This is a genomic window from Streptomyces sp. NPDC041068 (assembly GCF_040647455.1).
Classification (GTDB): Bacteria; Actinomycetota; Actinomycetes; order Streptomycetales; family Streptomycetaceae; genus Streptomyces.
Map to the genome: position 1 here is coordinate 83,989 of NZ_JBEZCG010000015.1, position 113,220 is coordinate 197,208.

A 113,220-nucleotide genomic window follows, 5' to 3' on the forward strand; every position below is an offset into this window, starting at 1 on the left:
CTCTGGTGGCGGTCCCGTGGGTGCGGGGTTGTTGCCGGGGCCGCAGGGCGGGCCGACGCAGGCCGGTTCGACCCAGGCCCGCTCAACCGCCCTGCGCGTGCTTGACGGTGGCGGTGGCCCGGTGTTCGAGCCTGGTCGGCGAGGTTTCGGAGTCGTTGGTTTCGTGGGCCGGTTCCGCTCTGGTGGCGGTCCCGTGGGTGCGGGGTTGTTGCCGGGGCCGCAGGGCGGGCCGACGCAGGCCGGTTCGACCCAGGCCCGCTCAACCGCCCTGCGTGTGCTTGACGGTGACCGCGGCCCAGCGTTCGAGCACGTCGGCCGTGGCGCCCGAGTCGATGGCGTCGGCGGCCCGCTCCACCCCGGCCGCGATCCGCTCGGTGACGGGCCGCTCGCTGGGCTCCAGGGCCGCGAGCCCGGCCGCCGCCGACAGCAGCACGGCGTCCCGCACGGGACCCCTGGCCCCGGCGAACACCTCGTGCGCCACCCGCGCGTTGTGGGCGCGGTCCCCGCCCCGCAGCGCGGCGGCGGGCGCGTGGTCGATGCCGATGTCCCGCGGGTCGAACGACTCGGTGCGCACCTCGCCCCCGACGACCGACCAGACCGTGGAGGTAGTGGTGACCGTCAGCTCGTCCATCCCGTCGTCGCCGCGGAAGACCAGCGCCGAAACGCCGCGCCGGGCGAGCACCCCCGCGAGCAGCGGCGCCTGGCGCCGGTCCGCGACTCCGACCGCCTGTGCGGTGGGCTTTGCCGGATTCGCCAGTGGGCCCAGCAGATTGAAGGCGGTGCGGATGCCGAGGTCGCGGCGCGGCCCCGCCGCGTGCCGCATCGCCGGATGGAACGCCGGGGCGAAGCAGAAGGTGATGCCGGTCTCCTCGGCGACCGAGGCGACCTGCTCGGGCTCCAGGGTCAGCGCAACGCCCAGCTCCTCGAGGACGTCGGCGGAGCCGCAGGCCGAGGACGCGGAGCGGTTGCCGTGCTTGATCACCCGGGCGCCCGCGGCGGCCGCCACGACCGCCGACATCGTGGAGACGTTGACGCTGTTCGAGCCGTCGCCGCCGGTCCCGACGATGTCCACCGCGGGGCCCGGCACATCGAGCGGCACGGCGTGCAGGTACATGGCGCGCACCATGCCCTCGATCTCGTCGACGGTCTCGCCCTTGGCACGCAGCGCCACCAGGAGACCGGCCAGCTTGGCGGCCCCGGCGCTGCCCGACATCACCTGGTCCATCGCCCAGGCCGTGTCGTGAGCGGTCAGATCTCTGCGTTCCAGCAGTGAGTTGAGCAGTTGCGGCCAGGTACGACCCTGCGGCTCGGCAGTCACGGGGACTCTCCTCGAAAGGCGCAAGCGGACGTTTCGCCGACCAGTCTGTAAACGGCGGCACGTCCTTTCCAGACCACTGTCCGGTGACCGGTACGGACCACTTCAGAAAGGATGGGCCGGTGGCCCTGCACATGGCGGTCGAGGTGGTCAGGGATTCCACGGATTCCCTGACGTCACAGATCCAGGAATTCATCAAGAGGGAGATATCCGAGGGGATTCTCCACCCCGGCACGCGGCTGCCGTCCAGCCGCCGGCTCGCGGGCGACCTCGACGTCTCGCGCAGCGTGGTCGTGGAGGCGTACGGACAACTCGTCGCCGAGGGCTATCTGGAGGCGGCCCAGGGCGCGGGCACCAGGGTGGTGGGCCACCTGGAGGACAAGCCCGTCGTGCCCGCCCTCCTCGACGAGGGACAGGTGCCGCAGGTCCGCTGGGACCTGCGCCCCGGCGGCAGCAACGTCCCCGACTTCCCGCGTCGCGAATGGCTGCGCTGCTACCAACAAGCCCTGCATGTGGCGGAGTTGTCCCACCACGACTACCCGCCGCTGGCCGGTGAGCCCGCGCTGCGCCGCGAACTCACCTCGTATCTGGGCAGGTTGAGAGGGGTACGGACCACCCCGGAGCACATCATGGTGGTGGGCGGCTTCGCGCAGGCGCTCGGGCTGCTCTGCCCCGTCCTGCGGCGCCTGGGCATCGACGCGCTCGCCATCGAGGACCCGGGCCACCCGGGCCAGCGCCAGTTCGTCCGCGAGAGCGGGCTGCGGGCGGTGCCCGTCCCGGTCGACGACGAGGGCATCGACGTCGATGCCCTTGCCGCGTCCGGGGCGCGCGCCGTCCTGGTCACCCCCGCCCACCAGTTCCCCACCGGCGTCACCCTGTCCGCACAGCGCCGCGAGGCCCTGGCCCGCTGGGCCGAGGACGTCGACGGCTGGGTGATCGAGGACGACTACGACGGCGGCCTCTGGTACGAACGAGGCGTCAGGCCCCTTGCGTTGCAGCGCACGATGCCCGACCGCGTCGTCTACGCGGGCACCGCGAGCAAGTCCCTCTCGCCGGGCCTGCGCCTGGGCTGGATCGCGGCCCCGGAGCCGATGCTCGACCTGCTCCTACGGGCCCGCGCCCGGCACGACCTCGGCACCGAGCACCTCACCCAGCTGGCCTTCGCCGAACTCCTGAGCACCGGCCTGTTCGACCGCCATCTGCGGCGCCTCAACTCCCTTGCCCGCAGCCGCAGGCAGGCCCTGGACGAGGCGGTGCGCAGACATCTGCCCGGCGCCACGGTGCTCGGCCCGGGAGCCGGGCTGCACGCCTACGTCCAGCTGCCCCGGCGGGCCGACGAGGGGGCGCTCGTGGCCGGGGCGCTGCGCCGCTCCGTCCTGGTGCGCGGGGCCGCGGCGTTCCACGCCCGACCGCGCGGGGACGCCCCGGCCCTGGTGGTGGGCCACGCCCATCTGCCGCGCTCCGGGGTGACCGAGGCCGTCCGCGCGCTCGGCGCGGTCAGGCGTTGGTGAGCCCCGCCCGTGAACGCGCCGCGGAGGTGAGGAAGTTGCGCATCATGTCGAGCCCGCCCGTGGTGGTGATGGACTCGGGGTGGAACTGCACCGACTCGATGGGCAGCGTGCGGTGCCGCAGCCCCATCACATAGCCGTGGTCGGTGGCGACCGCGGTGGTGACCAGCTCGTCGGGGAGCGGCTCGGCCACGATCAGCGAGTGGTAGCGGGTGACTTCGAGGGTGTTGCCGAGCCCCTGGAAGAGCCCCTCGCCGTCGTGCGTGACCACGCTGGTCCGGCCGTGCATCACCTGGTCGGCCACCTCGATCCGGCCGCCGTGGGCCAGCGCGACGGCCTGGTGCCCCAGGCACACGCCGAGCAGCGGCACCTGCCCGGCGAACCGGTGCACCAGCTCGACGTGACCGGACTCGGCAGGGTGGCCGGGACCCGGGCCGAGCACCACCGCGTCGGGGCGCGAAGCGGCAAGGTCGTCGGGGGAGCGGGTCAGGGACCGCACGACCTCGGTGCGCGCCCCCAGGGTGCGCAGGTACTGGTCGATGATGTGCACAAAGCTGTCGTACGCGTCGATCAGCAGGACCTTCATGTCCGGTACGCCCTTCGGTTCGGCGGTGGTCACGGCAGCAGCTCCTCACCGGTGAGCGCCCAGTAGGCGGCCCCCATCTTGGCGAGGGTCTCCCGCCACTCGGCAGCGGGTTCCGACTGGGCGACCATGCCCGCCGAACTCTGGGTGGAGTACGTGCTCCCGTCGTACTCGATCGTGCGGATGCACAGCGCGAGCTCGCTCCAGCCGCGTACGTCGACGAGCCCCACGGCACCCGCGTAGCTCCCGCGCCGCTGCTCCTCCAGGCCGTCGATGATCTCCATGGCGCGGACCTTGGGCGCCCCGGTCATCGTCCCCGCGGGGAAGGTCGCGCGGACCGCGTCCCAGGCCCCCACGTCCTCCTGGAGCAGCCCTGAGACGGAGGAGACGAGGTGGAAGACGTGGCTGAAGCTCTCCACCGCCATCAGCCGGTCGACGGGCTGGGTGCTGGGCCGTGTCACCCGGCCGATGTCGTTGCGGCACAGGTCGACCAGCATGATGTGCTCGGCCTGCTCCTTGGTGCTCTCCCGCATCTCCTTGATGCGGCGCTGGTTCTCCTCCTCGTCGGGGCCGCGCCGCGTGGTGCCCGCGATGGGCCGCATCTCGATCGTGTCGCCCTCGATGCGGAAGAACAGCTCGGGGCTCGCGCCGATCAGCGTGCTGCCCGCGCGGGGCATCAGATACATGTACGGAGACGGATTGCGGCCCCGCAGCCTGCGGTACACCTCGACGGGCGTCAGCGGGGTCTCCACGTCGATGCGGTGGCCGATCTGGATCTGGTAGATGTCCCCGACCCTGATGTGCTCCAGGCAGCGGTCGGCCCAGTCCAGGAAGGTCTCCCGGCTCACGCTGTCGCGCACCGACAGGGGGGTGGGCGCCTCGGGAACGGCGGGCGCCTGCGCGGGCGCCTCGGCGGCCCGCCGGGCAAGGCCTGCCACGTCCACCGGCGCGGGGGCCTGTGCGAACGCGTCGCTGTCAGCGCTGAGTTGACGTATGACACCCGTGTTCAGGTCGTACCAGACCGTGTCACGGAAGAGCGTGAGCGTGATGTCGGGACCGCGCGGCTCCTTGGTGCGCTCGGGCAACTCCTCCATGTGCCAGGCGGATTCGTACGCGAACGTGGTCAGGAAGCCGAAGGCGTACGAGGCCGGGGGGACGCGGGTGTCCACGTCGAACAGCCGCTGTGCGTCGGCAAGGAGGCCCCACATCTGGTCGGGCCCCGTGAAGCGCAGTCCGTGCGCGCCGGGGTCCGCGCAGGCGTCCTCGGTCATGCCGAGCGCGGCGGCCGCCCGCGCCAGGGCCGGGGCGAGGGGCCCGGTGCCGTCGATCTCCACGCGCCCGTCGAAGACCCTGATCTCGGCGAGCCGGCCCGCGCCGACCACGGCCGAGCGGCGGTCCTGGTCGGCGCCGTCCACGCTCTCGAAGAGGAAGACGTCCCGATCCGGGAGCAGCTCCCGCAGGTGCACGTACAGGTCGAGGGGATCGTGGCGCGGCAGCTCGGTATCGGTGACCACGACACCGATCGTGTTCGTTCCCGGCATGGTGAACTCCCTGTGAATTCGGTGCCGTTGACAGAAACGGCCGATTCGATCCGTTCGGCCGTGATCAGCAAATCAGCGGGCGCGTCGGCGGTGCCAGACCAATCCGTGTCCCCGGATGCGGACCACTCCGGATTCGCTTGACCGAGGCGGACTCCTTGGATTGAGCTGGTGCACATCCAACTCGGCGACAAGAGCCGGGCGTTGCACATCTCGCGCACCTTTCAGAGCTCTTCCTCCCTGTCCGCCGCCCGCACGGAAGGCAGCAATGAGAATCAGCAAGAGGGAACCCGAAGCGAAGAATGACGCCGCCGATTCCTGGCGCGAGTTTCCCGCGGCACAACAGCCCGAATGGCCCGACCCGGCCGAACTGCGCGAGGTGGCGGCCCAGTTGTCTGCCCTGCCGCCCCTGGTCTTCGCGGCCGAATGCGACCTGCTGCGCCGCAGGATGGCGGCGGTGGCGCGCGGCGAGGCCGTCCTCCTCCAGGGCGGCGACTGCGCGGAGACCTTCGCGCGCACGACGGCCGACGCCATCCGCGGCAAGCTCAAGACCCTCCTGCAGATGGCCGTCGTCCTCACCCACGCCACCGCCCTGCCGGTGGTGAAGGTCGGCCGGATGGCCGGCCAGTACGCCAAGCCGCGCTCCAGCTCCGAGGAGCGCAGGGGCGATCTCGTGCTGCCCTCCTACCGGGGCGACGCGGTGAACGGCCTGGAGTTCACCGCGGCATCGAGGCGGCCCGACGCGGGTCGCCTGCGCAAGATGTACGAGTCGTCGGCGACCACGCTCAACCTCGTCCGCGCCCTGACCACCGGCGGCTTCGCCGACCTGCGCCAGGTGCACGCCTGGAACCAGGGCTTCGTCGCGGACTCCCGGGCCGGTGAGCGTTACGAGATGCTGGCCCGTGAGCTCGATCGCAGCCTGGCCTTCATGCGCGCGTGCGGCGTCGACACCCGGGAGCTCGGCACCGCCGAGTTCTTCGTCAGCCACGAGGGCCTGCTGCTGGACTACGAATCGGCCCTGACCCGCGTCGACTCCGACTCCGGCCGGGCCTACGCCACCAGCGGCCATCTGCTGTGGATCGGCGAGCGCACCCGTGACCTGGACGGCGCGCACGTCGAGTACTTCTCCCGCGTGGCCAACCCCATCGCGGTCAAGCTCGGCCCCGCCACCAGGCCCGACGACGTCCTGGCCCTGCTTGAGCGGCTCGACCCGGACCGCGAGGCGGGGCGGCTGACCTTCGTGGTCAGGGCGGGCGCCGACAAGATCCGCGATCTGCTGCCCACGCTGGTGGAGAAGGTCAACGCCGAGGGCGCGCAGGTCTGCTGGGTCAGCGACCCGATGCACGGCAACACGATCACCGCGGCGAGCGGCCACAAGACGCGCAGGTTCGACGCGATCCTGGACGAGGTGCGCGGCTTCGTCGAGGTCCACCACGAACTGGGCAGCCACCCCGGCGGCATCCATGTCGAGCTCACCGGGGACGACGTCACCGAGTGCGTCGGCGGCGGCAACGCGATCCTGCCCGAGGACCTGCACCAGCGCTACGAGACGGCCTGCGACCCCCGCCTCAACCACACGCAGTCCCTGGACCTGGCCTTCCTGCTGGCCGAGATGTACCGCGAGAACGCGGGCCGGTCAGGCGGAGTCGCCCACTGACTCCGTGATGACGTCGAAGGGCGGCTGCTCGGCGAGGTAGAAGTGACCGCCGGGCACCGTCCGCATCCGGAAGGCGCCGCGGGTCGCCTCGCCCCAGGCGGCCGCCTGCTCGGCGCTCACCCGGGGGTCCTCCTCGCCGACGACGGCGGTGACGGGGGTCGACAGCGGGCCCCGCTCGGACCGGTCGTAGGAGGCGAGCATCCGGAAGTCGGCCTTGATGTAGGGCATCACCAGATCGAGAAAGGCCCGGTTCTCCAGGAGTTCGGCGTCCGTACCGCCCAATTCGAGCAGGAGCTCGGCCACCGCCTCGTCGTCCCATGTGCTCTCCGCGTCGGGATCGGGCCGCGTCAAATGCGGCGCCCGCGCCCCGGAGGCGAAGAAATGACTGAGTTCATGTCCCTCGTCCTCCAGCGCGGCGCAGACCTCATAGGCGATGAACGCCCCCATGCTGTGCCCGAAGAGAGCGGTGGGCCGGCCGTCGGCCATCAATTCCTTTACGGAGACGGCGATATGACGCGCCATGCTCAGGATGTCGGTGGCGGGGGATTCGGTGATTCTCTCCGCACGCCCGGGATAGCACACCGTGTGCACCTCGAATCCGGTGAGCGCCTTGGCCCAGCCACGGAAGAAATAGGGCGACCCTCCGGCGTGCGGGAAACAGATCACCCGCTGCGCCGCGAACGGCCGCGGTTCGGCGCACTGCAACCAGACCATCCTGCCCCCAAGCCCCCGGAGTCCTGCAAGTACCGCACCCAGGTTCGAGGGCCTTGCTGACAGCGGCCTGACAGTGTCGTCGGGACGTGGTCCGTCAGGACGGTTCGAACCCGTCGAAGAGCGTGTCGAGCAGGGCGTCGACGTACGCGGGTGTCACCGACTCCGTTGTCACCAGGCAGCGGTAGTAGAGCGGGCCGTAGAGCACGTCCTGGGCGAGCGCCAGGTCGAGCCCGGGTGCGAGCTGACCCTGCTCCTGGGCCGTCCGCAGCCGGTCGATCGTCTGTTGCTCGATGGGCAGCAGGAACCGTTCGTACAGGGCCTGCTTCACCGCGGGGTCGCGCTGGGCCTCCCCGATCAGGGCGGCGTACAGCGGACCGAACGGCGGCTTCCCGAGGAAGTCGGACCCGGCGAGGATCTGCTCGCGCAGGTCCGCCCTGACGTCCCCCGTCTCCGGGAAGCGCAGCGCGGGACCCACCGCGGCCTCCATGGCGTCGAGGAAGACGGCGCCCTTCGACGGCCACCGGCGGTAGATCGTGTGCTTGCCCACGCCGGCGCGGGAGGCGATGCCCTCGATGCTGAGCTTCGCGTACCCGACCTCCTGGGCGAGGGCGAGCGCGGCCTGCAGGACGGCGTCGGTGCGCCCGGGGTCCTTGCGGTCCGCGGGAGCGTTGCGTGAATCGGCCATGGACCCACCGTACCCGGCACGGCACGTGCCGTATTGACAGAAGACAGCCCGCGTCCCCAGACTTGCGCACGGTTTGGCACGGCACGTGCCGTGCCGCTCCGCTCCAGGTTCCTGAGAGTGCCCGATCGAGGAGTTCACATGTCCCGTAGCGCAGTCGCGCCGCGCCCGCAGACAGCCGCCGGCAGCGACTTCGCCCAGCTCAGCCGCCGGATGGCCCGGGAGGGGTTACTCGACCGCCGCCCCGTCTACTACACGGTGCGCTGCACGCTGGTGCTGCTGGCCTTCGCGGGGACCTGGTACGCGCTGTTCGCGCTCGGCGACAGCTGGCTGCAGCTCGGCGTCGCGGCGCTGCTCTCGGTCGTCCTCGCCCAGCTGGCGCTGATGTGCCACGACCTCGCCCACCGCCAGGTGTTCAGCCGCAGGGCACCCAGCGAGATCGGCGGCCGGATCGCGGGCAACCTCCTGATGGGGATGAGCTATGGCTGGTGGATGAACAAGCACACCCGCCACCACGCCAACCCCAACCACGAGGAGCGCGACCCGGACGTGGCCCCCGAGATCCTGGTGTGGTCCCAGCGCCAGGCCGAGCAGGCGAAGGGCCTGCCGCGCTTCATCTGCCGACGCCAGGCCTACCTCTTCTTTCCGCTGCTGCTCCTGGAGGGCCTGAACCTCAGCTTCAACAGCTTCCGCGCCCTGGGCAGCCCGACGATGAAGCGCCCGTTCCTGGAGGGCGCCCTGCTGGTCGCCCACTTCGTCGGCTACTTCTGGGCCGTCTTCGCCGCGCTGCCGCCCGGCAAGGCCGTCGCCTTCATCGCGGTGAACCAGGCGGTGCTCGGCGTCTACATGGGCTGTGTCTTCGCCCCGAACCACAAGGGCATGCTGATGGTCACGCCCGAGATGGACCTCGACTTCCTCCGGCGCCAGGTGCTGACCTCGCGCAACGTGCGCAGCGGCCCCCTCGTGAACGTGGCCATGGGCGGCCTGAACTTCCAGATAGAGCACCATCTGTTCCCGAGCATGCCCACCCCCGCGCTGACGCGTGCCGCGGAGATCACCAAGGAGTTCTGCGCGGAGAAGGGCGTCTCCTACTACGAGACGGGGCTCCTGGAGTCGTACCGCGAGGCCCTCACCCACATGAACCGGGTCGGCGCCCCCGTCCGCGAGGGCGCGGCCTGACCCGGGCCGGCGACCCCGGGAACGCAAGAAGCCCCTCGCTTGCGCGAGGGGCTTCTCACTGTCTGTGCGCCGCCAGGGACTCGAACCCCGGACCCGCTGATTAAGAGTCAGCTGCTCTAACCAACTGAGCTAGCGGCGCTTGCTGACGAGTAAATAGTACCTGGTCCCGGGGGGTGCCCTTGACCACGGCTGAGTCGCGCCCCCCCCGAAGGGGGCGCGGGGAACTGCGCGACAAGCCACACACAGCCCGCAGGCGAAAAACTAGATCGCGAGGGACAGCAGCACAGGCGCCGCCCCACGATTCAACGTATCCGCCGCTTCGCGCAGCCGATGCGCATGCTCCACCGGCAGGGAAAGCGCGAGGCACCCCACCGCGGCCCCCGCGGTGATCGGCACCGCCGCACACACCGTGCCGACCGCGTACTCCTGGAGATCCAGCATCGGCACCGTCGCGGGCTGCGCGGCGAGACGATTCAGCAGGACCCGCTCGTTCGTGATCGTCTGCGAGGTGAGGCGAGCCATCTTGTGCCGGGAGAGGTGATCCCTGCGGCCGTTCACGTCGAGCTGGGTCAGCAGGCTCTTGCCGACCGCGCTGGCGTGGGCGGAGGAGCGGAAGTCCACCCATTCGTTGACCGCGGGGGTGCGGGGGCCTGCCGCCACGTCGGTGATGCGGACCTCGCCGTCCAGATAGCGGCTGATGTAGACAGCGGCGCCGATCGAGTCGCGCAGGCCGTCCAGGGTGCGCTGGAGCTTCTCGCGCAGGGCCTCGGCGTGGTGCTCGGCCGAGCCGAGGCGGCTGAGGGATTCCCCGGTGACGTAGGCGCCCGCGCCGTCGGCGAGCTGCTCGACGTACCCCTCCTGGCGCAGCATGCGCAGCAGCGGGGTCAGCTGGGTGGCGGGGAGCCGGGTCTCGCGGGCGAGCTCCGCCGCGGTCACTCCGGTGCCGTGCCGGGCGACGATTTCGAGCACCCGCAGGGCGCTCTGTACGGAGTGGTGCGGCGCGGTCGCCTCGTGCTTCAACGCCACGGCTTCCCCCTGCGTGGAACGGTTCCGGACAGCTGGGCTCTGTCCCACGATAACCGCCAAGTGGCGCATTCGGAGCGGCTGTTGGGGAGATTGGCGGCGCGCTCCGGCCCTGTCAACAGGAACGCGCCACTCTGGCATATGCCCAGGTCATGCCCCGGGCCGCGGACCTGCCCCGCGGCCCCGGGCGTGACGGCATCCGGTCACAGCACCGCGCTGAGGAACTCCCGCGTCCGGTCGTGCTCGGGCTCGGTGAAGATCTTCTCCGCCGTCCCGGACTCGATGACCCGGCCCGAGTCGAACATCAACACTTGGTCCGAAATGTCACGGGCGAAGTTCATCTCGTGGGTCACGCAGAGCATCGTGATGTCCGTGGTGTGCGCGATGTCGCGGAGCACGTCGAGGACCCCCGCGACCAGTTCGGGGTCGAGCGCGGACGTCACCTCGTCGAGGAGCAGGACCTGCGGCCGCATCGCGAGCGCCCGCGCGATCGCGACGCGCTGCTGCTGGCCGCCGGAGAGCTGCGTCGGGTAGGCGTCGCACTTGTCGCCGAGCCCGACCAGGTCGAGCAGCTCGCGCGCCCGCACCTCCGCCTCGTCCTTGGACAGGCCGAGGACGGTGACCGGCGCCTCCATGATGTTGCGCAGGACCTTCATGTTCGGGAAGAGGTTGAACTGCTGGAAGACCATCCCGATGTTCTTGCGGACCTCGCGGACGTGCTTCTCGCCGGCCGGGACGAGCTTGCCGTTCTTCTCCTGGTGGGTCAGGTACTCGCCGCCCACCTTGATCGTGCCCTCGTCCGGTTTGAGCAGCGTCATCAGCAGGCGCAGGATCGTCGTCTTGCCGGAGCCGGACGGGCCGATCAGCGTGACGTGCTTGCCCGAGGCCACGGAGAAGTCGAGCTCGTCGAGGACCGTGTTGGACCCGAAGCGCTTGACGACCTTGTCGAAGCGGATCAGCTCGCTGCCGTCCACCGCCGGGTTCGGCTGGTCCTTGGAGAGGTTGGTGTCAGTGGACAAGACGGCGCTCCAGGGCTCGGAGGAGGAGGGAGGACGGATAGGCGATGAGGATGAAGGCGATGCCGACGACGGTCAGGGCCTCGGTGTACTGGAAGGTCTCCGCGGCCTGCAGACGGGCGCGCTGCAGCAGCTCCAGGACGCTGATGGCCGAGAGCAGCGGGGTGTCCTTCAGCATCGCGATGACGTAGTTGCCGAGGGCGGGCACCACGCGGCGGATCGCCTGCGGCAGGATCACCGCGGTCCAGGTGCGCCGGTAGGGCAGGCTCAGCGCGGTCGCCGCCTCCCACTGGCCCGCGGGCACGGCCTCGATGCCCGCGCGGTAGACCTGCGCGGTGTACGTCGAGTAGTGCAGGCCGATCGCGACGATGCCGGTGGTCAGCGCGGAGAACTGGATGCCCCATTCCGGCAGCACGAAGAACAGGAAGAACAGCTGGACCACGAGCGGGGTGTTGCGGATGAACTCGGTGACGATCCCCACCGGCCAGCGGACGAAGCGGGTCGGCGCGCGGAACGCCAGCGCCCACACCAGGCCGAGCGAGAAGGAGATCAGCGAGCCGAGGGCGAGGATCTGCAGGGTGGTGAGCAGGCCCTCCCAGAAGTGCGGCATGAAGTCCGCGACGGCACCCCAGTCCCACTTGTCGGTTCCGTTGTTCACGAGGAGACACCCCCGCCCAGCGGGGCGACTTCCTTGGCCGTCTGACGGTTGCCGAGCCTGCGCATGATGCCGGTGCCCTTCTCGGGCCGCTGCCCGATGCCCGCCTTGGCCTTGCGCTCGATGGCGCGCATGCCGCGGGTGAGTACGAACGCGATCACGAAGTAGATGACCAGGGTGATCGAGTAGATCTGCGCGCTCTCCGTGGTCGCGAGCCGCACCAGATAGGCGGCGAAGGACACGTCACCGATGCCGAGCAGCGAGACCAGGGCGGTGCCCTTGAGCAGCTCGATCAGCAGGTTCGAGAACGGCGGGATCATCTCGGGCACCGCCTGCGGCAGCAGGATCAGCCGCATCCGCTGCCACGGCGTGAAGCTCAGCGCGACCCCCGCCTCGCGCTGGGCGGGCGTCACCGCGTTCAGGGCGCCTCGCACGATCTCGGCGCCGTACGCGCCGTAGGAGAGTCCGAGTGCGAGCACGGCCGCCCACATCGGGACCAGCGCCCAGCCCACCAGCTGCGGCAGGACGAAGAAGATCCAGAACATCAGGACCAGCGACGAGGTGCCGCGGAAGACCTCGGTGTAGAAGCCCGCGAGGAAGCGCACGAAGCGCGAGTGATGGGTGCGGGCGATGCCGATGCCGAAGGCGACGACGGTCGCGAGGGCCGCGCTGTAGAGCGTCAGCTGGATGGTGATCCAGATGCCGGGTATGACCCAGTGTTCCCACAGTCCCGCTGTCATTTGCACAGCTCCTCTGCGGTCAGCGTGGTCATTTCGGCCTTGGTGAAGCCGAACGGCTCGAGGATCCGGAAGAGCTCGCCGCTCTTCTTCATCTTGTGGATCTCCACGTTGAAGGCGTCCCGCATCTTGGTGTCGGTGGGCCGGAACGTGAAGCCGCCGCCGTCGATCTGCTTCTCGCCGTCGATGACCGTCGCGAACGGCTTGGTGGCCTCGGCCTTCTTGCTCTTGCGGACCACGTCACGGCTGGTCAGCGCGGTGCCGGCGAAGACGTCGATGCGGCCGGACTCGACGGCGTTCATGCCCGCGACCGGGTCCTGGAGGATGGCGACCTCGCTGCGCTTGTAGCCCGCCGCGATGGCGTACTCGATCTCCGCGTAGGCGGGCCCGGTGGCTATCCTCGCCTTCTGCTCGAAGGCGTCCTCGTAGTTGTGGATGTTCTTCGGGTTGCCCTTGGGGACGATGAACGAGTCCAGCATCTGGTACTCGGGGTCGGAGAAGATGACCGTCTGGCACCGGTCCTTGTTGATGTACATCCCCGCCGACACCACGTCGAACTGCTGCGTCGTCAGGCCCGGGATGAGCGAGCTGAAGTCGGTGGCGACGGGCTGCACGTTGTCGACGCCCAGGCGCTTGAAGATCACCTTGGCGAGCTCCACCGCCTCGCCCGTGAACTTCCCGTCCTCGTCGATGTAGCCGTACGGCGCCTCGCCCGCGATGCCGAGCCGCACCGTGCCCTGCGACTTCAGGCGCGCCAGGGTGTCACCCGTGGGCACCCTGCTGCAGCCCGCCGCGCCCAGGGCGCCGACGGCACCGATCGCGGCCGCGCCCGTCAGCAGGGATCGTCGGCGTATCCCCGCGCGTCTCCCTGTGTGTCCTCTTTCGGACTTTTCTGTCCCGTTGCTCTCTGTGTCTTTCCTCAGTGGTGGAGCCATGGCCGCGCGGCTACCCGACTCGACACGAGATATGCCGGTGAATTCAGGCCCCTGATGCAATCGTTGTGCCCTTGACCCAGGGAGGAGCATGGGACACATGGCAGAGCGATTCATCGAAGTCTCCCTCGCCAAGCGGGGAGTTCAGTGCACGGCAAAGCTGCTCGACGACCGGGCTCCGGTGACCTGCGCGGCGGTGTGGGAGGCACTGCCGCTCGGCTCGGACGTCTATCACGCGAAGTATGCGCGCAATGAGATCTATGCCCTCTTTCCTGCTTTCGCGGACCGCGAGCCGCCCCTGGAGAATCCGACCGTCACCCCCATCCCGGGAGATCTCTGTTATTTCTCCTTCTCCGGTACGGAATTGGGGACACAGGCGTACGGCTACGAACCCGCGGCCGATGTGAAGGCGGGCACCACCGTCGTCGACCTGGCCCTCTTCTACGAACGGAACAACCTGCTCCTCAACGGCGACGTGGGCTGGGTCCCCGGCATCGTCTGGGGCCAGATCGTCGAAGGCCTCGACCGCATGGCCGAGGCCTGCAACGACCTGTGGCGCGCGGGCGCACAGGGGGAGACGCTGAACTTCCGTCGCGCGTAGCGCGGTTCAGCTCAGAGCGGGCGGCGCGACTCCCGCGCTGCCCGCCTCGTACAGCGCGTGCGCGGCCCGCAACACCACCGTGTCCGCATGCCGTGCCCCCACGATCTGCACCCCGACCGGCAGCCCGTCCCCGTCCACCCCACAGGGCACCGTCGCGGCGGGCTGCTGGGTCAGGTTGAAGGGGTACGTGAACGGCGTCCACCCCGTCCACCGCCGGTGCCCCGCACCCTTGGGCACCTCGGCCCCCGCCTCGAACGCGGTGACCGGCAGCGTCGGCGTGACGAGCAGGTCGTACGTCGAGTGGAAGCGGCCCATGCGGCGCCCGAGGTCCATGCGTACGTCGACGGCCGCGAGGTAGTCGAGCGCGCTGTACCGCGCGCCCTGCCCGCAGATCTCCCGCAGCCCGGAATCCAGCAACTCCCGCTGCGCGGGCGCGAAGTGCTGCACGACGCGCGCGGCCCCGCTGAACCACAGGGTGTGGAAGGCCTCCACGGGATCGGAGAAGTCGGGGTCCGCCTCCTCCACGTACGCCCCCTGCGCGGCGAGGGACTCCACCGCCCGCCGCACGGCCGCCGCGACGGCGGGACGCACCGCGACCTGCCCGCCCAGCGAGGGGGAGTACGCGACGCGCAGCCCGCGCACACCGCCGTCGAGGCCGGCCCTGAAACTCCCCGCCACGGCGCCGAGTTGGGACCAGTCACGGGGGTCGGGCCCCGTGATCACCTCCATCATCAGCGCCGCGTCCGCCGCGTCACGCGTCATCGGCCCCACATGGGCGAGCGTGCCGAAGGGGCTCGACGGATACAGCGGCACCCGGCCGTACGTCGGCTTCAGGGCGAAGATCCCGCAGAACGCCGCGGGAATCCGCACCGAGCCGCCGCCGTCCGTGCCGAGCGACAGCGGGCCCGCACCGACGGACACGGCCACCGCGCTGCCCCCGCTGGAGCCGCCCGAGGTGCGCGAGGTGTCGTACGGATTGCGGGTGATTCCGCTCCGCGGACTGTCCGTGACGCCCTTCCAGCCGAACTCCGGGGTCGTCGTGCGGCCGACGAAGACCGCGCCGTGCTCCCGCAGCCGGGCGACCGACGGCGCGTCCTCGTCCCAACTGCCCTCCGGGCGCACGGTCATCGACCCCCGCAGCGTCGGCCCGCCGCGCAGCAGGAGCAGGTCCTTCACCGACACCGGTACGCCGTCCACCAGGCCCTGCGGCTCACCGCGCCGCCACCGATCCGCGCTCGCCGCGGCCTGTTCGAGGGCCGACTCCGCCTCGATCCGCACGAACGCGTTCACCGCCGGCTGGGTCTCCTCGGCCCGTCGGAGCACGGCACGGGTGGCGTCGACCGGACTGAATTCGCCCTTGCGGTAGCCGTCGACGAGTTGTACGGCGGTGAGATCCGTGAGCTCGGTCATGCACGCTCCTCAGGAGGCAGTCGGGGTGATCCCGGGGCATTGATCTCGGGGGGTGATCAATGCCCTGGGACATACCCACGTTTCTTGTCGACCACGTTCACCGGCTGCCGACCGGACTCCCAGGCCTTGTACAACTCCAGGAACTGAGCGCCAAGTTCGTCCCGCCAGCCGACCGTGTCGCCGCTCATGTGCGGCGAGACCAGGAGCCCCGGCGTCGTCCACAGCGGGCTGTCCGCGGGCAGCGGCTCGTGCTCGAAGACGTCGAGGGCGGCGCCCGCGATCCACCGCTTGGACAGGGTGGCCACCAGGTCGTCCTCGACGACGAGCGGGCCGCGCCCGATGTTGATGAAGTGCGCCGACGGCTGCATGACGCCGAAGCGCCGCACGTCGAACATGCCGCGCGTCTCGTCCGTGAGCGGCGCCGCGCACACCACCCAGTCGGCGCGCGAGAGCAGCCGGTCGAGGTCCTCGGAGGCGTGCACCCCGGCCCGCGCGGTGCGGCCCACCAGCGCCGTGGTGATGCCGAGCGCCTTGAGCGTACGGACGATGGCCCGCCCGATCGGCCCCGAACCCACCACGCACGCGCGCGTGCCGGAGATCCGCCGCGTCTCGCGGTGGCGCCAGGAGTGCTCGCGCTGCAGCTCCAGGGTGCGCGGCAGATCCTTGGCCATGGCAAGGACGAGCGCGGCGACGTACTCGGCGATGGGCTGGTCGAAGACGCCGCGCGCATTGGTCACCAGCGTGTCGGACGCGGCGAGTTCGGGGCACATCAGATGGTCCACGCCCGCGCTCGCGGTGTGCACCCAGCGCGGTCTGCGCCCCTCGCCCGGCCAGGCGCGGCGCACCGCGTCCGAGGTGAAGTCCCACACCAACAGCACGTCGGCGAGCGGCAGTTGCCCGGCCAGCGTGGACTCGTCCGCGTGCAGGACGCGGGCGCGCCCCGTCAGGCTGCCGAGCCGGGGCGGCGGTGTGGGCGGCCCGGCGTCAAGGACGAGGACGGTCGTTTCGGGTGACGCTTCCGACTTCGTTTCGGACATCGTGGGGAAACCGTTTCGCAATGAGGTTCCGCTTCCCTGAAGAGGTACGGCTCGGCCGTCTGAGATGTGCGGATTGACCACGCTGGCACCCGAACCTACCTTCGTCAACAGAGGCTCTGCCGTACCGGCATCCCGACAATCGCGTACTCTCCGTGCAACCGTTCGCACCCTCTGTGCGGCAAGCCCGCGCAGGCATCCCCGTCCCGACGTCCCGGCGCGTCGCCGGCATCGCTCGTCCCCGGCCCCCGGCCGGTCCCTCACATCACCACGCACGAACTTGGGGCCTGCTCATGGACGTCTCCTTTCTCGGCGGACCGCACCCACAACGAGGTGTCGGTGTCGTCGCCCCTTTCGACTTCGCCCTCGACCGCGAACTGTGGCGCTGGATCCCGGACGAGGTCTCTCTCCATCTGACCCGTACGCCGTACGTGCCCGTCGAGGTGAGCCTCGACCTGGCACGCCTGGTCAGCGAGCACGAGACGCTCGCCGAGGCGGTCCGCGCACTGACCGCCGCCGAGCCCGAAGTCCTCGCGTACGCCTGTACGTCGGGCAGTTTCGTCGGCGGCACCGCCGGCGAGCGCGCGATGTGCGAGGCCATGACGCGGGAGGGCGCGGTCGCCTCGGTGACCACGTCGGGCGCGCTCCTGGAGGCGCTCGACGAACTGGGCGCCCGGCGCATCGCGCTCGTCACGCCCTACACCTGGTCGGTGACCCAGTCCCTGGAGGAGTACCTCGCCGAGGCCGGGGTCACCGTCGCGGGCCGGGCCTATCTGGGCCTGACCCGGCACATCTGGAAGGTCCCCTACCGGGATGTGGCGGACATGGCGCGCCGCGCCGTCCACGGCTCCGTCGACGCCCTGTTCATCAGCTGTACGAACCTGCCGACGTACGACGTCATCCCGCAGCTGGAGGCGGAGCTGCGCATGCCGGTGATCTCCGCGAACCAGGTGACGATGTGGTCCGCGCTGCGTCGGCTGGGTACCCGTGCGGTAGGGCCCTACCAGGCGCTGATCGATCCGGGGGCTCGGCCGGGCGCGAGCCCGCTGAACCCGCCACCGCCGGCGCAGGGCCTGCCCGAAGGGCCGCCCGCAGGACCAACCGCAGAAGGAGGAGGCTGGACGTGACGGCACTCGGATTTCTCTACCCGGGTTACTCGGCCGAGGACGACTACCCCCGCATGGAGCAGATGCTCGGCAGCGACGTCCGGCTGCAGGTCGTCCACACCGACATCGGCGAGGACGCGCACCGGGTCGACGCGCTCCTGGAGATGGGCTCGGCCGACCGGCTCGTGGCGGGCGTCGAGGAGCTGCGGCTCTCCGGCGCGGAGGCCGTGGTGTGGGCGTGCACCAGCGCCAGCTTCGTCTACGGCTGGGAGGGCGCCCACGAACAGGTCCGCAACCTGGCGAGGGCGGCGGGCCTGCCCGCGTCCTCGACCTCGTTCGCCTTCGCCCACGCCCTGCGCGAGGTGGGCGCGACCCGCGTCGCGATCGCGGCGACGTACCCGGAGGACGTGGCGGGGCACTTCTCGGCCTTCCTCAAGGCGGCGGGCGCGGAGGTCGTCTCGGTCCGCGGGAGCGGCATCATCACGGCGGTGGAGGTCGGCACATGGGGCCGCGACGAGGTCCACGCGCTGGCCCGCGAGGGCGACCACGCGGACGCCGAGGCGCTCCTCCTGCCGGACACGGCCCTCCACACGGCGGCGTACGTGCGCGAGCTGGAGGAGGCCATCGGCAAGCCCGTCCTGACGGCGAACCAGGTCACGGTCTGGGAGGCCCTGCGCCTGGCCCGGCGCAGGGTCAACGCCCCCGCACTGGGCTCCCTGTTCACGAAGGAACCCTTGGTCCAGGTCAAGGGCTGAGAGGCGAAGGGCTGCCAGGTCACGGACTCAGGATCAGTCTGACCACGGTTAACGTCTGGACCGACCCGGAGACGTAGTAGAGGACGATGGCGCCGTTGACCGTCGCCTCCCTGCGGTCCGGGTCGTCCCGCACGGGCGTCGACCCGTGGCCGTAGGGATCGCGGCCCACGGTGCGCGCGAGGACGGCGCGGAAGGTGTCGGCGTCGCCCATCTTGGCGAGGGTGTCGTCGGCGGGCGGCGCGTAGGTGACGCGGTGGCCCCTGCGGTGGCGAGGGCTCACGACGTGCCCCGCCTCTCGGCCTCGTCGGAGGCCAGGCGCGCGAGACGGGCCTCGGCGTCGGGATCGGGCACGGCTTCGAGCATCCAGTGCCGCATCACGGCGTGGATCTCGTCGACCCCGGCTTCGTTGATGGCCCGGTCGAACTCCGTGCGCCGTTCCTCGGGCAGGGCGGCGCGGATGTCGGGGATGGTGTTGGGCACCTCGACCTCGACTCCGTCGACGAGGGTCTTCAGCGGATCAGCCATGGCAGGAACGGTAGTGGTACGAGCGGGCGGTCCGACGTGCGGGGAATAAAACGGAGTGTGCCTCCTGTTGGCTCTCCCGTACCCAGGAGACGTACGTACGCAGCGCAGGAGGCACCCCCAGTGACAGTGGACCCGACCGACGACGGCATCCGCGGCGAGCGGCACGGAACCGCGCCCGTGCCCCTGTCCGTGCTCGACCTGGTCACCGTCGGCGCGGGGCGCACCGCCACCGACGCGCTGCGCACCAGCGTCGAGATCGCGAGGCTCGCCGAGAGCCGCGGCTACCACCGCTACTGGGTGGCCGAGCACCACTCCATGCCGGGCGTCGCCTCGTCCTCGCCGGCCGTGATCCTGGCCCACCTCGCCGCCCACACGGACCGCATCCGCCTGGGCTCCGGCGGCGTCATGCTGCCCAACCACGCCCCGCTCGTCATCGCCGAACAGTTCGGCACCCTGGAGGCGATGGCCCCCGGCCGCGTCGACCTGGGCCTCGGCCGCGCCCCCGGCACCGACGGCGCCACCGCCGCGGCCCTGCGCCGCACGGACCGCCTGAACGAAGGCGCCGACGACTTCCCGCAGCAACTGGCCGAGCTGACCCGCTTCCTGGACGACGACTTCCCCGACGGCCACCCGTACAGCCGCATCCACGCGGTCCCCGGGCCCGTCCAGGGGACCTCGCCCGGCGGCGTCCAGTCCACCCACCGCCCGCCGATCTGGCTGCTCGGCTCCTCCGGCTTCAGCGCCCGACTCGCCGGAGTCCTCGGCCTGCCGTTCGCCTTCGCGCACCACTTCTCGGCGCAGAACACGATCCCGGCGCTCGACCTCTACCGCGAGTCGTTCAAGCCCTCCGCGGTCCTCGACGCCCCGTACGCCCTCATCGGCGTCTCGGCCCTCGCGACCGACGAGGAGGACGAGGCGCGCCGCCAGGTCAGGGCCGCGGCCCTGAACATGATCCGCCTGCGCACGGGCCGCCCCGGCCTCGTCCCCACCCCCGAGGAGGCGGCGGCGCACCACTTCACGGAGATGGAGCGGGACTTCGTCACCAGCTGGAACTCCAACGTCATCCACGGCACCGCCGACCAGGTCCGCACGGGCCTGGACGACCTGGCCAAGCGCACGGGCGCCGACGAACTGGTGATCACGGCCAACGCGCACACCGGGGAAGTGCGCCTGCGCTCGTACGAGTTGATAGCGGACGCGTACGGTTTGCCGAAGGCGTAGGAGGCGTAGGAGGCGAAAGGCTCCTACGTCCCGATTTCACCCCAAGGCAAACGGGCGGGCGGGTGGGAGACATCCGCCGCGAAGCGGCGGTTCAGTCCCCACCCCCACGCAGCAGCACGGAGATACGATCCGGCGGCACGGGCCGGGAGTACAGCCACCCCTGCCCCGTGTCGCACCCGATCCGCCGAAGCCGACCGGCCTGAGACGCAGTCTCGACACACTCCGCGGTCACCGTCAGCCCGAGGCGATGCGCGAGCTGCACCATCGCCTCGACGATGATCTCGTCGGCGGGATTGATGTGCGCCTCACCCTCCTCGTACTGGAAGCCCCGTACGAAGGACCCGTCCAGCTTCAGCACGGACACCGGAAGCCGGCTCAGGTACGCCAGGTTCGAGTACCCCGTCCCGAAGTCGTCGATGGCGATCCGCACCCCCATGTCGCTGAGCGCCTGCAGGGCCTGCAGCGGCCGCCCCGCCGACCCCATCACGGCGGACTCGGTGAGCTCCAACTGCAGCAGTTCGGAGGGGAGTTCGGTCTCGGCGAGGATCTCCGCGACATCCGCGACCAGGTCGGAGTCCCACACCTGCCGCACCGCCACGTTGACGCTCACGAACACCGGCTCCCGCTCCGGGTGCGCCAGCTGCCAGCGCCGGGCCTGCCGACAGGCGCTGCGCAGCACCCAGCGGCCGAGCTGCACGATCGACCCGTCCTCCTCGGCCAATCCGATGAACCGATTCGGCGTCAATAGTCCGAACTGCGGATGCCGCCACCGCACCAGTGCCTCCACGCCCCGTACGCCCCCGTCGTCGAGGCCCACCAGCGGCTGGTAGTCCAGGACGAACTCGCCGCGCTCGACGGCGGGCCGCAGCGAGCTGGAGAGCGCCTGGCGGGTCATGCGGTGGGCGTTGCGCTCGGGGTCGAAGAGGGTCCAGCGGGCCTTGCCGTCGGTCTTCGCCCAGTACAGCGTGGTGTCGGCGGCCTGCATGAGCCCCGTCGTGGTGGTGCCTGCGGCGCGCCGCTCGACGACGCCGATGGACGCGGAAACGGAGAGCCGCTGCCCGGAGAGGTTGAACGGTTCCTGCAGGGCCTTCAGCGTCGTCTCGGCGAGGTCCGCCAGCTGATCCGTGCCGGTCGAGTCCTCGACGAGCAGCGCGAACTCGTCGCCGCCCAGGCGCGCGACGAGCGGAGCCGTCGCCCTGCCGTACCCGGCCTGGTCGGCGCAGCGCGTGAGCCGTTCCGCGACGGCGGCGAGCAGCCGGTCGCCGATCCGGTGGCCGAGGGTGTCGTTGACCGCCTTGAACCCGTCGAGGTCGAGATAGCAGAGCCCGATCCTGCCGGTGCTCGTGTCGTCGTACGCACCCGCCTCGAGCGCGGCGGCCAGGCGCTCGAAGAAGAGGTTGCGGTTGGGCAGCCGGGTCACCGGGTCGTGCATCTGTACATGGCGCAGCCTGGCCTGCAGCTCGCGGCGCGCGCTGATGTCGGCGACGGCGAGCAGCACGGTTCTGCCGGAGCCCCGGACCGCGGGCTCGGGTGTCGGCATCGGTGAGACGGTGACCTGGACCCACAGGGAGTGCCCGTCGGGGTGCTTCAGGCGCCGGGTGCAGCGCAGCTTGGCCTGCCGGCCCCGCAGCACCTCGCGGTACGCGTGCCAGGTGCGGGCGTCGGAGGCCAGGTCGACCAGGTCCGCGGCGATGCGCCCGGCGAGCGCGTCGGGGGCGGTGCCGAGGAGGGCGGCCAGGGCGTCGTTGGCGTCGACGACGAGGCCCTCTTCGTCGACGACGGCCAGGGGAAGAGGGGCGGCTCTGAAAGCGCCGCGGTAGTCGGCCCGCTCGGGGGCGGCCCGCTCCGGGGCGCGGCGGCCCGAGAAGGTGGGGCGGGCTCGGCCTGGCGCTGTGACCGCCGTGGGGTGGGTGGGCCCTTCGGACGTTCCGTTCACCGCTTGCTCCCGCAGTGCAGTTTGTACTCGAACAGGTCTCGTCGGGCGGCGGGCAGGTGGCTGGCGGTGGCATGGAGGCCGGGCCCGCGCAGGAAAGTGGACCGATCATAGAGGCAGGCCAGAGACCCGTTCCAGCCGCGCCACCGGGCCGGGCGGGGCCCACTGCCGACGACAGATCGTTTCTGCTCGGCACTGAACTGGTTCCGTTGGGACCCGATCGCTTGTGACGATCGATGAGCGGTCGGGGTGTCGCCCCCTTGCCCGTCGCTCACTCGGAAGGGCCAGACAAACAGGGCGAAGCTCAACAAAACATCACAGGGTGGGTGGGGTGTCCCGCATTCCGCACCCGGAGGTCGACGTGCCGCGTCAGCTCCCCCCTTGGGGACTCACCCGTGGAGGGGAGAATTCCCGTCTGCGCACCACTGCGGCGCTGCTCACCTCGCTGACCGCTCTGGCCGCCACTTCCCTGGTCGCCGGCCCCGCGATCGCCGAGTCCGCGGCGGGACCGTGCGCCCTGCGCCGCACCGCCGCGCACCACTCGGAGGGCCTCGACACCTGGAACACCGCCTATCCGCGGCCGACCCGGACCCTGAACGCCGTGATGGTCTTCCTGTCGTTCCCCGACTCCCCGCCGCTGACCACCCCCGAGGAGCTGACCGCTGACTACTTCCCGGCCACCAGCCGGTTCTTCGAGCGCGCCTCGTACGGCAGGTTCAAGCTGGAACCGCACCCCCAGCGCGAGTGGGTGGAGATGCCGGAGGACTCCCTCTCGTACGCCATACAGCGCGACTGGAACGCCCAGCGGCGCAGCGCCTACCTGCGGGACGCGGTGGCCGCCGCCGATCCGCACGTGGACTTCTCGCGGTACGACATCGTGTACTTCGTCGCCGACCCGGACGCGCCGGGCGTCGACTCGGACGCCACGAAGGTCGTGAACTTCGACCGGCCGATGCGGGCCGACGGCACGGACATCCGGCGCATCGTCACGGTCTTCGAGCGCCACCCGCCGGACCGCAACGTCCTGGCCCATGAGACGGGCCACGTCTTCGACCTGCCCGACCTCTACCACCGGCCGACCGACGGCAAGGGCGACTGGGACACCTACGTCGGGGACTGGGACGTCATGGGCAGCCAGTTCGGCCTCGCCCCCGACCTCTTCGGCTGGCACAAGTGGAAGCTGGGCTGGCTGGAGCCGCGGCAGGTGCGGTGCGTGGGCACGGGCACGGAGCGGCTGACCCTGGAGCCGCTGTCGGCGGCCCCCGCGCCCGGCGCGCTCGGCGGCACGAAGCTGGCGGTGGTCCGCACGGGCCGGGACGCGGCGATCGCCCTGGAGGCGCGGGGGCCCGCGGGCAACGACCACGCGACGTGCACGGAGGGCGTGCTCGTCTACGAGGTGCGGAACGAGACGGCGTCCGGCGGGGGCCCGATCGAGGTCGTCGACGCCCACCCGGAGTCCGAGTCCTGCTGGGGCGACTCGGTCTATCCGCAGCTGGCGGACGCTCCGGTGCGGGTGGGGGAGAGCTTCACGGTGCCCGGCACCGACGTGCGCGTCGAGGTGGAGGGGCGGACGTCCTCGGGGGCGTGGACGGTGAAGGTCACGACGGGCTGAGCCCCTGCCCCGTACATGCAAGAAGCCCCTCGCTTGCGCGAGGGGCTTCTCACTGTCTGTGCGCCGCCAGGGACTCGAACCCCGGACCCGCTGATTAAGAGTCAGCTGCTCTAACCAACTGAGCTAGCGGCGCCTGCTGACGTCGTAGACCTTAGCATCCTGATCGCCGCCAGGAAAAATCGATATGCGCACCGCGGATCCCGCTGCCGCCCTGGCCGCCCGTACGCAGGCCCAGAGCATCACCTCGGGGCCCGGCAGCCAGGGGTGACGGGTGTCGGGGGCGACGAGCCAGCGCGAGTCGAGCCGGTCGGCGGAGGTGGTGGCGTCCGCGGCGCCTGCGGTGGGCGGCGGCACGGTGACGGCGTCGCCCGTGCCGTGGCAGAGCACGGAGGGGACCGCGGGGCCCCACTCCTCCCACTCCAGGAGCGAGGGCAGGCGCTGGGCGGTGCCGGGGGCGGCGAAGAGCAGCATGCGGCCGCGGTGGGCGGCGACGGGGCCCGAGCCGGGGCCTTCCTCCCATAAGCGGTCGAGCATTCGCCGTCCGAAGACCGCGGGCACGCTCACCACGTCGAAGGCGGAGCCGCAGGGGAGGACGGCGGGGGCCGTGGGGCGGGTGCGCCAGTGAGCCAGGGCGCTGCGCGGATACGTTTCCGCAGAGGCGAGCCAGGCGGCTCCTTCCGCGGTGACGTCGCAGGCGTCGTGCGCGGGCCCGGTGGGGGACGGGGCCGTGGGGGCTGCGGCGGGGGTGTGGAGGGGAGTGCTGCTGCTCATGGCAGATACATCTACCGGTAGTGAGCATTCCATTTCTGAGAGTTGCTAGAAATCGGGACAACAAGGGGTGGGGTGGGGTACCTTGCCCCTTGGCATATGCCAAATGATCTTGCTGGGGCCGTGTGCCGCCCCTGCCGGCCCCCTCAGCCCTGCTTCTCGACGCTCCCGCGCAGCAGGTCACGCCCGAACTCGACCATCTTCTTGGCGTAGTCCTCGGTCCAGTCCGCGCGCTCCGCGATCAGCGCGGGCGTCAGGCGGTCGAAGCGGCGGGGGTCGGCGAGCTGGGCGGCCGCGATGGCCTGGAACTCGATGGACCGGTCCGTCGCGGCACGGAAGGCGTGGGTCAGCTCGGTCGCCCGGTCGAGGAGCTCCCGGGGGTCCTCGATCGACTCCAGGTCGAAGAAGTGCTCGGGGTCGCCGGCCGCCTCGGTCGGCTCGAAGAGCAGGGGAGCGGGTCGCATGCGCTGCTCGGTCCGGGGCCGCTCGGGCTCCGCCATGGTTTGTCCTCCTCGTACGGTGCGGGCCGTCCGTCCGGGGCCCGGCCGTCTCTCATTGTCCCTCGCCCTGCAAGTGGGCCTCGGGCCCCGTCAGGGGCGCGGGGAACTGCGCGAGCAACCACAAAGAAGCCGCAGACGCGTCTGCTCAGGAACTCGGCAGACGCGTCTGCGGCTCTTCATGGGCTGAGCACGCAGTTCCCCGCGCCCCTTACGGGGCCGCTAATGGGGCCGCCAGGCCACGCGATGTTCCGCGAGGCGGGCGAGAACCGCCTGGTTCGCCTCCCACCCGTCAGGGAACTTCACCGTGACGCCCAGCTGGACCGGCTCCGTGGACGGGTGGTCGTCCAGGAGGTCGGAGACGCCCGCGCGGCAGACCACGATGCAGGCGTGGCGGTGGCGGGAGGCGAGGACGCAGAGGCGGCCCGTCTCCAGGTGGAAGGCCGTGGCGTCCGGGCGGCCCGAGAGCGGGTGCAGGACGACCGTCACGTCGTACTCACGGCCCTGGAGGCGGTTCGCCGTGTCCACCGTGACGTCCATGACGCCCAGGTCCGCGAGTGCCGCGCGGACCGCCGCCGCCTGGTCGCGGTGGGCCGTACCGACCGCGATGCGGTCGGCGGTCAGCGGCGTCGGGTCGGGGGAGCGCTCGGAGGTGGCCGCGCCGCCGCGGTCCAGGAGTCGGCGGACGACCTGGGCCAGTGCGCGGACCGCCTCCGGGTCCGTGCGCGGCGTGTTCCGCGCGGGGAGTTCGAGCAGGCCCCAACCCGCCTGCGCCGCCTCGTCGATCACCCGGTCGGGGCCCGAACCGTCAGACGGCACCGCGAAGTTGAGTGAGCGGTCTCCGTGGTCCGTGCCGCTGCGGAACGGCGTGTACGGATAGAAGGCGTCCGAGACGAGCGGCGCGGCCGAGGCCGGAAGCCGCCACGACACCGGCAGGCGGTGCTGCGGCAGTTCGGGGTTGTGGGCGAGGAGCGTGGCCACCGCCGAGGCCGAGGGGTCGTACGAAAGCCCGGCCCATTGCTCCGCGCCGACGATCGAGAACGGGTCCAACTGCCCCGGGTCGCCCACGAACAGCGCCCGCTCGAAGAGCCCCGCGACGGCCAGCAGCGCGTCCGACCGCATTTGGTACGCCTCGTCGACGATGGCGTGCCCCCACGGCGCGTCGAGCTGGTCGGCCTTGACGTGCGCCCACTTCGCGGCCGTGGAGATGACCACGTCCAGGCCCGCGAGGTCGCCCGCCTTCGTCGACTTCCGTACGTTCGCCAGGTCGTCGAGCGCCTTGTCGTACGGGTCGGGGTCGCTGCTGTGCAGACGGCCCACCGGCAGCTCCGGGTCCTTCTCGGCGAGCCGCAGGACCAGGTCGTCCACCTGGGCGTTCGTCTGCGCGATCACCATCAACGGCCGTCCTGCCGCGGCCAGTTCGCGGGCCGCGCGGACCACCAGCGTCGACTTCCCCGCGCCCGGCGGCGAGTCGACCACGACGCCGCGGTGCGTGCCGTGCAGGGTGTCGTGGAGGATCGCCTCCGTGGCGCGCGTGGCCTCGGCGCCGGGGTCGAACGTGCCGCCCGCGGGCGGGGCGAGCTGCATCACAGGGTGTCCTCCGCGGTCACGGGGTCGGGGCTCTCCGCGGCGTCCGCGTTGTCGGCGGGCGGCCCGCCGTGCGTCCACGGAGTGTCCTCGGGGTCAGGCAGCTTGGGGCCGCCGCGCTGCTCGTGCTCGAAGAGCGTCCAGCAGATCCGGTCGCCCTTCTCGGGGACGGACCCCGCGTCGGGCTCCTTGCCGCGGCCCATCTTGTCGGTGAGGCGCAGCACGACGACGCCCTCACCCTCGTACGCGACGAACTCCGCCGTCTGCGGCTTGCCTTGGAGCGCGCGGTACGCCTTCGTGCGCTCGCCGAGGTGCGGCCGGTCGTCCGTGCGGACGGTGATCAGCGGGCGCGGCCTCGGGCTCTTGGCCTCGCTGTACGCCATGACGACCTCCGTCACCTCACCGGCGAAGGCCTCGCCCGCGAGGCGGCGGCCCGCCATCACCAAGGGGTCGTCGAGCGCTTCCTGGGCGTCCAGGCGGGCCTGTTCGCGCTCGCGCGTGGCCAGCTTGTTCGCCGCGGTGACCGCGTCGTCCACGCGGGGCTGCGGCGGCTCGCCCGCCGTCACGCGGTCCCGGTGGCCGGTGAACGACCAGCGGTCGCGGGTCCAGCGGTCGGCGGCGTGCGCCGCCTCGGGGAGGGTGCACAGGGCGTCGAGGCCGCGCCACACCGCGTCCCAGGTGGGGCGGGTCCTGCTGTCGACCAGGGAGTGGATCTCCCGCTCGGCCGCGGTCAGCAGAGCCAGGCGCTCGTCCGCCTCGACGCCGTCCTCGGCGGCGGCGAGGGCGGTGCGCGCGCGGTCGTAGCGCTCCATGGCCGGGGCCAGCAGGTCGTTGTCGAACGCCGGGTCCGTGGCCGGGCCCGCGGGCGGGCACAGCAGCTGTCCGGCCTTGTCGCGGCCGAGCTCGGCGCGGAGCGCGGCCTCGGCGCCCGATGTGCTCTCCGGGGCCTCGATCCAGGCGAGCAGCGCGCCCAGGTGCTGGTCCTCGAGGCTGGACTGGCCGGTGGCCCAGTGCCGCGCGAGCAGCTCGGTCATGGCAGTGAGCAGGGATGAGCCGGGCACGCGTGCGCGCTCCCCGAAGTGCGTGAGCCAGCGGCCGAGCAGCGGGACGCGGGGCGGGGCGGGGTAGGGCGCGTCGGGGTCCTGCTCGGCGGTGCGGCGAAAGCGCATGGAGCGGCCGAGGAGCCGCACGAACTCGATGCCGGCACGGCTGGGGACGATCAACTGCGGGGCGTCCGCGCACAGTTCGACCTCGACCTTGACGCGCTTGCCGGTCTCGGGGTCCGTCTCGCTGCGCTCGGCGGCCTCGACGTCGTCCGCGAACGAGTCCACGTACGGCAGGACGACCTCGGCGAGCTGCGCGAGGAAGGCGAAGCGGAGGTCGCGGTCACGGGGCTGGGGGACCACGAGGAGCCGGGGCGAGGTCCGCTCCGTCCCGACGAGCGCGCCGAGGGGCGCGCCCGCCTCTCCGGCGGTGGTCAGGGGGACGAGGACGAGGGGGCGCTGGGAGATGTGCCGGTGCCGGACCGTCGCGCGGGGCTGCGCGCGTCCGGTCTCCACGGCTTCCAGCCGGGCGAGGCTGTCGATCAGCGACACGTGCCGTCCTTTTTCGTCTGCGGGGCGTGGGTGTCCTTGCCGCCGCTTCGCGGCGGATCGTCCCCACCCGCCCGCCAGATTGCCCGGGGTCGAGCAGCCACCGGACAAGCCGCCGGGTGGGTGGGGGACTCGCGTACGTGCGTCGAAGCGGCGGTCAGCATGAGGCGCCCCCCGAGGCGCTCCCGCCGGGTACACGGCCCACGCCGGGCGCAGCGCTCCCGCCGGGCATGGCGCTCCCGCCGGGCAAACCCCCTGCCCCCGACAACGCCTCCGCCCCCGACAGGACCCCCGCCCCGCACACCGCTTCCCGCCGCAGCCGCGAGGCCCTCCGCAGCGCCGCCACCGCAGGGTCCATGGGGTCGCCCGCGGAGCCGTTCGCCGCCGCGAGGACCTCGCCGATGGTCGTCAGGCCGCCGAGCTCGCCGCGGATCGCGCGGCCCAGGGACGTCACCTCGCCCTCCTCGCGGGCGCGGTCCCGGCAGTGGAAGGCCAGCTCGCAGGCGGCCAGGCACTCGGGGGCGTACGTCGCGGGGACCGCCTCGACCGCCTCGGTCAGCTCGGCCGCGGGGCGCCGCACGTCGAAGCTCGTGCCCTGCGGAAGCTGTGCCGCGATGTCCTCGACGCGGGTGAGGCGGGCCAGCTGGCGCCGGGTCACCGACAGTTGCTTGCGGACATCGATCGCGGACGCCGTGGGGAGGTTCGAGAAGTCCTTGGGGCAGACCAGCAGGACGTGGTGCCGGATGCGGGGCGCGGGGTCCATGCGCTCGGCCACGCGCTCCAGCGCCAGGGCGTACACCGCGGCCTGGCGGGCGGCCGCGCCCACCTTCGCCGCGTCCGCCGAACCGTCGATCATCGGGAAGGACTTGATCTCCACGACCGCCCAGCCGCCGTCCGGCTGGACCACCACCGCGTCCGGCTCCAGGAAGGCAGGCGTCCCGGCCACGTCCAGGGCCAGCATCGGGTGGTCCAGGAGCGTCCAGCCGCCGGACTCCGTGGCCTCGCGCAGTGCGAGCGCCGTGCGCGCCGCGCGGCCCTCGGGGCCCGCCGCCGACAGATCGGGGACGGCGGACTCGCCCGGCACCGGCTCGGGCCCGCCGCCCAGGCGCGCGTGCGTCAGGCGCAGCAGCTCCGCGCCGCCGTCCGCCTTGACCCGCGCCTCGAAGGCATTGCCCCGCATGAACGCGAACTGGGACTGGCCGAAGCCGGAGGGCGAACCGAGCGACTGCGCGAGCGCGGTCTTGTCCACGCCCGCGCCGTCGAGCAGTGCCCGCCGTCTGCACCCGGGGTTGGCCGCGAGCGCGGCGAGCGCGCGGGCGTCCAGCGGCCGCGCGGGAACGTCGGGGCCGCGCAGCTCAGCGAGCAGCTGCCGGAGCGCCGTCCCCCGCTTCGGCGGGGTGGGCGCTGGGCTCGGCGCCGGAACCGGCACTCTGCTTGCGCTGTCGGGGAATTCGCTCACCCGACGAAGTCTGGCACCCGGCACTGACAATTGAGGACTCTGTGGCGGAGGAGGCCTCGTCGGGCCGCATGAAACGCGCCCGCGCCCGCGCCATCAGCGGGTCGGTCAGCCGCTGCACGGGACGTACGAGCAGGAATCCGACCCCCATCACGGCGGCGCCCGCCAGCGCGTCGAAGAAGTAGTGGTTGGCGGTGCCCATCACGACGAGCGTGGTGATGAGCGGGTAGGCGACCGCGGCCACCCGGGTCAGCGGCGAGCGCCCGTGCCGCCACAGCATCACGCCGCACCACAGCGCCCACCCCACGTGCAGGCTGGGCATCGCCGCGTACTGGTTGGTCATGCCGCCCAGGCCCCGCGGCGCGCTCGCCTCGCCGCCCCACCAGCCGTAGTCGCTGAACTGCGCCATGGTGTCGACGAAGCCGTGGCTCGCGTCGAGCAGCCGCGGCGGACAGGTCGGCATCAGCGTGAAGCCGACCAGGCCGATCAGGGTGGAGATCATCAGCCACGCGCGCGCGGCGCGGTAGTGGACCGCCCTGCTGCGGAACAGCCAGATCAGGACCGCAGGCGTGACGAGATAGTGCAGCGAGGCGTACCAGAAGTCGGCGGGGACGCCGATCCAGGCGTTGGCGGTGAAGAGACGGTTCAGCGGGCTCTCCGCGTCGAGCCGCAGGAACTGCTCGACCTCGAGGATGCCGACGCCGTGGTCGACGGCGGTGGACACGTCACCGCGGGCCAGGAGCCGGCCCGCCGAGTACGCGGCGTACACCAGCACGATCAGCGGCAGCTCCGTCCACCAGCGAAGCCGGTGCCCGGTTATGCCCCCGGTGCCTGGTACGTCGGTCTTCGGCATCCGGTCGTTCCCCCACTCATCTCTGTTCACACGGCGTACGCCGCGGCATCACTTTACGGCGTACGCGAAGGTCGTTCGGGGCATCCCCCGGTCGTCTTAGACGCAGAGATCGGCGCCCGGGTTGCCAGGCCCGACGGGCTGGTGATCGCGGGTGGGCGATGATGGGAAGGGTGGGCGCGCAACCGCCCGCAAAAGCGGCAAAGGCCACACCGGAGCGCGCCGCACGAGATTCACGCGTACGACATTGGAGAGTTCCCCATGGCACCCCGCATCCTGCTGGCCCGGCACGGACAGACGGAATGGTCACTGTCCGGCAAGCACACCGGCAGGACGGACATCCCGCTCCTGGAGGAGGGCCGCCAGGGCGCCAAGCTCCTGGGCGAACGCCTGCGCCGGGCGCCCTACGACGGCCTCCCGGACGTCGAGGTGCGCACCAGCCCGCTCTCCCGCGCGCGGGAGACCTGCGAGATCGCCGGCTTCGGGGACCGCGCCACCACCTGGGACGCGCTCATGGAGTTCGACTACGGCGCGTACGACGGCATGACCCCCGCCGACATCCAGGCGATCCGCCCCGGCTGGTTCATCTGGCGGGACGGCGTCCCCGACGGCGAGACGCTGGAGCAGGTCTCCGCGCGCGCGGACGAGGTGGTGCAGTGGGCCAGGAGCGCCGACCGCGACGGCCGTGACGTCCTCGTATTCGCGCACGGCCACATCCTGCGGGCCATCGGCGCGCGCTGGCTCGGCCTCGGCATCGAGTTCGCCGCCCGCATCCGCCTCAACCCGACCTCGCTGTCGACCCTGGGCTGGGCCTATGGAGAGCCCGCCATCGAGTCGTGGAACGAGACGGGCCACCTGGCCTAGGTCCCGCTACACCGCCCGCGGCAGCGCGGCGTGCCGCTCCAGGAAGCCGCTCACCTCCGTTGCCCTGCGGTGCGGAAGCAGGACCCGCGCGGTCGTGGCGAGCATCGACTGGATGCGGGAGGACTGCACCTCGTCGAGGAACGAGAGGACCCGCAGCCCCGCCGTCGCCGCCTCGTCGGGGCACCCGGCGCGGGCCAGGTCGTCGGCGAGCTCGGCGGTGTAGAGCGCGATGTTCCTGGTGAACTGCGGGGTCTGACAGGTGGCGGTGGCCGCCGCGTGCCGCGCGTGTCCCGCGGCCCGCGCCCACTCGCCGAGGGCCGACCAGCACTGCGCCTCGAGGCCCGCCAGCTCGGCAGGGCCGTAGAACGTCATCCACTCCGGGTCGCTCTCGCAGGTACCGCGGTCGAAGAGGAGATGCGCGCGGGTCAGCGACTGCTCGCAGCCCGAGCGGTCGCCGAGCCCCGCCCAGCCCCCCGCCTCCCGCAGCGCGATCAGCGAGAGCAGCCGGTGCGAGCCGAGGTGGCGGGCCGCCCGGGTCGCCGCCTGCGCCGCCCGCACCGCCTCCCTGGGGCGCCCCGCGTCCCGCGCGAGGAAGGCGGTGTTGCAGAAGGCGTGCGCCTCCAGAGCGGCGTCCCCCGAGACCCGGGCCGTCGCGAGGGCCTCGGCGTAGTGCGAGCGGGCGTCGTCGAAGCGGCCGGAGTCGTGCGCCAGCCAGCCGACGGAGATGGCCAGTTCACCGGCGCCCGCGTGCAGCCGTTCCGAGGTGGCCCGCCGCGTCGTGGTCCCCGCGTCGAGCAGGGTGTAGGCGGTGCGCAGCGGGGCGGCGGCCCGCCGGTAGAGGCCGTCGGCGCCGTGCCGGTCGTCGAGCAGCCTGATCTTGCGCACGGCCGCCTCGACCGCGCCGACCTCGGCCTCGCCGACCCGGCGGCCGCGCAGGGCGGCCGCCTCCGCCGGGCCGCCCAGGGTGAGGCCGATGGGCCCCAGGGCGGCGGCCACGGCGGCCGTGGAGCCGGTCATGAATGCGCGACGCTGCACGTCGCTCTCCTCGTGAGTCTGGATCGCGTACGGATCGCAGGCGCGGGGGTCGGACCCGGACGGATGGGACTCGTACAAGTGGATCGTGGTCTGGGACGGAATCAGGAAGTGGGCGGGGGGCTGCGGCTGGAACGTGAGGTCGGGCTGGTCGGGAAGGTCGGGCTGGTCGGGCTGGTCGGGAAGGTCGGGAAGGCGGGGGAGACGGGGGAGGTCGGTAAGGCCTTCGGACTCGGTGCGCGCCGCCCTTCCGCGCACCTGCGCGCGAGGGGCGAACCCCAGGTCCGTCAGCGTCCGGCCCGGGAACATGTGCAGGAACACACGCTCGTAGGCGTAGTTGGGGCAGCGGATCTCGCCCGCTTCCACGCGCCCGATGTAGCGCGCGTCGCAGCTGACCCGCTCGCCGATCTCACGGGCCGCCCGCCGGACGGCGGCGGCGAACTCGCCGGGCGAGCGCTGTCCGCGAAGCTGTCGGAAGGCAAGGTTCGGTCGTGGGGACTGAGTTGACGATGTCATCGGAGACGACGCCATGGCCGGACCCTCTCGTGCGGATCGTGCCGGACCGTGCACACGCTCGCGCACTGGATACGCCGCGCCCGCGCGCTGGATCCCGCGGGGCCGCCCCTGTTCCGGCGGAGCACGAACGTACCGGCTCATCCGGGCCCGGCACGCGGTGTTTGGCTACAAACCGGATATCTCACCCGGGATCTGCCATGAACTGCCATCCTTTGCGGCGGCGCGCCGCAGTGCCTGTTGACGCCGATGCGCGTTGAACCACGAGGAGCGGGAGTGACGCGGCTCCCGCACTGGCGAGGAGGGGTCCCCTTGTTGGAGGTCGGCATGGAGAACAGCGACTCCCTGGCGGAGAGCGGCGCGCCCTCGGCATCACTGACGACGGCACGGCACCGGCCCACCCAGGACGGCAGCGCCCTGCCCCCCGGCGCCGCCCCCTGCGACGACGAGTGCTGCGACCTGGTCACGGTCCCGGCCAGGCAGGGCCTCGAAGCCGTCGACATCCTGCGCCGCGGCGCGGGCGACACCATCGGCCCCGTGCTGCACGACGGGAGCTGCGACACCCTCGGCTTCCTGGTGCCGCCCGGCACCGCCGACGGCTGGGACCTGCCGGGCAGCGCCTGCACCCAGACCTTCGGACGCGGCATGAGCGTCTACGCGACGCCCGATCCCGGCCCCGCCGTCCCCGAGCCGCCCGTCGCGGGCACCGGCTGGCTCCTGCCGCCCGGCGGCGAGACCGACCCCGTCACCGACCCCGCCGTCCTGCGGGCCGCGCTCGGCCAGGCCGCCCGCACCATCGAGGCCGCCGACAACTGCCGCTGAGCGGCTCCCGCACCGCCGCCGGGCCGCTTCGTCCTCGTACGCCGATAATGGCCTGATGGCAAGGAACAAGCGGTCCCGGGAAGGCCGGGAGGCCGTCGTCGAGAAGGTGGACGGCGGGCTCGCCGAGCTGATGCCGGACCGGGACAGGCCGCGCGCCTGGACGCTGCTCGTGGACGGCGCCCCGCAGTCGCACGTCGACCTCGACGACCCCGCACACCTCGACTTCGAGTACCAGCGCAGGATCGGGCACATCGCCGACCTCGTGGCGCCCCCGGGCAAACCGATACACGCCCTGCACCTCGGCGGCGGCGCCTTCACCCTCGCCCGCTACATAGCCGCGACCCGCCCCCGCTCCACCCAGCAGATCGTCGAGCGCGACACCGCGCTCGTCCAACTGGTGCGCCGCGAACTGCCGTTGGACCCCCAGGCCCGGGTGCGGGTGCGCGGCACCGACGCCCGCGAAGGCCTCGCGAAGGTCCCCGACGGCTGGGCGGACCTCGTCATCGCCGATGTGTTCAGCGGGGCCCGCACCCCCGCGCACCTCACCAGCACGGAGTTCCTCACCGAGGTGCGCAGGGCCCTGAGGCCCGGCGGGTACTACACCGCCAACCTCGCCGACGGCCCTCCGCTCGCGCATCTGCGCGGCCAGCTCGCCACCGCCGCCGCGCTCTTCCCCGAGCTCGCGCTCGTCGCCGACCCCGCGGTGCTGCGCGGCAAGCGCTTCGGCAACGCCGTGCTCCTCGGCTGCGACCACGCGCTGCCCCTCGCCGAGCTGACCCGGCGCTGCGCGGGCGACCCGCACCCCGGCAGGGTCGAACACGGACGGGGCCTTCGGGACTTCAGCGGGGGAGCGGCGGCCGTCACGGACGCGAGCGCGGTCGCCTCGCCGGCGCCGCCGTCGTCGGTGTTCCGGTGACGAGGCCCCGCCCAGAGCCGGTCAGTACTTGTTGATCTCCACCCGCGGTGCGGTGTCGTGCCAGGTGCAGAACACCGACAGCTTGGCCGCGCCCGCCGTGAACTCCACGCGGATCCACTTGTCCTGCTTCCACGTCTGCACCGACCAGCCTGCCGCGGGCACCGCCGTGACCAGCGTCGCGGAGTCCTTGCCCAGGTCGAAGACGACCCGGCCGCCGTCGGTGTTGTAGCTCTTCACCGTGCCGGTGCCCGCGCTCGTGGGCGGGGGTGCGGTGGGGGTGTTCGGGCGGGTCCTGGACGGTTTCGCCGCGTCCGGGGACTTCGACGGCTTCTGCGATTTCGACGGCTTGTCGGCCTTCGGCGACTCGGGGCGGTGCGTCGAGGAGGCCAGCGGTTTCGCGTGGTCCGTGTCGTCGCTGTCGTCGCCGCCGTCGTCGCCCGCCAGGGGCAGGGCGCGCGGCGGGTCGTAGGCGGTGCCCGCCATCACCGTGTGGACGCCCCACCAGGACAGCGTGACCGCCGCGCCCGTGGCGAGCGACCACGCGATGGTGTGTACGAGTCCTCTGTGCATCGCGGGCCATACTGCACCACGCCACCCGGGGGAGACACCCCTGCCCCCGCCCCCGGGGCGGGCGTCCCAGGGAGGACCGCGTTCCTCCGTATGGCGTACGGTGCCGCCCATGGCAAGTGTGCTCGTCGTCGAGGACGACCAGTTCGTGCGCTCCGCCCTCATCCGGCACCTGACCGAGGCGTCGCACACCGTGCGCAGCGTCGGGACGGCTCTGGAGGCGCTGCGCGAGGTCGCCCATTTCCGCTTTGACGTGGTGATCCTGGATCTCGGCCTGCCCGACCTCGACGGGTCGGAGGCGCTGAAGATGCTGCGCGGCATCACGGACGTACCCGTGATCATCGCCACCGCGCGCGACGACGAGGCGGAGATCGTCCGGCTCCTGAACGACGGCGCCGACGACTACCTCACCAAGCCGTTCTCCGTGGAGCACCTCTCGGCCCGCATGGCCGCCGTCCTGCGCCGCGCCCGCGTCCCGGCGGGCGAGGCGCCGCCGAGCAACGTGATCCAGGTCGGCGGGCTCTCCATCGACCCGCTGCGGCGCCAGGCCGAGCTGGACGGGGCGCGACTCGACCTGACCCGGCGGGAGTTCGACCTCCTTGCCTTTCTCGCGGGGCGGCCCGGCGTCGTCGTGCCGCGCAAGGAGCTGCTCGCCGAGGTCTGGCAGCAGTCGTACGGCGACGACCAGACCATCGACGTCCATCTGTCGTGGCTGCGGCGGAAGTTGGGCGAGACGGCCGCGCGGCCCCGCTATCTGCACACCCTGCGCGGGGTCGGCGTGAAGCTGGAACCGCCGCTGCCGGAGCCACCGCTGTGAGATGGGCCCTCGTCAAGGTCTGCCTGGCCGTCACGACGATGGTCGTGGTCGCCTTCGCGGTGCCGCTCGGCCTCGTCATCAAGGAGATGGCCAGGGACCGGGCCATCTCCAACGCGGAGCGGCACGGCGCGGGCATGGGCCCCACCCTCTCCATCACCACCGACCGCGAGGAGCTCACCCGGGCCGTCGCCTCGTCCGAGGCCGGCGGCGACGGGCGGATGGCGGTGTACGTCCCCGCCGTCGACGACGCCCCCGCCTTCGAGGTCGGCGAGGTCCGCGCCGAGCCGCGGGCCGTCGAGGCGACCCGCAAGAAGGGCCGGGCAAGGACCACCGAGGTGCCCGGCGGCTTCGTGGTTCTGCAGCCGACCGCGCTCAGTTCGGGCACGGCGGTCGTGGAGATCTTCGTCCCCGAGGACGAGGTCAGCAACGGCGTGACCACGGCGTGGGTGGTCCTCGCGGGCGTCGGCATCGCGCTCGTCATCGGCTCGGTGGCGGTCGCGGACCGGCTCGGCGTACGCATGGTCCAGCCCGCCAAACGACTGGTGGGCGCCGCGCACGACCTCGGCGAGGGGAAGCTGGGGGCGCGGGTGCCGGAGGAGGGGCCGACCGAACTGCGCCTGGCGGCGGTGGCGTTCAATTCGATGGCGGACCAGGTCGTCCAACTCCTCGCCAACGAGCGGGAGCTGGCGGCCGACCTCTCGCACCGCCTTCGCACACCGTTGACGGTGCTGCGGCTCAACGCGGCCTCGCTCGGTGAAGGGCCCGCGGCGGAGCAGACCCGTACGGCGGTCGAGACGCTGGAGCGCGAGGTCGACACGATCATCCGCACCGCGCGGGACGCCAAGCCGCAGACGGCCATGGCGGGGCCCGGTGCGGGCTGCGACGCGGCCGAGGTGATCCGGGAGCGGATGGCCTTCTGGTCGGCGCTCGCGGAGGACGAGGGACGCGAGGTGCGGGTGGCGGGCGTGGACCGGCCGGTCCGCATCCCGGTGGCCAGGCCCGAACTGGTCGCCGCGCTCGACGCGTTGCTCGGCAACGTCTTCCGGCACACCCGCGAGGGCACGGCGTTCTCCGTGGACGTGCACAGCGGTGAGGACGCGGTGATCGTCCTCGTCTCCGACGCGGGGGCGGGCATCGCGGACCCCGAGGCGGCGTTGGCGCGGGGCGCGGGCTCCGGGGAGGACGGCTCCACGGGCCTCGGCCTGGACATCGTCCGCCGCCTCGCCGAATCGACGGGCGGCGACGTCCGCGTGGGCAGCTCGGTGCTGGGCGGTGCGGAGGTTCGGGTCTGGATCCAACTGGGGGCGCACGGGGCTTCGGAGGGCCGCCGGGGCCACCGGGGCCCCGCGGTCCGCCGCCGCAAACGCCTCTCCCTGCGGGGCACGTAGCGGTTGTTTGCGCCGTTCCTCGCGCCCCTGAGGGGGGGTGCGGTCGTGTGCAGCCTGCGGGTGATTGGTGGTTGCTCGCGCCGTTCCCCGCGCCCCTGGTGGGGGTGGCGGTCGTGTGTTTTCTGCGGGTGTGTGGTGGTTGCTCGCGCCGTTCCTCGCGCCCCTGGTGGGGGTGTACGGTCGTGTGTTTTCTGCGGGTGTGTGGTGGTTGCTCGCGCCGTTCCTCGCGTCCCTGGTGGGGGTGTACGGTCGTGTGTTTTCTGCGGGTGTGTGGTGGCTGGTCGCGCCGTTCCTCGCGCCCCTGGTGGGGGTGTGGCGTCGTGTGTTGTCCGCGGGTGCGTCGTGGTTGCTCGCGCCGTTCCCCGCGCCCCTTGAAGGGGCGTTCAGCTCAGCCCCGTAAGGGGCGCGGGGAACTGCGCGACCAGCCCCCGATCACCTGCAGACGAACGACCTTTAACCACCCCCCATCCCTCCCTTAAACGAACCCTAAGATCCCCAACTCAGGCCAGAGTTACCCCTTTTGTCGTTCCCCCCGCGGCTAGCGTGATCGCACCCCCACCCCCGCACAACAAAAGGCAGGCAACGCCATGACCCGCACGCACCGCCGCACGATGCGCACCCGTACCAAGGTCGTCGGCGGCCTCGTCGCCGCCTCACTCGTCGGCGGCGGAGCCTTCGCCTTCTCCGGGGCGGCCCTCGCGGCCAAGACCCCGGCCAAGAAGGCGACCACTGCCAAGACAACCGCCAAGACCTCCGCCAGGTTCGCCCCCTTCGTCGACACCTCCCTCGCCCCCGCCTACGACCTCCTCGACACCGCCAAGAAGACCGGCGTCAAGGAGTTCAACCTCGCCTTCATCACCTCCGGCGGCGGCTGCGAGCCCCTGTGGGGCGGTGCCACCGCCCTCGGTGACGACAAGGTCGCCTCGCAGATCAAGGCCCTGCGCGCCAAGGGCGGCGACGTCCGCGTCTCCTTCGGCGGCGCGGCAGGATCCGAACTGGGCCTGAAGTGCGACAGCGCCGCCTCCCTCGCCAAGGCGTACGGCAAGGTCGTCGACGCGTACGACCTGACCAAGGTCGACTTCGACATCGAGGGCGCCGCCCTTCCGGACACCGCCGCCAACACCCGCCGCGCCCAGGCGATAGCGAAGCTCCAGAAGCAACACCCGGGCCTGGACGTGTCGTTCACGCTGCCCGTGATGCCCGAGGGCCTGACCCGGCCCGGCGTCGACCTCCTCGCGAATGCCAGGAAGAACGGCGTGAAGATCTCCGCCGTCAACATCATGGCGATGGACTACGGGCCCGCCTACAGCGGCGACATGGGTACGTACGCGACCCAGGCCGCGACCGCCACGCAGAAGCAGCTCAAGACCGCGCTCGGCCTCTCCGGCAAGGCCGCGTGGAAGGCCGTCGCCGTCACCCCGATGATCGGCGTCAACGACGTCACGACCGAGGTCTTCAAGGTCGACGACGTCGCTGAACTCGTGAAGTTCGCCAAGGCCAAGGGAATCGGCCGGCTCTCGATGTGGTCCTCGACCCGCGACAAGGCCTGCCCCGGAGGTGCCTCCGGCTCCGCGCAGCCCACGTGCAGTTCGATCGAGCAGCGGCCGCTGGCCTTCACCAAGGCGTTCGCCGCGTACAAGTAGGCGTACGAGGAGGCCCGTACACAGAGCCACCACCCCCAAGATGCCCCGGCCGGAGCCCCCCACCCCGGCCGGGGCATCGCCCTGCCCGGTACACCGGTAGCCCGGAGGCCCGTTGGCCCCGGTCCGTGGAACTCAGTCCACCGCGACCTCCCCTGGCAGCTCCCCGGCGGCGGCGACCTTCGCGTACCAGTGGGCGCTGGACTTCGGGACGCGGGCCTGCGTCGCGTAGTCGACGTAGACCGCGCCGAACCGCTTGCTGTAGCCGTACGCCCACTCGAAGTTGTCGAGCAGCGACCAGAGGTAGTAGCCGCGCACGTCGGCGCCCGCCAGGATCGCCTCGTGCACGGCGGCGAGGTGGCCGTGCAGATAGCGGATGCGCTCGGGGTCGTGCACCTGACCGCCCGCGCCGGGCTTGTCGTCGTAGGCCGCGCCGTTTTCCGTCACGTAGAGCGGAACCCCAGGAGCCTGAGCGGTGTACTCAAGGAGAAGGTCCTTCAGACCGGTCGGATCCACCGGCCAGTCCATGGCGGTGAGTTCACCGGGCGCCCGGTGGAAGGAGACGTGCTCGTCGGCGCCCGGCCAGGGGGAATGGGTGCTCGCGCCGTGCCCGTCGGGGCGCGGCCGGCCGGCCTTGTCGGCCTCGGAGGCCGACACGACAGCGGGGGAGTAGTAGTTGATGCCGAGGAAGTCCAAGGGATGGTGGGTGATGCGCAGATCGCCGTCGCGGACGAAGGACCAGTCCGTGACGCGCGCGGTGTCGGCCAGCAGATCGTCGTCGTACGCACCGTGCAGCATCGGCCCGGTGAAGACGCGGTTGGCCAGCGCGTCGATCCGGCGCCGCGCGTCCTGGTCGGCGGCCGACGGGGTGAGCGGGCGCACCGCGCTCGGATTGAGGCTGACGCCGATCCGCGCGCGGCCCGGCAGGGCGTCGCGCAGCGCCTGCGCGCCCAGGCCGTGCGCGAGGTTGAGATGGTGAGCCGCGCGCAGGGCGGCCGCGGGGTCGGTGCGGCCCGGGGCGTGCACCCCCGAGCCGTAGCCGAGGAAGGCGCTGCACCACGGCTCGTTGAGCGTCGTCCACATCTCCACGCGGTCCCCGAGAGCGCCGGCGACGATCCCGGCGTACTCCGCGAAGCGATGGGCGGTGTCCCGCTCCGGCCAGCCGCCGCCCGCCGCCGAGCCGCTGGGGAAGGCGTCCTCCAGCTCCTGCGGCAGGTCCCAGTGGTAGAGGGTGACCATCGGGCGGATGCCGTGCGCGAGCAGTTCGTCGACGAGCGCGCGGTAGAAGTCGAGGCCGCGCTGCACGGCGGGCCCCCGCCCGGTGGGCTGCACCCGCGACCACGACACCGAGAAGCGGTACGCGGACAGGCCCAGGTCCGCCATGAGGCGCACGTCGTCGCGCCACCGGTGGTAGTGGTCGACGGCGACGTCCCCGGTGTCGCCGCCGAGCACCTTGCCGGGCGTATGGCTGAACGTGTCCCAGATGGACGGCGTCCGGCCGTCCTCCCGCACGGCCCCCTCGATCTGGTACGCGGCGGTCGCGGCACCCCACAGAAAGTCGGGCGGAAAGGTCAGTCGGGCGGTGGACGAAGACATAGGAGCGCTCCCATGAGTCGTACGGAAAGGGGGAGTTGACGAGCCGGTGAACAGCAGGGGAGGGAGGGGCGGGGGGGGAGGGGGAAGGGGGGGAAAGCAGGATCAGCCCTTGACCGCGCCCTGCATGATCCCGCCCACGATCTGCTTCCCGAACAGCACGAACGCGAGCAGCAGCGGCAGCGTCCCGAGCAGTGCGCCCGCCATGATCACGGACTGGTCCGGGATGTTCCCGCGGCCGAGCCCGGCCAGCGCCACCTGCACGGTCGGTTCGCCCTCCTGGGTCAGGGCGATGATCGGCCAGAAGAAGTCGTTCCACGCCATGACGAAGGTGAGCATGGCGAGGACCGCCATCGCGGGGCGCGCGGCGGGGAAGACCACGTGCCAGATCACGCGCCAGCTGCTCGCGCCGTCCACCCGGGCGGCCTCGATCAGCTCGGTGGGCAGCGCCTCCTTGAGGTACTGCCGCATGAAGAACACCCCGAAGGCGCTGACGAGGGTGGGCAGGATGACGGACTGCAGCTGGTCGGTCCAGCCCAGCTTCGCCACCACCATGAACAGCGGGACGACGCTGAGCTGCGGCGGCACCATCATCGTGCCGATCACGAGCAGCAGCAGGAAGCCCCGGAAGCGGAAGCGCAGCTTGGCGAAGGCGAAGCCCGCGAGGGTGGAGAAGAGCACGGTGCCGAGCGTGATGGTGCCCGCCACCACCAGCGTGTTGAGGAGGGCCGCGCTCATGTTGGCGTCGGTCCAGGCGATCTCCAGGTTCTTGAAGAGATTGCCGCCGAACCAGAAGGGAGGAGGGGTCTCGGCGAGCCGGGTGTTGTTGCGGGACGCCGCGATCGCCGTCCACACCAGCGGGAAGAGCGAGCCGATGGTGAACAGGATCAGTACGGCGTACGTGATCTTCCCGCCGTGCAGCTGGCGCCCCGCGCCCCGCTTCCTGGAGCGCCGCGGCCCCTGCTCGCGGGGCCCGGTGGACCTGGTCGACAGAGTGGTGGTCACGTCATCCCCTCACGCGCTCTTGCGGATCCGGCGGCTGATGACCCAGTTGACGAGGCCGATCAGTACGAGAATCAGGAACATCGTCCAGGCGATCGCCGAGGACCGGCCGAGGTGCTGGTTGAACCAGCCCTGCTCGTAGAGATAGAGGCCAAGGGTCTGGAACTGGTGGTCGGAGCCGCCCGTGGGGCTCGCCCCCTGGCTGAACAGCAGGGGCTCACCGAAGAGTTGGGTCGCCCCGATCGTCGAGACGACGCAGGTGAACAGGATCGTCGGCCGCAGCGAAGGGATCGTGACGTGCCGGAACTGCTGCCAGCGGCTCGCGCCGTCCAGGGCCGCCGACTCGTAGAGATCGTGCGGGATGGCCTGCATCGCCGCCAGATAGATCAGCGCGTTGTAGCCGGTCCACCGCCAGATGACGATGGAAGAGACGGCGAACTGCGCGGTCCAGTCCCCGTTCTGCCAGTCGACGGCATCGACCCCGACGAGCCCGAGCCCCCAGTTGATCATCCCGTGGTCGGTGCGGCTGAACATCAGCACGAAGACCAGCGTCGCCGCGGCCACCGAGGTGGCGTACGGGGTGAGGATCGCGACCCGGAAGAACATCGAGCCGGACAGCCGGTAGTTGAGGAGGTGGGCGAGGCCGAGGGCCATCAGGAGCTGGGGCACGGTCGAGAGCAGCCCGATGGTGAAGGTGTTGCGCAGCGCGTTCCAGAAGAACTCGTCGTCCCAAAGGCGCGAGAAGTTGCGCAGCCCCACCCACTCCATGTCGGTGGGCGTGCCGAGCTCCACGCGGTGCAGCGAGGCCCACCCCGTATAGAGCAGCGGGAAGAGCCCGAAGGCGATGAAGAAGAGGAAGAAGGGGGCGATGAAGGCATAGGGACTCCACTTGACGTCCCAGCGGTAGCGGCGGCTGCGCCGTGCCCTGCGGCGCTCCTCCGCAGGGTCGTCGAACCGCGTGGCGGCCTTGGTGCGGGGGACCGCGCCCTCCTCCTGGGAGGGCGCGGCGGTACTGGCGTCGCTCGTCATCCCGGTCACTGGTCCAAAGCGTTGTCGATCGTCTTCACGGCCTTGTCCCAGGCCTTGTCGGGGGCGGTTCCCTTCTGGTCGATGCCGAGCATCCCGGTGTCGGCCAGGTACTGGGAGATGATTCCGTCCTTGGGGCCGATGGGCTGGACCGGCACGCCCTCGGCGGCTGCGGAGAAGATCTGTCCCACGGGCGCGTTGTCGAAGTAGGGGTTCTTCGCGTCCTTCACCTCGGGCAGTTCGTACGAGGCTTCGGCGCTCGGGAAGCTGGCCCGCTCGTCGAAGAGCTTGGCGAGCTGCTTGGGCTCGGTCAGCCAGGCGGCGAGCTTCGCGGCCTCCTCCTTGTTGTCGCCCGCCTCGGGCACGGTCAGGAAGGAGCCGCCCCAGTTGCCGGGCTTCGGCGAGGCGGCGACGTCCCACTTGTCCTCGCCCTTGTCGCCCGCCTTGTCCTTGATGTAGCCGAGCATCCAGGGCGGACAAGTGATCGTGGCGAAGGAGCCGTTGGAGATGGCCTGGTCCCAACTGGGCTGGAACTGCTGGAGCTTGGCGGTCAGGCCGTTCTCGGCGAACTGGGCCGCGAGGTCCCAGCCCTCCTTGACCGCGGCGCTGTCCTTGTAGATCAGCTCCCCGTCCTCGTCGTAGAACTTCTCCTTGCCGGAGGCGTGCACGGCCGCCATCACACCCGTCGCGCCGTCCACGAAGGAGGTGCCGTCGGGGGCCTTGGCCTGGTAACGCTTGCCCGTGGCGAGGTACTTGTCCCAGCTGCCGGCCCAGAGCTTGCCGACCTCCTCGCGGTCGGTGGGCAGCCCTGCCTTCTCGAAGAGGTCCTTGCGGTAGCAGATGCCGGTCGGGCCGATGTCGGTGCCGAGCCCGATGGTCTTGCCGTCCTTGGTGGTGCCCTGCTGCCACTTCCAGTCGAGGAAGTCGTTCTTGCCGACGCCGTCGGTCTTGCCGAGGTCCATCAGCTTGGCGGAGTGGGTGCCGGTCAGCTCGGCGATGTTGCCGACTTCGACGGCCTGGATGTCGGAGAGGCCGCTGCCGCTGCTGAGGTGGGTGAGCAGCGCGGGCCAGTAGTTCTCGTTGCGCTGTACGGAGTTCTGCTTGATCGTGATGTCCGGGTGGAGCTTCTCGTACTCCTTGTAGAGACCGGCCTCCTGCAGGCCGAAGGCCCCGAAGACGCCGATCGTGAGCGTGGTCTTGCCCTTACCGCCTCCGCCGCCGCCCGTGGAGCCGCCGGGCTCCTCCTTGTCCTCGGCGCAACCGGCGAGCAGGCCGGCGGCGAGGGCGGTGACGGCCGCGAGGACCGTCACCTTGCGGGACGTGCGAGTCCTGTGGCGCATTGCGTCCTCCTCGTGCCCTGACGTGCCGACCGCCCTCGGTCAACTGGAGTGATGCGGCGGAGGGTTGGGGATATCCGACGCGGGCGGGGAACGTGCGGGTCATGTAAGAGCCAGGTACGGTGGGAGCGCTCCCATGTGTGATGTCTTGAAGAGTCGCGGCTCGCCGCGGGGGTGTCAAGGCGGCGGACGCCAAGTGTTGAAGGCATCCGTCGAGCGGTGGCCGAGCCGCGGTCGGCCGCCGGACGGGCCCTGGTCCAGGCGGCGGTACCGACTGTTAGATTCGCGTGTGGGGAGGCAGGGATGGGGACTCGTCAGCCCAGGGGACGCAGCGGTGGGCGGCCGACGCTCGAAGAGGTGGCGGCCCGCGCGGGCGTGGGGCGCGGCACCGTGTCCCGGGTGATCAACGGCTCGCCCCGGGTGAGTGAACGCACCCGCGCTGCCGTGGAGGAGGCGGTGGCCGAGCTCGGTTATGTTCCGAACACGGCGGCCAGGGCGCTCGCCGCCAATCGGACGGACTCGATCGCGGTCGTCGTCCCCGAGCCGGAGTCGCGCTTCTTCGCCGAGCCGTACTTCTCGGACATCATCCACGGCGTGGGCCAGGCCCTCGCCGACACGGACATGCAGCTCCTGCTGACCTTCGCGGGCGGCGACCGGGAGCGCAGGCGCCTGGCCCAGTACCTGGCCGCGCACCGCGTGGACGGTGTCCTGCTCGTCTCGGTGCACGCCGACGACCCGCTGCCCGACCTCCTGGAGCAGCTGGAGATCCCCGCGGTGATCAGCGGCCGCAGATCGGCGGACGAGACGCTGGCGTCGGTGGACTCGGACAACTTCGCTGGGGCCCGCGCGGCCGTCGGCCACCTCCTGGAGCGCGGCCGCCGCTCGATAGCGACGATCACCGGGCGCCTGGACGTGTACGGGGCCCAGCGCCGCCTGGACGGCTACCGCGACGCCCTGGAGGGCGCGGGGCGCGAGGCCGACGAGGCGTTGATCGCGCAGGGGGACTTCACCGAGGAGGGCGGCCGCCGCGCGATGGCCGAGCTCCTGGAACGCGTCCCGGCCCTGGACGCGGTCTTCGCGGGCTCGGACGTGATGGCGGCGGGCGCCCGCCAGGTCCTGCGCGCGGCCGGCCGCCGGATACCGGAGGATGTGGCGCTCGTCGGCTTCGACGATTCCGCGATCGCCCGCCACATGGACCCGCCCCTGACGAGCGTGCGCCAGCCGATCACGGAGATGGGCCGCACGATGACGGACGTCCTGCTCGCGGAGATCGCGGACCCCCGCCCGGCGGCCTCGCGCCGCCCGCAGCGCCCGCAGATCGTGCTGCCCACGGAGCTGGTCCGGCGGGCGTCGTCCTGACCCTGGTGACCCTTGTCACAAGAAGAGGAAAAGCACCGGCAAAGGAAAGGTCAAGTGGGCGGCCGTCCAAGTGGGCGCGGGATGGGGCGCGTTGGCTGCCCCTCCGCCTCACCGGTATCGCCCGGCAATCCCCTCCTGCCGCTCATCGCACCCTCCGGCATCCTCGCTCGAAGTTCGACACGCATGTAGAAGGTCATTACGGTCTCCTCCGGACTGTTCCGCGCAAACCTATGGGGGCGTTGATCGGGATATGGCGTACAGCTCTCGCGACTGGTGGACTGAAATGGCGATCGGGACCCTGGTCACCGTCGTCTGCACGGCGCTGCTGCTCGCAGTGGGCATCTGGGCGCTGGAGGGACGCGGGGGGACGGTGAACCTCCTGAGCTGCCTCGTGCCCGGCCTGGCCGTGGGCATCTGGTCGGCCCGCCGCTACCGCAGCCGTCACTCCACCTGACGGAAGGTTCCAGACGGGAAGTTCCACCCGAGACGGGAAGCTTCACCCGAGACGGGAAGCTTCACCCCGGAAAACGCCTGAGGGCCCGATCCGCTTTCGCGGATCGGGCCCTCAGGCCTTCAGGGTGAGTGACGGGACTTGAACCCGCGGCCACCTGGACCACAACCAGGTGCTCTACCAACTGAGCTACACCCACCATGTCCGGTCGTTTGTCGTTCTTCCGACCGGCCGAGAAAAAGTGTACAGGGTCCGAAGGGGTGCTCGCGCACACGTTTCCCGGACCCCGTACACAGGGCCGCCCGCGGGGCTACTCCGCAGGCAGGACGTGCTTGGACGCGATCGACTTCGCGGTGTCCGAGTCCGGTCCCGGCTGGGGAACGAAGATCGCCTCGCGGTAGTACCGCAGCTCGGCGATGGACTCGCGGATGTCGGCGAGCGCGCGGTGGTTGCCGTTCTTGTCCGGGCTGTTGAAGTACGCCCTCGGGTACCAGCGCCGGGCCAGCTCCTTGATGGAGGAGACGTCGACGATCCGGTAGTGGAGGTACTCCTCCAGTGTCTGCATGTCCCGCAGCAGGAAGCCGCGGTCGGTGCCGACCGAGTTTCCGCACAGCGGAGCCTTCCGCGGCTCCTTGACGTGCTCACGTACGTACGCCAGGACCTGCTCCTCGGCGTCGGCCAGCGTGGTGCCGCCGGCCAGCTCGTCGAGGAGCCCCGAGGCGGTGTGCATGCTGCGCACCACCTCGGGCATGGTCTCCAGCGCCGCGTCCGGCGGGCGGATCACGATGTCCACACCTTCGCCGAGCACGTTCAGTTCCGAGTCGGTGACCAGTGCGGCCACCTCGATAAGTGCGTCATCCGTCAGCGAGAGCCCGGTCATCTCGCAGTCGATCCACACCATGCGATCGTTCATGCGTCTTACCCTACGGCGCACTCCTCTGGCCGGGCAGTGGCGGACGACCTGGCGCGTACGCGTCCGAGTGCGGCTTGCCGGGCTCGGTGGGCACGGAGGCCGAGGGCCCGAGCGCGCTGGCTGCCGCCGTGCGCCGGGTCTGGGCCGGCACCGGGCCCGCCTCCACCAGGGTGGGCATCACCTGTGGCGCCGCTGACGCGGCCTCCAGCGCCCGCTCGCCCTGCGGCCTGCGGGCGCGGTAGGCGGCCCGGTAGGCGGCGGGGGACGAGCCCAGCTGACGCCGGAAGTGACCCCGAAGCGCCACCGGCGAACGGAAGCCGCAGCGGCCCGCGACCTCGTCGACGGAGTAGTCGGACGTCTCGAGCAGCCGCTGTGCCTGGAGCACCCGCTGGGTGATCAGCCACTGCAGCGGCGCGCTGCCGGTGAGCGAGCGGAACCTGCGGTCGAAGGTCCGCCTGCTCATGTACGCACGCGCGGCCAGCGTCTCCACGTCGAACTGCTCGTGGAGGTGCTCCAGCGCCCAGGCGACGACCTCGGCGAGCGGGTCGGCGCCGATCTCCTCCGGTAAAGACCTGTCGAGGTAGCGCTCCTGGCCGCCGGCCCGGCGCGGCGGAACGACAAGCCTGCGGGCGAGAGCGCCCGCCGCTTCGTTGCCGTGGTCCGTGCGCACGATGTGCAGACAGAGATCGATTCCGGCCGCGGTGCCCGCGCTCGTCAGGACGTCTCCGTCGTCGACGAAGAGTTCGCGCGGATCCACGTGTACGGACGGATAGCGCTTGGCCAGCGTCGGCGCGTACATCCAATGAGTGGTCGCCGGGCGCCCGTCGAGCAGGCCGGCCGCGGCGAGCACGAACGCCCCCGTGCACAGCCCGACGATGCGGGCACCCTCCTCATGTGCGCGGCGCAGCGCGTCGAGCGCCTCCGGCGGTGGCGGCGATGTGATCGACCGCCAGGCCGGCACCACGACGGTGCCCGCTCGGCCGATCGCCTCCAAGCCTTGCGGCGCGGTGAGTTCGAGCCCACCGGTGGTCCGCAGGGGTCCCTCCTCGCCGGCGCATACGAGCAGCCGGTAACGGGGGACTCCGGCGTCCTGCCGGTCGATTCCGAACACGGAGAGCGGTATGGAACTCTCGAAGATGGGGCCACCGCTGAAGAGAAGCACCGCTACGATCTCTCGGCGGCGCCGCCCCGAGAGTTTCCGAGCCGCGGCCTCCGGCGCGGCAGTGGAGTCGTGGCTCATGGTGCTAAACCCCCCTCGGTCGTCGCGGCTCCCTGTTCCTGACGGACCTGTCGCTCCTGCACGTTTCCCCTCGGTCCTCCACCAGTCCCCCGCCGTAATGCAGTCAAGATCGAATCTACTGTGTCCCGTGCCACCGGGGTGACCAGTTCAGCACCCGGCAGATTGTCGACATGGCAACTTGGCGTGAAGCATTCGATCACGAAGCGTTGCACTCGGGGGGCTTGCTGGGAAGTGCGCCTCCGCGCCATGGCCGGTCCCCATAGGGTGCACACGGCTTCAGGGCGGCTTTCAGCCCTGGTCGGACGAGGGTTCAGGGCGTGTTCGGCCAAGGAATGCAGCACTCCCGGAAGTTGGCTGAAAAGCTACGGGAGCGTGTGTGTGAATCAGTCAGTCGACCGGCGCACGTTCGGCATGTTGTCGCGTGCCCCTGTGCGCCCCGGGGGTCGTTCTGCCGTGCCGGCCGCGGTGCCCGATGTTCTGTTCTGCAAGCAGTCGCGCGGCGCCCCGTTCGGACTGCCGCAGGAGCACCCGGCAGACCCCGGTGACGGCCGCGAGGCCCAGCGCCGCGCCGGCGGCTCCGGCCAGTGAACTCCCGTACCCCACGAGTACGACGGGAACCAGGACGCAGCTGAACGCGGCCCAGCGCACCACGTCGCTCGCCGAGTCCTGCGAGGGCGCGCCCTGTGGCTCCTGGGCGCGCGGCGCGGGCACACCCGCCGGGCGGCGCTCGTGCGCCCCCTCGGGCGGGCGCCGGCGGCCGTGCTCGGCTTGCTCGGGCGAAGCCGTGAGGCGAGTGGAGGGTGGGGACGCGGTCGAGGGTCCAGGCACGGCGTGCTCCCTGTGGCGGTGGCGTACGGAGGTTCAACGCGCGGTCCTGCGGTGGGTCACTGAAGGGGGCGTCCGGTGGCGCCGGACGGGTGGGCAAACCGCCTGTAGGAGGCAGCAACCATTGCCATACGGGCGAGGCTCATGCATGCTCCGGTGAACGCCGGGAGGCCCTGTGCGCGGCCCGGCGCGGGCCCGTGCGGGCTCTTCACGAGCTCTGGGCAGGAGAGGAGTGTCGCCGTACCCTTGGGGGTATGGGGTTGGGAAGATGATTCCCGGACGACCTTCCAGGTCCTGAACTTCCGCACCACCTGAAAACGCCGACCCTCCCACAGAGGACTCCTTCGCCGAGACACCGATGGCCGGTCACGAATTCTCCGAACCCGCGGACCGCAAGCGGCAGGTCGCCGATCCGACAGCGACCCCCCAAGCGGCGGAAGAACCACGTCACTCTTGCGATCCCGCCTTCCGGCACGGCGTCGTCGTCGGCTTCGACGGCTCGACCTCCAGTGAGCGGGCCCTCGCCTATGCGATCGGGATGGCCCATCGCTCGGGGTCGGGCCTGATCATCGTGCATGTCGCCAACCGGCTGCCCACCACGGTGTGGGCGGGGTGCGAGCCGCCCGTCTTCGTCGACGTGCCGGACCACCGCACCGAGGTGCTCGGCCTCGAACTGGCCTGTGCGGACTATCTGTCCGAGGTGCCGTGGATCCTCGTCGAGCGCGGCGGCGACATCTGCCACGAGCTGGAGGAGGTCGGCCGCGAGTACAGCGCGGACGCGATCGTCGTCGGCTCCACGCACGGCATCGTCGGCCGCATCTTCGGCTCCGTCGCGGGGCGCCTGGCGCGGCGGGCGCAGCGGCCCGTGGTCGTCATTCCGTAACGTCCCGTCGCCGCAGGTGGGATGAGGAAGTCGAACCCTCAACTCCCTCTCTGTCACGGCTTGGTGAACAGATAAATCTACTCGCGCGTAGAGGTGGTTTGTGCCCTTGTGAAGGGTACATAAAGGTCGCTGGTGCGCTTCGTGCGGACCGGCACCGCGCAGCACGACCGCACAACTGCACATGAAGGGAGCCCGCCGTGGACAACGACGTCTCTGCGGGAAGCACCACCTCGACTCTCGGCCATCTCGCCCTGGGACTCACCCTGTTGGCCTTCGGACTCGGCCACACCGGAGTGATCGACGGCGTGACGGCGGCGGACGCCGCCTCCATCGCCACGTTCGTCGGCGGGATCGCCCTGTTCATCGCCGGTCTCTTCGCGCTCCACGACAAGGACACATCGACCGGCACGGCCTTCGCCGCGCTCGGCGCCCTCTGGTTCACCTGGGGCACGGCCGACGCGCAGGTCTCGGCGAACGCCGCGGGCCTCTTCCTGTTGCTCTTCGCGCTCGTCGCGCTCAGCCTGACCCTCGGCGCGGCCGGCGGTCCTGTGCTCGCGCGCGGTACGTACGGGCTGCTCTTCGTGGCGCTCGTCCTGCTCGCCGTCGCGCAGTTCGGTGACAGCGCGGGCCTCGGCAAGGTAGGCGGCTGGTTCGCCGCGGTCGGCGGGCTCCTTGCCTGGTACGGCGCGACGGCTGCCCTCGCCAACTGGCCGACGGCCCTCCCGGGGCGCCCAGCCGGCCGGGGAGTGACGGCCGCCGGCTGAGCCGGGCGCGGGCCGGGGTAATGGGCGACCCCGGCCCTCTGGGGAACGGGTCCTGTGTGCTGGTGGCACGCACAGGGCCCGTTCCGTCTGTTCGTCGGGTGCGAGTTCGTGAGGGCTTGTCGCGCAGTTCCCCGCGCCCCTGACGGGGCGCTCCTCGAGGGGCGCTTCCTACTCCACCGTCACCGACTTCGCCAGGTTCCTCGGCTTGTCGATGTCCCGGCCCAGGGCCAGTGCCGTGTGGTAGGCGAGGAGTTGGAGCGGGATGCCCATCAGGATCGGGTCCAGCTCGTTCTCGTTCTTCGGGACGACGATCGTCTGGTCGGCCTTCTCCTGCTCCTGGTGCGCGACCGCGAGGATCTTGCCGCTGCGGGCCTTGATCTCCTCCAGGGCGGCGCGGTTCTTCTCCAGGAGGTCGTCGTCGGGGACGATCGCGACCGTCGGCAGGGCCGGCTCGATGAGGGCGAGCGGGCCGTGCTTCAGCTCGGAGGCGGGGTAGGCCTCGGCGTGGATGTACGAGACCTCCTTGAGCTTGAGGGAGGCCTCCCGGGCGACGGGGTAGCCGCGTACACGACCGATGAAGAGCATCGAGCGGGCGTCCGCGTACTGCTTGGCGATCTTCTTGATCTCGTCCTCCTGCTTGAGGATCTCCGAGATCTGGCCCGGCAGCTTGCGCAGGCCCTCGATGATCCGCTTGCCGTCGGAGACCGACAGGTCACGGATGCGGCCCAGGTGCAGGGCGAGCAGGGCGAAGGCGACCGTGGTGTTGGTGAAGCACTTGGTCGAGACGACGCAGACCTCCGGGCCCGCGTGGACGTACACGCCCGCGTCCGCCTCGCGGGCGATCGCCGAGCCGACGACGTTCACGACGCCGAGGACGCGGGCGCCCTTGCGCTTGAGCTCCTGGACGGCGGCCAGTACGTCGTACGTCTCGCCGGACTGGGAGACCGCGATGTAGAGGGTGTCGGGGTCCACGACCGGGTTGCGGTAGCGGAACTCGGACGCGGGCTCCGCGTCGGCGGGGATGCGGGCCAGCTCCTCGATCATCTGGGCGCCGATCATGCCCGCGTGGTACGAGGTGCCGCAGCCGAGGATCTTGACGCGGCGCACCTTGCGGGCGTCGTGTGCGTCGAGGTTGAGGCCGCCGAGGTGCACGGTGGAGAAGCGGTCGTCGATGCGGCCGCGCAGGACGCGGTCCACCGCGTCGGGCTGCTCGGAGATCTCCTTGTGCATGTACGTGTCGTGGCCGCCCATGTCGTACGACTCGGCCTCCCACTCCACGGTGGTCGGCGAGGCGGTCGTGCGGGAGCCCTCGGTGGTGTACGTGCGGTAGTCGTCGGCCTTGATGGTGGCCATCTCGCCGTCGTCGAGGGTGACGACCTGGCGGGTGTGCGAGACGAGCGCGGCGACGTCCGAGGCGACGAACATCTCCTTCTCGCCGATGCCGAGGACGACGGGGGAGCCGTTGCGGGCGACGACGATGCGGTCGTTGAAGTCGGCGTGCAGGACGGCGATGCCGTAGGTGCCCTCGATGTGGCGCAGGGCCTCGCGGACCTTCTCCTCCAGGGTGTCCGCCTGGGCGCGGGCGACGAGGTGGGTGAGGACCTCGGTGTCCGTCTCGGAGAGGAACTCGACGCCGTCGGCGGTGAGCTTGGCGCGCAGCTCCGAGGCGTTGTCGATGATGCCGTTGTGCACGACGGCGACCTTGCCGTCCTGGGACAGGTGCGGGTGGGCGTTCTCGTCGGAGGGGGCGCCGTGGGTGGCCCAGCGGGTGTGGGCGATGCCGGTCGTGCCCTTGAAGCGGGCGGGGACCTTGGCCTCCAGGTCACGGACGCGGCCCTTGGCCTTGACCGTCTTCAGGCCCGCGGCCTTGGGGCTGGTGACGGCGATGCCGGCGGAGTCGTAGCCGCGGTACTCCAGGCGCTGGAGGCCTTCGAGGAGGAGCGGGGCGACGTCACGCTTGCCGATATATCCGACGATTCCACACATAGAGGGTCCTAGTCGTAGGAGGGCGGCCGTGATCTAGCCGTAGACGATGCGGCGCAGCTGCCTGAGGGTGAGCTCGGGCGGCGCGACCGCGCGGTATTCGAGATCCGCCGAGATCCGCTGGAAGATCGCCGCGTTCAGCAGGCCCTGACCCTGCAGTTCGCGGTGGCGGCGACGGACGAACTGTTCGGTCGTCTCGTCGAAGTAGGCGAGCACGTCCTGGACGACCCGCAGCGCTTCGCCCCGCTGGAGCGGGGTGCTGCGGGTGAGGTGGTCCACCAGGTCGTCGTGCATTCGTTGATCCTGGGGTATCGGATGTTCATTCGCAAGAATCCTGCCCGGAATCGGGCAGGGTCGTGTCGGATTGGGCCGAGAAGGGGCCGCGAGGGGGCCGAGAACGGGGTCGCGGAGGGGGCGAGGAAGGGGCGAGGAAGGGGGCGAGGGGGCGGGAAGGGGGCGAGGGGGGGCGGGGAGGGGGGGGCAAGCCGTGGCGCGGAGAGCGCTCACATCCGCTTCAGGACCGCCTGCTTCGCCGCGCTGAACTCCTCGTCCGTGAGGATTCCGGACCGGTGGAGCTCGCCCAGCTCCCGCAGCCGCCGCAGCAGCGCGTCGTGGTCGTCCTCCGCGGGCGCCGCCGCCCCCGAAGCCGCCGCCAGGGCGGGCGCGGGGTCGGGGGAGGCGTCCTTGTCCGGTCCCGTGGGATGCGGCAGACGGGCCTGGACCGCGGCCGCCACCAGGGCCATGAGCGGGTCCTTCTTGAAGCCCCACAGCTCGACGGAGTTCGGGTCGTACTTCGGCGGGGCCTTGGTCGGCGCGTTCTTCACGGTGAAGCGGAGGTACCCGTTCTCCAGGCCGACCGCCGGCTGCCACTCGACCGCCGCGACATCGGCGAGCGCCAGCGAGCGCGTGCCGGACGCGGACTTCGCCTCCTCCGTCTTCCAGTTCCACTCCAGACGGATGTACTCCCCGTCGAAGCTCGCCGTGCCGTCCCCCGCCGAGACGGACAGCGGCACGGACGGGCCCGCGAGGAGGTAGGCCTCACAGGACGCGGAAGGGACCTGTTCGATCAGATGGGCGTTGCGCACCTCGTCGACCAGGTACTCCGCGACCCCGTACCGATCCGGCTCCACCGTCAGCTGGTACGGGTCCGTGGAGTCCGTCAGCTTTCCGCCCGTCGCCTGGAGCAGTGGGTCGGCGCCGTCCCGCAGGCGCAGCCTCAACCGACCCGACTTCTTGCCCTGTTCGAAGGCGATGCCCGCCAACGCCTGCAGCGGTACGGCCAGTTCGCCCAGCGTCTTGCGCAGCAGGGACACGTTCTTGTCGCGGCCCGGCACGAGGCGCAGCGTCTCCCCGTCGAAGGTCCAGGTCCCGTCGCGCTGGATGATTTCCGCCATGAGGGGATTCTCGCACCGACCACCGACTGAAGTGGTCTACACCCCTTGACCCCTTGTGGGGGCCGGGTTACCAATGAGGATCGTTCGATTGCGATGCACCACAGATGCGCCATCGCGGCGCCGGCCCGTCGAAGGGACCCGCTTGTGAGACTGCACGGGAGATCGACACGAGTCCGACGAGTACCACGCCTTTTCGGCTCGCTGCTGCTCGTGGCGGCCGCCGGAATCTCCTGCTTCGCCGCCGCCCCCGCCTCGCGGGCGGCGGGGCCCGAAGTCACCCCGCTCGGCCAGGTGGTGCCCGTACCCATGAAGGCCGAGCCGGGCGGGCCAGGGTACGAGATCACCGCCAAGACCCGTATCCGGGTCGGCGGCACGGCCGAGGAGAGCCGTGTGGGCGAGTACCTCGCGAAGGTGCTGCGCCCCTCCACCGGCTACGCGCTCCCCGTCACCACCCGCAAGGGCGGCGACGGCATCCGGCTGCGGATCAGCGCCGAGCCCGCGAACAAGGACCTGGGTGCCGAGGGCTACCGGGTCGTCTCCTCGCGTGGCTCCCTCACCATCACCTCGCGGACGGGCGCGGGGCTCTTCCACGGCGTCCAGACGGTGCGCCAGCAACTGCCCGCCGCCGTCGAGGAGAAGACCGAGCAGCGCGGCCCGTGGCGGATCGCGGGCGGTACCGTCACGGACGCGCCGCGCTACGGCTACCGCTCCACGATGCTCGACGTCTCGCGGCACTTCTTCACCGTCGACCAGGTCAAGCGCTACATCGACCAGGCGGCGCTCTACAAGATGAACAAGCTGCACCTGCACCTGAGCGACGACCAGGGCTGGCGCATCGCCATCGACTCCTGGCCGCGCCTCGCGACGTACGGGGGCTCCACGCAGGTCGGCGGCGGCAAGGGCGGCTACTACACGAAGGCGCAGTACAAGGAGATCGTCGACTACGCCGCGTCGCGGTACCTGGAGGTCGTCCCCGAGATCGACATGCCGGGGCACACCAACGCCGCGCTCGCCTCGTACGCGGAGCTGAACTGCAACGGCGTCGCCCCGCCGCTGTACACCGGCACCGGGGTCGGCTTCAGCTCGCTGTGCGTGAAGAAGGACGTGACGTACGACTTCGTGGACGACGTGATCCGTGAGCTCGCCGCGATGACGCCCGGCAAGTACATCCACATCGGCGGCGACGAGGCGCACTCCACCAGCCACGAGGACTTCGTCGCCTTCATGGACAAGGTGCAGCCCGTGGTCGCCAAGTACGGCAAGACGGTGATGGGTTGGCACCAGCTGACCGGCGCCAATCCGGCCAAGGGTGCCGTCGCGCAGTACTGGGGCTACGACAGGACCGGTGCCGCCGAGCGCGAGCAGGTGGTCAACGCCGTGAAGAACGGCACGAAGCTGGTCCTCTCGCCGGCCGACCGCTCCTACATCGACCACAAGTACACCAAGGACACGCCGCTCGGTCTGTCCTGGGCGGGCTACGTCGAGGTGCAGCGCTCCTACGACTGGGATCCGGGGACGTACCTCCAGGGCGCGCCCGCGGACTCGATCCTGGGCGTCGAGGCGCCGCTGTGGACGGAGACCCTCTCCACCACGGACCACCTGGAGTACATGGCTTTCCCGCGGCTGCCCGGCATCGCCGAGCTCGGCTGGTCGCCCGCGGCCACGCACGACTGGAACACGTACAAGGTGCGTCTCGCCGCGCAGGCCCCGCGTTGGGGCGCCCTCGGCATCGACTACTACAAGTCGCCGCAGGTGCCCTGGCCCGCCAAGTGACCTGTCCGGTCACGTGACTTGTTCGGTCGCATGACTTGTTCGGGCGACATGGACGGGCGCCCCGGAGGACCGTCTCCGGGGCGCCCGTCGGCTTGTGGGCGGCACTTTTCGTCGGCGGCGCTCAGGCCGCGGCGAACCGCTCGCGGGTGCAGAAGCTGAGCAGGGCCTGCTTCTCCGGCTTCTGGACGACCGTCTCGGCGCGGAACCCGACGGCTTCGAGCAGGACGTGCGCCGTGGTGTCGCGCAGGTCGGGATCGATCACGACGCGCTCGGTCGCCGGATCCGCGAACAGCTCCCGCACCGCCGCGGTGAGCGCGCCGAGCGTGAAGCCGGGGACGGGGAAGCGGACCTCGGAGGGCAAGGCCAGCAGCCGCATGCCGACGTCGCCGGGCAACGGGTCGTAGAGGCCGACGAGTTCGGCGTACGAGGGGTCGTACCGCTCCACGAGGAAGGACGGCACGCCCGCGTGCAGGCCGAGGAAGGCGTCGCGGTGGTCGGCGGCCGCGATGGCCATGTACGCGCGCTCGACGTCGGGCAGCTTGGCGTTCTGCATCAGCCAGAACGCGGACTCGGGCCGGGTGACCCAGTCGTGGACCAGTTCACAGTCGGTCAGGGGGTCCAGGGGGCGCAGGGTGAAGACGGCGGTCGTCTCGCGCGGCTCAGCAGGCGCGGTCAAGGTTCTCTCCCAGGTACTGCTCGGCGTGGTCGGCGATCAGATCGAGGACGGCCGTGATGTCGTCGACCGTCGTCTCCGGGTTGAGCAGGGTGAACTTCAGGAACTGGCGGTCGCCCACCTTGGCGCCCGCCACCACCGCGTCCCCCGAGGCGAACAGGGCCTTGCGGGCGTAGAGGTTGGCGCGGTCGATGGCGGAGGGGGCGCAGATCGCCGCGGGGATGTAGCGGAAGGTGAGCGTGGACAGCTGCGGCTCGGCCACGACGTCGTAGCGGGGGTCGGCGACGAGCCGCCGCCAGCCCTCGGTGGCCAGCTCGCAGACCTCGTCGAAGAGGTGGCCGATGCCGTTCGCGCCCATCACGCGCAGCGTCATCCACAGCTTCAGGGCGTCGAAGCGCCGGTCCCTCTGGAGGGACTTGCCCGCCTGGTCGGGGGTGCGGTCCTGCGTCGTGCGGTCCTGCGTCGTGCGGTCCTGTGCCGTGCGGTCCTGCGTCGTGCGGGACAGGGCGGCCCGGTCGCGCACCAGGAGGGCCGACGAACTCACCGGCTGGAAGAAGGACTTGTGGAAGTCCACGGTCACGGAGTCGGCGCGCTCGATGCCGTCGATGAGGTGCCGGTTCCTGCGCGAGGCGAGCAGGCCGCAGCCGTACGCCGCGTCCACGTGCAGCCAAGTGCCGTACTGCGCGCACAGCGCGGCGACCTCGGGCAGCGGGTCGATGGAGCCGAAGTCCGCGGTGCCCGCCGACGCGACGACCGCCATGGGGGAGAGGTCGTCGCGACGGCAGCGCTCCAGCGCACGTGCCAGGGCCACGGTCTGCATGCGCTTGTTCCGGTCGGTGGGGATCACCACGACGGCGTCCTCGCCGAGGCCGAGCAGCTCGGCCGCTCTCCTGGCGCCGGCGTGACCGGCCTCGGAGGCGAAGACGCGCAGGGTCGCGGGGTCCCGGTGCGCCGCGGGGTCCCGCTCCGCGGCGGCGTCGCGGGCGAGCAGCAGGGCCTGCAGGTCGGACTGGGCGCCGCCGGAGGTGAACACGCCGTCGGCGTCCTGGCCGAGGCCGATGCGCCCGGCGGTCCAGTCGACGAGGCGGCGCTCGATGAGGGTGGCGCCCGCGGACCGGTCCCAGGTGTCCAGACAGGAGTTGACGCCGGTGAGCACGGCCTCGCCCAGGACGGCGGGGATGACGGCCGGGCTGTGGAGGTGGGCGAGGTGGCGGGGGTGGTGCGCGTACACCGCGTCGCGCAGGTACAGCTCCTCCAGCTCGTCGAGGGCGTCGAGGGTGTCGTGCAGGGGCTCGTCGAGGTCGACGGAGTCGATGCGGGAGGCGAGGCTCTCGGTGGTGACTCCGGTGAACGGACGGGAAGCGGCGGCCAGTTGGGCAGCCACCCGCTCGACTCCTTCGGTCACGGAGCTGCGGTACCGCTCCGCGGTGGTGTCGTTGAGCAGGTGCGAGCGCATGAACTGTCCTCTGGGGTGAGGGGTCTTGAGAAGTGAGGTAAGCCTAACCTAACTATTCCTCGCTTCGGGGTGGGGGCGGCGAAAAACGGAACAGCCCTCTCCGCGGTGCGGGGAGGGCTGTGGTGCCAGGGGGGTGGGGTCAGCCGACCTTCTTCGCCTTCTCGATCGCGTCGGCCAGGTCCTCGAGGATCGGCGCGCACTTGTCGTACGAGAAAATCGGCTCCGTCACGCGCGGGATGACCTGTCCGGCCTTGACCGCGGGCAGCTGCTGCCAGGTCGGCTTGGACTTGTCGAGGTCGGCCGGCTGGAGCGCCGAGGTGCGGTTGTCCATCATGATGATGTCCGCGTCGTACTTGTCGACGTTCTCCCAGCTGAGGTTCTCGAACCAGCCGCCGGTCTCCTTCTTGGCCTTCTCCGGCGGCTCGACGATGTTCACGCCGAGCGCCTTGAAGTACTCCAGGTCGGCGGAGAGGTTCGAGCCGGAGACGTAGAACAGGTCCTGGCTCGCGGAGCCGATGAGGACCTTGATGTCCTTGCGTGACTTGGCGACCTTGCGCAGCCGCTCGGAGGCCTCCTCGAAGCGCTTCTTCGCCTTGACGACCTTGTCCGACTTCACGTCCGCGCCGAGCGACTCGGCGAGCGCCTGGATGCGCTGCAGCGGCTGCGTCATCTGGCGGTCGTAGACGCTGATGCCGACGCTCGGGGCGAGCTTGAGCACCTTGTCCTTGCTCTCCTCGGGGACGTACCAGAGGGTGCCCTGGTCGTCGAACATCGTGGAGATCAGCACGTCCGGGGCGAGGGCCGCGTACTTCTCGATCTTGAACTGACCCCATTCGTTGCCGATGATCGTCAGCTTGCTGATGTCCATGTCGCCGGCCTGGACATCGGGCTTGCCGTCCTTGGTCTTCGTCGGGCCGAAGACGCCCTTGCACTCGATGCCGTAGTCGAACAGGGCGGCGGCGACGCCGGTGAACGCGACGATGTTCTTCGGCGTCGCGTCCTTCTCGGCGGTCTCGCCGCGGTCGTCCTTGAAGCTCCAGGGGCCGGACTTGCCCGCGCCGCCCTCGGTCTTGCCCGACCCGTCCTTTTTCTCGGAGCCGCAGGCCGCCAGGACGGCGGTGAGGCCGAGGGCGCCACCGGCGGCGAGAATGCCGCGGCGGGAAGGCTGGGGGAGGCGGGCCTGGGGCATGAGGTCTCTGCTTTCGTGACGTACGGCGGCGGGGCCGCTGGCCGGAATTAGTGCTTAGGCTAGCCTAAGCTGACTCCGGAACCGGCGGCCCCTCGCGTCACGGTCGGCTCACGAAGGCCGAGCGGCGTCCGGGCCCCGGCTCAGCCCGCGAAACCCAGCTCGCGCGCGATCAGCATGCGCTGCACCTCGCTCGTGCCCTCGCCGATCTCCAGGATCTTGGAGTCCCGCCACATCCTGGCCACGGGGTACTCGTTCATGAAGCCGTACCCGCCGTGGATCTGGGTGGCCTCGCGGGCATTGTCCACGGCCACGGTCGAGGAGTAGAGCTTGGCGATCGCCGCCTCCTTCTTGAACGGCTCGCCTGCGACCATGCGCGAGGCGGCGTCGTACCAGCCCACGCGGGCCATGTGCGCCCGCATCTCCATGTCGGCGATCTTGAACTGGATGGCTTGATTCGCGCCGATCGGCCTGCCGAAGGCGTGCCGCTCCCCGGCGTACTTCACGGACTCGTCCACACAGCCCTGGGCAAGCCCGGTGGCGAGCGCGGAGATCGCGATCCGGCCCTCGTCGAGGATGCGCAGGAACTGGGCGTACCCCCGGCCCTCCTCGCCGAGCAGGTTCGCGGCGGGGACGCGGACGTCGGAGAAGGACAGCTCGCGGGTGTCCGAGGCGTTCCACCCGACCTTCGAGTACGGCGCCGCGACCGTGAAGCCCGGTGTCCCGGACGGCACGATGATCGCGGAGATCAGCGGGCGGCCGTCCTCCTTGCGGCCGGTGACGGCGGTGACCGTGACCAGGCCCGTGATGTCCGTACCGGAGTTGGTGATGAAGCACTTGGAGCCGTTGATCACCCAGTCGTCGCCGTCGCGCACGGCCGTGGTGCGGGTGCCTCCCGCGTCCGAGCCGCCGTCCGGCTCGGTCAGGCCGAAGGCGCCGAGCATCTCGCCGGAGCACAGTCGCGGCAGCCACTCGCGCTTCTGCTCGTCGGTGCCGAAGAGGTGGATCGGCATGGCGCCGAGCGAGACGCCCGCCTCCAGGGTGATCGCCACGGACGAGTCGACGCGGGCGAGCTCCTCCAGGGCGATGCCGAGCGCGAAGTAGTCGCCGCCCATGCCGCCGTACTCCTCGGGGAAGGGCAGGCCGAACAGGCCCATGCGGCCCATCTCGCGGACGATCTCGTACGGGAACTCGTGGCGCTCGTAGAGGTCGCCGATCTTGGGGGCCACGACATCGTGCGCGAACGCCTCGACCGTACGGCGCAGTTCCTCGTGCTCGGGGCTCAGACGGTGGTCCATCGTTCTTCACTGCTCCTGGTGGGTCAGGGCACGGACGGTGCGGGACGGGCTGGGTCGGCCCAGTTGTCCGGCCATCCACGCGCTGGTGGCGCTGAGGCGGCCGAGGTCGACCCCGGTGTCGATGCCGAGGCCGTGCAGCATCCACACGAGGTCTTCGGTGGCGAGGTTTCCGGTGGCGCTCTTCGCGTACGGGCAGCCGCCCAGGCCGCCCGCCGAGGCGTCGACCGTCGTCACGCCGTGCTGGAGGGCGGCGAGGGTGTTGGCGAGCGCCTGGCCGTACGTGTCGTGGAAGTGGACGCCGATGCGGTCGGTCGGCACACCCGCTTCGTTGAGCGAGGCGAGCAGTGCGAGGACGTGGCCCGGTGTGGCGACGCCGATGGTGTCGCCGAGGCTCAGTTCGTCGCAGCCCATGTCGAGCAGGGCACGGCAGACGCGGACCACCTGGGCGATGGGCACGGGGCCCTCCCAGGGGTCGCCGAAGCACATCGAGAGATAGCCGCGCACATGCGCCCGCTGCTCCCGCGCGCGGGAGACCACCGGGTCGAACATCGCGAGGGCCTCGTCCACCGTGCGGTTCAAGTTGGCCTTGGCGAAGGACTCGGTGGCGCTGGCGAAGACCGCGATGCGGTGCGCGCCGAGCGCCAGGGCGCGGTCCAGGCCGCGTTCGTTCGGCACGAGGACCGGCAGGTGGACGCCTTCGAGGTCGCCGAGGAGCGGGAACAGCTGCTCGGCGTCGGCCAGTTGGGGCACCCACTTGGGGTGCACGAAGCTGGTCGCCTCGACGGTGGTCAGGCCCGCGTCGGCCAGGCGGTGGACGAACTCCGCCTTGATCTCCGTGGGGACGACCGCCTTCTCGTTCTGCAGGCCGTCCCGGGCGCCGACCTCGTGGATGCGGACGCGGGGCGGCAGGTCCTGGGCGGGGACGGCCATGGGGAGTCCGGCGGCGGTCATGACGCCTCCTTGGAGTCGGCCTGCGCGGTCTTCTCGGACGTCTTCTCGGACGTCTCGTCCGGCTCGACCACGGCGAGCACCTGGTCCATGGCGACCGTGGCGCCCGGGGTGACGTCGAGCTCGGTGACCGTGCCGGCGTGCGGGGCGGAGATGACGTGCTCCATCTTCATCGCCTCGACCACGAGCAGGCTCTGGCCCGCGCTCACCCGGTCGCCGGGGGAGACCTTCACGACCGTGACGGTCCCGGGCATGGGGGCGGTGAGCGCGTCCGCCCCGGCGTGCGCGGCGCCGGTGAGGGAGGCCGCCACGGGGTCGTGGTCCTGGACGTGCCAGGCGTCGCCCTCGCGGCCGAGCCAGTCGCCCGCGCGGTGGAAGGTGTGCAGCACGCCGTCGACGGCCACCGAGACGCGGTCGGGGCCGACGGCCGGGACGGTGCCGCGCAGTTGGTGGGTGACGGGCTCGTGGCCCGCGACCCGCACCCAGTGGGTGAGGGGCGCGGGGGTGCCGCCGAGCCGCCAGCCGCTCGGCACGGAGAAGGGGTCGCGCCAGCCCTCTGCCGACGGCTGCAGGGCGGCCTCGCGCACCGCGGCCGCCGCTTCGTACACCTCGTTGGGCACGCCGTCCGGGACCAGGCCTGACGCCTCGCGCTCCACCAGGCCCGTGTCCAACTCGCCCGCCACCACGGCCGGGTGGGCGAGCAGCCTGCGCAGGAAGCCCGCGTTCGTCGGCACGCCGAGCGTGACCGTCTCGGCCAGGGCGGCGCGCAGCTTGCGCAGGGCCGTGGCGCGGTCGGGGCCGTAGGCGATGACCTTGGAGAGCATGGGGTCGTAGAGGCTGCCGACCTCCGTGCCCTCGCTCAGGCCGGAGTCGGTGCGCACGCCGTCGCCCCGCGGTTCGTGCAGGGACAGGATCGTGCCGCCGGACGGCAGGAAGCCGCGGGAGGGGTCCTCCGCGCAGACACGTGCCTCGACCGCGTGCCCGGTGAGGCTGATGTCCTCCTGCCCGAAGGGCAGTTGCTCGCCCGCGGCCACCCGCACCTGCCACTCCACCAGGTCGAGGCCGGTGACCAGCTCCGTGACCGGGTGCTCGACCTGGAGGCGGGTGTTCATCTCCATGAAGTAGTACGAGGAGGGGTCGCTGCCCGGGACGATGAACTCCACCGTGCCCGCGCCCGCGTACCCGCACGAGCGGGCTGCCTGGACCGCCGCCTCGCCCATCGCCGCGCGCGTGGCCTCGTCCAGGAGGACGCTGGGCGCCTCCTCGATGATCTTCTGGTGGCGGCGCTGCAGCGAGCACTCGCGCTCGCCGAGGTGGATCACCTGGCCGTGCCCGTCGGCGAGGACCTGGATCTCGATGTGCCGGGGGCGGTCGACCCACCGCTCCACGAGCAGCGTGTCGTCGCCGAAAGAGGCGCGGGCCTCGCGCCGGGCCGCCGCGATCTCGTCGGCGAGCAGGGCCTCGTCCCGCACCAGGCGCATGCCCTTGCCGCCGCCGCCCGCGCTCGGCTTGAGCAGCACCGGGGTGCCGATCTCCCGGGCGGCGTCGGCCAGTTGGGCGTCGGTCAGGCCGCTGCCCGAGGAGCCGGGGACGACCGGGACGCCGGCCGCCTTCACCGTCTCCTTGGCGCGGATCTTGTCGCCCATGAGCGCGATGGCCTCGGCGGGCGGGCCGATGAAGGTGAGCCCGGCGTCCGCGCAGGCCTGCGCGAAGTCGGCGTTCTCCGCGAGGAAGCCGTACCCCGGGTGGACCGCCTGGGCGCCGGACTTCGCCGCCGCCTCCAGGATGCGCTCCACGGACAGATAGCTCTCGGCGGCCGGGGGCGGGCCGATGCGCACGGCCGTGTCGGCCTCGCGCACATGGCGGGCGTCCGCGTCCGCGTCGCTGAAGACGGCGACCGAGCGGACACCGAGCGCCCGCAGGGTGCGGATGACGCGGACCGCGATCTCGCCGCGGTTGGCGACGAGCACCGTGTCGAACATGGTCCCTCTCCCGGAGGTGGTCCCTTGCTGGAAGTCGCGCAGCTGGAAGTCGCTCATCGTCCGCCCCTCACATCCGGAAGACGCCGAAGCCGGGCGCTGCGGGGTCCCTTTGGGGAAGTGGGGCGCCCGCGCACGCGGTCAGGGCCAGACCCAGGACCTGCCGGGTCTCCATCGGGTCGATCACGCCGTCGTCCCAGAGGCGGGCCGTGGCGTAGTAGGCGTTGCCCTGCGTTTCGTACTGTGCGCGGATCGGGTCCTTGAAGGCCTCTTCGTCCTCGGCCGCCCACTCCTCGCCGCGCGCCTCCAACTGGTCGCGCTTGACGGTCGCGAGGACGGAGGCGGCCTGCTCGCCGCCCATCACGGAGATCTTGGCGTTCGGCCACATCCACAGGAAGCGCGGGGAGTACGCCCGGCCGCACATCGAGTAGTTGCCCGCGCCGTACGAACCGCCGACCACGACCGTCAGCTTGGGCACGCGCGTGCAGGCCACGGCCGTGACCATCTTGGCGCCGTGCTTGGCGATGCCGCCCGCCTCGTAGTCCCGCCCGACCATGAATCCGGAGATGTTCTGCAGGAAGACCAGGGGGATGCCGCGCTGGTCGCACAGCTCGATGAAGTGGGCGCCCTTCTGGGCGGATTCGGAGAACAGGATGCCGTTGTTCGCGACGATCCCGACCGGGTGGCCGTGGATGTGGGCGAAGCCCGTGACCAGCGTCGTGCCGTACTCCGCCTTGAACTCGGCGAAGCGGGAGCCGTCGACCACGCGGGCGATGACTTCTCGTACGTCATAGGGGGTGCGGGAGTCCGTCGGCACCGCGCCGTACAACCCCAGGGGGTCGACCTTCGGCTCCTCCACCGGCCGCACGGACCACGGCAGTTCGCCGCGCTCGGGGAGGGTGGAGACGATCGTGCGCACGATGCGCAGGGCGTGGGCGTCGTCCTCGGCGAGGTGGTCGGTGACTCCGGAGGTGCGGGAGTGGACCTCGCCGCCGCCCAGCTCCTCCGCGGTGACGACCTCGCCGGTCGCGGCCTTCACCAGGGGCGGGCCGCCGAGGAAGATCGTGCCCTGATTGCGCACGATCACCGCCTCGTCGCTCATCGCGGGGACATACGCCCCGCCGGCCGTGCAGGAGCCGAGGACGGCGGCGATCTGCGGGATCTTCGCCCCCGACATCCGCGCCTGGTTGTAGAAGATCCGCCCGAAGTGCTCGCGGTCGGGGAAGACGTCGTCCTGCATGGGCAGGAAGGCGCCGCCCGAGTCGACGAGGTAGAGACACGGGAGGCGGTTCTCCAGGGCCACTTCCTGGGCGCGCAGGTGCTTCTTCACCGTCATGGGGTAGTACGTGCCGCCCTTGACCGTGGCGTCATTGGCGACGATCACGCACTCGCGGCCCGAGACGCGGCCGATGCCCGCGATGACACCGGCGGCCGGGGCGTCCCCTCCATACAGTCCGTCGGCCGCGAGGGGGGCCAGCTCCAGGAAGGGCGAGCCCGGGTCGAGGAGGGTGTCCACGCGGTCCCGGGGCAGCAGCTTGCCGCGCGCCACATGGCGGGCCCGCGCCCGCTCGCCGCCGCCGAGCGCGGCCGCCGCGAGCTTGGCCCGCAGCTCCTCGACGAGGGCGGTGTGCGCCGCCTCGTTCGTCCGCCATGCCTCGGACGCGGGATCAGCCGCGCTCGCCAGCACTGGTGCCTGCCGCATCAGTCGAGCCCCCTTGCTCGGTCCACTCGGTCGACCTCTGGATCACTCTGGATCGGTTAATGAGCGTTAACGCGTTTCCTTCAGGTTAACGAGCGCTAACCGGCCTGTCTAGAATCAATTCCATGGCCACCAGAACCGACGCCCCCACTCGCCGCGAGCAGATCCTCAAGGAGGCCGCGCGGCTCTTCGCCGAGCGGGGCTTCCACGGGGTCGGCGTGGACGAGATAGGGGCCGCCGTCGGCATCAGCGGACCGGGTCTGTACCGGCACTTCGCGGGCAAGGACGCCATGCTCGCCGAGCTGCTCGTCGGCATCAGCGGGCAGCTCCTGACGGGCGGCAAGCGCTGTGTGGCCGAGGCGGACGGCTCGCCGGAGCGGGTCCTCGACGCGCTCATCGACGGGCACATCGACTTCGCCCTCGACGACCGTTCCCTGATCACCCTGCACGACCGCGAACTGGACCGCCTGCGGGACAGCGACCGCAAGCTGGTCCGCCAGCTCCAGCGGCAGTACGTGGAGATCTGGGTCGACGTCGTGCGCAAGGTCTATCCGGACCTCGCCGAGAACGCCGCGCGGATGTCCGTGCACGCGGTCTTCGGGCTGCTGAACTCCACGCCGCACCTGAGCCGCCGCGACGCGCTGCCCAGCAGGGCGGCCATGGTCGAGCTCCTGCACCGGCTCGCGCGCGGGGCGTTCGCCTCGGCCGTCGCCGGGTGACGGGCACTTCCGGCGACAGACGCCCCCGGACGCTCCGCCGAGTGACGCGCATCTCTGGACGCTCTGGTGACTCCCGGGTAACCTGCATCCTGAGCAAGCGCTTAGTCGTCGTGGGCAGAGGGAGTTCTCCGTGCGCCGTACCGTTTTCAATGAGGACCACGAGGCGTTCCGGGAGACCCTGCGCGCCTTCATCGAGGCCGAGGTCGTCCCGGTCCACGACGAGTGGTTCGCCGCGGGCCAGGTGCCGCGCGAGTTCTACTACAAGCTCGCCGAGCTCGGCCTGTTCGGCATCAACGTCCCCGAGGAGTTCGGCGGCGCGGGCCTGGACACCCACAAGTTCGAGGCCATCCAGTACGAGGAGACCGCCCGCGCGGGCGTGACCTTCGGCGGCTCCGGCGTGCACGTGCTGCTCGCCCTGCCCTACATCAAGGCGCTCGCCACCGACGAGCAGAAGAAGCGCTACCTGGAGAAGTTCGTCTCCGCCGAGGAGATGTGGGCCCTCGCGATGACCGAGCCGGGCACCGGCTCCGACCTCGCGGGCATGAAGAGCACGGCCAAGCTCTCCGAGGACGGCACGCATTACGTCCTCAACGGCTCCAAGACCTTCATCACCGGCGGCGTCCACGCCGACCGCGTGATCGTCTGCGCCCGCACCTCCGCGCCGACCGCCGAGGACCGCCGCTTCGGCATCTCCCTCTTCGCCGTCGACACCAAGTCCGAGGGCTACTCCATCGGCCGCAAGCTCGACAAGCTGGGCCTGAAGACGTCCGACACCGCCGAGCTGGCCTTCGTCGACGTCAAGGTCCCCGTCGAGGACCTCCTCGGCGAGGAGAACAAGGGCTTCTACTACCTCGGCAGCAACCTGCCCTCCGAGCGCTGGGGCATCGCCTACGGCGCCTACGCGCAGGCCAAGGCCGCCGTCCGGTTCGCCAAGGAGTACGTCCAGGACCGCACGGTCTTCGGCAAGACGGTCGCCTCCTTCCAGAACACCAAGTTCGAGCTGGCCGCCTGCCAGGCCGAGGTGGACGCCGCCGAGGCCGTCGCCGACCGCGCCCTCGAGGCCCTGGACGCGGGCGAGCTGACCGCCGCCGAGGCCGCGTCCGCGAAGCTGTTCAACACCGAGGTCGCGCACCGCGTCATCGACAAGTGCCTGCAGCTGCACGGCGGCTACGGCTTCATGAACGAGTACCCCATCGCCCGCCTGTACGCGGACAACCGCGTCAACCGCATCTACGGCGGCACCAGCGAGGTCATGAAGATGATCATCGCGAAGGACATGGGCCTGTAACCCGGTCCGCAAAGACAGCCCTGTAGAACTGCCTCCATGAACCAGGCACTTGAAGCCCTCCTCGCTCTGCTCGACCTGGAGCAGATCGAGGAGGACATCTTCCGGGGCGTGAGCCGCTCGGCTCTCGTGCCCCGCGTCTTCGGAGGCCAGGTCGCCGCACAGGCCCTGGTCGCCGCAGGGCGCACGGTCCCGGGCGACAGGCCCGCCCACTCCCTGCACGCGTACTTCCTGCGTCCCGGGGACCCCGGCGCGCCCATCGTGTACACGGTCGACCGGATACGCGACGGCCGCTCCTTCACCACGCGCCGCGTCGTCGCCGTCCAGCACGGGCACCCCATCTTCCACCTCTCCGCGTCCTTCCAGACGTACGAGGAGGGCCTGGAGCACCAGAGCGAGATGCCCGATGCGCCCGACCCGGAGACGCTGCCCACCGCCGCCGAGATGCTGCCGCGCCACCTGCCCGCGCCCGTCGCCGAGCGGCTGGTCGAGGCCCGCGCCGCCGTCGACCTGCGCTACGCCGACGTCCCGCCCTGGGGCACCGTCGGGCAGCCGCGCGAGCCGCGCTCCCAGGTGTGGTTCCGCACCAACGGCAAGCTGGCGGACGACCCCCTGCTGCACGTCTGCCTCGCCACGTACGTCTCCGACATGACGCTGCTCGACTCCGTGCTGCTCGCGCACGGCAGGGGCGGCTGGGCCGTCGGCGACGTCGTCGGCGCCTCGCTGGACCACGCGATGTGGTTCCACCGGCCCTTCCGCGCGGACGAATGGCTGCTCTACGACCAGGAGTCCCCCTCGGCCTCCGGAGGGCGCGGCCTCGGCCAGGCGCGGATCTGGACGCAGGACGGGCAGCTTGCGGTGACGGTCATCCAGGAGGGCGTGGTCCGCGTTCCTCGCTGATCGGCTTCTCCGGAGAGGCATGATTTCGCGTTCTTCGCTGATCGGACATACCGTCCGATACATGTCGGAGTCAGCGGAGCGCGCGGAACAGCAGGAGCACGGCGAGAGCGCCTTCACGGTGGTCGTCGCCGCCGTCGCCAACCTCGGGATCGCGGCGGCCAAGGCCGTCGCCGGTGTCATCAGCGGATCCAGCGCCATGCTCTCCGAGGCGGCGCACTCCGTGGCCGACACCGTCACCGAGCTGATGCTGCTGGTCTCCCTCAAGGCCGGTGACAAGCCCGCCGACGAGGAACACCCGCTCGGCTACGGAGGCGCCCGCTACATCTGGGCGCTGCTCGCCTCCGTCGCCACCTTCGTCGGCGGCGGCGTCTTCGCCGTGTACGACGGCATCCACACCCTCACCCACGGCGAGGACCCGGGCGACCCGCTCATCTCGTACATCGTGCTGGGCATCGCCTTCGTCCTGGAGGGCTACTCGCTGCGGACCGGCCTCAAGCAGGCGCGCGGCGAGGCCGACCGCTTCGGGGTGCACATCAAGCGCTATCTGCGCCACACCCCCGACACCGCGGTCAAGGCCGTCGTGATGGAGGACTCGGCGGCGCTGGTCGGTCTCGTGCTCGCCGCGGCCGGGCTGCTCGGCGGGCAGCTCACCGGGTCCGGCGTGTGGGACGGCATCGCCTCGCTCTGCATCGGCGTGCTGCTCGTGTACGTGGCGTGGGTCCTCGGGCACGCCAACTCCGAGCTGCTCATCGGGCGTCCGCTGCCGCCGGAGATGCGGGCCGCGGTGCGGGCCGAACTCCTCGCCGACCCGCACGTCGTGGACGTACTGGAGCTGACCACGCTGCTGCAGGGGCCCAAGGAGGCCCTGGTCGCCGCGAAGGTCGACTTCCGGGACGTGTCCACGGCCGCCGACATCGAGCGGGCCTGCGACAGCATGGCGCACCGCATCCAGGAGCGCTTCCCGGCGGTCAGGCGGGTCTACCTCGACCCGACGCCGGGGCCCGCTCAGGAGTCGCCGGAGAGCCCCGCCGCGTCGAGCAGGTAGGCCGTCATCGGGTCGTAGTGGCGCGGGCTCGTGACGTGGTCGTCCAGGGGGACCGTCACCTGCACCGTGCCCTCGGCCTCGCCGATGAACAGCGCCGGGTCGTTGCAGTCCGCGTAGCCGAGGGAGTCCAGGCCGCGCTGGCCCGCGCGTCCCGCCCAGCCGTGGTCGGCGACGACCAGGTCGGGCTGCGGGCGGCCCTCGCGCTCCAGGCCGTCCAGGATCGCGTTCATCGGCTCGGGGGAGTGCGTGTGCCACAGCGTCGCGCCGCGCTCCAGCATCGCCACGTCCGCGAACTGGAAGACCATGCCCTCGTCGGCCGTCAGGCCCTCGGGGATCACCACGATCTCGCAGCCCGCCGCGCGCAGGGCGGCGGCCGTCGCGCGGTGCACGTCGAGCAGGCCTCCGGGATGGCCGGTGGCGAAAAGCACCCTCTCCTTGCCGGCGGCGGCCTTCCGCAGGCGGGCCGCCATGCGCTCCAGGGCGTCGACCGTCAGCTCCGGGTCGATGGTGTCCTGGCCGTGCCGGTGCTGCGGGTCGTCGATGACGCCGCAGCGCTCCGCCATCACCGCGAGGACGTCCTGCTCGTCGGTCCAGCGGTCGCCGAGCTCCAGGCCGAGCCAGTAGTGGCGGTCGCCGTTCGCGAGCTTCCTGTAGTGGCTGAGGTTGTTCTCGCGGGGCGTCGCGACGTCGCCCGCGATGCGGGTGCGGACGAGGTGGTCGACCAGCTCGGCACGGTTGGGTATCGGCATGGCTTCTATTGTGCCGTCGCTCGGGCCGCGGGGCCGGGGGACGCGAAGGCGGGGGCTGTGACTTGTACCGCTGAGCTGCGCGTGCCGGGGTGGGGGCGGTTCGTTGTCGGCTGCGGGCTCGTTGTGGCTTGTCGCGCAGTTCCCCGCGCCCCTTGAGGGGCGCCGCGGCGCCCCTTCCTCCGCGGCGCCCCTCTCAGTGATCTCTGCTCAGCGCGAACCACAACTCCATTCGCACATCCGGGTCGTTCAAGTCCGCGCCCAGGAGCGCCTCGCAGCGGGCGATCCGCTGGCGCACCGTGTTGCGGTGCACCCCCAGGGCCACCGCCGAGCGGTCCCAACTGCCGTGCAGGGAGAGCCAGGTGCGCAGGGTCGCCGTCAGGGCCTCGTTGTCGGCGAGCGGGGCAAGGAGCACGCGCGCGTGGGCGTCGGCCTCGGCGGGGGCGACCAGCGCGGCCAGGCCGTTCTCGTGGTGGCGCACCAGGGGCACGCGGGTGGCCTCGGCGCGGCGCAGGGCGCGGGCCGCCTGAGCGTCGGCGGCCGCCAGTTCGCCGGGCGGGGCGGGGGTGGAGACACCCAGGGTCCAGCCGTCCGTGGGGGTGATCTCGCGGTCGGCGGGGACGAGGAGGCGTACGACGTCGTCCCTCGGGTCGGCCAGGCCCCCGCCGAGCGCAGCCGCGAGCGCGGACGCGGCCAGCGGGGTGTGCTCCCCGCGCGCGTGCACCACGGTCCACAGGGCGCTGCCCAGGAGAGGACCGACATCCTGCGGTGAGGCCCCGAGCAGCAGCCGTACGAGGGCGGACGTGCGCGCCGCCTCGGAGGCGCCCTGGTGCTCCCCGGTGAGCAGCGAGAGCAGCACGACGGCGGCTCCCGCGATGGTGTGGTCGCCCGGTTCGCGGTGGTCCGTGGCGACCCCGAGCGCGAAGCCGCGGCCGCCGCCGAGCGCGTAGGCGGCCAGATGCGTGGCCCCCGCGGTGTCGGCGGCGGACGCCGGGGCGGCGGGCGCGGCGCGCCGCACGACCGCGGTCAGCTCCCGCAGCGCCTCCCGCGCGGCATCGCGTGCCTGCCCCGCCGCCTGCAGCTCCGCCCCGTCGGGCCCGTACAGCGCCGCGGCACCGCCGAGCCGCGCCGCCAGCTGGCGCAGGACGGCCGGGACCGGGTCGGGCCTGGCGGCCGCCGTCGCGAGGCCCTGCTGCGCCTCCGTCACCCGGCGCAGCTCCGCGTGCCGCGCCTCGGCCATCAGCCGCCACACCGCGCGGGCGACCCCGCTGAAGGTGGTCCGCGGCGGGACCTCGACGAGCGGCAGGCCGTGCCGGTCGCAGGCCTCGACCAGGGCGCGCGGCACCGTGTCGTGCACGGGTGCGACGCCGAAGCCGAGGGCCGCGCCGCGCGCCGCGACGATCCGGGACACGTAGGCGTCGAGGGAGCCGTCCGGGTCCGCGGGGTCGGTGATGTGCACACCCGCCGTGAGGAGCAGCTCGCCGCCGAGCAGATACGGGTACGGGTCCGTCATCTCCGAGGTGTGCACCCACTGCACGGCCGTCCCCGCAGCCCCGGAGTCCGGCCCGGCGATCTGCCGCAGCCCGAGGTCCTCGCGGGCGAGCAGCGCGGCGAGCGGAACGGGTGGGGTCGGCGGGGCCGCGGGGTCGGTCATCGTGGACGTTCCATCCGTTTTGATCGTGAAGAGTGGAGGAAACGTACACTTCAGCGTTGCTTTCCGGCCACCTAAGGTCGTGCCGACCACAGGCCGTGGGTACGGGCGGATGTCCCCACGACCGGTCCTCACCCCCATCTGCACGACACGCCACCGAGGTGCGCGAAGGAGGCCCCCTATGGCCGTCGACTACACAGTGATCGTCGTCTATCTCGCCGGGATGCTGGCCATGGGCTGGTGGGGCATGCGCCGCGCCAAGTCCAAGAGCGAATTCCTGGTCGCAGGGCGCCGCCTCGGGCCGTGGATGTACTCAGGGACCATGGCCGCGATCGTCCTCGGCGGCGCCTCCACCATCGGCGGCGTCGGCCTCGGCTACCAGTACGGACTCTCCGGCGCCTGGATGGTCTTCACCATCGGCCTCGGCCTGCTCGCGCTGAGCGTGTTCTTCTCGGCCCGCATCGCGCGCCTGAAGGTGTACACCGTCTCCGAGATGCTCGACCTGCGCTACGGAGGGCGCGCGGGCGTCATCTCCGGAGTGGTCATGTGGGCGTACACGCTGATGCTGGCGGTCACCTCGACCATCGCGTACGCCACGATCTTCGACGTCCTCTTCGACCTGAACCGCACCGTGGCGATCATCCTGGGCGGCTCGATCGTCGTCGCGTACTCCACGCTCGGCGGCATGTGGTCCATCACGCTCACCGACATGGTGCAGTTCGTGGTGAAGACCATCGGCGTGCTGCTGCTCCTGCTGCCCATCGCCGTCGTCAAGGCGGGCGGGTTCGGCGAGATGAAGGCCAAGCTGCCCACCGAGTACTTCGACCCGCTGGGCATCGGCGGCGAGACGATCTTCACGTACGTGCTGATCTACACGTTCGGCATGCTCATCGGGCAGGACATCTGGCAGCGCGTCTTCACCGCCCGCAGCGACAAGGTCGCCCGCTACGGAGGCACCGTCGCCGGCACGTACTGCCTCGTCTACGCGATCGCGGGCGCCGTCATCGGCACCGCCGCCAAGGTCATGTACCCGAAGCTGCCGAGTGCCGACGCGGCCTTCGCGACCATCGTCAAGGACGAACTGCCCGTGGGCGTAAGGGGATTGGTCCTCGCCGCCGCGCTCGCCGCCGTCATGTCGACCTCCTCCGGAGCGCTCATCGCCTGCGCGACCGTCGCCAACAACGACATCTGGTCGCGGCTGCGCGGCGTCGTGAAGGCCGACGCGGGCGACGAGCCGCACGACGAGGTCAAGGGCAACCGTGTCTTCATCCTCGTCATGGGCGTCGGCGTGATCCTCATCGCCATCGCCCTCAACGACGTCGTCGAGGCGCTGACCGTCGCCTACAACCTGCTCGTCGGCGGTCTGCTCGTGCCGATCCTCGGTGGCCTGCTGTGGCGCCGCGGCACCGCGGCGGGCGCCCTCGCGGCCGTCGCCGCCGGTGGTCTCTCCGTCATCGGGCTCATGTGGGGGTACGGCATCCTCGCCAACGAGCCCGTCTACTACGGCCTGTTGACCTCCCTGGCCGTCTACGTCGTCGTCTCCCTCGCCACGCCGCCCACCGACGCGGCGGTCCTCGCCGCCTGGCGCGAGCGTCTTGCCGGACGCGGCGCCGAGGAGGCCGAGCCCGAGGCCCCGGTGGCCGTCTAGATAGACCTCCGCGCGGGCCACTGTCGGTGGGCCGCGCGACACTTGAATCGCAGCACCCGCACCAACTGGAGGAAACCGACCATGAGCAGCGCCGAGACCCCGACGACCCCGCGTGGCCCCGTCGACTCCTCCCGCATCCCGAGGTACGCGGGCCCGGCGACGTACGCCCGCCTGCCCCGCCTCGACGAGGTCGGTGGCAAGGCGGATGTCGCGGTGGTCGGCGTGCCCTTCGACACCGGCGTCTCGTACCGCCCCGGCGCCCGCTTCGGCGGCAACGCGATCCGCGAGGCCTCCCGCCTCCTGCGCCCCTACAACCCGGCACAGGACGCCTCGCCGTTCGCGCTCGCGCAGGTCGCGGACGCCGGTGACATAGCGGCCAACCCGTTCAACATCAACGAGGCCGTGGAGACCATCGAGGCCGCCGCCGACGACCTGCTCGGCTCCGGCGCCCGCATGATGACCCTCGGCGGCGACCACACCATCGCCCTGCCGCTGCTCCGCTCGGTCGCCAAGAAGCACGGCCCGGTCGCCCTGCTCCACTTCGACGCCCACCTGGACACCTGGGACACCTACTTCGGCGCCGAGTACACGCACGGCACGCCGTTCCGCCGCGCCGTCGAGGAGGGCATCCTCGACACCGAGGCGCTCAGCCACGTCGGTACACGCGGCCCGCTGTACGGCAAGAAGGACCTCACCGACGACGAGAAGATGGGCTTCGGCATCGTCACCTCGGCGGACATCTACCGCCGCGGCGCCGACGAGGTCGCCGACCAGCTGCGCCAGCGCATCGGCGACCGCCCGCTGTACATCTCCATCGACATCGACTGCCTGGACCCGGCGCACGCGCCCGGCACCGGCACCCCGGAGGCGGGCGGCATGACGTCGCGCGAGCTCCTGGAGATCCTGCGGGGCCTGGCCTCCTGCAACCTGGTCTCGGCCGATGTCGTCGAGGTCGCCCCCGCGTACGACCACGCGGAGATCACGGCGGTGGCGGCCTCCCACACGGCGTACGAACTGACGACGATCATGAGCAGGCAGATCGCCGCGGGCCGCGCCACCGCCGCGGAGCAGAACGCGCAGTGACCACGGCCGGGCGAGAAGGAGGAGACGCCGCATGACCCACGACCACGACCTGGTGCTGCGCCCCACGCCGCGCCAGACCGAGGCCGCGCTGAACCCGCCCCCGGGGCGCAACGGCGGCGACCTCGTCGTCGAGACCCTCCAGGGCCTCGGCGCGACCACCGTCTTCGGGCTGCCGGGCCAGCACGCGCTCGGCATGTTCGACGCGCTGCGGCGCTCCTCCCTCTCGTACGTCGGCTTCCGCGTCGAGAACAACACGGGCTTCGCGGCGGATGCGTACGGCCGGATCACCGGCGAGGTCGCCCCGCTGCTCCTGTCCACCGGGCCCGGCGCGCTCACCTCGCTCGCCGCGCTCCAGGAGGCGGCGGCGGGGTCCTCTCCGGTCCTCGCGATCGGCAGCCAGGTCCCGGTGGCCGGGCTCGGCGGCGGTCGCCACGGCTATCTGCACGAACTCCGCGACCAGCAGGCCTCCTTCCGGGACGTGGTCAAGTCCGTCCACACGGTCCGCACGGCCTCGCAGATCCCGTCCGCGATCGCCGCGGCCTGGGAGTCGGCGCTCACCGCGCCGCACGGCCCCGTCTGGGTGGAGATCCCGCAGGACGTGCTCCTCGCCGAGACGACGCTGCCGGTGGTCACGGCGATGGACGCGACACCCGACGACGTCGTGCCCCGCCCCGAACTGACCGCCGTGGCCGCCGACCTGCTCACGCGCGCCGAGCGCCCGGCGATCATCGCGGGCGGCGGCGTCGTGCGCTCCGACGCCTCCGGCAAGCTGCTCGCGCTCGCCGAGCGGCTCAACGCCCCGGTCGTCACGACCTTCGGCGGCAAGGGCGCCTTCCCCTGGGAGCACCCTCTGTCGCTGCAGTCCTGGCTGGAGGACCGGCACACCACGGACTTCCTGGAGGACGCGGACGTCCTGCTCGTGATCGGGTCGGGGCTCGGCGAACTGTCGTCGAATTACCACACGTTCAAGCCGCGTGGCCGGGTGATCCAGATCGAGGCGGACGCCGGGAAGCTGGAGTCCAACCACCCCGGGCTCGGCATCCACGCGGACGCCCGGCTCGCGCTGTCGGCGCTCCTGGAGACGATCGAGACCCCCAGGGAGGACCCCTCGGCTCCCGAGCGGGTCGCGGGGCTGCTGGCCAAGGTGCGCGCACGCATCGACGCCCAGGACCTCACCTTGGAGCAGCAGATCCTCGCCGCCGTCCGCGAGGCCCTGCCCGACGCGTCGCCGTCCTTCTGGGACATGACGATCCTCGCCTACTGGGCGTGGTCGGCCTTCGACGCGCGGCGCCCGAACACCATGCACTCGGCACAGGGCGCGGGCGGCCTCGGCTACGGCTTCCCCGCGGCCCTCGGCGCGGCCGCCGCCGACCCCTCGCACCCCGTCCTCGCGGTGTCGGGCGACGGCGGCGCGATGTACTCGATCGCGGAGCTGGCCACGGCCAAGCAGTACGGGTCGAACGTGACCTGGCTGATCGTGGACGACGGCGGCTACGGCATCCTGCGCGAGTACATGTCCGACGCCTTCGGCGAGGCGACGGCCACGGAACTGGCCCGCCCCGACTTCGTGGCCCTCGCGGAGTCCTTCGGCGTACCGGGCGTCCGGACCTCTCCGGAAACCCTCAGGGACGACCTCGCGAAGGCCCTGGCGGAACCAGGACCCTCCGTGGTGGTGCTTCCGGCCCTGCTGCGCATGTTCGCGCCGACGCACCTGGGCTGAGCGGGGGCCTGTGGACCTAGGTCCACAGGCCCGTATTTGTTGCGGTGGGATGAAATCCACCGCCCCCCGTGTTGGGCTTCTCGGCAGGTCAGGTCGAGTGGGAGGCAACACGTGGCGGAGCAACGGGGCTGGGCGAAACGGCTGAGCGGGTACGCGTGGCGGTACCCCAAGGACGTCGTGCTCGCGCTCGGGTCCTCGCTCGGTGGCATGGCCGTCATGGCCCTCGTGCCGCTGATCACCAAGGTGATCATCGACGACGTCATCGGGCAGGACGGGCAGGGCGGCGGGCGCTCCATGGCCCCCTGGGCGGGTGCGCTGATCGGCGCTGCCGTCGTTGTTTATGTTCTGACCTACATACGCCGCTACTACGGCGGCCGGCTCGCCCTCGACGTCCAGCACGACCTGCGGACCGAGATGTACGGGACGATCACCCGGCTCGACGGACGGCGTCAGGACGAGCTGTCCACGGGGCAGGTCGTCGGCCGCGCCACCAGTGACCTGCAGCTCATCCAGGGGCTGCTCTTCATGCTGCCGATGACCATCGGGAACATCCTCCTCTTCGTGATCTCCCTTGTGATCATGGCGTGGCTCTCCCTGCCGCTCACCCTCGTCGCCCTCGCCGTCGCCCCCGCCCTCTGGTTCATCGCCCGCCGCTCCCGCTCCCGCCTGCACCCCGCCACCTGGTACGCGCAGGCCCAGGCCGCCGCCGTGGCCGGTGTGGTCGACGGCGCCGTCAGCGGCGTACGCGTGGTGAAGGGCTTCGGGCAGGAGGAGCAGGAGACCGGGAAGCTCAGGGAGGTCGGGCGCAGGCTCTTCGCCGGGCGGCTTCGGACCATCCGCCTCAACTCCCGCTACACGCCCGCCCTCCAGGCAGTCCCCATGCTCGGCCAGGTCGCCATGCTGGCCCTCGGCGGCTGGCTCGCGGTGCGCGGCGAGATCACGCTCGGCACGTTCGTCGCCTTCTCCACCTACCTCGCGCAGCTCGTGGGGCCCGTGCGGATGCTCGCCATGGTCCTCACCGTGGGGCAGCAGGCCCGCGCCGGCGTCGAGCGCGTGCTCGAACTCATCGACACCGAGCCGAGCATGAAGGACGGGGAGAAGGAGCTGCCCGCCGACGCCCCGGCGACGGTCGAGTTCGACGACGTGGGCTTCGCGTACGAGGGCACCTCAAAGACTCGGCCCGTGCTCGACGGGCTCTCCTTCGAGATACGCCCCGGCGAGACCCTCGCCGTCGTCGGCTCCTCCGGCAGCGGCAAGTCCACCGTCTCGCTGCTCCTGCCCCGCTTCTACGACGTGACGCACGGCGCCGTCCTCATCGGCGGCCACGACGTGCGCGAGCTGACCCTCTCCTCCCTGCGGTCCGCCATCGGGCTCGTGCCCGAGGATTCCTTCCTCTTCTCCGACACCGTGGGCGCCAACATCGCCTACGGCCACCCGGACGCCACCCAGGAGGAGATCGAGACCGCCGCGCGCGCCGCCCAGGCCGACCGGTTCATATCCGAGCTGCCCGAGGGGTACGACACCAAGGTCGGCGAGCAGGGCCTGACCCTCTCCGGCGGCCAGCGCCAGCGCATCGCGCTCGCCCGCGCCATCCTCACCGACCCCCGCCTCCTCGTCCTGGACGACGCCACATCGGCGGTGGACGCGCGCGTGGAGCACGAGATCCACGAGGCCCTGCGAGGCGTGATGGCGGGGCGTACCACCCTGCTCATCGCCCACCGGCGCTCCACCCTCGGCCTCGCCGACCGCATCGCCGTCCTCGACGAAGGACGCCTCGCCGACCTCGGCACCCACGAGGAGCTGGAGGAGCGCTCCGCCCTCTACCGGCGGCTGCTGACCGACCCCGACGAGCTGGGCGGCGTCTCGCCCGGCCACGCCCTTCCCGCGGACGTCCCCGAGGACACCTCCGTACGGGCCGAGCTCGACGCCGAGTTCGACGCGGAGCGCGGCATCACGCCCGCCCTGTGGACCGGCGACCGCGAGCCCAAGGACGCCGCGCTCTCCGGGATGCCCTCCACGCCCGAACTGCTCGCCCAGGTCGACGCGCTGCCCCCGGCGAACGACACCCCGGGCATCGACGAGGCACGCGCCGTCACGCCCGAGGAGTCGTACGGCCTACGCAGGCTGCTCGCCGGGTTCGGGGTGCCGCTGCTGTTCAGCCTGCTGCTCGTCGCCGTCGACGCGGGCATGGGCCTGCTGCTCCCCGTCCTGATCCGGCACGGCATCGACGAGGGCGTCAACCAGCTCGCGCTCGGCGCCGTCTGGGCCGCGTCCGGGCTCGCGCTCGCCGCCGTCGTCGTCCAGTGGGCGGCGCAGACCGGCGAGACGCGGATGACCGGACGCACCGGCGAGCGCGTCCTCTACTCGCTGCGCCTCAAGATCTTCTCGCAGCTCCAGCGGCTCGGACTCGACTACTACGAGCGGGAGCTGACCGGGCGCATCATGACCCGGATGACGACCGACGTGGACGCCCTGTCGACCTTCCTGCAGACCGGTCTCGTCACGGCCTTCGTCTCCGTCGTCACCTTCTTCGGCATCATGGTCGCCCTGCTCGTCATCGACGTACAGCTCGCGCTCGTCGTCTTCGCGACGCTGCCGCTGCTGATCGTCGGCACGTACTTCTTCCGCAAGTCCAGCGTGAAGGCGTACGAACTGGCGCGTGAACGCGTGTCCGTGGTCAACGCCGACCTCCAGGAGTCCGTCGCGGGGCTGCGCATCGTGCAGGCCTTCCGGCGCGAGGGCGTGGGCCGCGAGCGGTTCGCCGCGAACAGCCACAGCTACCGACAGGCCCGCATCCGCGGACAGTGGCTGATCTCGGTGTACTTCCCGTTCGTGCAGCTCCTGTCGTCGGTCGCCGTCGTCGCCGTGCTGATCGTGGGCGCGGGCCGGGTCGAGGCGGGCACGCTCACCACCGGCGCGCTCGTCGCCTACCTGCTCTACATCGACCTGTTCTTCGCGCCCGTGCAGCAGCTCTCCCAGGTCTTCGACGGCTACCAGCAGGCCACCGTCTCGCTCGGCCGCATCCAGGAGCTGCTCCAGGAGCCGACGTCGACGAAGGCCGCCGACGAGCCGATGGAGGTGCTCTCGCTGCGCGGCGAGATCGCCTTCGAGGACGTCGACTTCGCGTACGCCTCCACCGGCGAGGGCGATCCCGAGGAGGCGCTCAGCGGCGTGCGCCTGCGGATACCCGCGGGCCAGACCGTCGCCTTCGTCGGCGAGACCGGCGCCGGCAAGTCGACGCTCGTCAAGCTCGTCGCCCGCTTCTACGACCCCACGGGCGGCCGCGTCACGGTGGACGGCACGGACCTGCGCTCCCTCGACCTGACCTCGTACCGCCACCGCCTCGGCGTCGTCCCGCAGGAGGCGTACCTCTTCGCGGGCACCGTGCGCGACGCCATCGCCTACGGCCGCCCCGACGCCACCGACGCCCAGGTCGAGGCCGCCGCCCGCGCGGTCGGCGCGCACGACATGATCGCCACCCTGGACGGTGGCTACCTCCACGAGGTCACCGAGCGGGGCCGCAACCTCTCCGCCGGGCAGCGCCAGCTGATCGCGCTGGCCCGCGCCGAGCTGGTCGACCCCGACGTGCTGCTCCTCGACGAGGCCACCGCCGCCCTGGACCTCGCCACGGAGGCGCAGGTCAACCAGGCCACCGACCGCATCGCAGGCAAGCGCACCACGCTGGTCGTCGCGCACCGCCTGACCACGGCCGCCCGCGCCGACCGCGTCGTCGTGATGGACCACGGGCGGGTCGCGGAGGACGGCACGCACGAGGAACTGCTCGCGCTCGACGGGCGGTACGCACAGCTGTGGCGGACCTTCGTGGGAGAGGCGGTCGAGGCGGCTTGAGGGGGGCGGTGTCCAGCCCTTGGGACGCCGGGGAGAAAAGCGGAGGATGCCGCAACCGCGCGGGCAGTGGGCTGCGTCCGTACATCAGTACGTTGATACCGAAGTGGCGGGAGGGGCAACCGTGGGCAGTGGACGCGGCAGTGGTCGCATACGACGGCGGCTGACGCTCGGCACCGCCGTGCTCGCCTCCTCCGTCCTGCTCGCCCTCGCGGGCCCCGGCACCGCGTCGGCGGAGGCCGTCACGGGCCTGTGCGCGGGGCGCAAGGTGCGCACGCTCCCCTTCAGCACCGGCAAGGTCGAGGTCTTCAAGAGCCGCGGCTACATCTGCGCCGTGGCCGTCGCCAAGAACCCCGGCGCCCGCAAGAGCATGTCCGTCAGCGTCCAGGCGCGCGGCAGCAGACCCGCGCGCGACAAGGGCCGCTACACCCACCACGCGGGCCCGGTGACGGTCCACGCGGGCCACCGCTGCGTCTGGGTGAAGGGGAACATCGGCGGGCGCGGGGTCAGCTCCGGCTGGATCCTCTGCTGACGCGCGTTTCCCGCCGCGAACTCTTCTCAACTCCCTCTGGTCCGCACCCAGTTGCTCCGTTAGGTTCCCCGGCATCGCTGTGTCGACAGGGGAGGGTGCATGCGCAAGGCGCTCAGATGGCTGCTGTCGCTCGTGGTGCTGATAGGCACCGTGAGCGCGGCCGGACTGACGACCGGGGCGACGGCCGGGGCGACGACCCGCGCGGCCGTGACCTCGGAACCCGACGTCCCGGATATCGCGGATCCCGAAGTCCCGGACATCAAGGACAGGCTGCTCGCCATACCCGGCATGAGCCTGATCGAGGAGAAGCCGTACCCGGGATACCGCTTCTTCGTCCTCAACTACACCCAGCCGGTGGACCACCGGCACCCGTCCAAGGGCACCTTCGAGCAGCGCCTGACCGTGCTGCACAAGGACACCGGCCGCCCCACGGTCTACTACACCAGTGGCTACGGCGTCTCCACGAACCCCAGCCGCCGTGAGCCGACCCAGATCGTCGACGGCAACCAGATCTCCATGGAGTACCGCTACTTCACGCCCTCGCGCCCCGATCCTGCCGACTGGTCCAAGCTCGACATCTGGCAGGCCGCCACGGACCAGCACCGCATCCACCGCGCCCTCAAGCCGATCTACGGCAAGAAGTGGCTGGCCACCGGCGTCTCCAAGGGCGGCATGACGGCGACGTATTACGAGCGTTTCTACCCGCGCGACATGGCGGGCATCGTCGCCTACGTCGCGCCCAACGACGTCGACGACCAGGAGGACTCCGCGTACGACGCGTTCCTCGACGGCGTCGGCACCAAGGAGTGCCGCGACCGGATCCAGGCCGTGCAGCGCGAGTCCATGGTGCGCAGGGGCCCGCTGTCGGCGAAGCTCAAGGCCTACGCCGAAGCGGAGGGCTACACCTTCACGACGGTCGGCACGCTGGACAAGGTCTTCGAAGCGGTCGTCATGGATTTGGTGTGGACGTTCTGGCAGTACCAGCCCGCTGCCACCGCGTGCGGCGAGATCCCCGACGCGGCCACCGCCACCGACCAGGCGCTCTACGACTACGTCGACGCGGTGGTCGGCTGGTCCGCCTACACCGACCAGGGTCTTGAGGGCTACCTGCCGTACTACTACCAGGCGGGCACCGAGCTCGGCGCGCCCTTCATCCGCCAGCCGTGGCTCGGCGACCTGAGCCGCTACGGCTACCAGCCGCCGCGCAGCTTCGTGCCGCGCGAGATCCCCATGACGTTCAAGCCGTGGGTGATGCGGGACGTGGACCGGTGGGTGCGGCACAACGCGCAGCAGATGATGTACGTGTACGGGGAGTACGACCCCTGGGGCGCCGAGCGGTTCCGCCCCGCGCGCGGAGCCAAGCACGACAGTCACGTCTTCACGGCGCCCGGCGCGAACCACGGGGCCAACGTCGCCCGGCTCACCGCGGACGACAGGGCGAAGGCCACGCAGCGGATCCAGGCGTGGGCGGGCGTCTCCTCGGCCTCCGGTAAGCCTTTGGCCGCGTACGACGAGAAGCTCGACCGGCGTGACGTGCGCAAGGAGATGACGCTGCGGCCGTGAAGGGCTGAAGCGTTCAGCCCGGCCTCACACCCGCACCGCACACCCGACGGGCCTGTCGCCGCCCAGTGTCACGTAGAGCTGGGTGGCGGCGGGGCACCGTGCGCGTTCCGTCACCGCGGACGCCACGCGATACTCCGGCTTCCGCTTGCCGGAGCCGTCGCAGGCCGTCTCCCGCACCTCGCCGGGCCCCGCGCCGTACACGCAGTCCCCGACGACGGTCCGCGGGCCGCCGCCGCGGCCGGGGTCGCCGGGGTGCGGCGGCTCCAGGTTCCGCATGCACGCGTAGCCCTGCGGGACCTCGCCGTCGCCGTCCTCGTCCACCGCGGGCCTGCTCTCGCTGATGTGCAGCACGAAGTCCGTGCGGGCGGGGCAGGCCGGGCCCTCCTTGACGTCGCCGTCGTAGCGCGCGACGACCCGCGCGGCCGCCCGCTCGCTGGTGCACGGCACCTCGGTGAACGTCTCGCGCCCGCGCGAACTGCACTCGTCGACGGCGAGGAACACCGCGCCGAAGCCGGTGGGGCGCGAGGCGGCGGGCGCCTGGTCGTCGGCCGGCCCCGAGGGGGAGTCGTCGGATCCGCCGGACTTCTGGCAGCCGGTCAGCGACGCCGCGGCGAGCAGCAGCGCGCATACCACCCCCACGGCCGCGTGCGGCCGCGCCGTGTTGCAGACAAGCATGGCAATCCCCCCGATATGTGCACCCAGCGTGACCCGCCGAAGCGGGCGCACGCCAGGTGCGCGGGGGGCTTTGGGTCTCTTGGGGGTGGTGTGTCGGTGGGGCGGCGTACGTCTCGATACGTCCGTGTCAGTACGTCAGTCCGTGGCCGATCGGGTACAGCTCCTGCGTCGGGTCGTCCGCCCGCCGCACCGGCACGGGCAGCCGCCCCCGGGGCGCGGCGCGGCCCGCGATCACCCGTGCCGCGGCGCGGAGTTCGACGTCCGTCCAGCAGTACGAGGCGAGGGCGGCGTCCACGGGGGGCAGGTGCGCCACGTCGTAGGGGTTGCGGATGGCGAGGGCGACGACGGGGAGGCCGGTGGCCTTGAGGGCGGTGACGAGGGCGGCCTGACCGTTCCGGTCCCCGTCCTCGTGCGGGTCCGTCGCCTGGTGGGCGCGGGCGTGGGTGGCCAGGGCAGTGTTCGCGGCCTGGGTGTTGTCCTTCGTGGCGGCGTGGGTGGTGATGTTGTACGTGGCGACGAGCACCGCGTCCTGGCCCCGAGCGGCCGCCACCGCCTTCTCGATCGTGGCGGTGTCGGGCGCCGTGCCGGTGGACAGGGCGCTCGCGCGAAAGCCCAGCCCGGTCAGGGTGTCGGCGAGGACGGTGGTGGGCGGGCCCGTGGTGCCGGATGGCGAGCGCGGATCCGCGCCGACCACCAGGACGCCGGGGCGGGTGTCGGGGGAGAGGGGGAGCAGGCCTTCGGGGTTGGCCAGGAGGGTCGTGGTGGCCTCGGCGATGCGGTCGGCGGCGGCGAGGTGGGCGGGGCTGCCGACGAGGGTGTCGACGGCGTCGGTGTCGGCGGTGTCGGCGGTGACCTCGGCGGCGGAGTCTTCGAGGAGCCCCACCCTCGCCTTCATCCGCAGGACCCGCAGGACCGACTCGTCGATGCGTTCCTCCGTCAACTCGCCCTCCGCGACGGCCTGGAGCACCGCGTTCCACGCGACCTCCGGGTGCGGCGGGTTCAGGAGCTGGTCGGCGCCCGCCTTCAGGGCGAGCACGGCCACGCGGTCGTCGCCGTACTTCGTGCGGACGCCGCGCATGGCCAGCGAGTCGGTGGAGATGACGCCGTCGAAGCCGAGTTCCTCGCGGAGGATGCCGGTCAGGATCGGGTGGGAGAGCGTCGCGGGGTCGCCGGAGGGGTCCAGGGCGGGCACGACGATGTGCGCGGTCATGACCGAGTCGACGCCGGCCGCGATGGCCGCGCGGAACGGCGGGGCGTCGTGGCGGTCCCACTCCTCGCGGGTGTGGTGGATGTGCGGCAGTTCGGTGTGGCTGTCGTCGGTCGTGTCGCCGTGCCCGGGGAAGTGCTTGGCGGCGGTGGCGACGCCGGCGCTCCGGTAGCCCTCGATCTGCGCGGTCACGAAGCCGGCGACCGCTTCGGCGTCGGCGCCGAAGGAGCGTACGCCGATGACGGGGTTCGCGGGGTCGACGTTCACGTCGGCGTCCGGGGCGTGGTCCTGGCGGATGCCGAGGGCGCGGAGCTCGGTGCCCGCGATGCGGGCGGCTTCGCGGGCGTGGGCGTGCGAGCCGGAGGCGCCGAGCGCCATGGCACCGGGGAGCAGGGTGGCGGGGGCGCCGACGCGGGCGACGGCGCCGTGCTCCTGGTCGACGGAGATCAGGACGGGGACGGCGGGGGCGGCCTTCTGGATGCCGCGGGAGAGCTCGGCGATCTGTTGCGGGGTACGGGTGTTGTGGGCCCAGCCGAAGTAGATGATGCCGCCGAGGTGGTAGCGGGCGATCAGCTCGGCGGCGTCGCGGACGCCGATCTCGCGGAGGTTGGTGTCGACGTCGGCCTGGTCCGGGTCGGTGGCGGTGTGGCCGTACACGTGCATCACGAAGAGCTGGCCGACCTTCTCCTCCAGGGACATCGTGCCGATGAGGGCGCGGAGCCTGCGGTCGCGGTCGTCTGGGTGGGAGCGGTCGTCTGGGTGGGACACGTGAGCTCCTGCGGACTGGAGGAAACTTTCAGGGGCTACGGATATCCCGAAGATTTCTGCCGGTCAAGGGAGGCGTGGGGGAAGGGCGGTGGGGAGGCTCCGGGGAGAGGGGCCGTCACCGGTGCTGTTTGGAGGGGGGCACACCGGTGACGGCGAGCTGCCGGCCGCAGGCGGCGGAGAGGGTGGTCAGCGTTCGCAGCCAGCAGCGAGGCCGACACCGCCTTGCGGAGACTCACCGGCAGTTGCCGGTTGGACGAGGGGGCGGGCGGCTGGGTTCCCGACTGGGCCCTGGATTCGGCAAGTTGGTGCGGGTGAGCTGGGGGCTGGGGGCTGCGCCGTGGGTTCGGTTGTGGGGCGGGGCCGCGGGGGTATGTCCGTACTCGCCATCTTTGTTGCGGGGCTTTGTTGCTGCGGCTGGGGCAAGCGTTGTGCTCGGTGCTCCGTGCGCACATACCCCCACGTCCCCTCACGTGCGTACGCGACTGCGGGCCGTCTCGGTCTCCGTCGGCCAGTGCGCCTGTAGGGCCTTGACCGTTTCCGCGATCGCCGGGCGGCGCGAGGCACCCGTGCGCCACAGGGCGTAGAGGCGGCGGATCGGCAGGGGGTCCAGGGAGACCGTGACCGCGCCGTCGGGGACGGGGCCGCGGCCCAGGCGGGGGATCAGCGCGATGCCGAGGCCCGCCGCGACCAGCGCGACGAGCGTCGGGTTCTCCTCCGCCTGGTGGGCGATGTCGGGCTCGCACCCCGCCTCCCGCAGCGTGCGCACCAGCCACTCGTGGCAGACGAGCCCCGGCGGCTGCGTGATCCAACGCTCCGCCTTCAGCTCTTCACGGCGTACGGAATCACGCCCCGCGAGCCGGTGCCCGACCGGCACCACCAGATCGCAGAGGTCGTCGCCGATCACCGCCTGCTCGACCCCCGCGGGCGTCGGCAGCGGCGCGATGTCCCAGTCGTGGACGACGGCCACGTCGACCGCCCCCTTGGCCACCAGGTCGATGGAGAGATGCGGGTCGATCTCCGACATGCGGGCGTCGAGCGCCGGGTGGCGGCGGGCCAGGTCCGCGAGCACCCCGGGCAGCAGGCCCCGCGCCGCCGAGGCGAACGCGGCGATCGTGAGGCGCCCCGCGGGCACCCCGCGCCGCTCTTCGAGTTCGGTCTCCGCGCGTTCGACGATGGCCATCAACTGGCGTGCGGTGTCGGCGAGATGGAGCGCCTCCTCGGTGAGTGCCACGCCTCTGCCCCGGCGCTCCAGAAGTGTCGTACGCGTCTCCCGTTCCAGCTTGGCTATCTGCTGGGACACCGCGGACGGGGTGTAGCCGAGCGCGGTGGCGGCCGCGCCGACGGTGCCGTGCACGGAGACGGCGTGCAGGGCGCGGAGCCGGGCGAGATCGAGCACGTGGTCCTCCCCATTCATCAGCGTTGCTTCATCCAACCATGCAGAGATCCGCGCTGGTCCTACACGGTCGGGCCGGGTGATCCTCTACGCATGCGACCCGCACATGTCTGCCTGGCCGTCCTCGTCGCCGCCGTCTGGGGCGTCAACTTCGTCGTGATCGAGGTGGGGCTCGACCACTTTCCGCCGCTGCTCTTCTCCGCCCTCCGCTTCCTCGTCGCGGCCCTGCCCGCCGTCTTCTTCGTGGGGCGGCCGAAGGTGGCGTGGGATGGGGGCTCCCCTGCTCGAACGAAGGTGAGGGCTTGGGGATGGGTGGTGGGCGTGGGGCTCGTCCTGGGGGTCGCCAAGTTCGGGCTGCTCTTCATCGGGATGGACGCGGGCATGCCGGCCGGGCTCTCGTCCCTCGTCCTGCAGATCCAGGTCGTCTTCACCGCCCTCTTCGCCTTTGTGGCGCTGGGCGAACGGCCCGGCAGGATACGGGTGTCGGGCATGGTCGTCGCCCTCGCGGGGATCGGCGTCGCGGCGGTGGACGAGGGGGAGACCGGGCCGCTCACCGCGTTCGCGCTGCTGATCGGCGCGGCGGCCTGCTGGGGCGTCTCCAACGTCCTCACCCGCAAGGCGTCGCCGCCCGACTCCCTGAACTTCATGGTGTGGGTGAGCACCGTCCCCGTACTGCCCCTGCTCGCGCTCTCCCTGCTCCTCGAAGGCCCGTCCAGGGACCTCGCGGCGCTGCGCTCCCTGGACTGGTCGGGCGCCGGCATCATCGTGTACGTCGCCTGGATCACGACGGTCTTCGGCTTCGGCGCCTGGGGCTACCTCCTGCGCCGACACCCCGCGTCCACGGTCGCCCCGTTCTCCTTGCTGGTCCCGGTCTTCGGCATGACGTCGGCGGCGTTGGTCCTGAACGAGTCGGTGAGCGGCTTGAGGTGGTGCGCGGCGGCACTGCTGGTGGGCGGAGTGGCGCTGACGTCACTGCCGCGCGTCGCCCGCCCCGGTGGCGTCAGTGTGCCCGGCTCACCAGCCGCGACAGGAGATCCCGCCCAGGCCCCAACAGCCCCTCCAGCGGCGCAGCCCCCTCGTACCACCGCTTCTCGTACTCCCAGCACAACCACCCCTCCCACCCGGCCTCGGTGAGCAATGACACGCATTCGCCCAGCGGCAGCGCCCCCGCCCCCAGCGCCAGCGGCGTCGTGTCGTCCTTCGAGGCGATGTCCTTGACCTGGACATAACCGAGATAGGGAGAGAGCGCGGCGAAGCTCTCGGCGGGCGCCTCGTCGCCGAGCCAGGTGTGCATCACGTCCCACAGCGCCCCGACCTGCCGGTGCCCGACCGTCCCGAGGACACGGGTGACGTCCGCACCGGTGCGGTGCGAGTCATGGGTCTCCAGCAGGATGCGTACGCCGGCGTCCGCCGCGTGCCGCGCCGCCGTGCCGAGCCGCCGCGCGGCCGTCGCGTCGGCCTCGACCGCGCTCTGCTCCGTGCCGCCGCCGGGGAAGACGCGGATGAACGGGGCGCCCAGGTCACGCGCGAGGGTGACGAGGGAACGTATCTCGTCGAGGACGGGCTCGTCGTCGCCGGGCGCCGCCACGTGCGCGTACCCGGCGATGCCGAGGATCTCGATGCCGGACGCCTTGAACTCGGCGGCCACGTCGGCCCGTTCGACCAGGCCGAGCCCCGGGTGCACCGGTTCCTCGGGGTGGGCGCGGAGCTCTACGCCGTGGTAGCCGTGGGCGGTGGCGAGCCGGAGCACGTCGGAGACGGGAAGGCCGGGCACACCGAGGGTGGAGAAGGCGAATTTCATGGGACCGACAGTAGGCGGCGTGCGGGCATGGTCAACCCCGCCGCGACCCCGCCGCCGCGCCGGACTCGCGCGGGCGCTCACGCGGGCCGCTCGTGCAGCGGAAGCCGCCAGTCCTGCCCGACGAGGTCGGCGCCGAAGGAGCGGTGGGGCTTCTCGGCGACGAGGACGAAGCCGTGGCGGCGGTAGATGGCGCGGGCCGACGCCAGGACGTCATTGGTCCACAGGGTCAGCTCGCGGTAGCCGACGCCGCGCGCGAACTCCACGCAGGCGCCGACCAGTTGGTCACCGATACCGAGGCCGCGCGCGTCCGGATCGACGAGCAGGAGCCGCAGCCGCGCCGCCCCCGGCGCCTCGTCCCGTACGCACATCACGCACCCCACGGGCCGCCCGTCGAGCTCGGCGATCCAGACGCGCTCCAGGTAGGGATCGTGATCCTGGGCGAAGTCGGCGACGATGCGGGCGACCAGGCCTTCGTAGTCGGCGTTCCAGCCGAACTCGGACGCGTACACCGCGGCGTTGTGCTGCACGATCCACCCGAGGTCGCCCGCTCCGGGCTCCCTGAGCAGGACGCTCTCGCGGCGCCGGGGGCGTCCCGGGGTGCGGGTGAGGATGTCCCGCACGGTGCGCATGGCCGAGGCGAGACGGGCCCGCTCGGCGGCGGGCACCTCGGCGAGCAGTGAGCCGACCGCCTCCCGGGAGCGCTCGTCGAGGAGGGCGGCGGCCTCGCGCCCGCGCGCGGTGAGCGTGATGCGCTGGCGGCGCGGATCGGGCGCGGAGGGCGCTCGCTCCACCAGGCCGTCCCGTTCGAACTTGGCGAGCAGACGGCTCAAGTACCCGGCGTCGAGGGAGAGTTCGGCCCGCAGGTCGGCCGCGTCGGTGTGCGGCGCGTGCGCCAGTTCGTACAGGACGCGGGACTCGGTGAGGGTGTAGGGGACGTACAGGTGACGGCTGTAGTCGAGCGCGCCGATGAGGTTGGTGTAGAACCGGTTGAAGGCCCGCATCTCGTGGATGGGCGTGTGCGGCGCCGATGTCGGTGAGGGGGCTGGGGAGGGCTTCGTCATGCGGATCACTCCGGGTCGCCTTTGACTGAGTCAACGGTACGTCGGAGCGGCGACGCCGGGAACCCTCCACGCCGGAGCCGCTCGGAGGAACGCGAGCCGCTCAGAGGAACGCGAGGCGCGCCCCCAGCGCCGCGAACGCCGCCGCGAAGGTGCGCCGCATCCAACTCACCACGCGCGGCCGCGAGATGACGTGGCTGCGCATCGCCGCCGCGAAGTGGCCGTACGCCACGAAGACCACGAACGTGATCAGCATGAAGTACGCGCTCAGCTCCGTCATGCGCAGGAACGCGTAGGGCTCGGCGGCGCTCACGAACTGCGGCAGGAACGCGAAGAAGAACAACGTCAGCTTCGGGTTGAGGATGTTGATCAGTACGCCCGTCAGGATCGTCCGGCCCGCCGGGCGCGGCTCGCTCTCGCGCTCCGCGGTGAGCTCGCTCTTGTCCCGCAGCGTGCTCCACGCCATGTACAACAGGTAGGCCACACCGAGGTACTTGAGCGTCTGGAAGGCGACCGCGCTGGTGTTCAGGAGCGCGGCGAGACCGGTGATCGCGGCGACCATGTGCGGAACGACGCCGAGGGTGCAGCCGACGGCCGCGACCACCGCGGCGCGGGTGCCCCGGGAGAGGCCCGCCGCGATCGTGAACAGCACGCCGGTGCCGGGGGTCACGCAGACGACGAGGGAGGTGAGCAGAAATTCCATGTCTCGACCCTCGCGCCACAATGGCTCCATGAACAGGTCCAATGGAGGCCCTCCCCATCGGTCCATAAATCGGTCCGCGGATCGGGGCGTGGCTCGGTCCGCGACAGGTGGCGACGTGGCCGCCGAGAGCCGCGCCACCTCCGACTTCCTGCAGCTCGACCCACGCGACGCCCCGCGTGGCGGCCTCTCCGACTGGCTGGCGCGGCAGATCAGGGGCGCCATCGCGGACGGCCGCCTCACCGTCGGCAGCAGGCTCCCCGCCACTCGCGCACTCGCCGACGAGCTGCGCGTCTCCCGCGGCGTCGTCACCGAGGCCTACCGCCGGCTCACCGAGGACGGGCACGTCGCGGGGCGCGGGCGGGGCGGCACCGTCGTCGTGGCCGTGCCGCAGGCGTCAACCGGCAGCGGCAAGGCGCCGGTTGAGGGGGCCGCACGGTCCCGTGACGTGTTCACCGCGCCCACCGACCTCGGCACGTTCGACGCCGTCCGCGCCGCAGCCGCCCGCATCGACCTGTCGCCAGGCCTGCCCGACCTGGCCGCCTTCCCGCGCGCGGCCTGGCTGCGCGCCGAGCGCTCCGTGCTCGCCCGGCTCACGCCGTCGGACTTCGGGTACGGGGATCCGCGCGGCACCCCGGCCCTGCGCGCCGCCGTCGCGCGCTGGCTCTCCCACAACCGCGGCATCCCGGCGGCCCCGGACGACGTGATGATCGTGAGCGGCACGGCCCAGGCGCTGCGGCTGCTCGTCGACGTCCTGCACGCCGACGGGATCACCCGGATCGCGGTCGAGGAGCCGGGGTCGCTCGGCGTGCGGCAGCACCTGCGGCCGCTCGACACCCCGCCCGTCCCCGTCGACGCCCACGGCATCCGCGTCGACGCGCTGCGGGCCACCGGCGCCCCTGCCGTGCTGCTCACGCCCGCCCACCAGTTCCCCACCGGGGTCGTCCTCGGCGGCGAACGGCGCCGCGAGCTGATGGACTGGGCCCGCGAAGGCGGCCTCGTCGTCGAGGACGACTACGACGCCGAGCATCGCTACGACCGGCCCGCCGTGCCCGCCCTGCGCGCGCTGCTCCCCGAGCACGTCTGCTACGCGGGCAGCGTCTCCAAGCTCCTCGCGCCCGCGCTGCGCCTGGGCTGGCTGCTCGCCCCCGCCGCGTACCGGGACGCGCTGCTTGACGCCAAGCGCCTCGTCGACCTCGGCAGCGCGGCGCTGCCCCAGCTCGTCCTCGCCCACCTCATGGACTCCGGCGACCTGGAGCGTCATCTGCGGCTCATCCGCAAGCACCACCGCAGGCGCAGGGACGCGATGATCGAGGCGATAGGGGAGTGCCTTCCGGGCGCGGTCGTGCACGGCGCCGCCGCGGGCCTGCACCTGACCATCACCTTCGGCGAGGACGCGTACGACGGCTCCGACGCCGACCTCGCCACCGCGGCGCTCGCACGCGGCGTCAAGGTGCACCCCCTGTCCTGGCACACCCAACTCCCGCACGCCCCGGGCCTGGTCCTCGGCTACGCGGCGAGCACGCCCACCGAGATCGCGGAAGGGGTGGCGGTGCTCGGGCAGCTGCTATGAGGCTCCGGTCCTCCGGGGCGCCGCCGTCGACCCCCGCACCATCAACTCCCCGTGCACCGTGGCCACGTGGCCCGGCGGGGGCTTCTCCTTGCCCATGGCGATGCGGCCCGCCCGTGCCCCCGCCTCGTGCAGCGGCAGGCGCACCGTCGTGAGGGCGGGGACCGCGTCGATGCTGAACGGCAGGTCGTCGAAGCCCGCCACCGACACGTCGTCGGGGATGCGCAGGCCCTTGTCGCGCAGGGCCGCGCAGGCACCCAGCGCCACCGTGTCGTTCGCGGCGACCACGGCCGTCAAGTCGGGGGCGCGGCGCAGGAGTTCGTCCGTGGCGTCGTAGCCGGAGCGGCGGTCGTAGGGGCCGTGGACGGTGAGCGCGGGGTCGTCCTCGATGCCGCGCGCGGCGAGCGCCGCCCGGTGGCCCTCCAGGCGGTGCCGGGTGGTCGTGCGCTCCTCGGGTCCCGCGATGTAGCCGATGCGCCGGTGGCCGAGGCTCAGCAGATGTTCCGTCAACTGCTGCCCGCCGCCGCGGTTGTCGAAGGTGAGCGCCACCGCGTCGGTGTCCGGCGAGGGCGGCCGCCCGCACAGCACCACCCGGGTGCCCGCCTCCGCGAGGCGCCGCAGCTTGCCCGAGATGGCGGAGGCATGGTCGACGTCCTCGATCGCGCCGCCGGTCAGGATCACCGCGGCGGCGCGTTGGCGCTGAAGGAGTGTGAGGTAGGTGAGTTCGCGCTCCGGGGAGCCGCCCGTGTTGCACACCACCGCCATGCGCTCCCCGCCCGCGCGCCCGCCGGGCCCGCCGATCTCGGACTGCACGGCGCCCGCCATGATCCCGAAGAAGGGGTCCGCGATGTCGTTGACGAGGATGCCGACCAGGTCGGACGTGGCCGCGGCGAGGGCGCTCGCGGGGCCGTTCAGGACGTACTCCAGGTCGTCCACGGCCCGCAGCACGCGCTCGCGCGTGGCCGCCGCCACGGGGTAGTTGCCGTTCAGCACGCGGGAGACGGTGGCGGGGGAGACCTGCGCGCGGGCCGCCACGTCCGCCAGGGTCACGGTCATCTCGTCGTCCTCCGGTCACCCGTGTTGTCGTCCTCCGGTCACCGCTGTCGACCGAAGCCCTTGTCCCAACCTTGTGCGGCAGGCTAGCTTGCCCTTGGGTAGAAAGCGCTTGCTATGCACCTACGGAGGGACTTTCGTGACACGCAAGACGGTGCGCATCGCCATGAACGGCGTCACGGGACGCATGGGCCACCGCCAGCACCTGGTCCGCTCGATCCTCGCCCTGCGCGACCAGGGCGGCCTCGACATCGGCGACGGCACCGTGCTGTGGCCCGAGCCCGTCCTGGTGGGCCGCAGGGAGCACGCGCTGCGCGTACTCGCCGCCGAGCACGGCCTGGAGCACTGCTCGACCGACCTCGACGCGGTCCTCGCCGACCCGTCCGTGGACATCTACTTCGACGCGCAGGTCACCTCGGCCCGCGAGGACGCCCTCAAGAAGGCCATCGCGGCCGGAAAGCACATCTACACCGAGAAGCCGAGCGCCACCGGATTCGACGGCGCCCTGGAGCTTGCGCGCCTGGCACGGGACGCGGGTATCAAGCACGGCGTCGTCCAGGACAAGCTCTTTCTGCCGGGCCTGCTCAAGCTGAAGCGGCTCATCGACGGCGGCTTCTTCGGCCGGATCCTGTCGGTGCGCGGCGAGTTCGGGTACTGGGTCTTCGAGGGTGACTGGCAGGACGCCCAGCGCCCCTCCTGGAACTACCGGGCCGAGGACGGCGGCGGCATCGTCGTCGACATGTTCCCGCACTGGGAGTACGTCCTGCACGAGCTGTTCGGCCGTGTCCGCAGCGTCCAGGCGCTGACCGCCACGCACATCCCGCAGCGCTGGGACGAGCGCGACAAGCCCTACGACGCCACCGCCGACGACGCCGCGTACGGCATCTTCGAGCTGGACGGCGGCGCGATCGCGCAGATCAACTCCTCCTGGGCGGTACGGGTCAACCGCGACGAGCTGGTGGAGTTCCAGGTCGACGGCACCGAGGGCTCGGCCGTCGCGGGGCTGCGCAACTGCCGTGTACAGCACCGGAGTACGACCCCCAAGCCTGTCTGGAACCCGGACCTGCCCGCCACCCACTCCTTCCGCGACCAGTGGCAGGAGGTCCCCGACAACCAGGGGCCCGAAGGGTTCGACAACGGCTTCAAGGCGCAGTGGGAGCTCTTCCTCAAGCACGTGTACGCCGACGCGCCCTACCACTGGGACCTCCTCGCGGGCGCGCGCGGCGTCCAACTCGCCGAGCTGGGCCTGAAGTCCTCGGCCGAGGGCCGCCGCGTCGAGGTCCCGGAGATCGAGCTGTGAGCACCCAGGACACCGTCCGCCTCCCGCGCGCGGGAGGCGGCACCTACGCCCACACGCCCCGCACCGACGCCGCCCCGCAGCCCTCGCCGGGTGCCCCTTTCACTTCCCGTACGGTCTTCTCCGCCGCCCACGTGGTCGCCGACCCGTACGCGGACGTGTCGCCGGACGGCCCCGCCGCCGTCGACTGGGACGCCACCCTCGCCTTCCGCCGCCACCTGTGGTCGCACGGCCTCGGTGTCGCCGAGGCCATGGACACCGCTCAGCGCGGCATGGGCCTGGACTGGGCGGGCGCCGCCGAGCTCATCCGGCGCTCGGCGGCCGAGGCGAAGGCCGCCGGGGGACGGATCGCGTGCGGCGCGGGCACGGACCAACTGGCCGTGCCCGCCACCCTGTCGCAGGTCAGAGACGCGTACGAGGAGCAGCTCGCCCTCGTCGAGTCGGTCGGCGCGCAGGCGATCCTGATGGCGTCGAGGGCCCTGGCCGCCGCGGCCGCCACCCCCGACGACTACCTGGAGACGTACGGCCACCTGCTGCGCCAGGCCGCCGAGCCGGTGATCCTGCACTGGCTCGGCCCGATGTTCGACCCCACCCTGGAGGGTTACTGGGGCTCGGCCGACCTGGACGCGGCGACGGAGACCTTCCTGGAGGTGATCGCCGCCCACCCCGACAAGGTCGACGGCATCAAGGTCTCGCTCCTGGACGCGGACCGCGAGATCGCCCTGCGCCGCCGCCTGCCCGACGGCGTGCGCTGCTACACCGGCGACGACTTCAACTACCCCGAACTGATCGCGGGCGACGACCGCGGCTTCAGCCACGCCCTGCTGGGCGTCTTCGACCCGCTGGGGCCGCTGGCGGCGGAGGCGGTACGGATCCTGGACACCGGAGACACGAAGGGTTTCCGCGAACTCCTGGACCCCACAGTCGAGTTGTCCCGCCACCTCTTCCAGGCCCCCACGCGCTACTACAAGACCGGCGTCGTCCTGCTGGCCTGGCTGGCCGGGCACCAGAGCCACTTCACGATGGTGGGCGGCCTGCAGTCGGCCCGCTCGCTCCCGCACCTGGCCCGCGCCTACGAACTCGCCGACGGCCTCGGCCTGTTCCCCGACCCTTCCCTGGCGGCGTCCCGCATGCGCGCGCTGCTCACGGTCCACGGAGTCCCGCAATGAGTGCCCTCCAGCCCCAGCCTCAGCCCTTTCCTCTGCCTCTGTCCCGTCTCAGCATCAACCAGGAGACCATCAAGCAGTGGTCGCTCCCCGAACTCGCCGAGGGGTGCGCCAAGGAGGGCATCGGAGCGGTCGGCCTGTGGCGCGCGCCGGTCCAGGAGTACGGCGTCGAACGCACCGCCCGTCTGATGCGGGACGCCGGGCTTGCGGTGACGAGCCTGTGCCGGGGCGGCTTCTTCACGGACCCCGACGAGGCGGCACGCGCGCGTGCCCTGGACGACAACCGCGCGGCGATCGACGAGGCGGCGACCCTCGGCACGGACACGCTGGTCCTGGTCTCGGGCGGCCTGCCGCCGGGCAGCAGGGACCTGGCGGGCGCCCGCGAACGCATCGCGGAAGCACTCGCCCTGCTCGGCCCCTGTGCCGAGGACCGCGGCGTACGCCTCGCCATCGAGCCCCTGCATCCGATGTTCGCCGCGGACCGCTGCGTGGTCTCCACCCTGTCCCAGGCGCTCGACCTCGCGGAACGCTTCCCCGCACGTCAGGTGGGCGTGGTCGTGGACACGTACCACGTCTGGTGGGACGACAAGGCCCCCGAGCAGATCGCACGGGCGGGCCGCGGCAACCGCATCCACGCCTTCCAACTGGCGGACTGGATCACGCCGTTGCCCGCGGGCGTCCTCCTGGGCCGCGGTCAACTGGGCGAGGGAAGCATCGACTTCACGTTCTTCCGCGACCAGGTGGAAACGGCGGGCTACACGGGCCCGATCGAGGTCGAGATCTTCAACGAGACGCTGTGGGAAAGGGACGGCACGGAGGTCCTGCGGGAGACGGCAGAACGCTTCCGCACGCACGCGTGACGCGCGTTCCGTACGTCCGCGGAGCCGCGGCCGCTACTTCTTGCCGCCCAGGATCTGGCCCAGCAGGTCGCCGAGGCCGCCGCCCGAGGAGGAGGCGGGCGCGGCCGATCCCGCCCCGGGGGCCTTCGCCTTCGCCGCGCGCTTGGTCAGGACCGCCAGGACCACGGGGATCAGCATCTCGATGACGCGGGAGACCGTCGGTGCGGGGATGCCGGTCTTCTTGGAGACCGCGTTGGCCACCGGCTTGCTCATCTTCGCGAGCATGCCGGACATCATGCCGCCGGCGGCGAGACCGCCCAACCCGCCGAAGGCCGCGACACCTTGGAGGGGGGCTTCCTCCTGGGCCTCCTCCCGCACCGCCTCGGCCGGCTCCTGCTCCGTGGTCGACGCCTGGTCCTCGAGGTCCGCGGAGAGCGCGGACACCGTGGTGCCCACGACGTCCCGGGCCCCGGCCGCGTCCGTGCCGAGCAGGCCCGCGATCTCCTGGAGCTTGTCGTCGCCGAGCTCGTTCAGCACGTCCTCCTCGAAGGACGGGGAGCCGTCGGCCTGAGAATCATCGCTCATGCCCCAAACGCTACGTCTGCCCGGGTTCATCAGCATCTGGAAGCCGTACCGAAAACTCGCCCACAACGCCGTGCAACCCTTCGGCCACCAGGCGTGTCGTACTTGGCGTCAGGACTTCCCGAGGGGGATCCGGGGGGATTCGAGGGGGTTGCTGACAGGGGAGGGAAGCGAGGGGCCCGGTCGACGGACCGGGCCCCTCGAAAATTGTCCACAGCTCCTGCGGTGAGCGGGCCCTGTTGTCCACGGGCCGTCCGCGTTGTCGGTGCCGGGCGGTAGCGTCGGATCATGTCGAGTCAAGCACCGGCGATGTCGGTGCTCGAGGGGGTCCTCGAGCGCATCACGTACGCCAATGAGGAGACCGGGTACACGGTCGCGCGCGTCGACACCGGCCGCGGCGGTGGCGACCTGCTCACGGTCGTCGGCTCACTGCTCGGCGCCCAGGTCGGCGAATCGCTGCGGATGCAGGGCCGCTGGGGCTCCCATCCCCAGTACGGCAAACAGTTCACCGTGGAGAACTACACGACGGTGCTGCCCGCCACCATCCAGGGCATCCGCCGCTACCTCGGCTCCGGCCTCATCAAAGGCATCGGCCCCGTGATGGCCGACCGCATCACCACCCACTTCGGCGTCGACACCCTCGACGTCATCGAGACCGAGCCCAAGCGGCTCGTCGAAGTACCCGGGCTCGGTCCCAAGCGGACCAAGATGATCGCCGCCGCCTGGGAGGAGCAGAAGGCCATCAAGGAAGTCATGGTCTTCCTCCAGGGCGTCGGCGTCTCCACCTCCATCGCCGTGCGCATCTACAAGAAGTACGGCGACGCCTCCATCTCCGTGGTGAAGAACGAGCCCTACCGCCTCGCCGCCGACGTCTGGGGCATCGGCTTCCTCACCGCCGACCGCATCGCCCAGTCCGTCGGCATCCCGCACGACAGCCCCGAACGCGTCAAGGCCGGCCTGCAGTACGCCCTTTCGCAATCCACCGACCAGGGAAACTGCTACCTCCCCGAGGAGCGCCTCATCGCGGACGCGGTGAAGCTGCTCCAGGTCGACACGGGCCTGGTCATCGACTGCCTCGCCGAACTGGCGGGCGAGGAGGAGGGCGTCGTCCGCGAGTCCCTCCCCGACCCGGACGGCGGGGACGACATCACCGCCGTCTACCTCGTCCCCTTCCACCGCGCCGAACTCTCCCTGGCCGCCCAGCTGTCCCGCCTCCTCAAGACCGACGACGACCGCATGCCCGCCTTCCGCGACGTCGCCTGGGACAAGGCCCTTGCCTGGCTCTCGGACCGCACGGGCGCCGAACTGGCCCCCGAGCAGGAGGAGGCGGTCAAGCTCGCGCTGACCCGGAAGGTCGCCGTCCTGACCGGCGGACCCGGCTGCGGCAAGTCCTTCACGGTCCGCTCCGTCGTCGAGCTGGCCCGCGCCAAGAAGGCCAAGGTCGTGCTCGCCGCCCCCACGGGCCGCGCCGCCAAGCGCCTGGCCGAACTCACCGGCGCGGAGGCCTCCACCGTGCACCGCCTGCTCGAACTGAGGCCCGGAGGCGACGCGGCGTACGACAAGGAGCGGCCGCTCGACGCCGACCTGGTCGTGGTCGACGAGGCCTCGATGCTCGACCTGCTCCTCGCCAACAAGCTGGTCAAGGCCGTCCCGCCGGGCGCCCATCTGCTCTTCGTCGGTGACGTGGACCAGCTGCCCAGCGTCGGCGCGGGCGAGGTCCTGCGGGACATGCTCGCTCCGGAGAGCCCGATCCCCGCCGTCCGCCTCACCCGCATCTTCCGGCAGGCCCAGGAGTCGGGCGTCGTCACCAACGCCCACCGCATCAACTCCGGCGTCCCGCCCCTGACTCAGGGCATGAAGGACTTCTTCCTCTTCGTGGAGGACGAGACGGAGGACGCGGGCCGCCTGACGGTGGACGTGGCCGCGCACCGCATCCCGAGGAAGTTCGGCCTCGATCCCCGGCGCGACATCCAGGTCCTCGCCCCCATGCACCGCGGCCCCGCGGGCGCCGGCACCCTCAACGGCCTCCTCCAGCAGGCCATCACCCCCGCGAGGCCCGGCCTCGCCGAGAAGCGGTTCGGCGGCCGGGTGTTCCGCGTCGGCGACAAGGTCACCCAGATCCGCAACAACTACGAGAAGGGGCAGAACGGCGTCTTCAACGGCACGGTGGGCGTCGTCACCGCCCTCGACCCCGACGAACAGCGGCTCACCGTCCTGACCGACGAGGACGAGGAAGTCCCGTACGACTTCGACGAACTGGACGAGCTCTCCCACGCCTACGCGGTGACGATCCACCGCTCCCAGGGCAGCGAGTACCCCGCGGTGGTGATCCCGGTCACCACCGGCGCCTGGATGATGCTGCAGCGGAACCTGCTCTACACCGCGGTGACGCGCGCCAAGAAGCTGGTCGTCCTCGTCGGTTCGCGCAAGGCTCTGGGGCAGGCAGTACGCACGGTCTCCGCGGGTAAGCGCTGTACGGCCCTGGATTTCAGGCTTTCGGGGCGCCGTGGGTCAGGCCCGTGACGATTTGATCGATCAAACGAGTCGGAAACGTCACACAGCACTTTCGGAACCGGGGCGAAGGGGGCAGGATGAGCAGGTTGGCGGCACTGAGTGCCGCCAATAGGCCCAATGGTCGACCCCGAGTGCACTCTCCAGGGCCAAATGGGGGATGGTAGAGACAGTCAGGGCACCTCGAAGAAGAGGCACAACGTCGGTGAGGGATGACGTGAGCGACAACTCTGTAGTACTGCGGTACGGCGATGGCGAGTACACCTACCCGGTGATCGATTCGACCGTCGGCGACAAGGGCTTCGACATCGGGAAGCTCCGCGCCCAGACCGGTCTGGTGACCCTGGACAGCGGCTATGGCAACACCGCCGCCTATAAATCCGCCATCACCTACCTCGACGGCGAGCAGGGCATCCTCCGGTACCGCGGCTACCCGATCGAGCAGCTGGCCGAGCGCTCCACCTTCACCGAGGTGGCGTACCTGCTGATCAACGGCGAGCTGCCGAAGGTCGACGAGCTTTCCACCTTCAAGAACGAGATCACGCAGCACACCCTGCTGCACGAGGACGTCAAGCGTTTCTACGACGGTTTTCCGCGTGACGCCCACCCGATGGCGATGCTGTCGTCCGTGGTCAGCGCGCTGTCGACGTTCTACCAGGACAGCCACAACCCGTTCGACGAGAAGCAGCGTCACCTCTCGACGATCCGCCTTCTCGCCAAGCTTCCGACGATCGCCGCCTACGCGTACAAGAAGTCGCAGGGCCACCCGGTCGTCTACCCGCGCAACGACCTCGGCTACGTCGAGAACTTCCTGCGCATGACCTTCTCGGTGCCCGCCGCCGAGTACGAGCTGGACCCGGTCGTCGTCTCCGCGCTCGACAAGCTCCTGATCCTGCACGCGGACCACGAGCAGAACTGTTCGACCTCCACCGTGCGTCTGGTCGGCTCCTCGCAGGCGAACATGTTCGCCTCGATCTCCGCCGGCATCTCGGCCCTGTGGGGCCCGCTGCACGGTGGCGCCAACCAGTCGGTCCTGGAGATGCTCGAGGGCATCCAGGCCACGGGCGGCGACGTCGACACCTTCATCCGCAAGGTGAAGAACAAGGAAGACGGCGTGAAGCTCATGGGCTTCGGGCACCGCGTGTACAAGAACTTCGACCCCCGGGCGAAGATCATCAAGGCGGCGGCGCACGACGTCCTCTCGGCCCTCGGCAAGTCCGACGAGCTGCTCGACATCGCGCTGAAGCTGGAAGAGCACGCGCTGGCCGACGACTACTTCGTCGAGCGCAAGCTGTACCCGAACGTGGACTTCTACACGGGTCTCATCTACCGCGCGATGGGCTTCCCCACGGAGATGTTCACCGTGCTGTTCGCCCTCGGCCGGCTGCCGGGCTGGATCGCCCAGTGGCACGAGATGATCAAGGAGCCGGGTTCGCGCATCGGCCGCCCGCGGCAGATCTACACGGGTGAGGTTCTGCGGGACTTCGTCCCGGTTGAAGGTCGCTGATCCTTTTCGGGAACTGCGGGCCGCCTGTGGCTGGCCGCGCAGTTCCCCGCGCCCCTTACGGGGCTTAGCGGAAAGCGCCCCGCCATCGATCCCCCCACGGGTCGACGGTCGGGGCGCTTCCCTTTTTCCCGGTGCGGATTCCCCCCACGGGATCCGGCCGGGCGTCTGTGGTTGCCCTGCGGTCTGCCGGGACGCGTACGTACGGGAGGGCCGCTCAAAGCTCCCCGGTGCACGTGCCCCGGCAACGCAATTCAAGGAACATCCCCCAAGATGTCCCCATATGCCGGAAGACGTCCCCCAAGACATCTTCCTGCATCGCCCCATTAGACTCGCGACCCCCCTCAATGGTTACGTTCGGATCACTGTGATCTGCGTCTCTTGCATATGTCCTGTACATGCGCAAGAGCCCCGATATGGGGATCGGGGCTCTGGTGTGAAGGTGTCGAAACGGACATGTGAAGGGCTTATGTGAACGCCCTCAGGCGAAGACTGTTCGTGACCACGAAGACCGAGGAGAACGCCATGGCGGCGCCCGCGATCATCGGGTTCAGCAGTCCGGCCGCGGCGAGCGGCAGCGCGGCGACGTTGTAGCCGAAGGCCCAGAAGAGGTTGCCCTTGATGGTGGCGAGGGTCTTCCGGGAGAGCCTGATGGCGTCGGCCGCCACCCGCAAGTCCCCGCGCACCAGCGTCAGATCGCTCGCCTCGATCGCCGCGTCCGTGCCGGTGCCCATCGCCAGGCCCAGATCGGCGGTGGCCAGCGCCGCCGCGTCGTTCACGCCGTCCCCGACCATCGCCACGACCTTGCCCTCGCCCTGCAGCCGCTTCACGACGTCGACCTTGTCCTGCGGCAGGACCTCCGCGTACACGGCCTCGGGGGCGATGCCCACCGTCCGCGCGACCGCGTCCGCGACGGCCTTGTTGTCGCCCGTGAGCAGCACCGGCGTGAGGCCGAGCGCGCGCAGCTCGCGCACCGCCTCGGCGCTGGTCTCCTTCGGAGTGTCCGCGACGGTCAGGACGCCCCGCGCGGCCCCGTCCCAGGCGACCAGGACGGCGGTGCGACCCGCCGCCTCCGCGTCGGCCCTCAGCTTGGCGACGGCCTCCAGGCCCGTGACGCCCGCGTCCGCGAGGAGCCGCTCGCGTCCCGCAAGCACTGCGTGCCCCTCCACCGTGCCGCGCACCCCGAACCCGGCGACGTTCTCGAACCGTTCGGTCGCCGGGAGTTCACCGTCGCCGATGCCCAGGCGCTCGGCGGCGCCCGCCGCGACGGCCCGTGCGATCGGGTGCTCGGAGGCGTGCTCCAGGGCGCCCGCGAGGCGCAGCAGCTGCCTCTCCTGGGTGTCCCCGGCGACGCACACGTCCTTCAGCTCCATGCGGCCCGTGGTCACCGTCCCGGTCTTGTCCAGGGCGACGGTGTCGACGCGGCGCGTGGACTCCAGGACCTCGGGGCCCTTGATGAGGATGCCGAGTTGGGCGCCGCGCCCCGTGCCGACCATCAGGGCGGTCGGCGTGGCGAGGCCGAGCGCGCAGGGGCAGGCGATGATCAGGACGGCGACGGCCGCGGTGAACGCGGCGGTCGCGTCGCCCGTGGCGCCCAGCCAGCCGCCGAGCGTGCCGACCGCGATGAGCATGACCGCCGGCACGAAGACTCCCGCGATGCGGTCCGCGAGGCGCTGCACCTGGGCCTTGCCGGTCTGCGCGTCCTCGACGAGCCGCGCCATCCGCGCCAGTTGGGTGTCCGAGCCGACGCGCGTGGCCCGCACCACCAGGCGCCCCGAGGTGTTCACGGTCGCCCCGGTGACGGCGTCGCCCGCGCCCACGTCGACCGGCACGGACTCGCCGGTCAGCATCGAGGCGTCGACCGCGGATGTGCCCTCGACGACGGTGCCGTCGGTCGCGACGGTCTCTCCGGGGCGTACGACGAAGTGGTCCCCGACGGCCAGTTGCCCGACCGGAATCCGTGTCTCCCTGCCCTCCCGCAGCACCACCACGTCCTTCGCGCCCAGCTCCAGGAGGGCGCGCAGCGCCGAGCCCGCCTTCCGCTTGGAGCGGGCCTCCAGCCAGCGCCCGAGCAGGATGAACGTGATGACGCCCGCGGCGACTTCGAGATAGATCGTCGAGGCGCCTTCCCCTGGCGCGACGGTGAAGTCGAAGCCGTGCCGCATCCCCGGCATCCCGGCGTCTCCGAGGAACAGCGCCCACAGCGACCAGCCGAAGGCGGCGAGCGTGCCGACCGAGACGAGGGTGTCCATGGTCGCCGACGCGTGCCGCAGGTTGGTGAAGGCCGCCCGGTGGAAGGGCAGTCCGCCCCAGACGACGACCGGCGCGGCCAGCGTCAGCGAGAGCCACTGCCAGTTGTCGAACTGCAGGGCGGGGACCATCGCGAGCAGCACGACGGGCAGTGAGAGGAGCGCGGAGACGATCAGGCGCTGCCGCAGGGTGTCGGGCTCGGTGATGTCGGCGGTGGTCGGGGCCGGGGCGCCGCCGTCCTCCGGCTCGGGGGCGGGCGGCAGGATCTCCTCGGCGCTGTAGCCCAGCTTCTCGATCTGGGCGATCAGCTGGGCGACCTCGACCCCGTCGGCGTACTCGACCTTGGCCTTCTCCGTGGCGAGGTTGACCGAGGCGGTCACGCCCTCCATGCGGTTCAGCTTCTTCTCGATGCGGGACGAGCAGGAAGCGCACGTCATCCCGCCGACGGCGAGTTCGACTTCGGAGACTTCGGTCATGGCTCTTTCGTACTGCTTCCGGGGTGGTGGAACGGCGGCGGGCCCTGTGGTGTCGGTCTCGACGCCACAGGGCCCGGGGTACCCGGCGGAGTGCCGGTCAGCCCTGCGCCCGCGGGGGTTCAGGCCTTGACGCCGACGAGCTCGTAGCCCGCCTCGTCGACGGCGGCGCGCACCGCGGCCTCGTCAAGGGGTGCCGCGGAGACCACGGTGACCTCGCCGGTCGCGGCCACGGCCTTGACGGAGTCGACGCCCGCGATCTCCGAGATCTCGCTGGAGACGGCGCCCTCGCAGTGCCCACAGGTCATGCCCGTCACCTCGTACACGGTGGTGACGGCGCCCTGCGGGGTCCCGGCGGTGGCGCCGGAGTGGCAGGAACCGGAGGGGGAGCAGCAGGAGCCGGTCGTCTCGGCCTGCGGAAGCTCGGTCTGGGCGCTCATATCGGTTCTCCTCGGAAGGCGTGTGTCCAGGTGCGGCGTAGCGTGCAGGAGGGCCCCGGCAACCCCCGGTGACCTCCTGACGCACTCCACACTATACCCCTAGGGGGTATTTCTCAACGAGGTCGGCGTGTGCCGTTCAGTCTCTGCGCCCGCGGTTGCCCGGGCGGGAAGCGACCCAGGCGCGGATCGTGTCCGCGTACCAGAACGGCTTGCCGCTCTCCACGTGGTCGGGGGCGGGCAGCAGTCCGTGCTTGCGGTAGGAGCGCACGGTGTCGGGTTGCACCCGGATGTGCGCGGCGATCTCCTTGTACGACCAGAGCCTGCGGTCGGTCATCAGTGCACCTCCCTGCGTGCGCGCCCAGAGCGGCCGGAGAGGCCGACGGGGGAGCTGGGCGCGGCGCGCGGCGATCACTCAGCCTGTGCCCGGTGAACGACGCCCGGTGAGTGCAGGGGAGCGGCTGTCGACTCCCTGTGACGCAAGACCCGCGTACGCGAGACATGTGTGACAGGAAGAGAGTGTTTGTGACGGAAGAGACGCATCAGTGCAGCGCGTTGCTCCGGCGCGCGAGCGGCGTGAGCGTGGTGGTGCGCGCGTGGCGGTGCGAGCGGTGTGCGCGTGCTGGTCCGCGTGGCGGTGCGAGCGGTGCGGGCGGTGTGAGCACAAGCCGAGGTGGGCCGGGCCCGCTGCGCCGGGTCCGGCCCACCGGCTTCCCCGCGTCCCCTCCGGCTCCCGGCACAGAGGTGAGCGGGTTCCCCCGCGCCAGTTGGCTCAAGGGCCACAGAGTGCCGTCAGCGCCGCCCGCGGGTCTTGGAAAAAAGCGCACCGGGCGCGGCGGCCCCCGCGGGCAGCACCAGGCTCGTGGGCTCGCCGTCGAGCCGGTCGTTCGACGGCGGCCCGGACCGGGGCACCGGGCCCGTCCGTCGCGCCGCCGTGAACTGGCGCGGTGTGCACCCCGTCATCGCCTTGAACTCGCCGCTCAGATGCGCCTGGTCGTAGTAGCCGCAGACCGCCGCCGTCTCCGCCTGGCCGCGTCCTGCCGCGAGCATCGCGCGGGCCCGCTGCAGCCGCAGGACCCGCGCCGCCGCCTTGGGGCCGATGCCGATCTGCTCCCGGAAGCGGTTCTCCAACTGGCGCACGCTCCAGCCGACTTCCTCGGCGAGGTGCCCGACGGGGGCGGTGCCCCGGGAGCGCACGAGCTCACTCCAGGCCCGCACGGTCCGCGCCGATGGCGGCGGGCCCTCATCGGACCAGCGGGCGAACACGTCGTCAAGGAGGTCGAACCGCGCCCGCCACGACGGCGACGCGCCGAGCGCCGCGGCCAGTTCGGCGATGCTGTCCCAGCGGCCCCGGCCCGGCCGCACGCCGAGCGCGTCGGGGTCGAGGGTGCGGTCGGCCAGTTCGTGCAGCGCGGTGCCGAAGAGCGTGGAGGCGGCCCAGGGCGCGAGCAGCACCTCGATGCCCGCGAGGCGCCCGTCGTGCTCGCCGAGCACCGGCGTCGTGCCGAGGCCGGAGAGCACCGAGACGAGCGACACCGCGGGGCGCACGGGCCGCGCGCCGCCGGAGCCGCTGACGCCGGAGATCCGTAAGGGCCGGTCGAAGCCGAGCATCAGGGTCACCGCGCCGATCGGCACCTCAAGGCGTCTGCGCGGTCCGGTCATCGTGAGCCGCAGCCCGCGGTAGCTGATCACGCCGGGGCGCAGGCGCGGGTGCGGGCGCGCGAGGGCGATCTCCCACTGCCCGTCGGGAGCCCGCAGGACGTCTGTCGCCGTCAGGCTCCGCACGACCGCAGGAAGGCGCGGGTGCGGCGGGCGATCGGCAGCGGCCTGTCCGGCTCGCAGGGGTACATGTCCTGCTCCACGATGGCGAAGAGCTCGACGCCCAGCTGCTGTGCCGCGGCGAGGACGGGCTCCAGGGCGGGCACCCCGGCAGGCGGCTCGCACATCACGCCGCGCGCCACCGCGGGGCCGAACGGCACCTCCTGGGCCCGCACTTCGGCGAGGACATCCGGGTCGACCTGCTTGAGGTGCAGATAGCCGATGCGTTCGCCGTACGTCTCGATGAGCTTGACGTTGTCGCCGCCGCAGTAGGCGTAGTGGCCGGTGTCCAGGCAGAGCGAGACGAGGTCGGGGTCGGTGGCGTCGAGGAAGCGGGTGACGTTCTCCTCGCTGTCGATGTGCGTGTCCGCGTGCGGGTGGACGACGACGCGCAGGCCGTACCGCTCGCGGACCTCGCGCGCCAGGCGCTCGGTCTGGGTGGTCAGTTCACGCCATTGTGCGGGCGTGAGCACGCGGTCCTCCAGGACCTCGCCGGTCTTGTCGTCGCGCCAGAAGGAGGGGATGACGACGAGGTGTTCGGCGCCCATCGCCTGCGCGAGCGCGGCGTTGTCCGCGACGTGCGCCCAGGTCCTGTCCCAGACGGCGGGGCCGTGGTGCAGCCCGGTGAAGACCGTGCCCGCGGACACCTTGAGGCCGCGCCGCTCGGTCTCGGCCCTCAGCAGGGCGGGGTCGGTGGGCAGATAGCCGTACGGGCCGAGCTCGATCCACTCGTACCCGGACTCCGCGACCTCGTCGAGGAACCGGTGCCAGGGCACCTGTCGGGGATCCTCGGGGAACCACACGCCCCACGAGTCGGGCGCCGAACCGATCCGGATGCGAGACAGCGTCGTCATACCGGCAAGCCTCCAGGCCCCCTCGGAAGAGTGTCAAGGACTGGTCCGAATGTAAGGACAAAATGTTGACAGGGCTCCTGGGGCGGGATTAGACCTGGGGGAGACGACCGACCGGGCCCGGAGAGGGGACGTGCAGGGTGACCGATCCGTACGACGTCGATCCCTATGACGTCGATCCCTATGACGTCATCACCATGGGCCGGATCGGGGTGGACCTGTATCCCCTGCAGGCCGGGGTGCCCCTCGCCGAGGTCACCACGTTCGGGAAGTTCCTCGGCGGCTCGGCGAGCAATGTCGCGGTCGCCGCGGCGCGTCTCGGGCGCCGGGTCGCCGTCGTCACGCGCACCGGCGAGGACCCCTTCGGCGCGTATCTGCACCGGGCGCTGCGGGAGTTCGGCGTCGACGACCGCTGGGTGAGCGGCGTCGCGGGTCTGCCGACGCCGGTGACGTTCTGCGAGGTCTTCCCGCCGGACGACTTCCCGCTGTACTTCTACCGGCTGCCGAAGGCGCCCGACCTGGAGATCCGCGAGAGCGAGCTCGACCTCGACGCGATCGCGGCGGCGCGGATCTTCTGGATGACGGGTACGGGGCTGTGCGCGGAGCCGAGCCGTTCGGCGACGCTGGCGGCGCTCGCCCGCCGCGCGCGGTCGGGAATCACCGTGTTCGACCTGGACTGGCGGCCGATGTTCTGGGCGGATCCCGATGCCGCACGACCCCACTACGCCGCCGCCCTCGCGCACGCCACCGTGGCCGTCGGTAACCTCGACGAGGTGGAGATCGCCACGGGGGAGCGCGAACCGTTCGCGGCGGCGCGGGTGTTGCTGGACGCGGGCGTCGAACTCGCCGTCGTGAAGCAGGGGCCCAAGGGGGTCCTCGCGATGAACCGCGCGGGGGAGTCCGCCGAAGTGCCGCCGCTGCCGGTGGAGGTCCTCAACGGCCTCGGGGCGGGCGACGCGTTCGGCGGGGCGCTGTGCCATGGGCTCCTTGCCGGCTGGGACTTGGCACGGATCATGCGGTACGCGAACGCGGCGGGCGCGATCGTGGCGTCCCGCCTGGAGTGTTCTTCCGCGATGCCGTTCCCCGACGAGGTCCTTGCCGCGGTGGAAGCGGGGGCCGTCACGTGACCGGGCTCGACGTCGTCGACGTGAGCGAACTGTGCCGCATTCGCGCGCAGCACCCCGAAGCCATCGCCGAAGCCGCCGCCCGTCGTCCCCGGCGACCCCTCCTCGGGGACGGCGGGCGGCTGATGATCGTGGCCGCCGACCACCCCGCGCGCGGGTCGCTCGGCGTGGGGAGCGATCCCCTTGCCATGGCCAACCGCGGGGACCTCCTGGAGCGGCTCTGTCTCGCGCTCTCGCGGCCCGGGGTCGACGGTGTGCTCGCCAGTGCCGACGTGCTCGACGACCTGCTCCTGCTCGGCGCCCTGGACGGCAAGGTCGTCATGGGGTCGATGAACCGCGGGGGCCTCGCGGGGGCCTCCTTCGAACTGGACGACCGGTTCACGGGGTACCGCCCCGAGGACATCGAACGGCTCGGCTTCGACGCGGGCAAGCTGCTGCTCCGCGTCGACTACGAGGACCCGGGATCGCTGACCACCCTGCACTCCGCGGCCCGCACCGTCGACGCCATGGCGGAGCTCGGCCTTCCGGTGTTCGTCGAGCCGTTCCTGACCCGCCGCCAGGGCACGGGGGCGCCCCGCAACGACCTGAGCGCCGACGCCGTCACGCGCTCCATCGCCATCGCCTCCGGGCTCGCGGGGACCTCCGCGTACACCTGGCTGAAGGTCCCCGTCACCGAGAACCCCGACGACATGGCGCGCGTCATGGAGACCTCGACCCTGCCGGCGGTGCTGCTCGGCGGCGACATCGGCAACGATGCCGGGGGCGCGGTCGCCGCGTTCGAGAAGTGGCGCGGCGCCCTGCAACTGCCCACCGTGCGGGGTCTCGTCGTGGGAAGAGCTCTGCTCTACCCGCCCGACGGGGACGTGGCGGGGGCGGTCGACACCGCCGTAGGACTGCTGTAGCAGGGCAACAGGCCGCGTCCAGGCCGAGGAGGCAAGGAGGCCCCCATGACGTACGTACCGAAAGGGAGTGCGGCCGAAGGGCCGTACGCCCTCGACATCGATCCGAAACGGGCCGGTTGGGACTACTCCCACCTGCGCGTCGTCGAGATCGAGCCGGGCGGACGGCACTCCTTCGCCACCGGAGAGAGTGAATGGATCGTGCTCCCGCTGACCGGCGGCTGTACGGTGCACACGGAAGGCGAGATCATCGAACTGCTGGGCAGGGAGAGCGTGTTCAGCGGAGTCACCGACTTCGCTTACGTTCCCCGGGATGCCCGGATCCAGATCGCCTCCGGCGCGGGAGGCCGCTTCGCCCTGGCAGGAGCGAAGTGCGAGCGTCGACTCCCCGCCCGCTACGGCTCCGCGCCGGAGGTCCCCGTCGAGAGCCGCGGCAGCGGCACCTGTGCCCGCGAGGTCCGGAACTTCGCGTCCGCCGACGCCTTCGACTGCGACCGGCTCATCGCGGTCGAGGTGATCACGCCGGGCGGCAACTGGTCCTCGTACCCGCCGCACAAGCACGATGAGCACCGCCCCGGCGTCGAGGCCGAGCTGGAGGAGATCTACTACTTCGAGATCGAGGCGACCGGTGGCCGCGACGGCCTCGGCTACCAGCGGGTCTTCCCGTCCCGCGCGGGCGGCACCGACGTCCTCGCCGAGGTGCGCACCGGGGACGCCGTCCTCGTGCCCGACGGCTGGCACGGGCCGTCGATCGCCCAGCCAGGCCACGCGATGTACTACCTGAATGTGATGGCGGGACCTGGTGAGGAGAGGGAGTGGCGGATCTGCTTCCACCCCGACCACACGGAGGGATATCGATGACCCGGCTCACCACGGCCCAGGCCCTTGTCCGGTTCCTGGCACGGCAGTTCACCGAGCGGGACGGCGAACGGCACCGGCTGATCGGCGCCACCTGGGGCATCTTCGGGCACGGCAACGTCGCGGGGATCGGACAGGCACTCGTGGAGTACGCCGACGACATGCCGTTCCACCAGGGCCGCAACGAACAGGCCATGGTGCACGCCGCGGTCGGGTACGCACGCCAGCGCGGCCGCCTGTCCACGCACGCCGTGACGACCTCCATCGGGCCCGGCGCCACCAACCTGGTCACCGGCGCCGCGCTCGCCACCGTCAACCGGCTGCCCGTCCTGCTGCTGCCCGGCGACACCTTCGCGACCCGGCCCGCCGACCCGGTCCTCCAGCAGCTCGAAGTCCCCGGTGCGGGCGACGTGTCGGTCAACGACTGCCTGCGCCCCGTCTCGCGGTACTTCGACCGCGTGGGTCGCCCCGAGGCGCTGATCCCCGCCGCGCTCGCCGCGATGCGGGTGCTCACCGACCCCGTCGAGACCGGCGCCGTCACGCTCGCCTTGCCGCAGGACGTGCAGACGGAGGCGTACGACTGGCCCGATGAGTTCTTCGCCGAGCGGGTGTGGACGGTGCGCCGCCCCGCGCCCGATCCGCGCGAACTGACCGCCGCCGCGAGCGCGGTGCGCGAGGCGCGGCGCCCCCTGATCGTCGCGGGCGGCGGCGTCCACCACAGCGCCGCCGAGGACGCGCTCAAGGCGCTCGCCGAGGCGACCGGCATCCCCGTCGCCTCCACCCAGGCGGGCAAGGGCTCCCTGCGCTTCGACCACCCGGCGGACGTCGGGGGCATCGGGCACACCGGGACGGCCACCGCCAACGAACTGGCCCGCACCGCCGACCTGGTGATCGGCGTCGGCACCCGGTACAGCGACTTCACCACGGCATCGGGCACGCTCTTCGAGGCGCCCGCCGTGCGCTTCCTCAACCTCAACATCGCCTCCTTCGACGGCCACAAGATGGCGGGCGCCACCCTGGTCGCCGACGCGCGTTCGGGCCTCGACGCGCTCACGGAAGCGCTGCGCGGCCACCGCGTCGAGCCCGCCTACGCCGTCGAGTACTCCGACGACAAGGAGCGCTGGGAGCAGCGCGTCGACGCCGCCTTCCAGGCGGACGAGCCGGACGTGCGCCCCACCCAGGCCCAGGTCCTCGGCATCCTGGACGAGTTGGTGACGGACGAGGACGTCGTGATCAACGCCGCGGGGTCGCTCCCCGGCGATCTGCACAAGCTCTGGCGGGCGCGGTCGCCGCGGCAGTACCACGTCGAGTACGGCTACTCCTGCATGGGATACGAGATTCCCGCGTCGATCGGTGTCGCGCTCGCCGCGCCGGAGCGGCCCGTGTGGGCGCTGGTCGGCGACGGCACGTATCTGATGAACCCGACGGAGATCGTCACGGCCGTCCAGGAGAACGTCCCGATCAAGGTCGTGATCCTGCAGAACCACGGGTACGCCTCCATCGGCGGCCTCTCGGCGTCCGTGGGCGGCGAGCGGTTCGGCACCGCCTACCGCTTCCGGGCGCCGGACGGGACGTACACGGGGGGCCCGCTGCCCGTCGACCTCGCCGCCAACGCCGCCTCGCTCGGGATGCGGGTGCTGCGTGCCAAGACCGTGCGCGACCTGCGCGAGGCGCTGCGCGAAGCGCGCGGCGCAGACCGTCCCACATGTGTCTATGTGGAGACGGAAACGGCAGACACAGTGTCGGGCCCGCCCCCGGCACAGGCGTGGTGGGATGTGCCCGTGGCCGAGACGGCGACCCGGGTGTCCGCGGTCAAGGCCAGGGAAGAGTACGACCGGCACGTCACTGCCCGACGCCGCCACCTGTGAGAGTAGGGATGCTTGTCATGACGAAGACCGTCAATCACTGGATCGGTGGAAAGCCCGTTGAAAGGGCTGCGGGCGCGTCCGGAACGTACGGCCCGGTCACCGATCCGGCGACCGGCGCCGTCACCACGCAGGTCGCCTTCGCATCCGTGGACGAGGTCGACGCGGCCGTCGCCTGCGCCCGCGAGGCCTTCGCGACCTGGGGCACCTCCTCGCTCGCCAAGCGCACCGCGATCCTCTTCAAGTTCCGCGCGCTGCTCGACGCCAACCGCGACGCCATCGCCGAGCTGATCGTCGCCGAGCACGGCAAGGTGCACTCGGACGCGCTCGGCGAGGTCGCCCGCGGCCTGGAGATCGTCGACCTGGCCTGCGGCATCACCGTGCAGCTGAAGGGCGAGCTGTCGACGGAGGTGGCGAGTCGCGTGGACGTGTCGTCCATCCGCCAGCCGCTGGGCGTCGTCGCCGGCATCACGCCGTTCAACTTCCCGGCCATGGTGCCGATGTGGATGTTCCCGCTGGCCATCGCGTGCGGCAACACCTTCGTGCTCAAGCCGAGCGAGAAGGACCCGTCCGCGTCGATGAAGATCGCGGAGCTCCTGAGCGAGGCCGGTCTGCCCGACGGCGTGTTCAACGTCGTGCACGGTGACAAGGTCGCCGTGGACCGCCTCCTCGAGCACCCGGACGTCTCGGCCGTCTCCTTCGTGGGCTCGACCCCGATCGCCCGCCACATCCACACCACCGCCTCCGCCAACGGCAAGCGCGTGCAGGCGCTCGGCGGCGCCAAGAACCACATGCTGGTCCTGCCGGACGCCGATCTGGACGCGGCCGCCGACGCCGCCGTCTCCGCTGCCTACGGCTCCGCGGGCGAGCGCTGCATGGCCATCTCCGCGGTCGTCGCGGTCGGTTCGGTCGCCGACGAGCTCGTCGCGAAGATCAAGGAGCGTGCCGAGAAGATCAAGATCGGTCCCGGCACCGACCCGACCTCCGAGATGGGCCCGCTCATCACGGCCGCCCACCGGGACAAGGTCGCCTCGTACGTCACGGGCGCCGCGGCCGAGGGCTGCGAGGTCGTCCTCGACGGCACCGGCTACACCGTGGAGGGCCACGAGGACGGCCACTGGATCGGCCTCTCGCTGCTCGACCGCGTCCCGACGACCGCCAAGGCCTACCAGGACGAGATCTTCGGCCCGGTCCTGTGCGTGCTGCGCGTGGACACGTACGAGGAGGGCGTGGCGCTCATGAACGCCTCGCCGTTCGGCAACGGCACCGCGATCTTCACCCGCGACGGCGGCGCGGCCCGCCGCTTCCAGCTGGAGATCGAGGCGGGCATGGTCGGCGTGAACGTCCCGATCCCGGTGCCGGTCGGGTACCACTCCTTCGGCGGCTGGAAGGACTCGCTCTTCGGCGACCACCACATCTACGGCAACGACGGCACGCACTTCTACACCCGCGGCAAGGTCGTCACCACGCGCTGGCCGGACCCGTCGGACGCGCCGGCCGGGGTGGACCTGGGCTTCCCGCGCAACCACTGAGGCACCCCCAGGGTCTGTGAGCCCCCGGCCTTCCTGGCCGGGGGCTTCTGCGTCGGCCCGTGGTTCTACGATGCGTGTGCACTACACGAGAGGCCGTGAGCATGCCGCACATCGACATCGACTACGCCGACACCCTGTCCGGCGTCCTGGATCTGCCCGCCCTGGTGGCGGAGCTGCATCCGCTGGTCGTGGAGCGGGTGGACTCGGTGGGGGTCGGCAAGACGTTCTGCCGCCCCGGTGCGGCCTTCGTGGACGGCAGGCCCGAGGCCCCCTTCGTGCATGTCACTGTGGGCCTGCTCGCGGGGCGCGTGAGCGGCGTGAAGGCGAGGCTCTCCGAGGACGTGCTCGCGCTGCTGGGCAAGCATCTGTCGGGCGTCGAAGGGGCGACGTACTCGGTGGAGGTACGGGATCTCGACGCGTCGTACAGGCTGCATCCGACGCACTGAGTCAGGTTTTCGTAACCGAGAGTGGAGCGGTGCCGTCCGGATTCCGGACGGCACCGTTTCTTTTTTGACGAGCCTTTTGCGGTTCCCGTGCACAGGGTGCAATTCGGGCACCGAAAGCTTCCGAGTCGGTATGCCTGCGAAGGCAAGGTCAATTGCGGCTTCGGGATGTTCATTGCCACCCCAGGGTGCAAACCCTTTGGAAAGCCAGGTGACTTGGGCGTGCGCGCACCTGCGGATTCCGTAGGCGAATGACCGTTGACGTGCTGGTTACCGCCGGGGTTGCATGACCCGCCGGGAGCCACAGAAAACGCAGCTCAACAGCCTTCGGAGGCGATAGCGCTCCCGCCGGAACTCTGCCGCACGAGTCGATCGGAACCGCGCTCCATGACCGATACGCTTCGCCCGCTCCAGTCACCCGAGACCGCGTCCCCGGCGTCCCCGGCGGTCCCGACGGACCCGGGCAGTCCCCAGAAGCTCAAGCGCTCCATCGGCGTCGTCGGCGGCACCCTCCTCACGCTGTCGTGCGTGACGCCCGCCTCCACGCTCTTCGTGGTCGTCCCCGACCTCTTCTCCTCGCTCGGCACCGCCACCGCGCTCACCATCGCCATCGGCTCGCTGCTCTGCGTGGGCGTCGCGTTCTGCTACTCCGAGCTCGGCACGCTCATCCCCAGCGCGGGCGGCGAGTACGCGATGGTGTCCACGATGGCGGGGCGCCTGGCCGGCTGGCTGGTCTTCGTCCTGTCGCTGCTGGTCGTGATGATCGTCCCGCCCGTGATCGCCATGGGCACGGCCGACTATCTGGCGCCCGTGATCCACCTCGACCCCTCCTACGCGGGCGCGGGCGTCATGATCCTCGCGACCCTCGCGGGCCTGCTCGACCTGCGGGCCAACGCGTGGATCACCGGCATCTTCCTGGTCCTCGAAGTCGTGGCGGCGGGTGTCGTGGCCGTCCTCGGCTTCACGCACGCCGAGCGGGGC

General features: G+C 71.5%; 95 protein-coding genes, 3 tRNA genes and 3 pseudogenes (1 of these 101 only partly in view). 43 read left to right on the top strand and 58 right to left on the bottom strand.

The genetic code is table 11. From position 1 onward, the window contains the following. Window positions 1-259 precede the first annotated feature (259 nt). Window positions 260-1,318 carry an anthranilate phosphoribosyltransferase gene (trpD, locus tag AB0B50_RS31370; RefSeq protein ID WP_362339177.1) on the bottom strand — a complete coding sequence of 353 codons (1,059 nt, stop codon included), beginning with the start codon at window positions 1,316-1,318 and terminating at the stop codon, window positions 260-262. A gap of 119 nt (window positions 1,319-1,437) precedes the next feature. Between trpD and AB0B50_RS31375 the strand changes: the two genes are divergently transcribed. Beyond that, entirely contained in the window at window positions 1,438-2,826 is a 1,389-nt protein-coding gene (locus AB0B50_RS31375; RefSeq protein WP_362339178.1) for a PLP-dependent aminotransferase family protein, read from the top strand. Here the strand turns inward: AB0B50_RS31375 and AB0B50_RS31380 are convergent. Further along, on the bottom strand, window positions 2,813-3,409 hold the full coding sequence (locus AB0B50_RS31380) for an aminodeoxychorismate/anthranilate synthase component II (RefSeq protein ID WP_362339316.1): 597 nt from the start codon (window positions 3,407-3,409) through the stop codon (window positions 2,813-2,815). The two genes, AB0B50_RS31375 and AB0B50_RS31380, sit on opposite strands and share 14 nt — an antisense overlap. A gap of 29 nt (window positions 3,410-3,438) precedes the next feature. Beyond that, window positions 3,439-4,947: an anthranilate synthase component I family protein gene (locus tag AB0B50_RS31385; protein ID WP_362339179.1), complete on the bottom strand. Its 1,509-nt coding sequence runs from the start codon at window positions 4,945-4,947 to the stop codon at window positions 3,439-3,441. Between the two features lie 265 nt (window positions 4,948-5,212). Here AB0B50_RS31385 and AB0B50_RS31390 point away from each other — a divergent pair, with 265 nt between their 5' ends. Beyond that, entirely contained in the window at window positions 5,213-6,601 is a 1,389-nt protein-coding gene (locus AB0B50_RS31390) for a class II 3-deoxy-7-phosphoheptulonate synthase (RefSeq protein WP_362339180.1), read from the top strand. On the opposite strand, the gene AB0B50_RS31395 is transcribed toward AB0B50_RS31390, so the two are convergent. Together AB0B50_RS31395 and AB0B50_RS31400 are read right to left on the bottom strand one after the other, a co-directional pair. Then, the gene (locus AB0B50_RS31395) at window positions 6,581-7,315 is read right to left on the bottom strand and encodes an alpha/beta fold hydrolase (RefSeq protein ID WP_362339181.1); all 735 of its coding nucleotides are present in this window, start codon (window positions 7,313-7,315) and stop codon (window positions 6,581-6,583) included. The genes AB0B50_RS31390 and AB0B50_RS31395 overlap by 21 nt on opposite strands. A gap of 94 nt (window positions 7,316-7,409) precedes the next feature. Continuing rightward, entirely contained in the window at window positions 7,410-8,000 is a 591-nt protein-coding gene (locus AB0B50_RS31400) for a TetR/AcrR family transcriptional regulator (protein ID WP_362339182.1), read from the bottom strand. A 138-nt stretch (window positions 8,001-8,138) separates the two neighbouring features. Between AB0B50_RS31400 and AB0B50_RS31405 the strand changes: the two genes are divergently transcribed. After that, entirely contained in the window at window positions 8,139-9,176 is a 1,038-nt protein-coding gene (locus tag AB0B50_RS31405) for an acyl-CoA desaturase (protein WP_362339183.1), read from the top strand. A 65-nt stretch (window positions 9,177-9,241) separates the two neighbouring features. On the opposite strand, the gene AB0B50_RS31410 is transcribed toward AB0B50_RS31405, so the two are convergent. The 6 genes from AB0B50_RS31410 to ehuB all read right to left on the bottom strand — a co-directional run bounded on the left by AB0B50_RS31410 (window position 9,242) and on the right by ehuB (window position 13,461). After that, window positions 9,242-9,315, bottom strand: a tRNA-Lys gene (locus AB0B50_RS31410). Between the two features lie 122 nt (window positions 9,316-9,437). Then, complete coding sequence (locus AB0B50_RS31415) at window positions 9,438-10,202, bottom strand: IclR family transcriptional regulator C-terminal domain-containing protein (RefSeq protein WP_362339184.1); 765 nt, start codon at window positions 10,200-10,202, stop codon at window positions 9,438-9,440. Between the two features lie 200 nt (window positions 10,203-10,402). Continuing rightward, the gene (gene ehuA / locus AB0B50_RS31420; RefSeq protein WP_362339185.1) at window positions 10,403-11,218 is read right to left on the bottom strand and encodes an ectoine/hydroxyectoine ABC transporter ATP-binding protein EhuA; all 816 of its coding nucleotides are present in this window, start codon (window positions 11,216-11,218) and stop codon (window positions 10,403-10,405) included. Next, window positions 11,208-11,825, bottom strand: a complete 618-nt coding sequence (gene ehuD, locus AB0B50_RS31425) for an ectoine/hydroxyectoine ABC transporter permease subunit EhuD (RefSeq protein ID WP_362339317.1) — start codon at window positions 11,823-11,825, stop codon at window positions 11,208-11,210. Before ehuD ends, ehuA begins: the two co-directional genes overlap by 11 nt. 44 nt (window positions 11,826-11,869) lie before the next feature. Then, on the bottom strand, window positions 11,870-12,610 hold the full coding sequence (gene ehuC / locus AB0B50_RS31430) for an ectoine/hydroxyectoine ABC transporter permease subunit EhuC (RefSeq protein ID WP_362339186.1): 741 nt from the start codon (window positions 12,608-12,610) through the stop codon (window positions 11,870-11,872). Beyond that, a complete protein-coding gene (gene ehuB / locus AB0B50_RS31435) occupies window positions 12,607-13,461 on the bottom strand; it encodes an ectoine/hydroxyectoine ABC transporter substrate-binding protein EhuB (protein ID WP_362339318.1) in 855 nt (284 codons plus the stop codon). Before ehuB ends, ehuC begins: the two co-directional genes overlap by 4 nt. 178 nt (window positions 13,462-13,639) lie before the next feature. Between ehuB and AB0B50_RS31440 the strand changes: the two genes are divergently transcribed. Further along, window positions 13,640-14,140, top strand: a complete 501-nt coding sequence (locus AB0B50_RS31440) for a DUF3830 family protein (protein ID WP_362339187.1) — start codon at window positions 13,640-13,642, stop codon at window positions 14,138-14,140. 6 nt (window positions 14,141-14,146) lie between these two features. Here the strand turns inward: AB0B50_RS31440 and AB0B50_RS31445 are convergent, their stop codons facing one another. Together AB0B50_RS31445 and AB0B50_RS31450 are read right to left on the bottom strand one after the other, a co-directional pair. Then, complete coding sequence (locus AB0B50_RS31445; protein ID WP_362339188.1) at window positions 14,147-15,550, bottom strand: amidase; 1,404 nt, start codon at window positions 15,548-15,550, stop codon at window positions 14,147-14,149. A 56-nt stretch (window positions 15,551-15,606) separates the two neighbouring features. Next, window positions 15,607-16,587, bottom strand: coding sequence for a D-2-hydroxyacid dehydrogenase (locus AB0B50_RS31450; protein WP_362339189.1), 981 nt, complete (start codon window positions 16,585-16,587; stop codon window positions 15,607-15,609). Window positions 16,588-16,877: 290 nt separating this feature from the next. On the opposite strand from AB0B50_RS31450, the gene AB0B50_RS31455 reads away from it, so the two are divergent. Then, window positions 16,878-17,711, top strand: a complete 834-nt coding sequence (locus AB0B50_RS31455; protein WP_362339190.1) for a decarboxylase — start codon at window positions 16,878-16,880, stop codon at window positions 17,709-17,711. Continuing rightward, window positions 17,708-18,445: a decarboxylase gene (locus AB0B50_RS31460; RefSeq protein WP_362339191.1), complete on the top strand. Its 738-nt coding sequence runs from the start codon at window positions 17,708-17,710 to the stop codon at window positions 18,443-18,445. The genes AB0B50_RS31455 and AB0B50_RS31460 overlap by 4 nt, the downstream gene beginning before the upstream one ends. Before the next feature lie 19 nt (window positions 18,446-18,464). On the opposite strand, the gene AB0B50_RS31465 is transcribed toward AB0B50_RS31460, so the two are convergent. Together AB0B50_RS31465 and AB0B50_RS31470 are read right to left on the bottom strand one after the other, a co-directional pair. After that, entirely contained in the window at window positions 18,465-18,656 is a 192-nt protein-coding gene (locus AB0B50_RS31465) for a hypothetical protein (protein WP_362339192.1), read from the bottom strand. 65 nt (window positions 18,657-18,721) lie between these two features. Further along, a complete protein-coding gene (locus tag AB0B50_RS31470; protein ID WP_362339193.1) occupies window positions 18,722-18,970 on the bottom strand; it encodes a hypothetical protein in 249 nt (82 codons plus the stop codon). Window positions 18,971-19,096: 126 nt separating this feature from the next. Here AB0B50_RS31470 and AB0B50_RS31475 point away from each other — a divergent pair, with 126 nt between their 5' ends. Beyond that, window positions 19,097-20,191, top strand: coding sequence for an LLM class flavin-dependent oxidoreductase (locus tag AB0B50_RS31475; protein ID WP_362339319.1), 1,095 nt, complete (start codon window positions 19,097-19,099; stop codon window positions 20,189-20,191). Window positions 20,192-20,282: 91 nt separating this feature from the next. Here AB0B50_RS31475 and AB0B50_RS31480 read toward each other — a convergent pair whose 3' ends face one another. Then, entirely contained in the window at window positions 20,283-22,127 is a 1,845-nt protein-coding gene (locus tag AB0B50_RS31480; RefSeq protein WP_362339194.1) for an EAL domain-containing protein, read from the bottom strand. A 328-nt stretch (window positions 22,128-22,455) separates the two neighbouring features. On the opposite strand from AB0B50_RS31480, the gene AB0B50_RS31485 reads away from it, so the two are divergent. Further along, window positions 22,456-23,736, top strand: coding sequence for a M6 family metalloprotease domain-containing protein (locus AB0B50_RS31485; protein ID WP_362339195.1), 1,281 nt, complete (start codon window positions 22,456-22,458; stop codon window positions 23,734-23,736). 59 nt (window positions 23,737-23,795) lie between these two features. On the opposite strand, the gene AB0B50_RS31490 is transcribed toward AB0B50_RS31485, so the two are convergent. From AB0B50_RS31490 to AB0B50_RS31520, 7 genes are all read right to left on the bottom strand, one after another. Next, a tRNA-Lys gene (locus AB0B50_RS31490) sits at window positions 23,796-23,869 on the bottom strand. Then, window positions 23,860-24,507, bottom strand: a complete 648-nt coding sequence (locus AB0B50_RS31495; protein WP_362339196.1) for a bifunctional DNA primase/polymerase — start codon at window positions 24,505-24,507, stop codon at window positions 23,860-23,862. Before AB0B50_RS31495 ends, AB0B50_RS31490 begins: the two co-directional genes overlap by 10 nt. A gap of 143 nt (window positions 24,508-24,650) precedes the next feature. Beyond that, on the bottom strand, window positions 24,651-25,004 hold the full coding sequence (locus tag AB0B50_RS31500) for a hypothetical protein (RefSeq protein ID WP_362339197.1): 354 nt from the start codon (window positions 25,002-25,004) through the stop codon (window positions 24,651-24,653). 219 nt (window positions 25,005-25,223) lie between these two features. Next, complete coding sequence (locus tag AB0B50_RS31505; RefSeq protein ID WP_362339198.1) at window positions 25,224-26,588, bottom strand: AAA domain-containing protein; 1,365 nt, start codon at window positions 26,586-26,588, stop codon at window positions 25,224-25,226. After that, on the bottom strand, window positions 26,588-28,183 hold the full coding sequence (locus AB0B50_RS31510; protein WP_362339199.1) for a hypothetical protein: 1,596 nt from the start codon (window positions 28,181-28,183) through the stop codon (window positions 26,588-26,590). Before AB0B50_RS31510 ends, AB0B50_RS31505 begins: the two co-directional genes overlap by 1 nt. 154 nt (window positions 28,184-28,337) lie before the next feature. Further along, window positions 28,338-29,609 carry a hypothetical protein gene (locus tag AB0B50_RS31515; RefSeq protein WP_362339320.1) on the bottom strand — a complete coding sequence of 424 codons (1,272 nt, stop codon included), beginning with the start codon at window positions 29,607-29,609 and terminating at the stop codon, window positions 28,338-28,340. After that, window positions 29,536-30,489 carry a phosphatase PAP2 family protein gene (locus AB0B50_RS31520; RefSeq protein ID WP_362339200.1) on the bottom strand — a complete coding sequence of 318 codons (954 nt, stop codon included), beginning with the start codon at window positions 30,487-30,489 and terminating at the stop codon, window positions 29,536-29,538. Before AB0B50_RS31520 ends, AB0B50_RS31515 begins: the two co-directional genes overlap by 74 nt. Window positions 30,490-30,747: 258 nt before the next feature. On the opposite strand from AB0B50_RS31520, the gene AB0B50_RS31525 reads away from it, so the two are divergent. Next, window positions 30,748-31,350, top strand: coding sequence for a histidine phosphatase family protein (locus AB0B50_RS31525; RefSeq protein WP_362339201.1), 603 nt, complete (start codon window positions 30,748-30,750; stop codon window positions 31,348-31,350). A gap of 6 nt (window positions 31,351-31,356) precedes the next feature. Here AB0B50_RS31525 and AB0B50_RS31530 read toward each other — a convergent pair whose 3' ends face one another. After that, window positions 31,357-32,913 carry a tetratricopeptide repeat protein gene (locus AB0B50_RS31530; RefSeq protein WP_362339202.1) on the bottom strand — a complete coding sequence of 519 codons (1,557 nt, stop codon included), beginning with the start codon at window positions 32,911-32,913 and terminating at the stop codon, window positions 31,357-31,359. A gap of 309 nt (window positions 32,914-33,222) precedes the next feature. On the opposite strand from AB0B50_RS31530, the gene AB0B50_RS31535 reads away from it, so the two are divergent. Then, window positions 33,223-33,717: a hypothetical protein gene (locus AB0B50_RS31535; RefSeq protein WP_362339203.1), complete on the top strand. Its 495-nt coding sequence runs from the start codon at window positions 33,223-33,225 to the stop codon at window positions 33,715-33,717. 55 nt (window positions 33,718-33,772) lie between these two features. Then, window positions 33,773-34,633: a fused MFS/spermidine synthase gene (locus AB0B50_RS31540; protein WP_362339204.1), complete on the top strand. Its 861-nt coding sequence runs from the start codon at window positions 33,773-33,775 to the stop codon at window positions 34,631-34,633. Between the two features lie 21 nt (window positions 34,634-34,654). Here AB0B50_RS31540 and AB0B50_RS31545 read toward each other — a convergent pair whose 3' ends face one another. After that, a complete protein-coding gene (locus AB0B50_RS31545; protein ID WP_362339205.1) occupies window positions 34,655-35,203 on the bottom strand; it encodes a hypothetical protein in 549 nt (182 codons plus the stop codon). A 109-nt stretch (window positions 35,204-35,312) separates the two neighbouring features. Between AB0B50_RS31545 and AB0B50_RS31550 the strand changes: the two genes are divergently transcribed. The 3 genes and pseudogenes from AB0B50_RS31550 to AB0B50_RS31560 all read left to right on the top strand — a co-directional run. Continuing rightward, on the top strand, window positions 35,313-36,017 hold the full coding sequence (locus tag AB0B50_RS31550) for a response regulator transcription factor (protein ID WP_362339206.1): 705 nt from the start codon (window positions 35,313-35,315) through the stop codon (window positions 36,015-36,017). After that, the gene (locus tag AB0B50_RS31555) at window positions 36,014-37,405 is read left to right on the top strand and encodes a HAMP domain-containing sensor histidine kinase (RefSeq protein ID WP_362339207.1); all 1,392 of its coding nucleotides are present in this window, start codon (window positions 36,014-36,016) and stop codon (window positions 37,403-37,405) included. Before AB0B50_RS31550 ends, AB0B50_RS31555 begins: the two co-directional genes overlap by 4 nt. 749 nt (window positions 37,406-38,154) lie before the next feature. Continuing rightward, window positions 38,155-39,048, top strand: a pseudogene (locus AB0B50_RS31560) (chitinase); the annotation flags it as partial. Between the two features lie 132 nt (window positions 39,049-39,180). Here AB0B50_RS31560 and AB0B50_RS31565 read toward each other — a convergent pair. From AB0B50_RS31565 to AB0B50_RS31580, 4 genes are all read right to left on the bottom strand, one after another. Next, complete coding sequence (locus AB0B50_RS31565) at window positions 39,181-40,641, bottom strand: GH1 family beta-glucosidase (RefSeq protein WP_362339208.1); 1,461 nt, start codon at window positions 40,639-40,641, stop codon at window positions 39,181-39,183. Window positions 40,642-40,743: 102 nt separating this feature from the next. After that, complete coding sequence (locus tag AB0B50_RS31570) at window positions 40,744-41,631, bottom strand: carbohydrate ABC transporter permease (protein ID WP_362339321.1); 888 nt, start codon at window positions 41,629-41,631, stop codon at window positions 40,744-40,746. 21 nt (window positions 41,632-41,652) lie between these two features. After that, window positions 41,653-42,669: a sugar ABC transporter permease gene (locus AB0B50_RS31575; protein WP_362339209.1), complete on the bottom strand. Its 1,017-nt coding sequence runs from the start codon at window positions 42,667-42,669 to the stop codon at window positions 41,653-41,655. Window positions 42,670-42,674: 5 nt separating this feature from the next. After that, window positions 42,675-44,006 carry an ABC transporter substrate-binding protein gene (locus AB0B50_RS31580; protein ID WP_362339210.1) on the bottom strand — a complete coding sequence of 444 codons (1,332 nt, stop codon included), beginning with the start codon at window positions 44,004-44,006 and terminating at the stop codon, window positions 42,675-42,677. A 300-nt stretch (window positions 44,007-44,306) separates the two neighbouring features. On the opposite strand from AB0B50_RS31580, the gene AB0B50_RS31585 reads away from it, so the two are divergent. After that, window positions 44,307-45,362: a LacI family DNA-binding transcriptional regulator gene (locus AB0B50_RS31585; protein WP_362339211.1), complete on the top strand. Its 1,056-nt coding sequence runs from the start codon at window positions 44,307-44,309 to the stop codon at window positions 45,360-45,362. 283 nt (window positions 45,363-45,645) lie between these two features. Then, window positions 45,646-45,816, top strand: coding sequence for a hypothetical protein (locus AB0B50_RS31590; protein WP_362339212.1), 171 nt, complete (start codon window positions 45,646-45,648; stop codon window positions 45,814-45,816). Window positions 45,817-45,939: 123 nt separating this feature from the next. On the opposite strand, the gene AB0B50_RS31595 is transcribed toward AB0B50_RS31590, so the two are convergent. The 4 genes from AB0B50_RS31595 to AB0B50_RS31610 form a co-directional block, all read right to left on the bottom strand. Next, window positions 45,940-46,012 (bottom strand) — tRNA-His (locus tag AB0B50_RS31595). 111 nt (window positions 46,013-46,123) lie between these two features. Next, complete coding sequence (gene orn, locus AB0B50_RS31600; protein ID WP_362339213.1) at window positions 46,124-46,726, bottom strand: oligoribonuclease; 603 nt, start codon at window positions 46,724-46,726, stop codon at window positions 46,124-46,126. A 10-nt stretch (window positions 46,727-46,736) separates the two neighbouring features. Beyond that, window positions 46,737-47,966: a helix-turn-helix domain-containing protein gene (locus tag AB0B50_RS31605; RefSeq protein WP_362339214.1), complete on the bottom strand. Its 1,230-nt coding sequence runs from the start codon at window positions 47,964-47,966 to the stop codon at window positions 46,737-46,739. 387 nt (window positions 47,967-48,353) lie between these two features. Continuing rightward, window positions 48,354-48,677, bottom strand: a complete 324-nt coding sequence (locus tag AB0B50_RS31610) for a hypothetical protein (protein ID WP_362339322.1) — start codon at window positions 48,675-48,677, stop codon at window positions 48,354-48,356. Between the two features lie 472 nt (window positions 48,678-49,149). On the opposite strand from AB0B50_RS31610, the gene AB0B50_RS31615 reads away from it, so the two are divergent. Next, entirely contained in the window at window positions 49,150-49,674 is a 525-nt protein-coding gene (locus AB0B50_RS31615) for a universal stress protein (protein ID WP_362339215.1), read from the top strand. Window positions 49,675-49,871: 197 nt separating this feature from the next. Next, window positions 49,872-50,438 (top strand): GPR1/FUN34/YaaH family transporter, encoded by a 567-nt coding sequence (locus AB0B50_RS31620; protein WP_362339216.1) that lies wholly within the window; start codon window positions 49,872-49,874, stop codon window positions 50,436-50,438. Between the two features lie 168 nt (window positions 50,439-50,606). Here AB0B50_RS31620 and glmS read toward each other — a convergent pair whose 3' ends face one another. The 3 genes from glmS to AB0B50_RS31635 all read right to left on the bottom strand — a co-directional run bounded on the left by glmS (window position 50,607) and on the right by AB0B50_RS31635 (window position 53,815). Further along, complete coding sequence (gene glmS, locus AB0B50_RS31625; protein WP_362339217.1) at window positions 50,607-52,424, bottom strand: glutamine--fructose-6-phosphate transaminase (isomerizing); 1,818 nt, start codon at window positions 52,422-52,424, stop codon at window positions 50,607-50,609. Window positions 52,425-52,457: 33 nt separating this feature from the next. After that, complete coding sequence (locus AB0B50_RS31630; protein ID WP_362339218.1) at window positions 52,458-52,715, bottom strand: hypothetical protein; 258 nt, start codon at window positions 52,713-52,715, stop codon at window positions 52,458-52,460. Between the two features lie 209 nt (window positions 52,716-52,924). Continuing rightward, the gene (locus AB0B50_RS31635; protein ID WP_362339219.1) at window positions 52,925-53,815 is read right to left on the bottom strand and encodes a DUF4429 domain-containing protein; all 891 of its coding nucleotides are present in this window, start codon (window positions 53,813-53,815) and stop codon (window positions 52,925-52,927) included. A gap of 93 nt (window positions 53,816-53,908) precedes the next feature. On the opposite strand from AB0B50_RS31635, the gene AB0B50_RS31640 reads away from it, so the two are divergent. Then, window positions 53,909-55,588 (top strand): beta-N-acetylhexosaminidase, encoded by a 1,680-nt coding sequence (locus AB0B50_RS31640; protein ID WP_362339220.1) that lies wholly within the window; start codon window positions 53,909-53,911, stop codon window positions 55,586-55,588. 121 nt (window positions 55,589-55,709) lie between these two features. Here the strand turns inward: AB0B50_RS31640 and AB0B50_RS31645 are convergent, their stop codons facing one another. The 7 genes from AB0B50_RS31645 to AB0B50_RS31675 form a co-directional block, all read right to left on the bottom strand. Further along, complete coding sequence (locus AB0B50_RS31645; RefSeq protein ID WP_362339221.1) at window positions 55,710-56,264, bottom strand: GNAT family N-acetyltransferase; 555 nt, start codon at window positions 56,262-56,264, stop codon at window positions 55,710-55,712. After that, window positions 56,248-57,717, bottom strand: coding sequence for a pyridoxal-dependent decarboxylase (locus AB0B50_RS31650; RefSeq protein WP_362339222.1), 1,470 nt, complete (start codon window positions 57,715-57,717; stop codon window positions 56,248-56,250). The genes AB0B50_RS31645 and AB0B50_RS31650 overlap by 17 nt, the downstream gene beginning before the upstream one ends. 139 nt (window positions 57,718-57,856) lie before the next feature. Next, window positions 57,857-58,906, bottom strand: a complete 1,050-nt coding sequence (locus tag AB0B50_RS31655; protein ID WP_362339223.1) for an ABC transporter substrate-binding protein — start codon at window positions 58,904-58,906, stop codon at window positions 57,857-57,859. A 140-nt stretch (window positions 58,907-59,046) separates the two neighbouring features. After that, window positions 59,047-60,201, bottom strand: coding sequence for an acyl-CoA dehydrogenase family protein (locus AB0B50_RS31660; RefSeq protein ID WP_362339224.1), 1,155 nt, complete (start codon window positions 60,199-60,201; stop codon window positions 59,047-59,049). 6 nt (window positions 60,202-60,207) lie between these two features. Beyond that, complete coding sequence (locus AB0B50_RS31665) at window positions 60,208-61,152, bottom strand: hydroxymethylglutaryl-CoA lyase (protein ID WP_362339225.1); 945 nt, start codon at window positions 61,150-61,152, stop codon at window positions 60,208-60,210. After that, entirely contained in the window at window positions 61,149-63,131 is a 1,983-nt protein-coding gene (locus AB0B50_RS31670) for an acetyl/propionyl/methylcrotonyl-CoA carboxylase subunit alpha (RefSeq protein ID WP_362339323.1), read from the bottom strand. Before AB0B50_RS31670 ends, AB0B50_RS31665 begins: the two co-directional genes overlap by 4 nt. A gap of 67 nt (window positions 63,132-63,198) precedes the next feature. Beyond that, entirely contained in the window at window positions 63,199-64,830 is a 1,632-nt protein-coding gene (locus AB0B50_RS31675) for a carboxyl transferase domain-containing protein (RefSeq protein ID WP_362339226.1), read from the bottom strand. Window positions 64,831-64,952: 122 nt separating this feature from the next. Between AB0B50_RS31675 and AB0B50_RS31680 the strand changes: the two genes are divergently transcribed. From AB0B50_RS31680 to AB0B50_RS31695, 4 genes are all read left to right on the top strand, one after another. Next, window positions 64,953-65,546, top strand: coding sequence for a TetR/AcrR family transcriptional regulator (locus AB0B50_RS31680; protein WP_362339227.1), 594 nt, complete (start codon window positions 64,953-64,955; stop codon window positions 65,544-65,546). Window positions 65,547-65,676: 130 nt separating this feature from the next. After that, on the top strand, window positions 65,677-66,834 hold the full coding sequence (locus tag AB0B50_RS31685) for an acyl-CoA dehydrogenase family protein (RefSeq protein WP_362339228.1): 1,158 nt from the start codon (window positions 65,677-65,679) through the stop codon (window positions 66,832-66,834). Between the two features lie 36 nt (window positions 66,835-66,870). Next, window positions 66,871-67,731, top strand: a complete 861-nt coding sequence (locus tag AB0B50_RS31690; protein WP_362339229.1) for an acyl-CoA thioesterase II — start codon at window positions 66,871-66,873, stop codon at window positions 67,729-67,731. A 61-nt stretch (window positions 67,732-67,792) separates the two neighbouring features. Then, window positions 67,793-68,776, top strand: coding sequence for a cation diffusion facilitator family transporter (locus AB0B50_RS31695; protein WP_362339230.1), 984 nt, complete (start codon window positions 67,793-67,795; stop codon window positions 68,774-68,776). Here AB0B50_RS31695 and AB0B50_RS31700 read toward each other — a convergent pair. Continuing rightward, window positions 68,737-69,525, bottom strand: coding sequence for a phosphatase (locus tag AB0B50_RS31700; RefSeq protein WP_362339231.1), 789 nt, complete (start codon window positions 69,523-69,525; stop codon window positions 68,737-68,739). The genes AB0B50_RS31695 and AB0B50_RS31700 overlap by 40 nt on opposite strands. A 193-nt stretch (window positions 69,526-69,718) precedes the next feature. Continuing rightward, the gene (locus AB0B50_RS31705) at window positions 69,719-71,176 is read right to left on the bottom strand and encodes a PucR family transcriptional regulator (RefSeq protein WP_362339232.1); all 1,458 of its coding nucleotides are present in this window, start codon (window positions 71,174-71,176) and stop codon (window positions 69,719-69,721) included. Between the two features lie 178 nt (window positions 71,177-71,354). On the opposite strand from AB0B50_RS31705, the gene AB0B50_RS31710 reads away from it, so the two are divergent. From AB0B50_RS31710 to AB0B50_RS31735, 6 genes are all read left to right on the top strand, one after another. Further along, window positions 71,355-72,821, top strand: a complete 1,467-nt coding sequence (locus tag AB0B50_RS31710) for a sodium:solute symporter (protein ID WP_362339233.1) — start codon at window positions 71,355-71,357, stop codon at window positions 72,819-72,821. A gap of 81 nt (window positions 72,822-72,902) precedes the next feature. Then, window positions 72,903-73,904 carry an agmatinase gene (gene speB, locus AB0B50_RS31715; protein ID WP_362339234.1) on the top strand — a complete coding sequence of 334 codons (1,002 nt, stop codon included), beginning with the start codon at window positions 72,903-72,905 and terminating at the stop codon, window positions 73,902-73,904. 31 nt (window positions 73,905-73,935) lie between these two features. After that, window positions 73,936-75,624: a thiamine pyrophosphate-binding protein gene (locus AB0B50_RS31720; RefSeq protein WP_362339235.1), complete on the top strand. Its 1,689-nt coding sequence runs from the start codon at window positions 73,936-73,938 to the stop codon at window positions 75,622-75,624. 111 nt (window positions 75,625-75,735) lie between these two features. Continuing rightward, window positions 75,736-79,473 carry an ABC transporter ATP-binding protein gene (locus AB0B50_RS31725; RefSeq protein ID WP_362339236.1) on the top strand — a complete coding sequence of 1,246 codons (3,738 nt, stop codon included), beginning with the start codon at window positions 75,736-75,738 and terminating at the stop codon, window positions 79,471-79,473. A 160-nt stretch (window positions 79,474-79,633) separates the two neighbouring features. Then, entirely contained in the window at window positions 79,634-80,002 is a 369-nt protein-coding gene (locus tag AB0B50_RS31730; RefSeq protein ID WP_362339324.1) for a hypothetical protein, read from the top strand. Window positions 80,003-80,101: 99 nt separating this feature from the next. Further along, window positions 80,102-81,565 carry an aminopeptidase gene (locus AB0B50_RS31735; RefSeq protein WP_362339237.1) on the top strand — a complete coding sequence of 488 codons (1,464 nt, stop codon included), beginning with the start codon at window positions 80,102-80,104 and terminating at the stop codon, window positions 81,563-81,565. A 24-nt stretch (window positions 81,566-81,589) separates the two neighbouring features. Here the strand turns inward: AB0B50_RS31735 and AB0B50_RS31740 are convergent, their stop codons facing one another. The 3 genes and pseudogenes from AB0B50_RS31740 to AB0B50_RS31750 all read right to left on the bottom strand — a co-directional run bounded on the left by AB0B50_RS31740 (window position 81,590) and on the right by AB0B50_RS31750 (window position 85,611). Beyond that, window positions 81,590-82,240 (bottom strand): hypothetical protein, encoded by a 651-nt coding sequence (locus AB0B50_RS31740; protein WP_362339238.1) that lies wholly within the window; start codon window positions 82,238-82,240, stop codon window positions 81,590-81,592. 127 nt (window positions 82,241-82,367) lie between these two features. Then, window positions 82,368-84,176: pseudogene (locus AB0B50_RS31745) on the bottom strand (glycoside hydrolase family 3 protein); the annotation flags it as partial. 505 nt (window positions 84,177-84,681) lie between these two features. Further along, the gene (locus tag AB0B50_RS31750) at window positions 84,682-85,611 is read right to left on the bottom strand and encodes a LysR family transcriptional regulator (protein WP_362339239.1); all 930 of its coding nucleotides are present in this window, start codon (window positions 85,609-85,611) and stop codon (window positions 84,682-84,684) included. Window positions 85,612-85,701: 90 nt separating this feature from the next. Here AB0B50_RS31750 and AB0B50_RS31755 point away from each other — a divergent pair, with 90 nt between their 5' ends. Further along, window positions 85,702-86,742 carry an EamA family transporter gene (locus AB0B50_RS31755; protein WP_362339240.1) on the top strand — a complete coding sequence of 347 codons (1,041 nt, stop codon included), beginning with the start codon at window positions 85,702-85,704 and terminating at the stop codon, window positions 86,740-86,742. On the opposite strand, the pseudogene AB0B50_RS31760 reads toward AB0B50_RS31755, so the two are convergent. The 3 genes and pseudogenes from AB0B50_RS31760 to AB0B50_RS31770 form a co-directional block, all read right to left on the bottom strand. Next, a pseudogene (locus AB0B50_RS31760) lies at window positions 86,732-87,409 on the bottom strand (sugar phosphate isomerase/epimerase family protein); the annotation flags it as partial. The gene AB0B50_RS31755 and the pseudogene AB0B50_RS31760 overlap by 11 nt on opposite strands. A gap of 77 nt (window positions 87,410-87,486) precedes the next feature. Beyond that, entirely contained in the window at window positions 87,487-88,470 is a 984-nt protein-coding gene (locus AB0B50_RS31765; RefSeq protein WP_362339241.1) for a bifunctional helix-turn-helix transcriptional regulator/GNAT family N-acetyltransferase, read from the bottom strand. Window positions 88,471-88,570: 100 nt separating this feature from the next. Continuing rightward, the gene (locus tag AB0B50_RS31770; RefSeq protein WP_362339242.1) at window positions 88,571-89,170 is read right to left on the bottom strand and encodes a LysE family translocator; all 600 of its coding nucleotides are present in this window, start codon (window positions 89,168-89,170) and stop codon (window positions 88,571-88,573) included. A gap of 28 nt (window positions 89,171-89,198) precedes the next feature. On the opposite strand from AB0B50_RS31770, the gene AB0B50_RS31775 reads away from it, so the two are divergent. After that, on the top strand, window positions 89,199-90,740 hold the full coding sequence (locus tag AB0B50_RS31775) for a PLP-dependent aminotransferase family protein (RefSeq protein WP_362339243.1): 1,542 nt from the start codon (window positions 89,199-89,201) through the stop codon (window positions 90,738-90,740). Here the strand turns inward: AB0B50_RS31775 and AB0B50_RS31780 are convergent. Continuing rightward, the gene (locus AB0B50_RS31780; RefSeq protein WP_362339244.1) at window positions 90,735-91,793 is read right to left on the bottom strand and encodes a LacI family DNA-binding transcriptional regulator; all 1,059 of its coding nucleotides are present in this window, start codon (window positions 91,791-91,793) and stop codon (window positions 90,735-90,737) included. The two genes, AB0B50_RS31775 and AB0B50_RS31780, sit on opposite strands and share 6 nt — an antisense overlap. A gap of 136 nt (window positions 91,794-91,929) precedes the next feature. Between AB0B50_RS31780 and AB0B50_RS31785 the strand changes: the two genes are divergently transcribed. The 3 genes from AB0B50_RS31785 to AB0B50_RS31795 are packed head-to-tail and all read left to right on the top strand — an operon-like array spanning window position 91,930 to window position 95,113. Continuing rightward, window positions 91,930-93,090: a Gfo/Idh/MocA family oxidoreductase gene (locus AB0B50_RS31785; protein ID WP_362339245.1), complete on the top strand. Its 1,161-nt coding sequence runs from the start codon at window positions 91,930-91,932 to the stop codon at window positions 93,088-93,090. Next, the gene (locus AB0B50_RS31790; protein ID WP_362339246.1) at window positions 93,087-94,256 is read left to right on the top strand and encodes a dihydrodipicolinate synthase family protein; all 1,170 of its coding nucleotides are present in this window, start codon (window positions 93,087-93,089) and stop codon (window positions 94,254-94,256) included. The genes AB0B50_RS31785 and AB0B50_RS31790 overlap by 4 nt, the downstream gene beginning before the upstream one ends. Next, the gene (locus AB0B50_RS31795) at window positions 94,253-95,113 is read left to right on the top strand and encodes a sugar phosphate isomerase/epimerase family protein (protein WP_362339247.1); all 861 of its coding nucleotides are present in this window, start codon (window positions 94,253-94,255) and stop codon (window positions 95,111-95,113) included. Before AB0B50_RS31790 ends, AB0B50_RS31795 begins: the two co-directional genes overlap by 4 nt. A gap of 33 nt (window positions 95,114-95,146) precedes the next feature. On the opposite strand, the gene AB0B50_RS31800 is transcribed toward AB0B50_RS31795, so the two are convergent. Further along, on the bottom strand, window positions 95,147-95,677 hold the full coding sequence (locus AB0B50_RS31800) for a DUF937 domain-containing protein (RefSeq protein WP_362339248.1): 531 nt from the start codon (window positions 95,675-95,677) through the stop codon (window positions 95,147-95,149). 285 nt (window positions 95,678-95,962) lie between these two features. On the opposite strand from AB0B50_RS31800, the gene AB0B50_RS31805 reads away from it, so the two are divergent. Further along, on the top strand, window positions 95,963-98,197 hold the full coding sequence (locus AB0B50_RS31805) for an ATP-dependent RecD-like DNA helicase (protein ID WP_362339249.1): 2,235 nt from the start codon (window positions 95,963-95,965) through the stop codon (window positions 98,195-98,197). A 205-nt stretch (window positions 98,198-98,402) separates the two neighbouring features. Further along, the gene (locus tag AB0B50_RS31810) at window positions 98,403-99,692 is read left to right on the top strand and encodes a citrate synthase (protein WP_362339250.1); all 1,290 of its coding nucleotides are present in this window, start codon (window positions 98,403-98,405) and stop codon (window positions 99,690-99,692) included. A gap of 464 nt (window positions 99,693-100,156) precedes the next feature. Here the strand turns inward: AB0B50_RS31810 and AB0B50_RS31815 are convergent, their stop codons facing one another. The 5 genes from AB0B50_RS31815 to AB0B50_RS31835 all read right to left on the bottom strand — a co-directional run bounded on the left by AB0B50_RS31815 (window position 100,157) and on the right by AB0B50_RS31835 (window position 105,521). Further along, window positions 100,157-102,415 carry a heavy metal translocating P-type ATPase gene (locus AB0B50_RS31815; RefSeq protein ID WP_362339251.1) on the bottom strand — a complete coding sequence of 753 codons (2,259 nt, stop codon included), beginning with the start codon at window positions 102,413-102,415 and terminating at the stop codon, window positions 100,157-100,159. Window positions 102,416-102,534: 119 nt separating this feature from the next. Next, window positions 102,535-102,852, bottom strand: a complete 318-nt coding sequence (locus tag AB0B50_RS31820; protein WP_362339252.1) for a heavy-metal-associated domain-containing protein — start codon at window positions 102,850-102,852, stop codon at window positions 102,535-102,537. A 136-nt stretch (window positions 102,853-102,988) separates the two neighbouring features. Continuing rightward, a complete protein-coding gene (locus tag AB0B50_RS31825; protein WP_362339253.1) occupies window positions 102,989-103,186 on the bottom strand; it encodes a MarR family transcriptional regulator in 198 nt (65 codons plus the stop codon). A 455-nt stretch (window positions 103,187-103,641) separates the two neighbouring features. Further along, window positions 103,642-104,511: a helix-turn-helix domain-containing protein gene (locus AB0B50_RS31830; protein WP_362339325.1), complete on the bottom strand. Its 870-nt coding sequence runs from the start codon at window positions 104,509-104,511 to the stop codon at window positions 103,642-103,644. Between the two features lie 110 nt (window positions 104,512-104,621). After that, window positions 104,622-105,521 carry a sugar phosphate isomerase/epimerase gene (locus AB0B50_RS31835; RefSeq protein ID WP_362339254.1) on the bottom strand — a complete coding sequence of 300 codons (900 nt, stop codon included), beginning with the start codon at window positions 105,519-105,521 and terminating at the stop codon, window positions 104,622-104,624. 137 nt (window positions 105,522-105,658) lie between these two features. On the opposite strand from AB0B50_RS31835, the gene iolC reads away from it, so the two are divergent. The 7 genes from iolC to AB0B50_RS31870 all read left to right on the top strand — a co-directional run. Then, window positions 105,659-106,645 carry a 5-dehydro-2-deoxygluconokinase gene (gene iolC / locus AB0B50_RS31840; protein ID WP_362339255.1) on the top strand — a complete coding sequence of 329 codons (987 nt, stop codon included), beginning with the start codon at window positions 105,659-105,661 and terminating at the stop codon, window positions 106,643-106,645. Beyond that, window positions 106,642-107,544 carry a deoxyribose-phosphate aldolase gene (locus tag AB0B50_RS31845; protein ID WP_362339256.1) on the top strand — a complete coding sequence of 301 codons (903 nt, stop codon included), beginning with the start codon at window positions 106,642-106,644 and terminating at the stop codon, window positions 107,542-107,544. Before iolC ends, AB0B50_RS31845 begins: the two co-directional genes overlap by 4 nt. 45 nt (window positions 107,545-107,589) lie before the next feature. Further along, complete coding sequence (gene iolB / locus AB0B50_RS31850) at window positions 107,590-108,402, top strand: 5-deoxy-glucuronate isomerase (RefSeq protein WP_362339257.1); 813 nt, start codon at window positions 107,590-107,592, stop codon at window positions 108,400-108,402. Continuing rightward, a complete protein-coding gene (iolD, locus tag AB0B50_RS31855) occupies window positions 108,399-110,267 on the top strand; it encodes a 3D-(3,5/4)-trihydroxycyclohexane-1,2-dione acylhydrolase (decyclizing) (RefSeq protein ID WP_362339258.1) in 1,869 nt (622 codons plus the stop codon). The genes iolB and iolD overlap by 4 nt, the downstream gene beginning before the upstream one ends. Window positions 110,268-110,284: 17 nt before the next feature. Beyond that, entirely contained in the window at window positions 110,285-111,796 is a 1,512-nt protein-coding gene (mmsA, locus tag AB0B50_RS31860) for a CoA-acylating methylmalonate-semialdehyde dehydrogenase (RefSeq protein WP_362339259.1), read from the top strand. A gap of 101 nt (window positions 111,797-111,897) precedes the next feature. After that, window positions 111,898-112,242 (top strand): 5-carboxymethyl-2-hydroxymuconate delta isomerase, encoded by a 345-nt coding sequence (locus AB0B50_RS31865; RefSeq protein WP_362339326.1) that lies wholly within the window; start codon window positions 111,898-111,900, stop codon window positions 112,240-112,242. Between the two features lie 384 nt (window positions 112,243-112,626). Next, window positions 112,627-113,220 carry the start of an APC family permease gene (locus tag AB0B50_RS31870; RefSeq protein WP_362339260.1) on the top strand. 852 nt of this gene lie beyond the right edge of the window, so only the first 594 of its 1,446 coding nucleotides appear in the window; it begins with the start codon at window positions 112,627-112,629; its stop codon lies beyond the right edge, outside the window.

Excerpts from the sequence above, each read along its gene's own strand:
- AB0B50_RS31380 (WP_362339316.1), bottom strand. The coding sequence starts at position 3,409 with ATGAAGGTCCTGCTGATCGACGCGTACGACAGCTTTGTGCACATCATC.
- AB0B50_RS31385 (WP_362339179.1), bottom strand. The coding sequence starts at position 4,947 with ATGCCGGGAACGAACACGATCGGTGTCGTGGTCACCGATACCGAGCTG.
- AB0B50_RS31390 (WP_362339180.1), top strand. The coding sequence starts at position 5,213 with ATGAGAATCAGCAAGAGGGAACCCGAAGCGAAGAATGACGCCGCCGAT.
- AB0B50_RS31395 (WP_362339181.1), bottom strand. The coding sequence starts at position 7,315 with ATGGTCTGGTTGCAGTGCGCCGAACCGCGGCCGTTCGCGGCGCAGCGG.
- AB0B50_RS31400 (WP_362339182.1), bottom strand. The coding sequence starts at position 8,000 with ATGGCCGATTCACGCAACGCTCCCGCGGACCGCAAGGACCCCGGGCGC.
- AB0B50_RS31405 (WP_362339183.1), top strand. The coding sequence starts at position 8,139 with ATGTCCCGTAGCGCAGTCGCGCCGCGCCCGCAGACAGCCGCCGGCAGC.
- ehuD (WP_362339317.1), bottom strand. The coding sequence starts at position 11,825 with ATGCCGCACTTCTGGGAGGGCCTGCTCACCACCCTGCAGATCCTCGCC.
- ehuC (WP_362339186.1), bottom strand. The coding sequence starts at position 12,610 with ATGACAGCGGGACTGTGGGAACACTGGGTCATACCCGGCATCTGGATC.
- AB0B50_RS31440 (WP_362339187.1), top strand. The coding sequence starts at position 13,640 with ATGGCAGAGCGATTCATCGAAGTCTCCCTCGCCAAGCGGGGAGTTCAG.
- AB0B50_RS31445 (WP_362339188.1), bottom strand. The coding sequence starts at position 15,550 with ATGACCGAGCTCACGGATCTCACCGCCGTACAACTCGTCGACGGCTAC.
- AB0B50_RS31450 (WP_362339189.1), bottom strand. The coding sequence starts at position 16,587 with ATGTCCGAAACGAAGTCGGAAGCGTCACCCGAAACGACCGTCCTCGTC.
- AB0B50_RS31455 (WP_362339190.1), top strand. The coding sequence starts at position 16,878 with ATGGACGTCTCCTTTCTCGGCGGACCGCACCCACAACGAGGTGTCGGT.
- AB0B50_RS31465 (WP_362339192.1), bottom strand. The coding sequence starts at position 18,656 with ATGGGCGACGCCGACACCTTCCGCGCCGTCCTCGCGCGCACCGTGGGC.
- AB0B50_RS31470 (WP_362339193.1), bottom strand. The coding sequence starts at position 18,970 with ATGGCTGATCCGCTGAAGACCCTCGTCGACGGAGTCGAGGTCGAGGTG.
- AB0B50_RS31495 (WP_362339196.1), bottom strand. The coding sequence starts at position 24,507 with ATGAGCAGCAGCACTCCCCTCCACACCCCCGCCGCAGCCCCCACGGCC.
- AB0B50_RS31500 (WP_362339197.1), bottom strand. The coding sequence starts at position 25,004 with ATGGCGGAGCCCGAGCGGCCCCGGACCGAGCAGCGCATGCGACCCGCT.
- AB0B50_RS31505 (WP_362339198.1), bottom strand. The coding sequence starts at position 26,588 with ATGCAGCTCGCCCCGCCCGCGGGCGGCACGTTCGACCCCGGCGCCGAG.
- AB0B50_RS31520 (WP_362339200.1), bottom strand. The coding sequence starts at position 30,489 with ATGCCGAAGACCGACGTACCAGGCACCGGGGGCATAACCGGGCACCGG.
- AB0B50_RS31525 (WP_362339201.1), top strand. The coding sequence starts at position 30,748 with ATGGCACCCCGCATCCTGCTGGCCCGGCACGGACAGACGGAATGGTCA.
- AB0B50_RS31530 (WP_362339202.1), bottom strand. The coding sequence starts at position 32,913 with ATGGCGTCGTCTCCGATGACATCGTCAACTCAGTCCCCACGACCGAAC.
- AB0B50_RS31535 (WP_362339203.1), top strand. The coding sequence starts at position 33,223 with ATGGAGAACAGCGACTCCCTGGCGGAGAGCGGCGCGCCCTCGGCATCA.
- AB0B50_RS31540 (WP_362339204.1), top strand. The coding sequence starts at position 33,773 with ATGGCAAGGAACAAGCGGTCCCGGGAAGGCCGGGAGGCCGTCGTCGAG.
- AB0B50_RS31545 (WP_362339205.1), bottom strand. The coding sequence starts at position 35,203 with ATGCACAGAGGACTCGTACACACCATCGCGTGGTCGCTCGCCACGGGC.
- AB0B50_RS31550 (WP_362339206.1), top strand. The coding sequence starts at position 35,313 with ATGGCAAGTGTGCTCGTCGTCGAGGACGACCAGTTCGTGCGCTCCGCC.
- AB0B50_RS31565 (WP_362339208.1), bottom strand. The coding sequence starts at position 40,641 with ATGTCTTCGTCCACCGCCCGACTGACCTTTCCGCCCGACTTTCTGTGG.
- AB0B50_RS31575 (WP_362339209.1), bottom strand. The coding sequence starts at position 42,669 with ATGACGAGCGACGCCAGTACCGCCGCGCCCTCCCAGGAGGAGGGCGCG.
- AB0B50_RS31580 (WP_362339210.1), bottom strand. The coding sequence starts at position 44,006 with ATGCGCCACAGGACTCGCACGTCCCGCAAGGTGACGGTCCTCGCGGCC.
- AB0B50_RS31585 (WP_362339211.1), top strand. The coding sequence starts at position 44,307 with ATGGGGACTCGTCAGCCCAGGGGACGCAGCGGTGGGCGGCCGACGCTC.
- AB0B50_RS31590 (WP_362339212.1), top strand. The coding sequence starts at position 45,646 with ATGGCGATCGGGACCCTGGTCACCGTCGTCTGCACGGCGCTGCTGCTC.
- orn (WP_362339213.1), bottom strand. The coding sequence starts at position 46,726 with ATGAACGATCGCATGGTGTGGATCGACTGCGAGATGACCGGGCTCTCG.
- AB0B50_RS31605 (WP_362339214.1), bottom strand. The coding sequence starts at position 47,966 with ATGAGCCACGACTCCACTGCCGCGCCGGAGGCCGCGGCTCGGAAACTC.
- AB0B50_RS31615 (WP_362339215.1), top strand. The coding sequence starts at position 49,150 with ATGGCCGGTCACGAATTCTCCGAACCCGCGGACCGCAAGCGGCAGGTC.
- glmS (WP_362339217.1), bottom strand. The coding sequence starts at position 52,424 with ATGTGTGGAATCGTCGGATATATCGGCAAGCGTGACGTCGCCCCGCTC.
- AB0B50_RS31630 (WP_362339218.1), bottom strand. The coding sequence starts at position 52,715 with ATGCACGACGACCTGGTGGACCACCTCACCCGCAGCACCCCGCTCCAG.
- AB0B50_RS31635 (WP_362339219.1), bottom strand. The coding sequence starts at position 53,815 with ATGGCGGAAATCATCCAGCGCGACGGGACCTGGACCTTCGACGGGGAG.
- AB0B50_RS31640 (WP_362339220.1), top strand. The coding sequence starts at position 53,909 with ATGCACCACAGATGCGCCATCGCGGCGCCGGCCCGTCGAAGGGACCCG.
- AB0B50_RS31650 (WP_362339222.1), bottom strand. The coding sequence starts at position 57,717 with ATGCGCTCGCACCTGCTCAACGACACCACCGCGGAGCGGTACCGCAGC.
- AB0B50_RS31655 (WP_362339223.1), bottom strand. The coding sequence starts at position 58,906 with ATGCCCCAGGCCCGCCTCCCCCAGCCTTCCCGCCGCGGCATTCTCGCC.
- AB0B50_RS31660 (WP_362339224.1), bottom strand. The coding sequence starts at position 60,201 with ATGGACCACCGTCTGAGCCCCGAGCACGAGGAACTGCGCCGTACGGTC.
- AB0B50_RS31665 (WP_362339225.1), bottom strand. The coding sequence starts at position 61,152 with ATGACCGCCGCCGGACTCCCCATGGCCGTCCCCGCCCAGGACCTGCCG.
- AB0B50_RS31670 (WP_362339323.1), bottom strand. The coding sequence starts at position 63,131 with ATGTTCGACACGGTGCTCGTCGCCAACCGCGGCGAGATCGCGGTCCGC.
- AB0B50_RS31675 (WP_362339226.1), bottom strand. The coding sequence starts at position 64,830 with ATGCGGCAGGCACCAGTGCTGGCGAGCGCGGCTGATCCCGCGTCCGAG.
- AB0B50_RS31680 (WP_362339227.1), top strand. The coding sequence starts at position 64,953 with ATGGCCACCAGAACCGACGCCCCCACTCGCCGCGAGCAGATCCTCAAG.
- AB0B50_RS31690 (WP_362339229.1), top strand. The coding sequence starts at position 66,871 with ATGAACCAGGCACTTGAAGCCCTCCTCGCTCTGCTCGACCTGGAGCAG.
- AB0B50_RS31695 (WP_362339230.1), top strand. The coding sequence starts at position 67,793 with ATGTCGGAGTCAGCGGAGCGCGCGGAACAGCAGGAGCACGGCGAGAGC.
- AB0B50_RS31700 (WP_362339231.1), bottom strand. The coding sequence starts at position 69,525 with ATGCCGATACCCAACCGTGCCGAGCTGGTCGACCACCTCGTCCGCACC.
- AB0B50_RS31705 (WP_362339232.1), bottom strand. The coding sequence starts at position 71,176 with ATGACCGACCCCGCGGCCCCGCCGACCCCACCCGTTCCGCTCGCCGCG.
- AB0B50_RS31710 (WP_362339233.1), top strand. The coding sequence starts at position 71,355 with ATGGCCGTCGACTACACAGTGATCGTCGTCTATCTCGCCGGGATGCTG.
- speB (WP_362339234.1), top strand. The coding sequence starts at position 72,903 with ATGAGCAGCGCCGAGACCCCGACGACCCCGCGTGGCCCCGTCGACTCC.
- AB0B50_RS31720 (WP_362339235.1), top strand. The coding sequence starts at position 73,936 with ATGACCCACGACCACGACCTGGTGCTGCGCCCCACGCCGCGCCAGACC.
- AB0B50_RS31735 (WP_362339237.1), top strand. The coding sequence starts at position 80,102 with ATGCGCAAGGCGCTCAGATGGCTGCTGTCGCTCGTGGTGCTGATAGGC.
- AB0B50_RS31740 (WP_362339238.1), bottom strand. The coding sequence starts at position 82,240 with ATGCTTGTCTGCAACACGGCGCGGCCGCACGCGGCCGTGGGGGTGGTA.
- AB0B50_RS31755 (WP_362339240.1), top strand. The coding sequence starts at position 85,702 with ATGCGACCCGCACATGTCTGCCTGGCCGTCCTCGTCGCCGCCGTCTGG.
- AB0B50_RS31765 (WP_362339241.1), bottom strand. The coding sequence starts at position 88,470 with ATGACGAAGCCCTCCCCAGCCCCCTCACCGACATCGGCGCCGCACACG.
- AB0B50_RS31770 (WP_362339242.1), bottom strand. The coding sequence starts at position 89,170 with ATGGAATTTCTGCTCACCTCCCTCGTCGTCTGCGTGACCCCCGGCACC.
- AB0B50_RS31775 (WP_362339243.1), top strand. The coding sequence starts at position 89,199 with ATGAACAGGTCCAATGGAGGCCCTCCCCATCGGTCCATAAATCGGTCC.
- AB0B50_RS31780 (WP_362339244.1), bottom strand. The coding sequence starts at position 91,793 with ATGACCGTGACCCTGGCGGACGTGGCGGCCCGCGCGCAGGTCTCCCCC.
- AB0B50_RS31795 (WP_362339247.1), top strand. The coding sequence starts at position 94,253 with ATGAGTGCCCTCCAGCCCCAGCCTCAGCCCTTTCCTCTGCCTCTGTCC.
- AB0B50_RS31800 (WP_362339248.1), bottom strand. The coding sequence starts at position 95,677 with ATGAGCGATGATTCTCAGGCCGACGGCTCCCCGTCCTTCGAGGAGGAC.
- AB0B50_RS31805 (WP_362339249.1), top strand. The coding sequence starts at position 95,963 with ATGTCGAGTCAAGCACCGGCGATGTCGGTGCTCGAGGGGGTCCTCGAG.
- AB0B50_RS31815 (WP_362339251.1), bottom strand. The coding sequence starts at position 102,415 with ATGACCGAAGTCTCCGAAGTCGAACTCGCCGTCGGCGGGATGACGTGC.
- AB0B50_RS31820 (WP_362339252.1), bottom strand. The coding sequence starts at position 102,852 with ATGAGCGCCCAGACCGAGCTTCCGCAGGCCGAGACGACCGGCTCCTGC.
- AB0B50_RS31825 (WP_362339253.1), bottom strand. The coding sequence starts at position 103,186 with ATGACCGACCGCAGGCTCTGGTCGTACAAGGAGATCGCCGCGCACATC.
- AB0B50_RS31830 (WP_362339325.1), bottom strand. The coding sequence starts at position 104,511 with ATGACCGGACCGCGCAGACGCCTTGAGGTGCCGATCGGCGCGGTGACC.
- AB0B50_RS31835 (WP_362339254.1), bottom strand. The coding sequence starts at position 105,521 with ATGACGACGCTGTCTCGCATCCGGATCGGTTCGGCGCCCGACTCGTGG.
- iolB (WP_362339257.1), top strand. The coding sequence starts at position 107,590 with ATGACGTACGTACCGAAAGGGAGTGCGGCCGAAGGGCCGTACGCCCTC.
- iolD (WP_362339258.1), top strand. The coding sequence starts at position 108,399 with ATGACCCGGCTCACCACGGCCCAGGCCCTTGTCCGGTTCCTGGCACGG.
- mmsA (WP_362339259.1), top strand. The coding sequence starts at position 110,285 with ATGACGAAGACCGTCAATCACTGGATCGGTGGAAAGCCCGTTGAAAGG.
- AB0B50_RS31865 (WP_362339326.1), top strand. The coding sequence starts at position 111,898 with ATGCCGCACATCGACATCGACTACGCCGACACCCTGTCCGGCGTCCTG.